Origin of the sequence: Vibrio sp. VP6, assembly GCF_028823755.1 — a bacterium.
Classification (GTDB): Bacteria; Pseudomonadota; Gammaproteobacteria; order Enterobacterales; family Vibrionaceae; genus Vibrio; species Vibrio parahaemolyticus.
The window spans coordinates 1-113,919 of sequence record NZ_JAPEID010000002.1 but is presented as its reverse complement, the minus strand read 5'-3'; the positions used below and the strand labels follow the sequence as shown (position 1 = coordinate 113,919).

Annotated in this window: 111 protein-coding genes and 1 riboswitch (1 of these 112 only partly in view); of the genes, 47 read left to right on the top strand and 64 right to left on the bottom strand. The window is 46.2% G+C overall.

Translation table 11 applies throughout. The features are described from left to right. Nucleotides 1-757: the 3' portion of a pyridoxal kinase PdxY gene (gene pdxY / locus OU793_RS01825; RefSeq protein WP_140103702.1), read on the top strand. 113 nt of this gene lie to the left of the window's left edge; only the last 757 of its 870 coding nucleotides appear in the window; its start codon lies off the left edge, out of view; it ends in the stop codon at nt 755-757. 49 nt (nt 758-806) lie between these two features. Here the strand turns inward: pdxY and OU793_RS01820 are convergent, their stop codons facing one another. From OU793_RS01820 to malT, 9 genes are all read right to left on the bottom strand, one after another. Further along, entirely contained in the window at nt 807-1,301 is a 495-nt protein-coding gene (locus OU793_RS01820) for a type IV pilin (protein WP_140103703.1), read from the bottom strand. A gap of 221 nt (nt 1,302-1,522) precedes the next feature. Then, nucleotides 1,523-2,740: a serine/threonine transporter SstT gene (gene sstT, locus OU793_RS01815; RefSeq protein WP_005458382.1), complete on the bottom strand. Its 1,218-nt coding sequence runs from the start codon at nt 2,738-2,740 to the stop codon at nt 1,523-1,525. A 355-nt stretch (nt 2,741-3,095) separates the two neighbouring features. Next, the gene (rsgA, locus tag OU793_RS01810) at nt 3,096-4,172 is read right to left on the bottom strand and encodes a ribosome small subunit-dependent GTPase A (RefSeq protein ID WP_274647719.1); all 1,077 of its coding nucleotides are present in this window, start codon (nt 4,170-4,172) and stop codon (nt 3,096-3,098) included. A gap of 313 nt (nt 4,173-4,485) precedes the next feature. Next, complete coding sequence (locus OU793_RS01805) at nt 4,486-4,782, bottom strand: glucose PTS transporter subunit EIIB (RefSeq protein ID WP_005480175.1); 297 nt, start codon at nt 4,780-4,782, stop codon at nt 4,486-4,488. A gap of 176 nt (nt 4,783-4,958) precedes the next feature. Continuing rightward, nucleotides 4,959-5,420, bottom strand: a complete 462-nt coding sequence (locus tag OU793_RS01800; protein ID WP_025506808.1) for a copper chaperone PCu(A)C — start codon at nt 5,418-5,420, stop codon at nt 4,959-4,961. Beyond that, nucleotides 5,410-6,024: an SCO family protein gene (locus OU793_RS01795; RefSeq protein WP_140103704.1), complete on the bottom strand. Its 615-nt coding sequence runs from the start codon at nt 6,022-6,024 to the stop codon at nt 5,410-5,412. Before OU793_RS01795 ends, OU793_RS01800 begins: the two co-directional genes overlap by 11 nt. 9 nt (nt 6,025-6,033) lie before the next feature. After that, nucleotides 6,034-6,459: a hypothetical protein gene (locus tag OU793_RS01790; RefSeq protein WP_015313652.1), complete on the bottom strand. Its 426-nt coding sequence runs from the start codon at nt 6,457-6,459 to the stop codon at nt 6,034-6,036. A gap of 245 nt (nt 6,460-6,704) precedes the next feature. Beyond that, nucleotides 6,705-7,622, bottom strand: coding sequence for a DUF368 domain-containing protein (locus tag OU793_RS01785; RefSeq protein ID WP_005458367.1), 918 nt, complete (start codon nt 7,620-7,622; stop codon nt 6,705-6,707). Between the two features lie 591 nt (nt 7,623-8,213). Then, nucleotides 8,214-10,922, bottom strand: a complete 2,709-nt coding sequence (gene malT / locus OU793_RS01780) for an HTH-type transcriptional regulator MalT (protein ID WP_005480178.1) — start codon at nt 10,920-10,922, stop codon at nt 8,214-8,216. A 753-nt stretch (nt 10,923-11,675) separates the two neighbouring features. Between malT and OU793_RS01775 the strand changes: the two genes are divergently transcribed. The 5 genes from OU793_RS01775 (at nt 11,676) to OU793_RS01755 (ending at nt 21,960) form a co-directional block, all read left to right on the top strand. Continuing rightward, a complete protein-coding gene (locus tag OU793_RS01775) occupies nt 11,676-14,129 on the top strand; it encodes a glycogen/starch/alpha-glucan phosphorylase (RefSeq protein WP_005458319.1) in 2,454 nt (817 codons plus the stop codon). A 117-nt stretch (nt 14,130-14,246) separates the two neighbouring features. Then, nucleotides 14,247-16,427: a 4-alpha-glucanotransferase gene (malQ, locus tag OU793_RS01770; RefSeq protein ID WP_005480181.1), complete on the top strand. Its 2,181-nt coding sequence runs from the start codon at nt 14,247-14,249 to the stop codon at nt 16,425-16,427. Between the two features lie 213 nt (nt 16,428-16,640). Then, entirely contained in the window at nt 16,641-18,890 is a 2,250-nt protein-coding gene (gene glgB / locus OU793_RS01765; protein WP_180793908.1) for a 1,4-alpha-glucan branching protein GlgB, read from the top strand. A 151-nt stretch (nt 18,891-19,041) separates the two neighbouring features. Beyond that, on the top strand, nt 19,042-19,719 hold the full coding sequence (gene mtgA, locus OU793_RS01760; RefSeq protein ID WP_140103707.1) for a monofunctional biosynthetic peptidoglycan transglycosylase: 678 nt from the start codon (nt 19,042-19,044) through the stop codon (nt 19,717-19,719). Nucleotides 19,720-19,899: 180 nt separating this feature from the next. Next, nucleotides 19,900-21,960, top strand: a complete 2,061-nt coding sequence (locus tag OU793_RS01755; protein WP_140103708.1) for an alpha-amylase — start codon at nt 19,900-19,902, stop codon at nt 21,958-21,960. Nucleotides 21,961-22,027: 67 nt separating this feature from the next. On the opposite strand, the gene OU793_RS01750 is transcribed toward OU793_RS01755, so the two are convergent. Then, nucleotides 22,028-22,744 carry a DsbA family protein gene (locus OU793_RS01750; protein WP_140103709.1) on the bottom strand — a complete coding sequence of 239 codons (717 nt, stop codon included), beginning with the start codon at nt 22,742-22,744 and terminating at the stop codon, nt 22,028-22,030. A gap of 96 nt (nt 22,745-22,840) precedes the next feature. Then, nucleotides 22,841-23,128 (bottom strand): hypothetical protein, encoded by a 288-nt coding sequence (locus tag OU793_RS01745; RefSeq protein ID WP_005484669.1) that lies wholly within the window; start codon nt 23,126-23,128, stop codon nt 22,841-22,843. A 448-nt stretch (nt 23,129-23,576) separates the two neighbouring features. Here OU793_RS01745 and OU793_RS01740 point away from each other — a divergent pair, with 448 nt between their 5' ends. The 4 genes from OU793_RS01740 to OU793_RS01725 all read left to right on the top strand — a co-directional run bounded on the left by OU793_RS01740 (nt 23,577) and on the right by OU793_RS01725 (nt 26,455). After that, a complete protein-coding gene (locus OU793_RS01740) occupies nt 23,577-24,314 on the top strand; it encodes a nucleoside recognition domain-containing protein (RefSeq protein WP_005458324.1) in 738 nt (245 codons plus the stop codon). Further along, on the top strand, nt 24,314-24,781 hold the full coding sequence (locus OU793_RS01735) for a YjiG family protein (protein WP_005458317.1): 468 nt from the start codon (nt 24,314-24,316) through the stop codon (nt 24,779-24,781). The genes OU793_RS01740 and OU793_RS01735 overlap by 1 nt, the downstream gene beginning before the upstream one ends. 9 nt (nt 24,782-24,790) lie before the next feature. Next, entirely contained in the window at nt 24,791-25,915 is a 1,125-nt protein-coding gene (locus OU793_RS01730) for a M20 family metallopeptidase (RefSeq protein ID WP_140103710.1), read from the top strand. Nucleotides 25,916-26,080: 165 nt separating this feature from the next. Further along, nucleotides 26,081-26,455, top strand: coding sequence for a YkvA family protein (locus OU793_RS01725; protein WP_005458336.1), 375 nt, complete (start codon nt 26,081-26,083; stop codon nt 26,453-26,455). Between the two features lie 9 nt (nt 26,456-26,464). Here the strand turns inward: OU793_RS01725 and OU793_RS01720 are convergent, their stop codons facing one another. The 5 genes from OU793_RS01720 to OU793_RS01700 form a co-directional block, all read right to left on the bottom strand. Continuing rightward, nucleotides 26,465-27,574, bottom strand: a complete 1,110-nt coding sequence (locus OU793_RS01720; protein WP_236578057.1) for a lipase family protein — start codon at nt 27,572-27,574, stop codon at nt 26,465-26,467. A gap of 83 nt (nt 27,575-27,657) precedes the next feature. After that, a complete protein-coding gene (locus tag OU793_RS01715) occupies nt 27,658-28,131 on the bottom strand; it encodes a DUF6795 domain-containing protein (protein WP_236578056.1) in 474 nt (157 codons plus the stop codon). Between the two features lie 404 nt (nt 28,132-28,535). Then, the gene (locus OU793_RS01710; protein WP_140104013.1) at nt 28,536-29,840 is read right to left on the bottom strand and encodes a dicarboxylate/amino acid:cation symporter; all 1,305 of its coding nucleotides are present in this window, start codon (nt 29,838-29,840) and stop codon (nt 28,536-28,538) included. A gap of 400 nt (nt 29,841-30,240) precedes the next feature. Continuing rightward, a complete protein-coding gene (locus OU793_RS01705; RefSeq protein ID WP_159404234.1) occupies nt 30,241-31,512 on the bottom strand; it encodes a DUF1835 domain-containing protein in 1,272 nt (423 codons plus the stop codon). 280 nt (nt 31,513-31,792) lie between these two features. Beyond that, complete coding sequence (locus OU793_RS01700; RefSeq protein WP_015313639.1) at nt 31,793-32,683, bottom strand: LysR family transcriptional regulator; 891 nt, start codon at nt 32,681-32,683, stop codon at nt 31,793-31,795. A gap of 110 nt (nt 32,684-32,793) precedes the next feature. Here OU793_RS01700 and OU793_RS01695 point away from each other — a divergent pair, with 110 nt between their 5' ends. Together OU793_RS01695 and OU793_RS01690 are read left to right on the top strand one after the other, a co-directional pair. Further along, nucleotides 32,794-33,102 carry a monooxygenase gene (locus OU793_RS01695; RefSeq protein ID WP_021452923.1) on the top strand — a complete coding sequence of 103 codons (309 nt, stop codon included), beginning with the start codon at nt 32,794-32,796 and terminating at the stop codon, nt 33,100-33,102. 7 nt (nt 33,103-33,109) lie between these two features. Then, complete coding sequence (locus OU793_RS01690; protein WP_031855359.1) at nt 33,110-33,481, top strand: hypothetical protein; 372 nt, start codon at nt 33,110-33,112, stop codon at nt 33,479-33,481. 64 nt (nt 33,482-33,545) lie between these two features. Here the strand turns inward: OU793_RS01690 and OU793_RS01685 are convergent, their stop codons facing one another. The 4 genes from OU793_RS01685 to nfsA form a co-directional block, all read right to left on the bottom strand. Continuing rightward, on the bottom strand, nt 33,546-35,705 hold the full coding sequence (locus tag OU793_RS01685) for a polysaccharide biosynthesis tyrosine autokinase (protein WP_159404233.1): 2,160 nt from the start codon (nt 35,703-35,705) through the stop codon (nt 33,546-33,548). Beyond that, on the bottom strand, nt 35,698-36,174 hold the full coding sequence (locus OU793_RS01680; protein WP_031830954.1) for a low molecular weight protein-tyrosine-phosphatase: 477 nt from the start codon (nt 36,172-36,174) through the stop codon (nt 35,698-35,700). The genes OU793_RS01685 and OU793_RS01680 overlap by 8 nt, the downstream gene beginning before the upstream one ends. 72 nt (nt 36,175-36,246) lie before the next feature. After that, the gene (locus tag OU793_RS01675) at nt 36,247-37,368 is read right to left on the bottom strand and encodes a polysaccharide export protein (RefSeq protein WP_025541783.1); all 1,122 of its coding nucleotides are present in this window, start codon (nt 37,366-37,368) and stop codon (nt 36,247-36,249) included. Between the two features lie 418 nt (nt 37,369-37,786). Beyond that, nucleotides 37,787-38,509 (bottom strand): oxygen-insensitive NADPH nitroreductase, encoded by a 723-nt coding sequence (nfsA, locus tag OU793_RS01670; protein ID WP_025592495.1) that lies wholly within the window; start codon nt 38,507-38,509, stop codon nt 37,787-37,789. A 195-nt stretch (nt 38,510-38,704) separates the two neighbouring features. Here nfsA and OU793_RS01665 point away from each other — a divergent pair, with 195 nt between their 5' ends. Next, nucleotides 38,705-39,346 carry a MarC family protein gene (locus OU793_RS01665; protein ID WP_005458325.1) on the top strand — a complete coding sequence of 214 codons (642 nt, stop codon included), beginning with the start codon at nt 38,705-38,707 and terminating at the stop codon, nt 39,344-39,346. 181 nt (nt 39,347-39,527) lie between these two features. Continuing rightward, complete coding sequence (locus OU793_RS01660; RefSeq protein ID WP_005458402.1) at nt 39,528-40,400, top strand: patatin family protein; 873 nt, start codon at nt 39,528-39,530, stop codon at nt 40,398-40,400. Nucleotides 40,401-40,470: 70 nt separating this feature from the next. Here OU793_RS01660 and gbpA read toward each other — a convergent pair whose 3' ends face one another. Both gbpA and OU793_RS01650 read right to left on the bottom strand, forming a co-directional pair. After that, nucleotides 40,471-41,934 (bottom strand): N-acetylglucosamine-binding protein GbpA, encoded by a 1,464-nt coding sequence (gbpA, locus tag OU793_RS01655; RefSeq protein WP_140103460.1) that lies wholly within the window; start codon nt 41,932-41,934, stop codon nt 40,471-40,473. Between the two features lie 100 nt (nt 41,935-42,034). Next, nucleotides 42,035-42,139: riboswitch (cyclic di-GMP riboswitch) on the bottom strand. Between the two features lie 425 nt (nt 42,140-42,564). Next, nucleotides 42,565-43,545 carry a rhodanese-related sulfurtransferase gene (locus tag OU793_RS01650; protein WP_020838242.1) on the bottom strand — a complete coding sequence of 327 codons (981 nt, stop codon included), beginning with the start codon at nt 43,543-43,545 and terminating at the stop codon, nt 42,565-42,567. A gap of 325 nt (nt 43,546-43,870) precedes the next feature. Here OU793_RS01650 and OU793_RS01645 point away from each other — a divergent pair, with 325 nt between their 5' ends. Continuing rightward, a complete protein-coding gene (locus OU793_RS01645; RefSeq protein ID WP_025509297.1) occupies nt 43,871-44,359 on the top strand; it encodes a GNAT family N-acetyltransferase in 489 nt (162 codons plus the stop codon). A gap of 76 nt (nt 44,360-44,435) precedes the next feature. Here OU793_RS01645 and OU793_RS01640 read toward each other — a convergent pair whose 3' ends face one another. Beyond that, nucleotides 44,436-45,731: an alpha/beta fold hydrolase gene (locus tag OU793_RS01640; RefSeq protein ID WP_140103462.1), complete on the bottom strand. Its 1,296-nt coding sequence runs from the start codon at nt 45,729-45,731 to the stop codon at nt 44,436-44,438. Nucleotides 45,732-45,941: 210 nt separating this feature from the next. Between OU793_RS01640 and OU793_RS01635 the strand changes: the two genes are divergently transcribed. Beyond that, on the top strand, nt 45,942-47,099 hold the full coding sequence (locus OU793_RS01635) for a D-alanyl-D-alanine carboxypeptidase family protein (RefSeq protein ID WP_140103463.1): 1,158 nt from the start codon (nt 45,942-45,944) through the stop codon (nt 47,097-47,099). A 125-nt stretch (nt 47,100-47,224) separates the two neighbouring features. Here OU793_RS01635 and OU793_RS01630 read toward each other — a convergent pair whose 3' ends face one another. Then, nucleotides 47,225-49,882: an alpha-amylase family glycosyl hydrolase gene (locus OU793_RS01630; protein ID WP_180793885.1), complete on the bottom strand. Its 2,658-nt coding sequence runs from the start codon at nt 49,880-49,882 to the stop codon at nt 47,225-47,227. Nucleotides 49,883-50,011: 129 nt separating this feature from the next. After that, on the bottom strand, nt 50,012-51,475 hold the full coding sequence (locus OU793_RS01625; RefSeq protein ID WP_180793886.1) for an AraC family transcriptional regulator: 1,464 nt from the start codon (nt 51,473-51,475) through the stop codon (nt 50,012-50,014). Nucleotides 51,476-51,642: 167 nt separating this feature from the next. Between OU793_RS01625 and OU793_RS01620 the strand changes: the two genes are divergently transcribed. Both OU793_RS01620 and OU793_RS01615 read left to right on the top strand, forming a co-directional pair. After that, nucleotides 51,643-52,296, top strand: coding sequence for an oxygen-insensitive NAD(P)H-dependent nitroreductase NfsB (locus tag OU793_RS01620; RefSeq protein WP_005374924.1), 654 nt, complete (start codon nt 51,643-51,645; stop codon nt 52,294-52,296). 69 nt (nt 52,297-52,365) lie between these two features. After that, the gene (locus OU793_RS01615; protein ID WP_025541531.1) at nt 52,366-52,656 is read left to right on the top strand and encodes a putative quinol monooxygenase; all 291 of its coding nucleotides are present in this window, start codon (nt 52,366-52,368) and stop codon (nt 52,654-52,656) included. Here OU793_RS01615 and OU793_RS01610 read toward each other — a convergent pair. Further along, the gene (locus OU793_RS01610; protein WP_140103471.1) at nt 52,653-53,576 is read right to left on the bottom strand and encodes a LysR family transcriptional regulator; all 924 of its coding nucleotides are present in this window, start codon (nt 53,574-53,576) and stop codon (nt 52,653-52,655) included. The two genes, OU793_RS01615 and OU793_RS01610, sit on opposite strands and share 4 nt — an antisense overlap. A 150-nt stretch (nt 53,577-53,726) precedes the next feature. Between OU793_RS01610 and OU793_RS01605 the strand changes: the two genes are divergently transcribed. After that, nucleotides 53,727-53,945, top strand: coding sequence for a VF530 family DNA-binding protein (locus tag OU793_RS01605; protein ID WP_005396617.1), 219 nt, complete (start codon nt 53,727-53,729; stop codon nt 53,943-53,945). Between the two features lie 111 nt (nt 53,946-54,056). Here OU793_RS01605 and OU793_RS01600 read toward each other — a convergent pair whose 3' ends face one another. Beyond that, a complete protein-coding gene (locus tag OU793_RS01600; protein WP_005480116.1) occupies nt 54,057-54,509 on the bottom strand; it encodes a thioesterase family protein in 453 nt (150 codons plus the stop codon). A gap of 210 nt (nt 54,510-54,719) precedes the next feature. Here OU793_RS01600 and OU793_RS01595 point away from each other — a divergent pair, with 210 nt between their 5' ends. Together OU793_RS01595 and OU793_RS01590 are read left to right on the top strand one after the other, a co-directional pair. After that, on the top strand, nt 54,720-55,484 hold the full coding sequence (locus OU793_RS01595) for a ferredoxin--NADP reductase (RefSeq protein WP_021822049.1): 765 nt from the start codon (nt 54,720-54,722) through the stop codon (nt 55,482-55,484). Between the two features lie 151 nt (nt 55,485-55,635). Then, nucleotides 55,636-56,124, top strand: coding sequence for an RDD family protein (locus tag OU793_RS01590; protein WP_005462711.1), 489 nt, complete (start codon nt 55,636-55,638; stop codon nt 56,122-56,124). Between the two features lie 33 nt (nt 56,125-56,157). On the opposite strand, the gene OU793_RS01585 is transcribed toward OU793_RS01590, so the two are convergent. The 10 genes from OU793_RS01585 to OU793_RS01540 form a co-directional block, all read right to left on the bottom strand. Further along, entirely contained in the window at nt 56,158-56,829 is a 672-nt protein-coding gene (locus tag OU793_RS01585) for a DUF2057 domain-containing protein (protein ID WP_005499910.1), read from the bottom strand. A gap of 278 nt (nt 56,830-57,107) precedes the next feature. Next, nucleotides 57,108-58,253 carry an AI-2E family transporter gene (locus OU793_RS01580; RefSeq protein WP_024702172.1) on the bottom strand — a complete coding sequence of 382 codons (1,146 nt, stop codon included), beginning with the start codon at nt 58,251-58,253 and terminating at the stop codon, nt 57,108-57,110. Next, nucleotides 58,246-58,932, bottom strand: coding sequence for a potassium channel family protein (locus tag OU793_RS01575; protein WP_005462716.1), 687 nt, complete (start codon nt 58,930-58,932; stop codon nt 58,246-58,248). The genes OU793_RS01580 and OU793_RS01575 overlap by 8 nt, the downstream gene beginning before the upstream one ends. Before the next feature lie 16 nt (nt 58,933-58,948). Continuing rightward, nucleotides 58,949-59,839 carry an HlyD family secretion protein gene (locus OU793_RS01570; protein WP_005484235.1) on the bottom strand — a complete coding sequence of 297 codons (891 nt, stop codon included), beginning with the start codon at nt 59,837-59,839 and terminating at the stop codon, nt 58,949-58,951. A gap of 12 nt (nt 59,840-59,851) precedes the next feature. Next, nucleotides 59,852-60,055 carry a DUF1656 domain-containing protein gene (locus OU793_RS01565; protein WP_005462724.1) on the bottom strand — a complete coding sequence of 68 codons (204 nt, stop codon included), beginning with the start codon at nt 60,053-60,055 and terminating at the stop codon, nt 59,852-59,854. After that, on the bottom strand, nt 60,055-61,698 hold the full coding sequence (locus tag OU793_RS01560) for a TolC family protein (protein ID WP_140103464.1): 1,644 nt from the start codon (nt 61,696-61,698) through the stop codon (nt 60,055-60,057). Before OU793_RS01560 ends, OU793_RS01565 begins: the two co-directional genes overlap by 1 nt. 10 nt (nt 61,699-61,708) lie before the next feature. Beyond that, nucleotides 61,709-63,883, bottom strand: a complete 2,175-nt coding sequence (locus OU793_RS01555; protein WP_140103465.1) for an FUSC family protein — start codon at nt 63,881-63,883, stop codon at nt 61,709-61,711. A 388-nt stretch (nt 63,884-64,271) separates the two neighbouring features. Beyond that, the gene (locus OU793_RS01550; protein WP_140103466.1) at nt 64,272-65,141 is read right to left on the bottom strand and encodes a DMT family transporter; all 870 of its coding nucleotides are present in this window, start codon (nt 65,139-65,141) and stop codon (nt 64,272-64,274) included. Nucleotides 65,142-65,282: 141 nt separating this feature from the next. Beyond that, the gene (gene yidZ / locus OU793_RS01545) at nt 65,283-66,251 is read right to left on the bottom strand and encodes an HTH-type transcriptional regulator YidZ (RefSeq protein ID WP_024702169.1); all 969 of its coding nucleotides are present in this window, start codon (nt 66,249-66,251) and stop codon (nt 65,283-65,285) included. Further along, nucleotides 66,226-67,416 (bottom strand): MFS transporter, encoded by a 1,191-nt coding sequence (locus tag OU793_RS01540; RefSeq protein WP_025577294.1) that lies wholly within the window; start codon nt 67,414-67,416, stop codon nt 66,226-66,228. Before OU793_RS01540 ends, yidZ begins: the two co-directional genes overlap by 26 nt. Nucleotides 67,417-67,548: 132 nt before the next feature. On the opposite strand from OU793_RS01540, the gene OU793_RS01535 reads away from it, so the two are divergent. After that, the gene (locus OU793_RS01535) at nt 67,549-68,019 is read left to right on the top strand and encodes a GNAT family N-acetyltransferase (protein WP_024701018.1); all 471 of its coding nucleotides are present in this window, start codon (nt 67,549-67,551) and stop codon (nt 68,017-68,019) included. 25 nt (nt 68,020-68,044) lie between these two features. Continuing rightward, complete coding sequence (locus OU793_RS01530; protein WP_159404232.1) at nt 68,045-68,500, top strand: GNAT family N-acetyltransferase; 456 nt, start codon at nt 68,045-68,047, stop codon at nt 68,498-68,500. A 10-nt stretch (nt 68,501-68,510) separates the two neighbouring features. Here the strand turns inward: OU793_RS01530 and OU793_RS01525 are convergent, their stop codons facing one another. Both OU793_RS01525 and OU793_RS01520 read right to left on the bottom strand, forming a co-directional pair. Continuing rightward, nucleotides 68,511-69,023, bottom strand: a complete 513-nt coding sequence (locus OU793_RS01525) for a DUF2799 domain-containing protein (protein WP_005484189.1) — start codon at nt 69,021-69,023, stop codon at nt 68,511-68,513. A 342-nt stretch (nt 69,024-69,365) separates the two neighbouring features. Next, complete coding sequence (locus OU793_RS01520; protein WP_025499057.1) at nt 69,366-70,040, bottom strand: fructose-6-phosphate aldolase; 675 nt, start codon at nt 70,038-70,040, stop codon at nt 69,366-69,368. Between the two features lie 214 nt (nt 70,041-70,254). Here OU793_RS01520 and OU793_RS01515 point away from each other — a divergent pair, with 214 nt between their 5' ends. Both OU793_RS01515 and OU793_RS01510 read left to right on the top strand, forming a co-directional pair. Next, nucleotides 70,255-71,184: a glycyl-radical enzyme activating protein gene (locus OU793_RS01515; protein WP_159404231.1), complete on the top strand. Its 930-nt coding sequence runs from the start codon at nt 70,255-70,257 to the stop codon at nt 71,182-71,184. Between the two features lie 2 nt (nt 71,185-71,186). Beyond that, nucleotides 71,187-73,610, top strand: a complete 2,424-nt coding sequence (locus tag OU793_RS01510) for a formate C-acetyltransferase/glycerol dehydratase family glycyl radical enzyme (protein WP_159404230.1) — start codon at nt 71,187-71,189, stop codon at nt 73,608-73,610. Nucleotides 73,611-73,697: 87 nt separating this feature from the next. On the opposite strand, the gene OU793_RS01505 is transcribed toward OU793_RS01510, so the two are convergent. Next, nucleotides 73,698-74,243, bottom strand: a complete 546-nt coding sequence (locus OU793_RS01505) for a TetR/AcrR family transcriptional regulator (RefSeq protein WP_025534242.1) — start codon at nt 74,241-74,243, stop codon at nt 73,698-73,700. Between the two features lie 98 nt (nt 74,244-74,341). On the opposite strand from OU793_RS01505, the gene OU793_RS01500 reads away from it, so the two are divergent. The 3 genes from OU793_RS01500 (at nt 74,342) to OU793_RS01490 (ending at nt 75,660) form a co-directional block, all read left to right on the top strand. Next, on the top strand, nt 74,342-74,815 hold the full coding sequence (locus tag OU793_RS01500) for an HPP family protein (RefSeq protein WP_005462762.1): 474 nt from the start codon (nt 74,342-74,344) through the stop codon (nt 74,813-74,815). Nucleotides 74,816-74,954: 139 nt separating this feature from the next. After that, on the top strand, nt 74,955-75,170 hold the full coding sequence (locus OU793_RS01495) for a TIGR02450 family Trp-rich protein (protein WP_005462763.1): 216 nt from the start codon (nt 74,955-74,957) through the stop codon (nt 75,168-75,170). A 112-nt stretch (nt 75,171-75,282) separates the two neighbouring features. Beyond that, nucleotides 75,283-75,660, top strand: coding sequence for a PH domain-containing protein (locus OU793_RS01490; protein ID WP_193237417.1), 378 nt, complete (start codon nt 75,283-75,285; stop codon nt 75,658-75,660). Between the two features lie 12 nt (nt 75,661-75,672). On the opposite strand, the gene OU793_RS01485 is transcribed toward OU793_RS01490, so the two are convergent. The 9 genes from OU793_RS01485 to fliD all read right to left on the bottom strand — a co-directional run bounded on the left by OU793_RS01485 (nt 75,673) and on the right by fliD (nt 82,308). Next, a complete protein-coding gene (locus tag OU793_RS01485; protein WP_005499880.1) occupies nt 75,673-75,960 on the bottom strand; it encodes a hypothetical protein in 288 nt (95 codons plus the stop codon). Nucleotides 75,961-76,056: 96 nt separating this feature from the next. Then, nucleotides 76,057-77,049, bottom strand: a complete 993-nt coding sequence (locus OU793_RS01480; protein WP_005478256.1) for a flagellar motor protein MotB — start codon at nt 77,047-77,049, stop codon at nt 76,057-76,059. Then, nucleotides 77,049-77,906, bottom strand: a complete 858-nt coding sequence (gene motA, locus OU793_RS01475; protein WP_005462768.1) for a flagellar motor stator protein MotA — start codon at nt 77,904-77,906, stop codon at nt 77,049-77,051. Before motA ends, OU793_RS01480 begins: the two co-directional genes overlap by 1 nt. Before the next feature lie 10 nt (nt 77,907-77,916). Next, the gene (lafS, locus tag OU793_RS01470; RefSeq protein WP_005462772.1) at nt 77,917-78,645 is read right to left on the bottom strand and encodes a lateral flagellar system RNA polymerase sigma factor LafS; all 729 of its coding nucleotides are present in this window, start codon (nt 78,643-78,645) and stop codon (nt 77,917-77,919) included. Between the two features lie 12 nt (nt 78,646-78,657). Then, on the bottom strand, nt 78,658-79,158 hold the full coding sequence (fliL, locus tag OU793_RS01465) for a flagellar basal body-associated protein FliL (RefSeq protein WP_029798508.1): 501 nt from the start codon (nt 79,156-79,158) through the stop codon (nt 78,658-78,660). Between the two features lie 23 nt (nt 79,159-79,181). Next, entirely contained in the window at nt 79,182-80,264 is a 1,083-nt protein-coding gene (locus tag OU793_RS01460) for a flagellar hook-length control protein FliK (RefSeq protein ID WP_180793887.1), read from the bottom strand. Further along, the gene (locus OU793_RS01455) at nt 80,261-80,581 is read right to left on the bottom strand and encodes a hypothetical protein (RefSeq protein WP_005478392.1); all 321 of its coding nucleotides are present in this window, start codon (nt 80,579-80,581) and stop codon (nt 80,261-80,263) included. Before OU793_RS01455 ends, OU793_RS01460 begins: the two co-directional genes overlap by 4 nt. Further along, nucleotides 80,565-80,951 carry a flagellar export chaperone FliS gene (gene fliS / locus OU793_RS01450; RefSeq protein WP_005462778.1) on the bottom strand — a complete coding sequence of 129 codons (387 nt, stop codon included), beginning with the start codon at nt 80,949-80,951 and terminating at the stop codon, nt 80,565-80,567. Before fliS ends, OU793_RS01455 begins: the two co-directional genes overlap by 17 nt. A gap of 19 nt (nt 80,952-80,970) precedes the next feature. After that, a complete protein-coding gene (fliD, locus tag OU793_RS01445; protein ID WP_025625412.1) occupies nt 80,971-82,308 on the bottom strand; it encodes a flagellar filament capping protein FliD in 1,338 nt (445 codons plus the stop codon). Between the two features lie 416 nt (nt 82,309-82,724). On the opposite strand from fliD, the gene OU793_RS01440 reads away from it, so the two are divergent. Beyond that, complete coding sequence (locus OU793_RS01440) at nt 82,725-83,015, top strand: hypothetical protein (protein WP_011106533.1); 291 nt, start codon at nt 82,725-82,727, stop codon at nt 83,013-83,015. A gap of 68 nt (nt 83,016-83,083) precedes the next feature. Here the strand turns inward: OU793_RS01440 and lafA are convergent, their stop codons facing one another. From lafA to OU793_RS01395, 9 genes are all read right to left on the bottom strand, one after another. Continuing rightward, nucleotides 83,084-83,938: a lateral flagellin LafA gene (gene lafA, locus OU793_RS01435; RefSeq protein WP_005462780.1), complete on the bottom strand. Its 855-nt coding sequence runs from the start codon at nt 83,936-83,938 to the stop codon at nt 83,084-83,086. A gap of 304 nt (nt 83,939-84,242) precedes the next feature. Continuing rightward, a complete protein-coding gene (locus OU793_RS01430; RefSeq protein WP_011106532.1) occupies nt 84,243-85,040 on the bottom strand; it encodes an EAL domain-containing protein in 798 nt (265 codons plus the stop codon). Next, nucleotides 85,033-87,123, bottom strand: coding sequence for a flagellar biosynthesis protein FlhA (gene flhA, locus OU793_RS01425; RefSeq protein ID WP_005478396.1), 2,091 nt, complete (start codon nt 87,121-87,123; stop codon nt 85,033-85,035). Before flhA ends, OU793_RS01430 begins: the two co-directional genes overlap by 8 nt. Nucleotides 87,124-87,154: 31 nt before the next feature. Continuing rightward, entirely contained in the window at nt 87,155-88,282 is a 1,128-nt protein-coding gene (flhB, locus tag OU793_RS01420) for a flagellar biosynthesis protein FlhB (RefSeq protein WP_005462787.1), read from the bottom strand. After that, complete coding sequence (gene fliR / locus OU793_RS01415; RefSeq protein ID WP_005462790.1) at nt 88,279-89,055, bottom strand: flagellar biosynthetic protein FliR; 777 nt, start codon at nt 89,053-89,055, stop codon at nt 88,279-88,281. The genes flhB and fliR overlap by 4 nt, the downstream gene beginning before the upstream one ends. Then, entirely contained in the window at nt 89,055-89,324 is a 270-nt protein-coding gene (gene fliQ / locus OU793_RS01410; RefSeq protein WP_005462792.1) for a flagellar biosynthesis protein FliQ, read from the bottom strand. Before fliQ ends, fliR begins: the two co-directional genes overlap by 1 nt. A gap of 12 nt (nt 89,325-89,336) precedes the next feature. Next, nucleotides 89,337-90,095: a flagellar type III secretion system pore protein FliP gene (fliP, locus tag OU793_RS01405; RefSeq protein ID WP_005462793.1), complete on the bottom strand. Its 759-nt coding sequence runs from the start codon at nt 90,093-90,095 to the stop codon at nt 89,337-89,339. Nucleotides 90,096-90,113: 18 nt separating this feature from the next. Continuing rightward, a complete protein-coding gene (gene fliN, locus OU793_RS01400) occupies nt 90,114-90,485 on the bottom strand; it encodes a flagellar motor switch protein FliN (RefSeq protein ID WP_005462794.1) in 372 nt (123 codons plus the stop codon). Beyond that, entirely contained in the window at nt 90,482-91,300 is an 819-nt protein-coding gene (locus OU793_RS01395; RefSeq protein WP_025793719.1) for a FliM/FliN family flagellar motor switch protein, read from the bottom strand. Before OU793_RS01395 ends, fliN begins: the two co-directional genes overlap by 4 nt. A 386-nt stretch (nt 91,301-91,686) precedes the next feature. On the opposite strand from OU793_RS01395, the gene OU793_RS01390 reads away from it, so the two are divergent. Genes OU793_RS01390 through fliJ form a run of 8 tightly spaced genes read left to right on the top strand, consistent with a single transcriptional unit; the run spans nt 91,687 to nt 99,710 of the window. Beyond that, the gene (locus OU793_RS01390) at nt 91,687-92,709 is read left to right on the top strand and encodes an OmpA family protein (RefSeq protein WP_015313602.1); all 1,023 of its coding nucleotides are present in this window, start codon (nt 91,687-91,689) and stop codon (nt 92,707-92,709) included. After that, nucleotides 92,709-94,040 (top strand): sigma-54-dependent Fis family transcriptional regulator, encoded by a 1,332-nt coding sequence (locus OU793_RS01385; protein ID WP_180793925.1) that lies wholly within the window; start codon nt 92,709-92,711, stop codon nt 94,038-94,040. Before OU793_RS01390 ends, OU793_RS01385 begins: the two co-directional genes overlap by 1 nt. Before the next feature lie 16 nt (nt 94,041-94,056). Then, nucleotides 94,057-94,413 (top strand): flagellar hook-basal body complex protein FliE, encoded by a 357-nt coding sequence (gene fliE, locus OU793_RS01380; protein WP_005462799.1) that lies wholly within the window; start codon nt 94,057-94,059, stop codon nt 94,411-94,413. Nucleotides 94,414-94,416: 3 nt separating this feature from the next. Then, nucleotides 94,417-96,171: a flagellar basal-body MS-ring/collar protein FliF gene (fliF, locus tag OU793_RS01375; RefSeq protein WP_031776906.1), complete on the top strand. Its 1,755-nt coding sequence runs from the start codon at nt 94,417-94,419 to the stop codon at nt 96,169-96,171. Continuing rightward, nucleotides 96,134-97,153, top strand: coding sequence for a flagellar motor switch protein FliG (locus tag OU793_RS01370; RefSeq protein WP_005478340.1), 1,020 nt, complete (start codon nt 96,134-96,136; stop codon nt 97,151-97,153). The genes fliF and OU793_RS01370 overlap by 38 nt, the downstream gene beginning before the upstream one ends. A 3-nt stretch (nt 97,154-97,156) precedes the next feature. Next, on the top strand, nt 97,157-97,912 hold the full coding sequence (fliH, locus tag OU793_RS01365) for a flagellar assembly protein FliH (RefSeq protein WP_005478070.1): 756 nt from the start codon (nt 97,157-97,159) through the stop codon (nt 97,910-97,912). Then, on the top strand, nt 97,905-99,254 hold the full coding sequence (gene fliI / locus OU793_RS01360) for a flagellar protein export ATPase FliI (protein ID WP_005478244.1): 1,350 nt from the start codon (nt 97,905-97,907) through the stop codon (nt 99,252-99,254). Before fliH ends, fliI begins: the two co-directional genes overlap by 8 nt. A 15-nt stretch (nt 99,255-99,269) precedes the next feature. Next, entirely contained in the window at nt 99,270-99,710 is a 441-nt protein-coding gene (gene fliJ / locus OU793_RS01355; protein WP_005462826.1) for a flagellar export protein FliJ, read from the top strand. 37 nt (nt 99,711-99,747) lie between these two features. On the opposite strand, the gene OU793_RS01350 is transcribed toward fliJ, so the two are convergent. Next, nucleotides 99,748-100,785 (bottom strand): trypsin-like serine protease, encoded by a 1,038-nt coding sequence (locus tag OU793_RS01350; RefSeq protein ID WP_031827344.1) that lies wholly within the window; start codon nt 100,783-100,785, stop codon nt 99,748-99,750. Between the two features lie 87 nt (nt 100,786-100,872). Further along, the gene (locus OU793_RS01345) at nt 100,873-101,763 is read right to left on the bottom strand and encodes a LysR substrate-binding domain-containing protein (protein WP_025499089.1); all 891 of its coding nucleotides are present in this window, start codon (nt 101,761-101,763) and stop codon (nt 100,873-100,875) included. Between the two features lie 112 nt (nt 101,764-101,875). On the opposite strand from OU793_RS01345, the gene OU793_RS01340 reads away from it, so the two are divergent. From OU793_RS01340 to OU793_RS01315, 6 genes are all read left to right on the top strand, one after another. Continuing rightward, nucleotides 101,876-102,802 (top strand): DMT family transporter, encoded by a 927-nt coding sequence (locus OU793_RS01340; protein ID WP_086583498.1) that lies wholly within the window; start codon nt 101,876-101,878, stop codon nt 102,800-102,802. Nucleotides 102,803-102,902: 100 nt separating this feature from the next. Then, a complete protein-coding gene (locus OU793_RS01335) occupies nt 102,903-103,355 on the top strand; it encodes an SRPBCC domain-containing protein (protein ID WP_005462830.1) in 453 nt (150 codons plus the stop codon). 139 nt (nt 103,356-103,494) lie between these two features. Further along, the gene (locus tag OU793_RS01330; protein ID WP_033904361.1) at nt 103,495-104,247 is read left to right on the top strand and encodes a phosphatase; all 753 of its coding nucleotides are present in this window, start codon (nt 103,495-103,497) and stop codon (nt 104,245-104,247) included. A gap of 153 nt (nt 104,248-104,400) precedes the next feature. Further along, the gene (locus OU793_RS01325; RefSeq protein WP_005462833.1) at nt 104,401-104,790 is read left to right on the top strand and encodes a cytochrome b562; all 390 of its coding nucleotides are present in this window, start codon (nt 104,401-104,403) and stop codon (nt 104,788-104,790) included. Between the two features lie 163 nt (nt 104,791-104,953). Further along, on the top strand, nt 104,954-105,313 hold the full coding sequence (locus OU793_RS01320; RefSeq protein WP_071936908.1) for a hypothetical protein: 360 nt from the start codon (nt 104,954-104,956) through the stop codon (nt 105,311-105,313). A 149-nt stretch (nt 105,314-105,462) separates the two neighbouring features. Beyond that, the gene (locus OU793_RS01315) at nt 105,463-106,902 is read left to right on the top strand and encodes a PepSY domain-containing protein (RefSeq protein WP_086583499.1); all 1,440 of its coding nucleotides are present in this window, start codon (nt 105,463-105,465) and stop codon (nt 106,900-106,902) included. A gap of 47 nt (nt 106,903-106,949) precedes the next feature. Here OU793_RS01315 and OU793_RS01310 read toward each other — a convergent pair whose 3' ends face one another. The 3 genes from OU793_RS01310 to OU793_RS01300 form a co-directional block, all read right to left on the bottom strand. Then, on the bottom strand, nt 106,950-107,333 hold the full coding sequence (locus OU793_RS01310; protein ID WP_023584531.1) for a VOC family protein: 384 nt from the start codon (nt 107,331-107,333) through the stop codon (nt 106,950-106,952). Next, nucleotides 107,326-108,255: a LysR family transcriptional regulator gene (locus tag OU793_RS01305; protein ID WP_020841459.1), complete on the bottom strand. Its 930-nt coding sequence runs from the start codon at nt 108,253-108,255 to the stop codon at nt 107,326-107,328. Before OU793_RS01305 ends, OU793_RS01310 begins: the two co-directional genes overlap by 8 nt. A 77-nt stretch (nt 108,256-108,332) precedes the next feature. Continuing rightward, the gene (locus OU793_RS01300) at nt 108,333-108,806 is read right to left on the bottom strand and encodes a hypothetical protein (protein ID WP_025551346.1); all 474 of its coding nucleotides are present in this window, start codon (nt 108,804-108,806) and stop codon (nt 108,333-108,335) included. A 220-nt stretch (nt 108,807-109,026) separates the two neighbouring features. Between OU793_RS01300 and OU793_RS01295 the strand changes: the two genes are divergently transcribed. The 4 genes from OU793_RS01295 (at nt 109,027) to OU793_RS01280 (ending at nt 112,717) form a co-directional block, all read left to right on the top strand. After that, on the top strand, nt 109,027-109,710 hold the full coding sequence (locus OU793_RS01295) for a spondin domain-containing protein (protein ID WP_024702149.1): 684 nt from the start codon (nt 109,027-109,029) through the stop codon (nt 109,708-109,710). Between the two features lie 9 nt (nt 109,711-109,719). Continuing rightward, nucleotides 109,720-110,415: a spondin domain-containing protein gene (locus OU793_RS01290; RefSeq protein WP_086583501.1), complete on the top strand. Its 696-nt coding sequence runs from the start codon at nt 109,720-109,722 to the stop codon at nt 110,413-110,415. A gap of 172 nt (nt 110,416-110,587) precedes the next feature. Continuing rightward, nucleotides 110,588-111,319 carry a response regulator transcription factor gene (locus OU793_RS01285; protein ID WP_025499100.1) on the top strand — a complete coding sequence of 244 codons (732 nt, stop codon included), beginning with the start codon at nt 110,588-110,590 and terminating at the stop codon, nt 111,317-111,319. Between the two features lie 24 nt (nt 111,320-111,343). Beyond that, nucleotides 111,344-112,717, top strand: a complete 1,374-nt coding sequence (locus OU793_RS01280; protein ID WP_159404228.1) for a sensor histidine kinase KdpD — start codon at nt 111,344-111,346, stop codon at nt 112,715-112,717. A 27-nt stretch (nt 112,718-112,744) separates the two neighbouring features. Here OU793_RS01280 and sodC read toward each other — a convergent pair whose 3' ends face one another. Beyond that, on the bottom strand, nt 112,745-113,260 hold the full coding sequence (gene sodC, locus OU793_RS01275; protein ID WP_005462859.1) for a superoxide dismutase family protein: 516 nt from the start codon (nt 113,258-113,260) through the stop codon (nt 112,745-112,747). Nucleotides 113,261-113,919 lie beyond the last annotated feature (659 nt).

The window sequence follows — 113,919 nt, the reverse complement described above, 5'->3', positions numbered from 1 at the left end:
TCAATTTTCTAACCACACGCAGTATCAAGAAGGCTGGACTGGGCGAGCGTTTGCGGCTGAAGACATCAGCGAGTTAGTTCGTGGTCTTGGAAACATCGGTGCATTGGAAAAATGCCAAGCGGTGTTGACCGGCTACCAAGGCAGCGCAGAGCAGTGCCTTGCTGTTGAAGATACCGTGACGAAAGTGAAACAAGCGAATCCGAACGCACTTTATGTTTGCGACCCTGTGATGGGCGCGCCAGACAAAGGCTGCATTGTGGCTCCGGGTATTGCTGAAAATCTTCTGACTCGTTTGATGCCAATGGCGGACGTGATCGTTCCGAACCAATTCGAGCTAAGTCAATTTGCTGAGATGGAAATCCACTCACTAGACGATGCGATCACCGCATGCCAACGTGCGCTAGCGAAAGGTCCAAAAGTTGTGCTAGTTAAGCACCTTTACTGCCTAGAAAATGGCAGCTTTAACATGCTACTGGCTACGCCAGAAGGCGTTTACCTTGCGAAGCGTCCTCAATTTGAGTTTGCTAAACAACCTGTTGGCGTGGGTGACCTTATCTCAGCGATCTTCACTTCAGGATTGCTGAAAGGTTGGTCTCCTAAACAAGCTTTCCAACATTGTCACGACGCGTGTTACGGAGTGTTAAGCGCCACTTACCATGCAGGCGAATGGGAACTGCAAACCATCGCAGCGCAGCAAGAGTTTGTTGAACCAAGCAAACACTTCCCAATTGAAGAAGTGGAACTAGAAATGGCGTAACGCTATTTTCGAACACAAAAAAGGAGCCCGGCGGCTCCTTTTTTGATCGCTAACATTGGGACGTATCGACTTTAAAACTGTGTCCGTCTTTTCCTGCGCCTTCCAATCGGTAATAGGCGTAGCATTTGCTTTGCATCAAAGCTTCTGGCGAGTCACTAGGGCCGTAGCCGACTATCGAATAAGTGTTGTTTTCAATGAACACCAAGTTCGCTTGCTTCATTTCGTCTGAGATCGTCATGTTGTCAAAAAAGCCAAGGTGTTCGCCACATTCGCTTTGCGTTTCTGGGTAGCCGTTGTAAAACTCTTGATAGCCCACAGCCGTCAGGACACATTGGTTTGCGCCATTCTCTTGGTTGAACGCTTTCGCATTGGCGTTGAGAATGGAGACGTAGTACTGCATGTCGGCAAACAAAACTTGAATGGCAGCAGAGCGGGCGTCGGACGTGCGCTGGTTCGAATGGTGGAGTGCATAAGCAGAGATTCCGCCTAGTAAAACAGCAGCGAACAACCACTCTTTCAATGAGAAACTAGACAACCATCTCATTCGTTTACCCTCAAATTAAATCGACCATTCATACAATGGGGCGGCATTCTACGCATCGAATCTTGAAAATTTAAGGGTAAATCCCATGTTTCAGAAAAAACTGACAGAAAGTTTATTGGTGATCAACGAGTGATACCGAATGCATATTCTGTCGACAATAAATTATCGACAACGAAAAAGGGGAGCCAACAGGCTCCCCTTTCTATTATTCAATGTTTATCTTACTGGCTTTTTTGCTGTTCTGAACGGCAAACAGCAGCGGTAAAGATAACGTCTGTTGAACTGTTTAGTGCTGTTTCAGCAGAGTCTTGAATCACACCGATGATAAAACCAACCGCTACCACCTGCATTGCTACGTCGTTTGAGATGCCAAACAAACCACACGCTAGAGGGATAAGCAGTAGAGAACCGCCCGCAACACCAGAAGCACCACATGCAGAAACCGCCGCGACAACACTTAGAAGTAGCGCTGTCATTAGGTCAACTTCAATACCCATTGTGTGCACTGCAGCCAGCGTTAGCGTTGTGATAGTGATTGCTGCACCAGCCATGTTGATGGTTGCACCCAGAGGGATAGATACTGAGTAAGTGTCTTCGTCTAGGTCTAGCTTCTCACATAGCGCCATGTTTACTGGGATGTTCGCTGCACTTGAGCGAGTGAAGAACGCTGTTACGCCACTTTCACGTAGACATTGGAATACCAATGGGTACGGGTTTTGTTTGGTTTTGAAGAATACGATCGCTGGGTTTACTACTAGCGCGATAATCATCATTGCGCCAAGTAGAACCGCAAGAAGGTGAGCGTAGCTTGCTAGCGCGCTGAAACCCGTTGTCGCGAAAGTTGAAGCAACCAGACCAAAGATACCAAATGGTGCAAGACGGATGATGAAGCGAACAATGTGAGAAACACTGTGGCTTAGGTCTTCAAATACCGCTTTCGTTGTTGCTGATGCGTGGTGAAGTGCAAGGCCAAGACCCACACCCCAAGCAAGAATACCGATGTAGTTCGCTTCTACTAGTGCGTTTACTGGGTTATCAACCAGTTTAAACAGCAATGTTCGTAGGATTTCTGCAATACCTTGAGGAGGAGTTGCACCTTCAGCGCCGGTTACAAGCGTTAGATGGGTCGGGAAAAGGAAGCTTAGAACCACGGCTGCAAGCGCTGCGAAGAACGTACCCATTAGGTACAAAACAACGATTGGGCGCATGTAAGTGTGTTGGTTTTTCTTTTGGTTCGCGATTGAAGCGGCAACCAAAATAAACACTAGGATTGGTGCGATGGCTTTAAGAGCGCCTACAAAAAGGCTACCAATCAGTCCAACGCTTTCAGCATGGCTTGGTGAAACTGTTGCGAGCAAAATACCAAAGACAATACCGACAAGGATCTGGAGAACGAGGTTACCGCGAGCATATCGGGCAACGAGGCTGTTGTGTTGCATACGTCATTCCTGCAATTTTATGTCAGAGCGGCAGGGCAATAGCCAAACATTACACGGCGATAATGCCCTTGATGAACAAGGAATGAGCATTGCTTCTGTGCGCTAAGAACATGATTATCAATTATCCTGTTTTTATAAATTCAGCCATTTTCTTGCTGAATATCACATATCTTAGCTTGGTAATATTTTGTGTCTAGTTTTAGTTTGTTTTTGGATTAAATGTTTGCTCGATGTTATCTAAACGAGATTTTTATGTTGAAAAATCTCGTTGGTTATGAGTAATGATTTTTAATAAAGTTATTAAAAAGGAGACGAAAGTCTCCTTTGAATTTATTGACAACTCAAATCTAACAACTCAGTAACTTTGCTGACGTTTGCGTTTATCACTCATCACATTGCGAGTGAGTTTGCCAAATTGTCGGCTCTGAGCTCGTTGCTCTGCTAAGGTCGCGCCATTAAAGGCTTGTTCTCGCAGCAGCTTTTGATAATTGTTGAAACGGCGAATTTCAAGAGAGCCATTTTCAATGGCCGCTTGAACGGCGCAACCTGGCTCGGTTTGGTGTTTACAGTCACCAAATCGACAATGCTCGGCAAGCGCTTCAACGTCAGCAAAGGCTTCGCTGACACCAGCTTCGCAATCGACGAGTTGGATTTCTCGCATTCCTGGAGTATCGATCAAAATCCCGCCCGCAGGTAATAGGTGAATCGAGCGCGAGGTCGTTGTATGGCGTCCTTTGCTGTCGTCTTCACGGATATGCCCTGTCGATTGTTCTTGTTGACCAAGTAACGCGTTGACCAGCGTTGACTTACCCACCCCTGATGAACCGATAAAAGCAACGGTTTGCCCTTCATTACACCAGCTCATGAGCTTAGAAGTACTTTCTGCATCTAAGCCGTTGACCGTCTCAATGACTAGCAGAGGGTCTAGCTTCTGTACTTGGCTTTTGAGTTCATCGACGTCGTCGCACAAATCGGCTTTGGAAAGCACGATAACGGGCTCGACGTCAGCTTCGTGAACTAAGGCTAAGTAACGTTCAATACGGCTTAAGTTGAAATCGTGATTGAGTGAGCAGACGATAAACACCGTATCGACATTGGCCGCGATGAGTTGCTCTGCCACTTTGCTGCCCGCCGCTTTACGGCTAAAGAGGCTCAAGCGATCCAGTAAGCGAACAAATTGCTGATCTTCATTTAAGATTACCCAGTCTCCGACGGTCATATTGGGCAGAGAGTGGTGGACATTTAGGTGAACTTGCCCTGTTTCTGTTGCCAATAAATAACCACTTCGGTGATGCGCGATCACGCGTGCAAAGATCGTATTGTCGTAGTCGTCTAGTGTCAGTTGTTGCTGAAAAAATGGTTTCCAACCCAATCGCTTTAATAGGTTTGAAGTAGAAATTAATGTGTCACAAAAAGTATGTGTTTGATTCATTGTTGAATTATCCCAGACGCAACAAAGCGCCTTAATACAAATCGCATTAGGGTCTAATTCGGATAGAGTTGACCCCGGTGAAGACCGGGCAGAGAAGGGGAGTTGTGGCTATGCCACAGAGTTGGTGCGGTTAGGTTTACCCTTGCGATGCCCAGTTAGTGCTATTCAATACAATCATCATGTGTCCTCTTTGTTAGTTGATACGTTGGTGAGTTCATTCTTTGGTTAATGAAACGAGGAGAGTATAGCTGCCCTTTTTATTTGTGGGTAGCAAAATCACCGCTTAGTTTGCTAGGAGAGTTGCTACGAGCGCCTAGCTTGTCATTCGTTCTTCCATGATCTGCGAATACGTGTTGGCTTTCAAACCGTATATGATTTGGATATGACGTTCATCCAACACAACAACACCATGAGCGCCATGTTTCTTTAAAGCCTCTTTATCTACGACAGCAGTAGAGCGCAGCGTGAGTCTTAGCCGCGTTGCACACGCCCCGGTTTCCACCACGTTATCGAGGCCACCAATTGCGGCAATAATGGTGTCCACGTCTTGCTCGACATTTGGATTGGTTTGAGTCAAAAAACTGAAAACGCGTTTGAGAGCTTGAAACATAAAGAGTTATCTCGGTAACAGGGTTAGATGCGGAAACAAGGAAACAGAGTTATAGCGAAGAGGGCGGTGTGTTGTATGGGGTATAAAGCACAGATTTACATTTTTAAATAAAATCGCCATTGCGCTGCGAGAGAGCGAATAAAACAAAGGCTCCTAATGAGGAGCCTAATTCGATTTTAGTGGGCTGTATGTTTCATCCCTGCCATCACTTTTTTCACTGGCGCGTTAAAGCTCTGCTTTTGGCCGTTATCGTAAGTCACGGTTACTTCGATTTCATCCCCTTCATTGAGCGGCGTTTTCAAATCAAACAGCATGATGTGTAAGCTGCCCGGTTTTAGCTCGGTGGTCTCTTTTGCGCCTAGCGTGATGCGGTCGATTTGGCGCATTTTCATCACGTCGCCGTCTTTAATGACATCGTGTAATTCGACTTTGCCCGCTGCTGGCGTTTCTGCGGCAACGATATTGATGTCGTCTTGGCTGCGGTTGGTAAAGGTTACGAAGACGGCGCTGGTGGTTGCACCCGGAGCCATAGCACGCGCATACGGTTCGTGCGCCATGACATCGAGCTTAGCCTGAGCTAAAGGGCTGAGCAGTAATGCCCCCAAAGCCAAGGTTTTAAACAGTTGATTAGCCTTCATTCGAGCCTTCCTTAGTGATGAGTTTTGAAATTGCTTCAACAATCGGCGCAGGCGTTAGCGTGTGTGGCACTTTGGTGATCAACGTGCCGTCCGGTTTGAGGAAGTAGAAGTAAGAGCTGTGGTCAAGGGTGTACTTCAGTTCCGAACCTTCTAATTCGGTTTTACGGAAAATAACGCCGTAGCGGTGAGCAAGTGGCGTCGTGATGTCCAACGGCGCAGATAGGCCTTCAATCATAGGATGGAAGTAGTGCGCATATTTTGCGGACGCGTCTGCTTCATCACGTTCTGGATCGAGAGAGATAAACATCGGGCGCAGCTGCGCTTTTTGCTCATCGCTGATTTGATTTAGTGCACCTGCCAGCATCGCGAGCGACGTTGGGCAGACATCAGGGCAACGAGTAAAACCGAAATACACGATACGAATACGAGGGTCGTTCACATCAAAGACGTTGACTGGTTGATTGTTTTCGCCAAACAACACGCTTTGTTCTGACGAGGCTGTTTCTGAAACGTCTGCGGGTTTATCTAGGCTATCTAAATAGGTTTTAGTACCGAAACCCAGTACGAATGCGACTACGAGAAAGAGAGACCAATTGCGGCTCATAATGATTCCTTATCTTTGCATTTTGATGGCGGGATAGATGGTGGATTGTCCGTCGGTCAGTTCTCCGACCCACGTCATCGATTCTTGAGTGCAAACGGGCAACACGACTTCGCCAGAGTATTTTCCAGGTGCTATTTTCTTGAGGAGAAACTTCGGCTCACCCATCTCCATTTCTCTTCCTGAAAGGCTCAGAACCAACTGCTCTGCGTCACTTTTGTTCCATTCGACATCGAATTTAGCAGGAATAAGGGGCTGAGCGTTATCGACATTGAGTGTCATGGTGACACCTTGTTGGACACATGCCGTTGTCGAGAGCAGGCAGTACTCATCAAGTGGTTTGACTGTCGAGGAAGAAGAGAAACTCTTGAGCAGCGTCGGGGCGTAGAATCCCGCAACGAGTGCGACCGCAATGGCGGCAATTTTTAACACTTTCATTAAGGTTCAGCATTTATCACTTAACATTAACCGCATCGTAGCACATATGTGTAACTCGCCAAGGCGTCTCCTCGACAATTTGTGCGTTATACCTAAATGATTTTGAGATGAATGAGTTAACGACTCATTGTGAGTCGGACTTGGGTTGAGAGCGTGTGCCGAACCACCGAATTGTCGGCTTTTTCTACGCCCTAAAAACAAAAACGGAGCCAATGGCTCCGTTTTCTATGAATGTGCTTCGCGGTTTATTTGTCAGAGTCTGCGAACTTTTCGAGACCTAAAACCAACGCAATAGCAGCCAGCATCATTACGACCGCAATCACTAGCTGCGATGGTTGAGAGGTAATGTGTTCAAATTCAAATGGAGATAAGTTGTGTTGTAGTAACGGTACTTGTTCGCCTTTCGAGTTCGTACGCCATGTTAAGGTTTCTTTCCAAGGCCAGATTTTAGGTAGTGTACCGATCATCAAACCAGTTAAGAACATCAGCGTGAAGTCGCGGAACTTGCGTAGTAACCACGAGAGCAGATGAGAGAAAGAAAGTAGGCCAATCACGCAGCCCGATAAAAACAGCGCCAACGTATCCACTTGGAAGCCTTTTACGGCCGCAAGTACCGGAGTATACATACCGATCAGTAGCAGGATGAAGCTGCCTGAGATACCAGGGAGGATCATCGCACAAATTGCGATCGCACCTGCAATCAGCGTATTAATAGCGGTAGGTTCAAGATGCAGTGGTTTCAGCACCGTAATGCTATACGCAAAGCCGACGCCCAGTAGAAGAGTCACGAAACGAATCGCATCGCGTTTCTCTACCTGACGGAGGATGTGATACACAGAGACCAAAATGAGGCCGAAGAAGAACGACCAAATAGGGATCGGATGAGTGTCTAGCAGCCATGTGATCAGCTTCGCTAAGGTTGCAATGCTCGACAAGATGCCAGCAAACAGAGCAATAAGGAAAAAGCCATTAATATGATTGAATGCGGCTTTAAAACCGTCTTTTCGCCAGATAGAGAAAAGAGACGGGTTAATACGACGAATGCTTTCAAGCAGTGTATCGTAAATGCCAGTTATGAATGCGATAGTACCGCCCGACACGCCAGGGACAACGTCGGCTGCACCCATGGCTATTCCTTTGAAGAAAGTAATTAGATAGTTCATTTCTTTAGTGCTAAGTCATGTAGTTGGCACAGAGTATACAAAGATTGTTGCGAAAAAAGTATGAAATAGTGTCGTAGTTAATATTTGAGTGGTTGCTTATGAAGCAATCCCAGAAAAAGGCGAGAACAGCGAACTTTCAACTCGTTAACATTTTATTTTCATTTACATTTTGACTAACTCAATTGTTAATAAATTACCTCAATTGCATTTTGAAATTGCACAATGCAATTAGATTTTGTTTTTTGCAAAAATTTATATAGGCAATATCAGTTTATATGAGATCTTGTGCCCAAAAATAAGGCTTTGAAAATTGGCATGATTAATGCGTAATACTTCTCGACCCTTCTTAAGCCGAGGGTCACCTAGCCAACTGACGTTGTTAGTGAATATAGATTGTTCACAATAAATATGAGCCAATCGCGATTATTGCGGTTGGCTATTTTTTTGCCTGTCGTATATGAACAACGTTACTTACGTGCTTTGCAAATTGCACTTCCCTCACTGGCGGCTTATAAAAAAAGGGCTGACGCATAACGCCAACCCATTTTTGTTTTCAATTAAAAGCCCATTTCTTTACTAAGGTTATTTGGTTTAGTAACCCATCAATTGCAGTAAATTCTCCGCAGTTACAATGGCTTCTTTACGATTCGCGATGTTGAGCTTTTGATACAAGTTGCGAATGTGGGTTTTGATTGTCGTACCTGCCACATCCAATTCTTGTGCGATTTGCTCGTTACTAAAGCCAGAATAAATCAAACCTAGAACCTGCCATTCGCGCTGTGTTAACGGGCTCGTGCGTACAAGCTCCGGCACATTCGGGTGATTTACCAACTTTTCAATAAAGTCTTCATCAAAGTGGATCGAGCGGCTGCGTTGATTCGATGAAATGTCTTTCATTAGCTGTTGAGCGCGGTGACGTTCTAGATCGCCCAGCTCATGACGCAGGCTGAGTTTCTCTAGCAGGCCACCAATCGTAGCGCCATCAATTAGGAAGTTTCCGACCATACCGGTTTGGTTCGTCATTACTAGCGCTTCTTTTAGCAGCGCTTTGGCTTGCTCTTCGTCTTTTTGGCGTGCGGCCAAGACGGCTTCAACAACGAGGTTGCGATTGGTATCGGTAATGAGGTTGGTACGGCGCGCTTCACTTTGCAGGAAGTTTAGCGCTTGGCGTGCTTCCTCATACTGACCCAAATTGATATGTGCACGCACTATATTGCGCCATTGCAGTTGCAAGAAGTGGTTACATGCCGATTCTGGACGAACCGCCGTGTTCAACCATTCTTGCATGGCTTCTGTATTGCCACGCGCTTGCCAGAATAAGATCAACGATAAAGAGGCGTTGGCGGTCCAATCTACGTGGTACGTAGACTGCTTCATTAAATGTTGAATGTGCTCGATGAATTTACCGGCTTTGTCTAGCTCGCCACGGCCAATCGCAATGCGCGCCAACATTGAGTAGCTATGTAAGTGCTTACTCGGCGAATGGTTTTCGAGAATTTGTAGGCCTCGGTATGCACACTCTTCGGCTTCATCTAGGCGGTTCCAGCACCATAAAACTTGTGCGCGGATACGCAATAAAAACTCGTGTAGAGGAACGTGCTGTAATTGCTGATCTTCAATCAGACGAAAGCCTGAATCTTGCAGCTCAAAGGCCGCTTGCACGTAACCTTGAGCAATCAATATTTCGCTTTGTTGTAAAATCGCCCACAGTGCTTGATGGTAAACCTGATACTGGCGCGCCAATTTTTCGGTTTGCTGCATCATCGGCAACGCGCGGTCGAGTTTACCCAGTACGTGGTTCACTTCGCCTACGACTGAGGTCGCGACAATTCGGCTACGGTAAATAGTGTTGTCTAGTTGGCTGAGAGCCAGCTCCGCAAGTTCAAGCGCTTTCTCGGGTTGGTTGCTGTTAATCGCGACCTGAGCAAGCAGCGCGTTGGCTTGGCCTTGGTAATGGATATCTAGCTCGATGTTGCGCTTTTTATGCTCTTCTTCGGCTTCTTCAAGCAATTGGCCAACTTGATTGTATCGGTGTTGGCTCTGCGCTAACCATGCACGTAACATCGTCAATTTAGGGTGGCTAAATAGCAGCTCTGCATCCAGCTTATTGATGGCATGCTCGAGTGTGCTTAATTCGCCTTGGTTGAACATCTTCCAACCGAATTCATTCAAAATCTCAACGACTAAGTCTTTATCGTTGGACTTTTGTGCGTGATGAATGGCTTGGTGTGGCGATTTTTGTTGCAACCAAGCGACCGCCGCATTGCGGTGAAGATCTTTTTCTTGTTGAGGAATACGTGCTTGACGCTCGTGAGACAAGAACTCGCCAAACAAGTTGTGGAAGCGGAACCAGTTATGCTCGCCTTCAAGTGGATAAATGAACAAGCCGTAACGGTTAAGCGATTCAATCAGACCCAGCGCGTCTTCGCGTTGAGTGAGGGCAAATACCAGTTCATCGTTAAAGTGATCCAGCACAGACACTTGCATCAAGAAGTGACGAGTTTCGTGATCGAGCAGGTCGAATACTTCTTCGACCAGATAATCCCACAAATGCGCGTGATTGAACTGCGATACCGACTCGACGGTTTGCGCCAATGTGCGGTTTTGATGTTGGGCTTGCAGCGCGATCAACTGCATGGCAGATGGCCAACCTTCCACGTAGGTTCTTAGGCTGTTCGCCATGTCTTCATCAATGCCATCGGCAATGCGTTGGTTAAAGAAGCGGGTGGTTTCTTCAGTATCAAACGCCAACATTTCGTTGCCGATTTCGATCATTAAATCGCGCACACGCAAGTTAGCCGTGCCCAGAGGTGGCGCTGCACGGCTGGTGACGACAACCGTTAAGTTGTCTGGCATGTGCTTGAGGAAGAAACGCATGGATTCATGAATTTCATCGTTGGTGATCAAGTGGTAGTCGTCGAGAACCACGTAGCATTCTTGATGAAAATCTGCCATTTCGGCAAATACTTCGCTGAACAGGGAGCGTAAAGAGGAAATCTGGCGCTTTTCGGCCAGCTTTTGCGCATTCGAGCAGCTGAAATTGGTCGCTTTGTTCAGCGCTTGGAGTAAATAGTTGACGAAACGAAAGCCATCATTGTCACTGTCGTCAATGCTGTACCAACCGACGTTTGGCTTATCGGATAGCCACTGAGCGGCCATCGTTGTTTTTCCGTAACCTGCTGGAGAACGGAACAAAACCAATTTGTAGTAAGGCGCTTGTTGTAGTAAGTCCAACACTCGTGGGCGCACAATGGCATTGTGTAGTCGGCCGGGACGAGTAAGTTTAGATGGAATCCACATTAGTAATTATGTCCTTATTTATGATACCCAAGTGACTTCAACGCACTGTTTTTAACAAGAGACCCTCTCGAAGTCTTCCTCTCGTCCAGCGACACCGTTAAACAACCATCAATGTTTCGGCGATTAAGCGTGATTTTCACTTTGCACTGCCCTGTTTTGGGTTTGGCAATATCCACACAAAATGCCATCTCCCGAGGTCACTTAGGTATAAAAGCTAGCAAAACTAGAAATGACTCACACCGCATAATTCTAGCTTGTATAAAAATTGCTCAATCTTGTAAGCCGAGAGGGATGGTACGACATCAGAAATGCTCGTTACTTTGATCCACTTCCTAATTCTCAAGAGTTGATGGATTTGGCATCAACTACGCCCTTGTTTTGTGATTTTTGTCACTTAAATGTCTTTGGTGTTGGTGCTATTAAGATTGTGTTGCACATCTCTTGCGAAAAATTTCTCGATGTTAACGAAGCTAATGTGATCGGTAAGACACTTTTTGCATGATAGGTGAAAAGGGCAATAAAAAGCGTCATGAACAATCTTTAACCTTTCTCATATTTGGTTGTGATCAAAATCACTAAGAATAGGAGCCAAGGACGTCGTGTTGAGATTTGGATCACTAACTTCCTTATGGTCCCCCCTCTACGCCCTCACCCCTCCTCCTGCAAAGGAGGAGAATTAGGAGGATGTTTATTCACAGAGGTAAATGCACGATGTATGGCAGATGAATTACTAAAAGACGTGAGAATTTCGTAATGAAACCTACTCAACAGAAACAATTTGACAAGAAGTCCTTCCAAGACAGCGTTAAGAAACACCTTTCAGTAACTTACGCTCACACGGTTGAAAATGCAGACAGCCGCGCATGGTACCTAGCAATGGGTCGCGCACTGGCTGAGTTCACTACTTTTGATTTGCTTGCTACTGAAACCGATCCTCGCATCCAACAAGCGAAGAGCGTTAACTACCTTTCACTAGAATTCCTTATTGGCCGTTTAACGGGCAACAACTTAATCAGCATGGGTCTGTACGAACAAGTAACAGAAGCAATGGCTGAATTAGGTCATAACTTAACTGACCTTCTAGAAGAAGAGCGCGATCCGTCACTTGGTAACGGTGGTCTTGGTCGTCTGGCTGCATGTTTCATGGATTCATGTGCTGCTCAAGAGTTCCCAACAGTGGGCTACGGCCTTCACTACGAATACGGCCTGTTTAAGCAGTCGTTCAAAGACGGTCGCCAACAAGAAGCACCAGACGCATGGCGTGGTGTGGAAGGCTACCCTTGGGAAGTGGCTCGTCCTGAGCTGGCGCAAGAAATCGGTTTTTACGGTCACGTTGAAGTTGTTAATGTAGACGGTAAAGAAGTTCGCAAATGGGTTCCTGGCATGTCTGTAAAAGCAATGCCTTGGGATCTGCCTATCGTAGGTTACGAATCAGATACTGTTTACCCGCTACGTCTTTGGGAATGTCAGGCGATTGCACCATTCTCACTAGCAAGCTTTAACAACGGTGATTACTTCGAAGCGCAACACGCACTGATCGACGCAGGTAACATCACTAAAGTGCTTTACCCGAACGACAACCACGAGAAAGGTAAAACACTGCGTCTGATGCAGCAGTACTTCCACTCAGCAGCGTCTGTACGCGACATCCTACGTCGCCACGAAGCAGCAGGCTACTCGCTAGCGGATCTACCTAAGCAAGAGACTATCCAGCTTAACGATACGCACCCAACGATTGCGATTCCTGAACTAATGCGCATCCTGATGGACGAAAAAGGTCTAACTTGGGAAGCGGCTTGGGAAATCAGCTCTAAGACATTCGCGTACACCAACCATACGCTACTTCCTGAAGCACTAGAGACATGGCCAGAGTCGCTAATCCAGCACCTACTACCACGTCATATGGAGATCATTTACGAGATCAACCACCGCTTCCTACAAGACGTACGTGCAATGTGGCCGGGCGATGTTGCGAAACAACAGAAGCTTTCTATCATCGAAGAAGGTTTCCACCGCATGGTTCGCATGGCAAACCTATGTGTAATCGGCTCTTACGCAGTAAACGGCGTGGCGGCACTTCACTCTGAGTTGGTTAAGAAAGACCTATTCCCAGAGTTCCATGAAATGTACCCGACACGTCTACACAACGTAACGAACGGTATTACGCCACGTCGTTGGTTGAAATTCTGTAACCCAGGTCTGTCTCAGCTTATCACTGAGAAAGTAGGCGCAGAATGGCCAGCGAAACTTGAGCAGCTAGAAGGCATTGCTAAGTACGCGACTGACGCGAAATTCCAAAAAGAATTCATGGCAGTGAAGAAAGAGAACAAAGAGCGCCTAGCAAACTGGGTGAAAGAGCACATGGGTATCGAGCTCGATACTAATGCTATCTTCGATGTTCAAATCAAGCGTCTGCACGAGTACAAACGTCAGCACCTAGATTTGCTACACGTACTGTCTTTGTACCACCGTATTCTTAACGAACCAGGTTTTGAGTGCACGCCACGCGTAGTGTTCTTCGCAGCGAAAGCCGCACCGGGTTACCACCTAGCGAAAGAAATCATCTTCGCAATCAACAAGATTGCAGACAAGGTGAACAACGACCCTCGCATCGGTAACAAGCTGAAAGTGGTATTCATTCCTGACTACCGCGTGAGCATGGCTGAAATCATCATCCCTGCGGCTGACGTTTCTCAACAAATCTCGTTAGCGGGTAAAGAAGCATCAGGTACGGGTAACATGAAGATGGCGCTAAATGGTGCCCTAACTATCGGTACGATGGATGGTGCGAACGTTGAAATTCGTGAAGAAGTGGGCGATGAAAACATCTACATCTTCGGTCTAGACGTTGAAGGTGTGAAAGCACTGAAAGCTCAAGGTTATAACCCATTTGACTACTACAACGCGGATCACCTACTCAAAGCGTCCATGGACCTACTACTGGGTGAAGAATTCACTCCAGGTCAACCGGGCCTACTACGTGCAACGTACGATAGCCTACTGGATGGCGGTGACCCATACCTATGTCTTGCGGACTTCGCATCGTATGTGAAAGCGCACGAAGAGATGGGCAAACAATATAAAGACCAAGCTGGCTGGGCGAAGAAAGCCATTCTTAATACCGCCCTCGTTGGTAAGTTCACCTCAGACCGCTCAATTCGCGACTACGTGAACAATATCTGGAAACTAGAAGCGGTTCACCGTTAATAGAACAGAGTTAAGACCAAGGTAGCCAAGCGCTACCTTTGGTCATTTGCAAACTTACGTTATTGATAACAATAAAACCCTACATGGAAGGTGTTGGTATTACCTTCGGAGAAAGCGATGAAAGAACAAACAGCATTAAAGAAAGTCGCGGAAATGGCGAGATTGGCTGATAGCTACGTCAGCGCGTGGGGAGACGAGGCAAAAGTTTCTGACGAGACTCTACGCCGCTTGCTCACTTCACTAGGCTACGATACTAGCAGCGATGAAAAACTATTGGCTTCTGCTGAAAAGAAACATAAGAAAGACGTACTAGCCCCTGTTCTTGTTTTACGCGACGGCGAACCAGTCGAAGTGGAACTAAACCTAGGTACGAGTGCTCGTGAGAGTGAATTCAGCTGGCGTTTAGAAACAGAACAAGGAGAGGTACTTGAAGGCTATCTTCAGTCTCAAATTGTTCGTGATGAGCGTGCTGAGGGTGGCCCTCTAGTGTTTGCATTGCCAAAGAACTTGGCATGGGGTTACCACAAACTGATCATCAGCCGTAAGCGTCGTAAAACGCCTTACGAGATGTCATTGATCATCACACCGAAAGCGTGTTTCAAACAAGAAGACCTAAACCAACACAAAAAACTGTGGGGTCCAAGCATTCAGCTTTACACACTGCGTACTCAGCATAACTGGGGCATCGGTGATTTTGGTGACCTAAAACAGTTGGTGAGTGACATTGCCTCTCGTGGTGGTGACTTCATTGGCTTGAACCCAATTCACTCACTTTTCCCAGCAAACCCAGAAGGTGCGAGCCCATACAGCCCGTCTTCTCGTCGCTGGCTGAACATCATGTACATCGACGTAAGCTCTGTACCTGAGTTTGCGCTAAGTGCAGAAGCACAACAGCGAGTGGGCAGCGCAGAGTTCCAACAACGTCTACAAAAAGCGCGTGACTCACATTGGGTGAACTACACCGAAGTTTCTCAACTAAAAATGAGCGTATTGCCGCTGCTGTTTAGTGAGTTCAAGGCTCGTCATCTCGATAAAAACACGGACCGCGCTCGCGCATTCTTAGATTTCGTAGAGAAGGGCGGCGAAAGTTTATTGCACCAAGCGGCATTTGATGCGCTTCATGCAGATTTGCACGCTGAAGATTCTGGCGTTTGGGGTTGGCCTGTATTCCCTGAGAAATACCGCACATTCGACGCGGCTGGCACTCAGAAATACATCAAAGACAACCAAGATCGCGTTCACTTGTACATGTACCTACAATGGATCGCAGACGATCAAATCAAAGAAGCGCAAGCCCTAGCTGAAGAAAAAGGCATGGCTGTGGGTCTGTACCGCGATCTTGCGGTTGGTGTTGCTGATTCTGGTAGTGAAACATGGGCGGATGAAGGCAACCTAGTGCTGGATGCAAGCATCGGTGCGCCACCAGATATTCTTGGTCCTCTAGGTCAAAACTGGGGTCTGCCACCGCTTAACCCTCAAGTGTTGGAAGCGACAGGCTACGATGCGTACATCAAGTTGCTACGTGCCAACATGAAGCATTGTGGTGCACTGCGTATCGACCACGTACTTGGCCTATTGCGTCTATGGTGGATTCCAAAAGGCGAAAAAGCGACAGAAGGCGCGTACTTGTACTACCCAGTAGAAGACATGCTCGCAATCCTAGCGCTTGAGTCGCACCGTCATCAGTGCTCTGTGATTGGTGAAGACTTAGGTACTGTGCCAGATGAAATCGTTGATATCCTACGTGATGCGGGCGTGCATTCGTACAAAGTCTTCTTCTTCGAAACCTCAAAAGAGGACGGCGGCTTTATTTCTCCGAAGCATTACGCAGAGCAGTCTATGGCGGCATTGTGTACGCACGACATGCCAACCCTACGCGGCTTCTGGCACTGTGATGATTTGAAAATGGGTCGTGAGATTGGTCTGTACCCAGATGAAAAACAGTTGGAAGGCTTATTCGCTGACCGTTTGAAGTGCAAACAAGGCATCCTAGACAGCGTTCGTTGGCACGGTTACTTGCCAGAAGGCATTGGCCATGATGCGCAGTTCGTACCAATGGATTCATACCTAAGCGAAGCGCTTCAATTGCACGTTGCTGCGGGTGATTCTGCACTGCTTAGCGTTCAGCTTGAAGACTGGTTAGAAATGGATCAACCGGTCAACATTCCTGGCACGGTTGATGAGTATCCAAACTGGCGTCGTAAGCTGTCGATGAACCTAGATGAAATCTTCAGTCGTGAAGACGTGAATCGCATTTCTAAACGCCTTACAGAAGTTCGCGCACAGGCGAGCAAATAAGATGCGTAGAGTGACGTAGATGAATGAGCGGATTACTAATTTTGTTAGCTCAGAGGTACGAAAGTTCCGTCTAGGTCACTCATTCAACCCACACAATCCGTTAGGATGAAGTACCGTTATTATGCCCGCGACAATAGCGGGCATTTTTGTATTTTGACGCCGTTTACGCGACGAACGTGAGAAGCGGAGTCTTTTGTGAGTTCACAACGTTGGCTGTGGAGAAACCAACATTCGGTTCAAACGAATATTGGCTCTAGGGAGAAAGATTTGAAAATCACCAAAACAAAGAAAATAAAGAAAAAACACGAACGCGCGTACGAACTGCTTGCTGAGGCGGCTTACTCAGATCCATTTGCGGCGTTGGGCCCATTCATTGATGACGGCGAAGGTTCGCTGCGAGTGTGGATGCCGGGCGCGAACAAGGTTGAACTGCTTGTTAATGGTGAACCTCGCGTGGCGCTTGAACGCGATGGCGACAGCGGTTTTATCTTAAAAGAGCAACGCGACTTACACCTGACCCACTACCGTTTAGCGGTCGATTGGAATGGTGTTGAACAAATTATTGATGACCCGTACCAGTACCACAATATCTACCAAGAGTACGAGCATCTGCATACGCCAAAAGACATGTATCACTACATGGGCGCGCACTTTGTCACGCTAGAACGTGGCGGTGAAAACATTTCCGGTGTTCGTTTCCTCGTCTACGCTCCGCATGCATCGGCTGTTAGCCTTGTGGGTTGCTTCAACCAATGGGATGGTCGTCGTCACCCAATGCAACGTTTAGATTATGGCATTTGGGGTTTGTTCATTCCTGGCTTAGAAGAAGGCGTTCAGTACAAATTTGAGCTCAAAGGGCCAAATGGGGAAGGGCTGCCACACAAACAAGACCCTTGGGGTTTCTACTCTGAGCAATACCCATCGTTCGCATCCATTACTTACGATCACAAGCGTTACCAATGGCAAGATGCGAAATGGCAAAACCGCGCAGTGACACAAAAGCGTGATGAAGCGTTATCGTTTTATGAGCTGCATGCTGGATCATGGAAGCGCGACGAGAAAGGTGATTTCCTCAACTACCGCGAACTCGCGGAGCAGTTGGTGCCATACCTTGTGGATATGGGCTACACCCACGTTGAGCTGATGCCTGTGTCTGAGCATCCATTCTATGGTTCATGGGGCTATCAACCCGTTGGCCTATTTGCGCCAACCAGCCGTTACGGCTCTCCTGATGATTTCAAATTCTTCGTGGATGCGTGTCACCAAGCTGGTATCGGTGTGGTGCTGGATTGGGTTCCGGCGCATTTCCCATCGGATGACCACGGTTTAGCAAACTTTGACGGCACACCGTTGTTCCACGACCCGGACCCGCGTCGCGGTTGGCACCAAGATTGGAATTCATACATCTATGATTTAGGCCGTGAACATGTGCGTCGCTTCCTTGTATCGAATGCGCTGTACTGGTTTGAACAATTCCATATTGATGGTATTCGCGTGGACGCTGTCGCGTCGATGCTCTATCTCGATTATTCACGTAGCCACGATCAGTGGGTACCGAACGTCGACGGTGGTAACGAAAACTACGACGCAATAGCAACCTTAAAATGGATGAACGAAGAAGTGTACAAGCACTTCCCGAATGCGATGACGATTGCGGAAGAGTCAACGGCGTTTCCTGGAGTGTCTGCGCCAACCTTTATGGGGGGTTTAGGTTTTGGCTTCAAGTGGAATATGGGGTGGATGCACGACAGTCTTTCATACATCAAAGAAGATCCTGTTCACCGCAAATACCACCACAATACCATCACATTCCCGCTGGTTTATGCGCACAGCGAGAACTACGTCTTGTCTCTCTCTCACGATGAGGTGGTGTACGGCAAAGGCTCTATCCATAACAAGATGCCGGGTGATGAATGGCAGCAAACCGCAAACCTACGTGCATACTACGGTTACATGTATGGTCAACCGGGCAAAAAGCTGAACTTCATGGGCGCGGAAATCGGCCAAACGGCGGAGTGGAACCACGATGATCAGTTGCAATGGTTCTTGCTGGAATATGAGCGTCATCAAGGTGTCCAAAAGCTGATGCGAGATTTGAACCACTTGTACCGAAATGAAGCGGCGATGCACGATCAAGATTGTGTCCCTGCGGGTTTTGAGTGGCGTCTACAAGACGAAGCGGATGCGAGTATCCTAGCGCACGAGCGTATCAGTAAAGAAGGTGAGCGTATTCTCATCATCACCAACTTTACGCCCGTACCACACGAGCGTTTCCGTTTAGGCGTTCCAAATGCAGGTCAATACGAACTGCTGCTGAACACGAACGACAGCAAATACGGCGGCAGCGATTTTAAAGTGCTGACCAGTGTGAAAACGGAAAAAGTCGAAAGTGAATCACTGCCTCAATCACTTGAGCTTCGTTTACCACCACTTTCAACCGTGTTCTACAAGCTGAATAAATAATTCAGTCTAATCAAATTCTAAGCCCGTTTTACATTGTAAATCGGGCTTTTTTTGACCTATTTTTTACCTCAAAAACTTGTTGTTCCTGATTGAATCAGGCAATCTCGCTGGTTTGTTTATCATCAATCGCTAATGCATTGGGGAACCACACATGTTGAAAAGGCTTAAGTCATTTCTATTTAAAATGGTGTTGATATTACTGATCGCCCCAGTCGTTTTGGTTGGTGTGGTGAAATATGTCGATCCACCAATATGGGGATGGAAGTTAAGCCGCATTGTTGCCCCACCAAAGAACTATCCAGACAGCAGCCAACACGAATGGGTATCCTTGTCGCGTGTTTCAAAAAATATGCAGTTAGCGGTGATTGCGACCGAAGACCAAAAATTCCCTCATCATTATGGTGTCGATTTCGAGTCGCTATTCGACGTGATTTCCGAGGCTGGTGATAATGGTCCGTCGAGAGGCGCGAGCACTATTACCCAACAAGCCGCGAAAAATGTGTTTTTGTTTCCTTCTCACTCCTACGTTCGCAAGGCTTATGAGCTTTACTTTGCCTTGCTGATGGAGCTGATGTGGAGTAAAGAGCGCATTCTCGAAGTGTATCTAAATGTGGTTGAATTTGGTCCCGGTATTTACGGCGCTGAAGCGGCGGCGCAGAATTATTTTGGTGTCAGTGCAAAGCAACTCTCGAAGTGGCAAGCAGCGCGTTTAGCCGTGGTGTTGCCAAACCCATATCGAATCAAAGTCTATCCACAAAGTGATTACACTGCTCGCCGCACAAGATGGGCGATGAATCAAATGAGCAATCTTGGCAGCGTGCAACTTTAACTCCCTCAATCCATTACGCTTAAATAGAACTACGCCCCTATATCAATAAAATGTGAAGCGTCACAACCTTTGGGGCGTAGGCAGTTAGAATGATGTGTTCAGTTTCTTATCTAGGCACAATTAGTGTGAATAAAACTAATAAATGTGCATGGTTACCCTGTGCTGCCAATGGACTGAACGATGAAACTGAACCTGATTACCACTACTTTACTGCTTGCGTCGGCAAGTGCCATCGCCGAGCCTAACATCACCATTTCTACCACGACCAACAGCCGTGACTTCCCGCTAAGTGCAGAGCAGCCTTTGGTTGTGCCTCTAACCAAAGACGGATACACGCTTAAAATCACGGGCGTTGAAGGCGACTGCGTTGCACCTGATGGTCAGAAAGTGAAGTTCAATAAACCTATCGCGCTAAATTGTGGCAAGCCGACCGAACTGCCACTCAAAGTTCGCTTTACTGGTGACTATTCCTTCGCTTATGACGATGTGGTTAAGACGTTGCTGTTTAAGCGAGAGCCGAAAAAAGCAGCAAAAACCGAATTTAAACGCCCGATCCCGCAAGTACAATGTGAAGTCTACCAAGGCGGTGAAGTGACGATCGCTCTGGGGGATAGCTTTCCTGAAGGCACCAAGCTACGCGATGCTTATTCAGGTCAAATGGTTGAAGTGAAAGAGCAGAAAGTATCACTGACGCCAAGTAAAGACTCTGGCGGCCTAGTGCTGCTAGAGCCTGTGCAGAAAACCAAAGAAGCGGTGCCATTTGATTACCGAAATGCAAACATTTACTTCGTAATGGTTGACCGTTTCAACAACGCAGACGCAAGTAACGATAACAGTTATGGTCGTAAAAAAGACGGCAAAGATGAAGTTGGCACGTTCCACGGCGGTGACCTTAAAGGTGTAATTGAGAAATTGGATTACATCAAGAGCCTAGGTACAGACGCGATTTGGTTGTCGCCAATCGTTGAACAAGTGCACGGCTTTGTCGGTGGTGGTGATAGTGGCTCATTCCCGTTTTATGCTTACCATGGCTACTGGACGCGCGATTTCACCAAGATTGATGAGAACTTCGGTAACGAAGAAGATTTAAAAACGCTGGTGGAAGAGGCGCACAAGCGTGGCCTCAAAGTCTTGATGGATGCGGTTATCAACCATTCTGGTTACTCAACATTGGCAGATCTACAGTTCGACGGTATCGATGTGTTAAAGCCTAATGCCGAACTGCCCAAGAAATGGGGCGACTGGCAACCAAAAGCAGGCGAAAATTGGCATAGCTACCACCAGAATATTGATTATCAGAGTCCGAACTGGGCGAAGTGGTGGGGCGGCGATTGGGTAAGAACCGGTTTGCCGGGTTACCCAGCTCCTGGCAGTAGCGATATTACGATGTCTCTTGCTGGCTTGCCAGATTTCATCACTGAATCCAATAAAACCGTCACGCCGCCGCAATGGTTGTTGAATAACCCTGGCACTCGCGTAGAAGCTCGTGACAATTACACCGTCTCGGATTACTTGATTGAATGGCAAACTGACTGGGTGAAACGCTTTGGCATTGATGGTTATCGCGTCGATACGGTGAAACACGTCGAAGGTGAAGTTTGGCAGCGTCTAAAAGAGGAGGCATCGAACAGCCTAGAACAATGGCGTAAAGAAAATGGCAAATCAGGTCAGCCGTTCTGGATGATGGGCGAAGTCTGGGGACACACCGCGTATCGCAGCCCTTATTTCGATGATGGTTTTGACGCGTTGATCAACTTCGATATGCAGAAGAAGCTAGACAAAGGCGCGGCGTGCTTTAGCCAAATGGCAGACACTTACCAAAGCTATGCGGACACTATCGCGAACGAGAAAGACTTCAACCCAGTCAGTTACATGTCTTCTCACGATACGGAGTTGTTCTTCTCACGTTTTAAAGATTACGGCATGCAACGTAACGCCGCGAACGCATTGCTCCTTAGCCCAGGAGCGGTTCAGGTTTATTATGGCGATGAAGTAGGCCGTAACATTGGCCCTTACGCGGATGATTTCCACCAAGGCACACGTTCAGACATGGTTTGGAAGCTATCGGATGACAAACAAGCTTTGCTGAAACACTGGCAAACCCTTGGTCAGTTCCGTCAAGCACACCCTGCCATTGGCGCAGGTCAGCATCGAGTTATTGAACAGGAAGGCGCGTACGTTTTCTCTCGTTCGCTTGGCAATGACAAAGTCGTCGTGGCGTTTGTTGGACGTGAAAAGTAACTAAACGCTCTTTATGTCGGTAAATATAAAGCCCTTCCTTGAGTTATCAGGGAAGGGCTCTGTTGTTTTAGTTCGCCAGTTCTTGGTCGATGACTTTTTCTAGCTCGTCAAACGGCACATAACCAGGAATGATCTGATCATTAATGATCAACGCGGGCGTGCCGCGTAAACCAAGTTGCGTGAAATACTGATAGTTTTTATCAAGCAGCGCTTTGGTTTCTTTGTCGTCGACAAGCTGCGCTTCTGTCCCCGTTTTCTTCGCGATCTGTTTTAACGAACGTGCATCATGTGCGCCCGGTTTTTTCACCAATAACTCATGCACTTGTTCGTACTTATCTCGCTGGTTTTGCCAAACATTTAATGCGTAACTTGCCGAGTTGTAGCCGTTTTTCTCGTATTGTTCTTTAAAAGAGACATTGAGGTTAAGCACTTTTATCTGCGGATATTCCTTACCAACTTTGACCAGTTCTCCTTCTAAACGTTTACAAAAAGGGCAACTGTAGTCCGTTACGTTAATAATGGTTAACTCTGGGGTTTCAGCTCCAAAAGAGGAATGTTTGCCATCATTTAGATATTGACGAACCTCCTTCAAGGTGTCGCCAAATGACTGTTGATACGCAATGTACTCTTGCAGGTTTTGGTGCAATGAATCAAGAATTTGAGGGTTCTCTTTTAGTATCTGAGTAATTTCCTCTAGCTTTTGTTCTAAGGTCTTTTCTGATGCGAAAGATACGGCAGGTACGATAGCCATCGTTAACGCCAAAAGTGTACGAGTGAATGTCATAATATTTCCTAAAACTTTTAGATTTCGTTGTTTGTTGTGTGAAGTGAATAAAATACGTACAAAAGTCAGGCGAGCGGGTTTCTCGCCTTGCTGGGTTTATTCTCTAAACACGCAAAGTTTTAGGTGAACCCGATACTTTTCCCGTATCGGTTCTGTGTATTCCAGATAACGAATTGCTGTGGATGCCATCGGCAGCGCCACAATCAAAGCAAACAGAAAAAATGGAATAAGAATATGATCAAACTGGTGTTGGTACGCTTGAACCAGCTTCTCTGAAAGGTCGCAAGATGGTGATAAATTCACGCTTTCATTTTGCTGACTCTGTATTTGGTGAGCCTTAGGGCAGCTTTTCGAGAAGCCGGAGTTTTGGCTCAAACATACCATCACCACCCAAAACACGAGGGCGAGTGTCCACTTGGCTATTTTAGGTTGTGAGCGTAACAATGGGCTGCCTAGTCCTGTTGATTCTGGTTTATGCCGTTTGCATATGACCGGACAATCCTAACCTAAATTTCATTATGGAATGTTACTTTCGAGTTAATCGATATCGCCTCAATGCCAAAGTATGAAGTACGTCATGAATGTTGTAGAAAGCAATATTCGTTGGAATCATTGGTCGGATTGATGAAGAAGTCCTGAGGTATCGATATAGATTAATATACCTAATTGTTAGCACAAATTTTTATTATCTTTCAAATGTGATTAAAATCATAAAACAAAACTTCATAACAGAGTCGCCAGAATGTTCGGCAGGCGGATTGATTTTGATCATCTCTCTAGCACATTATTCGGGTGAACATATGTGTCCTGTCCCACATGTGTAGGTAATGTTATGAAAAATCCTGTTCAAACCGAGCGCAAGGTTACGCTGGGGTGCTACGTTGCACTGGCGTTTGCGGTCGTCTTCTTTTCTGGTCTCATGCAATCGAACGAATGGTATGGCGTATTTGATTTCACCACGTTGAATGGCTCTTTTGGCAAGGTGGCTTATGGTGTCACCGAAACGGCTGACGGTGTGCAAGTTGCAACAACGTCGCTTCGTGGTACTGGTGGTAGCGGTGCACGTGACGGTTTCATTTTTGCACTTACTTTGATTCCTACCGTTATGTTCGCACTGGGTATGATCAATGTACTTGAGCACTATGGCGCACTAGAAGCGGCACGCAAACTGTTAACGCCGCTTCTTCGTCCAATTATGGGGATTCCGGGTAACTCTGGTTTGGCTCTTATCGCTTCGCTGCAAAGTACCGACGCGGGCGCGGCGATGACTCGTCAGCTTAAAGATGAAGGCCATCTCACCAAACGCGAAACCGATGTGTTCACTATGTTCCAGTTCACCGCTGGTGCCACCATTGTTAACTTTTTCTCCTCAGGGGCGGTGCTGTTTACGTTGACGATGGCGGATGGCTCGCTTGCCGTAACGTCTTCTATTGGTTTGGCGGTTGTGGTGATGTTCTTGTTTAAAATCGTGGGTGCGAACTTATTCCGTATCTACCTAAACATCACAGAAGGTAAAGAAGACAAGCAAGAGAAAAGCAAATCTGAGAACTTAAAAGAGGAGACGGCGTAATGAGTGACGTAAAAGTAAGTAAGCCGATGGTGACGGATATTTTCGTTGAAGGCGCTAAAAAAGGCTGGGTTATTGCGACAACATCAACCGTGCCTAACGTTCTTATGGCGTTTGTCATCATTAAGGCGTTGCAGATTACTGGCGCGTTGGATTTGATGGGCTCGGTATTTTCTCCAGTAATGGCGGTTTTTGGTTTGCCAGGTGAAGCGGCTGCGGTGCTGATTGGTGCTTGGATGTCGATGGGCGGCGCAGTTGGCGTGGTTATCACATTGTTTGACCAAGGCATCTTGAACGGTACGCACATCGCGATTCTTGCACCTGCAATTTACCTAATGGGCTCACAGGTTCAGTACATGGGTCGAATTATGGGACCTATCGGTACTGAAGGTCGTTACATCCCAATCATGATTGCGATTTCCGTATTGAACGCATTTGGCGCAATGCTAGTCATGAACTTGTTTGTTTAGGGGGCAATCATGCAGTTTTCTCTCAATGAATATCTCGAAGAACTTCGTCCTCTCATCAATGTCGATTGTGGCACGTACACGACTGATGGCATTGAGTTCATCGCTTCTCAATTTGAAGAGAAGTACCAAGTGATGTCTGGTTGGAGCGTAAAACGCATCGACTGTGGCAGAGCGGGCATCGGTCTTGAAGTTCGAAACAAGCCTGAGGCTGAGCAAGTTGACGTGATGCTGATTGGTCACATGGATACCGTGTTCCCTGTCGGTACCGCAGAGTTACGTCCTATGTCTCAAGACGCTGAAAAAGCGTACGGTCCGGGTGTCTCGGACATGAAATCTGGCTTGCTGAATATTGTGTACGCGATGCGTAACCTCGACCAAGCGGTGTTGGATAAACTGTCAATTTGTATCTGCATGAACCCAGACGAAGAAACCGGATCGTTAGATTCGGTCGACTGGATTCAATCTGTTGCAAAAAACGCGAAAAACGTATTGGTGGCAGAAGCAGCACGTGCAGACGGTGGTTTAGTCAAAGCGCGCAAAGGCATGGCGCGTTATAAAATCACGTTTAATGGCATTGCAGCCCACGCTGGCAACGAGCCAGAAAATGGCCGCAGTGCAATTACCGAGATGGCGAACTGGATTCTGGCTGTCAATGCAATGACCAACTTTGAATCTGGTACCACGCTGAATGTCGGTATTGTTTCTGGCGGTAACGGCGCGAACATCGTCCCTGAGCACGCTGAAGCGATTGTGGATATACGTTTCTGGAGCAACGAAGAATACGATGATGTCGATAGCAAGCTAAACGGCATGCTGGAAACACCATTCGTTGATGGCGTTAGCATCGAGTTGGTACGTGAAGCTTATAAACCTTCTATGGTGCCAAGCGCGCAAACTGAAAGCTTGATGGCATTAGTTGAAGAAGCAGCAAGTGAACTGGCTATCGACATCAACTGGAAAGAAGTGGGTGGCGGCTCTGATGCAAACAATACGGCAATTCTTGGAGTTCCAACTTTGGATGGTCTAGGACCTATCGGTGCAGGTTTCCACAGTGACCAAGAGTACTTGTTGCTTGAGTCTATCGAACCACGTATCAAAATGCTGATACGTGTACTGGAGAAGATAGCTCAGTAGTGCACTCGACAACTTAGTTCCCAACATCACGATCCCCAGACTTCGGTTTGGGGATTTTTCTATCTGTGTTTTTGTTTCACTTTACTATCATTTCTTGTTATTAATCTTGCGTTCAGGTTCGATTTATTAATATGTTGGCCACAGTCATAAATTTCGGAGGCAACGATGACCACAACAATGTCTGTAAAATCGGCGCCGAAAGACGCCAAAGATCAAACGATGCAAGCGCCAGATGAGAAAACCTTCTGGCGCAAAATGAAAGGGTCGGTTAAGAAAGCGGGTGAAGAAATTGCCGTAATGGGCATAAAATCATGGCTCGCGATGACAGATTCCAACACCGCCGTTCGCCATAAGGCGATTTTAGGTGGCGCGTTGGCTTACTTCGTATTACCAACCGATATGGTGCCAGATGTACTAGCAGGCGTCGGCTTTACCGATGACATGGCAGCGCTTACGTTAGCCGCTAACTCTGTCGGCAATGCCATCACTAAAGAACACGAAGCACAAGCCAGAGAAAAACTGAATTCGATGGCGGATTAAGTTGAGAATTTATTTTACCGCACTTATAGCCATTTGTGCTGCTCGATATAGTTTTCCAAATACCATAAGAAAAACATTTCTAATAAACTTTGCAGACATATCTTCAATTGCTGTTACTGGTTTTCCAATAAACACCAACATATGACCTAACAGCCCTTTGACTTGTGATTCTCTTACTTTAGATGCTTTAGCTACTTTTTCTATATTTCTGGCGAGTATGTCATAAAATGTCATTCCAGTTGATACTGTAGCTTGGACTGCTATTGCTGAAAACAAGCCTGAATCTTTTAATAAGGTTATTAAGGCTGATTGAATTCTTTCTGACCAATACTCTGTAAATGATGCTTGGTTTCTGTGCTCAAACTTAAATCTAGTAGGTGTATACAAGTATTTGTTAGACCTGACTTTTATCGCTCCCCACGTTTCGGAGTTAGCATTATCTAAATACCCTAAATTTGTTTCGCTAGACATACTATGAGCACTTATATTAAAGCCAGTACTAGCGTCTAAGCGGTACTCATCTCCATTGTGTGGTGCATGAATAAATGGCCAGACAGGTACTTTAGGTACAGGATCTGCGCCATGAGTACAGCGGTATACTTTGTCGTTACTTTTACTAGATTTACGGGAATATTGTTCTAAACCTACTCTAGGTGCGCCAAAAGTATATAAATTCACTCTTAATGAATACTCTTCTCTAAGCCAATCAGAACATAATGAAGCCAGAGCCCCTCCTAAACTATGCCCAACACAGTGAACACGTCTAGGTAAACGTTGGCATTGCTGTAAATACTGTTTAATACTAGGTTTGATGCTTGAAAATGAATTAATAAACCCAGAGTGAGCAATAGAGCCATTTGGAGCGCCTTTGAGGCCTACATTTAGGTTAGTTACCCAATCATTGGCATTTTGTGTCCCTCTAATGGAAATTACTAAATCTCCCTTATATTTTCCTTTTCCAACTCCAATTACCGCAAACGCTTCAGATGTTCTCATTACACCAGGTATCACTTTTCTAAACAATGGGATACGATCTAATCCTGTTATACCTCCAGTTCGGCCACTAAAAACATCTTGCTGCGAAAATACAAAGTGTTTTTCAAAACCGTCTTGTCCCATAAAGGCTAGTCTCCCTCGTCCCTGGTATACTCCATACGGTATGTTCGCGATCTCTGATGCAAGTTTTGGTGTTAAAGACGGCATTACGTATCCTCCGTAAACTCTGTTTTATATAAAAATCCATTTAAATTGCAGTTGCTAATAACCATTAGATCTCGAGCATTATCTAGGTTGATATTCTTGAAAAAGTACCGGAATTCTTTGTTTTCAATTTCACAGTAAAGGTTACTTAGGTTGTCTTCTATAAATATAGGTGGTGAAACGTAGTTTAACTGGGACTCCCAAATATATTTCTTTTCTTCATTTATATAGGTATATATACCTATATATGAATATGTTTGATTCAAAGCTGATTCTTTGAATCTTTGAGAATGTATGACAGGTTTGAAATTAAATTCACCTAACTCATTGGTGGTTGAACTTCTCTTGTAAGTATTCTTTAAAAAACTCGCTTCCAAGTAGACGGTGACATTTTCTAGAGGCGTTTTATCAACAACTAAAGTGCCCTTTATCTCTGGGCTTAATGTATATTTAAATTTATTAAAAAAACCGAACATACTTTCGTTAAAACCTAATGTAAGTATTGAAAATGAGAAAGTGAATAAAAAAATACTACTTTTAAACATGAATTTATGATGTGAGTATCTTAGTGCAAACTTAATTATCAGACTACTATCTATCACCATTTGGTTTTGAGCTTTAACTTAATAATGGAATTTGCATCTCGCTATTATGAAAATGTCTGTTATATCACTTTCAAATTGATAATAATGGATGAGGAATCCTAACTATTCAGAAGAGTTATTATCTTAGTCTAGCTACTTGCTGATTCGTAACTAAGAGAAGTCTAGGAGCAATTATAATTGTAACTTAACCCTTTTGACGTTTGATTGGAAACGAAAAAACCACCTTACAATTAGGTGGTTTTCGCTTAGACAGGATAATTTAATCGTAGAACGATTTAGGCGTCAGCGCGTTTAAGATGCACTTCTTCTTCGGCAACGCCTGCCATTGGGTCGTTGAAGCGAGCTTCATCCAATGCGCCTTCTGATTTCGCAACGATGACGGTCACAGCACTGTCACCAGTAATGTTTACCGCAGTACGAATCATATCAAGTAGACGGTCAACACCCATGATGAGCGCGATACCTTCAAGCGGCAGACCAACTTGGTTCAATACCATAGCAAGCATGACAAGACCCACCCCAGGAACACCCGCAGTACCAATAGACGCAAGTGTTGCGGTCATGATAACCATCATGTAATCGCCCATGCTCAAATCAATATTGAATGCTTGAGCAATAAACGCGGTTGCGACACCTTGCATGATGGCTGTGCCGTCCATATTCACGGTTGCACCTAGAGGAACAGTGAATGATGAAATACGGTTATCTACGCCCATGCGGTGTTTTGCTGTTTCCATTGTCACTGGAATGGTCGCGTTTGATGATGCCGTTGAGAAGGCAAACATGATTGCGTCTTCCATCTTACGTAGGAACGTAACTGGGCTAAGGCCAGTAAAGCCTTTTAGCATTAGACTGTAAGTCACTAGGCCGTGAAGCAATAGTGTGCCCGCTAACACAACAAAGTACTCGGCTAGGTTGACGATGGCACTTAAGCCAAGACCAGTAAACAACTTCGCCATCAAGAAGAACACGCCATATGGAGCTAGGTTCATCAAAATTGCTACAAGCTTCATGATCACTTCGTTTAGATCAGAGAAGAATGCTGCAATTCGCTCACCAGGCTTACCTGCTGCGCTGATCGCGACACCAAACAGAACCGCAAACACGATCACTTGCAGGGTTTTACCTTCTGCCATCGCGCTGATTGGGTTGGTTGGGAACATATCGATGATCACTTGACCCAAAGAAGGCGCCTCTGCCGACTTAAATGAGCTTGCTGCTGTCAGATCAGCGCCAGCTCCCGGTTGGAATAGCGTGCCCATTGTAAGCGCAAGTGTGATAGCGATAGCGGTCGTTGCTATATAGAAAGCAAGGGTTTTACCACCCATGCGACCCAATGTAGAAAGGTCTTTTAGAGAGCTCGTGCCGCAAACCAGTGAAACAAACACTAGTGGTACGACAAGCATTTTTAAGCTGGCGACGAAGATCTGCCCACCAACTTCAAATAATCCATTAACGATGTATGCGTCGACAAATCCGTTGTCGGCAAAAAGTGTGCGAATTGCAAATCCTGTCAAGATACCCGCTACCATACCTAAAATTACTCGGCTGGTGAGCGACATCGGTTTCTTGGTATTCATGAGAACACTCCTTATAGTTATGCACCTTGAGTTCACTTCAAAGCGGCGAGCAGAGTAGCAGTGGAGTGGGAAAATACGAAAGAATAATCCTCTGATTGATTAATAGATGTGAACTTTGTCACTATAAAAAATAGAACTTTAACTAAATTGTAACGAAGTGGCTGGTTGAAAACTTCGAGTTTTAACACTTTTATCGAACATACAACCGATAGAAATGAATTCTTACATTTCGGTTAAATAAGGAATGATGTGCATATCTTCGAGGCGAAAACTGATTTTTGCATAAATAGTTACGGTTTATGCAGTGTGAAATAGGTGATAGGTCGTAATAGTATTTGGATCTAGACGGCGATGCTAATGCTCACTACAGTCAATAGCATCACAGCTCAAGGTTGCGTAATTACGATTTTTTGTAGTGAGATAGTGTGGAGGTGCGTTGGTGATCCCAACGCCAATGATTATGTTCGCTTATTCGCACTCCGCCCACCCAGTAACATTGCTTTGCTCGCTTTTGGCCTGTTAAACACGCTTTGCCAAATTCGGTCAAAGTAACTTTTTGTTCCCACCAATTTTTCTCTACTGAGTCGATAGCGAAAAGCGGCACTTCGGATTGAGTCAGTGGAAACAGTAGGGCGTAAAACATGACATCACCTAAAAAAGGTAGCGGTTCAATTTGCTGATACCGCTTGAACCACTCTGTTACAGAGATGGGTGAACGCTGTGAACTCAATACATTTAAAGCAAGCTGTTGAGTCATGCTCAAACCGCTATTGGTATGAGGCAGTTCTTGCAAGAGACGCCTAAGCACATCGGACATGTTCGGTAAGCAATCCAGTTGATGTTGCTCTATCAAACTGACGATAGCTTTTGGTGAGGAACATGACACTGCTTGCCAACACTGCTTTGCTTGGCTCAATAACTTAGCAGATACGGGTGTACGATATCGCCAACAAGAACGAATAGCTTCTTCAGGCAACTGCCCAAAGCCGATGAATCGCTCAGTACCCGGGAACTGGTTCAACTCAATGATCTCTATCACTTTGTTCTCTACATTCTCTAACAGTGTTAGAGCACGAATTAGCATCAATTGATCATAGCTGTCATGTTCGACCCAAAAGACGATTCGTTCAAATACATCACTTTGCAACAGATCGAGGTTTGATTGTTCCAATGTGACTATATCTTGGACCGAGTCTTCACGCTTCATCACGGGCAGCAGAGTCTCTACGACATATTGGGCACGAATGGCAAGGAAGTTCTGCGGTGTTGCTGGTATGGGGCCAATACAAAGCGGATCGATCAGGGCTAAAAATGTCCCTTCAAATCCGCTGGCTTTAAGTTGTTGTTGAATGTCGTGGCCACAACGAACGTGTAGCGTTTTTACTTTCGCATCTAGGGACGGTTTTTGTTCTTTGATGGCTAGTTTGTGCGCTTCTAGCTCTTTGATATGAGCTTTTAGTCTACTCCAACTGGATAAGCCCAGTTCTCTTGCGAGTGCATGTTGAACGTCAGCCAATTGAATTGTATTGGGAGCCAAAGATTCTGGTTTGGAGTGACATCGCTTAACTAACTCCAACGTAGCGTCATCGTATAGGCGGATAGCTTTGAGCCTTTTTTTAGCAATGGATTTTTGCTGATTGATATTGATCGAGAAGCTATTTGTAGAGTTCATATTTCACCTTTCTTATTTCTTCCACACTCGCCTAAATAGAAGCTAAAAAGAAGGTAAAAACAGATTGTGCCTGCTAAACCAAGCAGGTGAGGATATTGCCGTGAACCGAGTTCTTTCCGCGAGTGTTGGGTGCTTTAGGCATGAGCAGAGTGATAGTAGGTGGTCGCTATCCTTCGTGCAACCTTTTGTGAGAGTGTAGCGTCACAAAATGGCCGTTTCTCTATATTTAGGGAGAATCAATAGGCGATAACACTAGCGATTCAACTCAATACCACTGTCGCTAGGCTCGAGTTTCTACACTTTTGAGTAAAGTACGATAAAGCGCTTGAGTCGCAGGACCACTTTTGGCTCCTTTGGGCAAAGTGAGGTGCAGCGCAACTTGATATTGATGGGAGTGTTCGATCTCCAATACTTTAATTTTATCGCTCTTGCGGGCTGCGACTAAGTGCGCTGGTAGCCGACAAAATCCAGCGCCTTGCTCTACGGCGTGAAAAGCGTGGTCGAAGTTATCGACGGTAATACGCTGACGTGCGCGTAACCAACCCACATCTCTTTTCGTTTTGTCTGAATTGCCTAAGTCACGGATGACAATTTGGCTGGTGGTTGCAAAATCGTCGATGGAAACATGCGGCTTTTTAGCGAGTGGATGGTGTGCTGCGATTACAGGCAGCATGGTTGTTACGCCAAATGCTTCGGCAGGGTAGTTGGTTATCGGTAAGTTGATGATTGCGATGTCAGCGAGCTCATTTACGACCATTTCGGTTGTTTTGCTCAGTGACGTTTCAACCACTTGAACGGAGGTCGTGTTGTTGTCCTCCAAAAATTGACTGAGTGGTGCATAAAGCCAACAAGGGTCACAAAGATGATCTATTGCGACCGTGATTTGAGATTCCACCCCACTTTTTAACTGCTCGCTGATGACTTCCAGTTCCCGCGCTTGTTCAAGCATGGATTGTGCACGACGCAGTATGGTTTTGCCGTGCTCAGTCAAACCTGCTTTGCGCCCTCGTACTTCGATAAGTTGAATACCAAGTTGGTCTTCTAACTTCCTCACCGAGTAGATCAATGTGGTATGGCTCTTGTTGAGCAGCAAAGCTGCAGATTGAATGCTACCTTCTTGATCAATCGCTTGTAGCGTTTGCCATTGTTCTAAGGTCGTTTTTAGTCTCATGAGTCAATTTTTTAGACAGTTAATGGCAAAATTATGAACTTTTTTGTCAGTTTTATAAAGGTAATAATCTTGTCATCGAAAGCGAGTCAATTAAGAAGAGGAGACTCAAGATGGCGAAATTATTGCAAGTTGATTTTGAATTTCATGGTCCGTTTGGTGAAGAGATGTCGAATGCTCTGATCGATTTAGCGAAATCAATTAACCAAGAACCGGGCATGATTTGGAAAATTTGGACGGAAAGCGAAAAAGACAAACTCGGTGGTGGTATCTATCTTTTTGAAGATGAAGCCACGGCGCAAGCTTATCTCGAAATGCATGCCGCACGCTTACGAAAAATGGGCGTAGTCGAAGTACGAGGTCAAATCTTCGATATCAATGTGCCGTTAACGACGATCAATCAAGGGCCTATTGGAGGATAAGGAGATGATGACCAACCGCACTTTTCTAACCGTTCATGGTGTCATATATACGGTATTCGCTTTTGCGTTGTTTTTTGTACCAACCATGATGTGGCCGATGTATGGCGTACAAATTAACGACCAATACGCGCTGTTTTTATCGCAACATACGTCGATCTTTTTAGGTGGAATCGCTGCGGTGAGTTTGATGCTACGTGATGTGGAACCTAGCAACACAGCCAAGCAACTGTTCAAAGCGCTGTTGGCCACGAATCTCTTAGGCGTGTTGATCACTACTTACGCTGGTATTACAGGTGTGTTTGTTGGCTTTGGTTGGAGTGACCCAATATTCTTTGTCTCGCTCAGTTTGTTGACGTATAAGCAATTAAGAGTGCAATAGAAAAAGCCCTGCTGTTTCTAGCAGGGCTTTGTCATATTTGGTCAAATTAGCGATCTAGATTAATTCATGATTCGCTTTTGTACGCGTAGTTGTAGTAGCCGTATCCATAGCCGTATGAGTTAGATGCTTTTTTCTCAACCGCATTGAGAATCACACCTTTAACTTCTACACCTGATTGCTCGAAGCGACCGCGTGCTACCTCAATTTCTTTCAATGTCGTTTGGTCGAAGCGAGCTACCATCAATGTGGTGCCAGCAAGTGCACCAACGATGCTTGGATCCGTTACTGCAAGTACAGGCGGTGTATCGATGATGACTAGATCGTATTCTTTTGATACTTGTTCTACAAATTCAACAAATCGTGGATGCATCAAAAGCTCTGATGGATTTGGTGGTACTTGACCGCGAGTAACCACATCCAAGTTTTCAACTTGACTTGGTTTGATTGCGGTTGCTCGATCAATTTTTCCACTTAGTAAGTCAGATAACCCTTGCTCTGCTGTGAGACCAAAACATTGCTGTAAATAACCTTTTCGCATGTCAGCATCCACCAAAAGGACTTTTTGACCCGTTTTAGCCGCAACGGCAGCAAAGTTGGTTGATACGAACGTCTTACCAATGGAAGGCGCTGGGCCTGAAATCATTAAGACATTGTTTTTGGCTTCCAACATTGCGAAGTGTAAGCTGGTTCGAAGTCCACGTAGTGCTTCAATTGATAGATCTGCTGGATTGGCATTTGCTAAAAGAAGTAAGTCTTTGTTGTTTTTGCGTTTTAGCTTGTTCGCGACTTCCAATTGTTGTGCCGATTTAGGAACACTTGCATATACAGATATTCCAGTTTGCTCAATTACATCAGGAGAAGTCACTCCACGATGAAATGCGGTTTTTACCAGAACAAATGCGACAGCTACCATGCCTCCAAGAAGAGTAGCCAAAACTACAATCAAAGGTTTTTTCGGCTTAATAGGAACGGCGTAAGATTGTGCATTGTCAATAATACGCACATTACCCACGGTGCCAGCTTTTATGATATTTAGCTCTTGAACTTTATTCAAAAGTTGGATGTAGATTTGCTGGTTTACTTCGACATCACGAGTCATACGCAAGACTTCGCGCTGTGTTTTTGGCAGTTTTTGAACTTGTTTGTTAAGACGCTCTTTCTCTTGCAGTAATGTCTGACGTTTGTCTAACAGCGATTTATAAGCTGGGTGGTCTTGGGTGAATTTTTGACTGATTTCACTTTCTTTAAATGTTAGCTCATTAAGTTGGGCTTCAAGTGCCACCATCACTTTTAGAGTAGATTGTGCTTCGAGATTTAAATCTATAGATTCGTTTTCTTGTCTAAAACTGTTCAATGTATCTTCTGAAATAGTTAGCTTGTCCTTAATCTCGGGTAAATGACCTTTAAGGAAGTTGAGGCTCTGCTCAGCTTCAGCTGAGTTTCTTCTAACATTCTGCAAAAAATAGTTTTGAACAACATCATTTAAAACAAGCTGATTGTGGTCTGGGTATTCACCTTCAATACTTAGAGATACAATACCTGTTTGACTACCTCTCTCTGAAATAGAAAGTTGTGAGGCTAACTTGTTGATAGCATCTAACTTGCTTATTTTACTTATTGTAAAAGTATCTTCATTTTGAGCATTGAGCTGGTTCACTTTTACACGATAGCCATTCATCTCAATTAGTTGACCAACTGAACCAGAAAGTACCATTTGGTCTTCAAGCATCAAGCTGAATTGACCTTTCTCGATGTCTGTAGCAATCAGTTGATGAGATAATCCTCTAGCCGTTCGAGGTACTTCAAACGTGGTCAAAGAAATGTAGTTTTGAGTACCGTTGATTCGTGCTAGACCTTTACCAACAAAAGGTAAGCAATCAGGAGTGGCAATGGTTGTTAAGTTAAACTTATCAACGGTATCGCCAAGAATCATTCTCGATTTAATTATTTCAATTTCTGTAGTTGCAGATGATTCGGCAGAAAAGAGTTCTCCCATGTCACCGACCATCGCCGAGATACCACCTGAACTCTTCTTTTCGATTTGTATTAACGCGTCGGCTTTGTAAATCGGAGTTGATAGCAACGCGACCGCGATACCTAATGTTGCAAAAAAGAGTGTAATGCTGATGATAAACCATTTCGCGTCTATCAATATGCCGAAGAGCTTGCCTAGGTCGATCTCATCATCAGCAAGAGCAGATGATTGTATTGTTTGGTTAGCCATTATTTTTTATTTCGCCAAGTGATCTGAATTTATATTTTTTTGCCCATGCATGAGCAGCATTTTCAATCAGAGATAATGCATGCTCAAAGGCTTCTCTACTCTGTCTGTATGGATCTGGAATATCCACGGAACCTATCCAGTGACCAAATAACATTGCTTTACCTCTAGCCTCCGGTACCAGCTCCGTCAAAGCATCGATATGACCTTGTTCCATCACCAATATTAGGTCTTGCTTTGCGCACAACTGAGCGGTTAGCTGCTGTGCTTTGTGGTCTAGCAGGTAGATACCACGTTCTGACGCGACAAGTCTGGCGGTTTCATCTGCTGGCTTTCCGGTTAGGCGACTTTTTTCTACGGCAATACCCGCCGAAGAAATCTGTTTATCTGGGAGTAGTTGCTGTAGTAACCGCTCTCCTGTGGGGGAGCGACAAATATTACCTACACACACGACAAGAATGTTCGAAAACATGTTTTGCTCCTTCTTATAGACAACGTTTGAATGACTTGTTTGTGTTCAAACAAGCCCTTCAGAATGCTTTTCCTATGGCCAAGTCCTGACTCGAAGGACGCCTTCTGTAAGTTCATTGAAGCCTGAGATGGTAGGTACTAGCTGTGCAATAACGCGATTCCAACGACTGATAGGCGCCGCAGTGACATAAACGATGTCATACGGTTTGAGAGCAAATTCAGTACCAATAACGAGCGCTGCCGCATCGGAGACATCAAGTTGATATATGTCGCCCAGTGAACCTGCGTCTTGTGACCTCCTAATTACGAATACACCTGTCGCATCCGCTGATATCTGATTTATACCGCCAACGTTACTCAGAGCTTCCGTAAGGCTCATGCCAGCGCGATCTATTTTCAGTAGTTTAGGGTCGTTAACTTCACCCATAACGAAAACCTTTTGCGAATCATTTCTTGGCACATGGATGATATCACTTGGTTGAAGTAGCCTATTTTCAGTGAGGTCGCCTTCTTGCATCAGCGCATAAAGAGATATGTTTTCAACAATGCCGTTTCTTGTCAGTGTTACATTTTTCCAGTCGGCGTTTTCGGCTAATCCACCTGCACGGTTAATTGCATCTAACAAGGTAAGTGGGATATTGGTGATTGGTTGTTGTCCCGGATTATTTACCTCACCAGTTATGTAGGATTTTTTCGAACGAAAAGCGGCGACGCTGACATCCACTTGAGGACTTTCTATGTACTTTGCTAATCGACGAGAAATATCTGCACGAATTTGACGAACGTTTTTACCCGCAACTTCAACAATACCTATATATGGATAGAAGATAGTACCATCAGCATGTACCCAGTTACCCGCTTCAGCAGAGCTGCGATAAGAACCAGCTGGAATAGTTAGTTCTGGGTGATCCCAAATAGTAATGTTTAGTATATCTCCAGGGCCAACCTCATACTCATAAGCGCTAAGTTGGCGATCTAGCTCAGGGTTGGATTTGGCTTCTATTCCCAAACTTTTAAGTTGAGATACTTTATCAAGTGTAAGTGGAAAAACATTGAAATCAGAAGTGCGACTAACATTGCTGTCTTCGACGAAGTTTTTTCCATCTGTGGAAAGGTGACTACCGGGTACAGTACATCCAGAAAGAAGTACTGAGGAAAGCACTAAACTAGCTAGCTTTTTATGTTTGAAATTCATGCTTTTTCATTCATCTGACGTAAAGAGCGAGTTGCTGGTAGCAACATTCTTCTCCAGAAAAAACTTCACAACATAATCTTATAGGCACCACTTCTTTTTATTTATAAAGCGCTCAATAAGGAATTGGTTGCATCTGGAGACGCGAACTCTAATGAATTTCAATGACTAGAGCAATAGACAGAAATTCAGCAAGTGTCCAGATAAATATCGTATTTTTATGTTTTTATTTACAAGATTTCATATTGTGGATAAAAAACTTGTTCAATTAGCTCAAATTTTGTTTATTAGCTCTATATGTAGTGTTTTCTTTCTAAAATACAACCAAGAAAATCTACCGACTAATTATCTCGTTGTATTAAATAGGATTATCAATAATGTGACTCATGTCTCGTTTTTGTTTCGTTGTCTTTCAGCATGGTCACTTCTTTGCTAACCCCTTCCCATTCAAATACGGAAGAATATGCGGACGAGACTCACCTGCTAACTTGCTCGTAACTTCTTGTGACCACGTACTTTGTTTTTGATTGCTTGAGCGGTTTGCATAGTAGTTCTGCATCGTTTGGTCGTATGCTTGAATGTCATCTAAGTTGAGATCTTGGTACTGGTTCTCGTGCACCACCACGTGCGCAGGTAGGCGAGGTTTAACTTCTGGGTTTTGATCTGGATGGCCCAAACACATACCAAATAGGATGGCGGTATTCTGGGGTAGCCCCAGTAGCTCATCCACTTGTTGGGCATTGTTTCTTAAGCCGCCAATGTATACGCCTCCCAACCCCATAGATTCTGCTGCCAATAAGCAGTTTTGAGCCATGATTCCTGAGTCTACGGCGCCTATTAGCGTTAACTCTGTGAAATCGGCTTGAACATCAGGATTAATACTGGCGTGACGCTGGTAGTCGATACAGAACACCAAGAACTCTGCCGCGTTTTCAACGTATGCTTGATTCCCTGCAAATTTCGCTAGTTGCGATCTCTTCTCTGTGTCCGTGACTCTAACAATTGATACTACCTGCAACATACTGGATGAGGATGCGGCAAGACCCGCTTGAAGGATGGTTTCTAGTTGCTCTTTATCGATAGGCTGTGAGGTAAATTTACGAATGGAACGGTGGCCAAGAATGGTTTGGATCGTACTGTTCATGATGACTTAACATCCTTTGTTCTATTTTTAGGCTGAGCGTTCACCTTAGCGGTATTTAATGAATGGGTAAACTATCGCGAAAGAAAAACTGTGCCTTAGAGCATAAGTTTGAGGTCAGACTGGGGAAACGGCGCGCATTCTGTTTGTGAAGGTATATACTGTTTTTAGAATCAATAGTTTATCTACGTTGGAAAGATGAAAGAGCTGATACTTCATACCGTCACAGTATTCATGGGGTTCTTTGCGATCATGAATCCCATTGCCAATATTCCTATCTTTTTGAGCCTCACGGCGGATGAAGATAAAGAGACCGTTCGATCAATAGCACTTCGTTCGGTGTTTATTGCTTTTGTCATCGTGGCTATTTTTGCCATCGCAGGAAAAGTGATTTTCGACCTCTTTGGTATCACCCTTTATGCGCTGCGCATTACTGGGGGAATCTTAGTCTTCATGATTGGTTTTAATATGTTGCAAGGAGATTCCACGCATCAAAAAACCAAGGAAAAAGCGTATTCGCCTGCGCAGCAACAGGCAGCCTTGAGTATTGCCGTATCACCGTTGGCGATGCCAATACTCGCGGGGCCGGGTACGATTGCGACAGCGATGAACTTTGCGACCACAGGAGGTTTTGACCAAACCATTATTACCATCGTTTCATTTGCGGTTCTTTGTATCATCACCTACATATTGTTCCTGTTTGGGGACAAACTGGTCAAAGCGGTAGGGCCTAGTGCTTTGAATGTGGTGACAAAAATGATGGGCCTGATTTTGGCAGTTATCGGCACCCAAATGTTCATCGATGGTGCTGGCGAAGCCTACAAAACCGTATTTGCCTAACTCTTCCTATATTTCCCAAATCCACACTTGTGTTGCGTCATAAGTGTGGATTTTTTGATCTTTAGTTTTCACTTTCTAAGGCAGAAATACATAGACTTCACCTATCTCAATAATAAGAATAACCAATTGTTGCTAATGCACGAATTTCATTACTCTTTTCCGAGAAATTAATGGGGGAAACATGGCAACGAAAGCAATTGTAGTGGAAGGTGGAGCGATGCGCGGCGTCTTTGCCAGTGGCGTGTTAGACGCATTTCTAGAGCGAGATTATAAGCCATTTGATTTCGCGATTGGTGTGTCGGCAGGCGCATCTAATTTGATTGGTTATCTGACCGATTACCCGCACCGCAGTATAAATGTGATTACAAAGCTCGCGACCAGTAAGCGCTTTTTCGACCCGACCCGCTTCCTCAAAGGTGGCGATTTGATTGATGTGAAATGGCTGTTTGAAGAGTCCAACCGTTTGTATCCCGTCGATGAGAAAAAGCTTTTTGAAGGCATTCCATTTTTTGCGGCCACCACTAATGTGGACACAGGTAAAGCGGACTACTATCGAGTGACGCGAGAAAATTTCCATCATGCGATAGAAGCGACAACAGCATTGCCGATTGCTTACAAACATACTCCGTGTTTTTCTGGTGGTTGTTATACCGATGGTGGTGTGGCGGATTCTATTCCGGTTCGAGAAGCTTACCGAAGAGGAGCGCGAGACATCACGGTTGTGCTATCGCACCCGCTGAATTACTCCAAAAAACCAGTAAAAAATACTTGGTTAATGAACAAGTTGTTTGCTGAACATCCTAAAATGGCAGAAGCGATGTTGCATCGTTCAGAGAACTACAATGAGTCCTTGGAATTTATCCGCAATCCACCACAAGGAACCCGCGTGAGAGTGATTGCACCGCCGGATGAATTTCATGTGCAACGCTTGTCGATGCGCCAATCCGTTCTACTCGAAGGGTATGAAATGGGGCTTCAAGAAGGCAGAACTCATATCACCAATCTGTCTGGTGGTTATGGTTTAAGTCGAGAAAACTGCCACTTTTGTCTTTAACTCGCAGTTATTGATAAAGTAAAAAGAACCCCGCGATTTTCGGGGTTCTTTACGTCTATCGTCTGCGAGATTAGTTCAGTTTATCCCAAGCCATTTCCCAGTGTGAGCCTGTCGCTGGCTCAAATTGTGTTGCACTCTCACTCCACTGTACGCAGTAGCCAGAGTAAGGGAATGGTTTACATTGATAAATCGCGCCGTCGCTTGCCAACACTTTTGTACCTGCTGTGTAGCTAGAAAGCCCCTCTGGGAATACAAAGTCGTATTCGCCTGATGGTGGTGGGGTGACTTCCTCACTTTTTAGATGGAAATCCAGCGTTTGCTGATCGACAAGGTTGCCATCGGTATCTTTAATGCGGGTCACTAACATGTGGTGCCCCGGTTCTGATTTGCTCAGCGTGAGTTCTACTTGTTCGCTTGCACCATCTTGAATGGAACCCGTCCAACTTGCTAGTGGTTCGCGATGATGATTGTAAACCGTTAACTCGGCGGTTAAGTCGCCCTCTGCGGTAAGAGTGAGGTCTAAAGAGGTTGGCTCTGTAGCAATTATGTACTCACTGGCAAGACCATCAACCGTCAGTGAATAGTCAGGTACTGGCGTTTCAATATTGTAGCCAATTTCAACACGTTCAAGGCCACTGTTTGATTGCAGGTAAATTGGGTTCGTGCCGTACACTGGCGTGAACTTGTCTTCCGAATATTGACCAGCTTGAAGCTTAGTTTGCTCTTGGTTGATTTTACTCGCCAAGGCGTAAGACCAGTTTTTCGCTTGAGTGAGTGCGTCGTTACTAATTGCTAGTTCAGTGCGGTATGCAACGTTCTCACCAGATTGATCAAACACGCGAGTGTAAACCGAATCGCCAACCTTTAGATTCATAGTAGGGATGATTTGGCCACCTTGAGTCCACTCAGGAATCACAGGGGCGTTACCATCAAATTTGACATCGATAACGTTGTAGAATGATGCAGCGGTATCACCCACATCCCATACCGCAAGGATGACATGGTACCCTTCGCGTTCAGGCACGTTACATTGGTGGCTCATCTGTTTTGGTGGTTGAACCATATTGCCTTCAACTACACAGAAAGGGTTGAGATCGAACGAGTCGCGTGACAATGAAGCGTTCGGGTTCCAATTCGGTTTTGTGATGTAGTATTTCCAATCACGAGTCACGTGGTTTGCTGTAAAAGTCCATTCAAACGTTTGTGTACCAGATTTTATCGGACGTTTTACCCAGCGGTCGGCGGTTTGTTCGTCTAGTGCAGCTGCTAGAGCCGTTTCTGCACTGGCAATTTTACCGTCGCGAGGGCCTGTCTCTGGGAAGCCATCTGGGCCTTCGACGCTTTGTGGTTCATATTGAATTGCGCCACAGTTAGTGTTTCTTTCATTGGTATCCGATGTTGGGTACTTACACAGCGCTGCACGACTTGCTGCGACGCCATCGTTGGATTCCGATACGTAACCGTGTGCTAAGACACCAGAGCTCATGCTTGCGATAGCAAGGGCAACGAGCGATTTATTAGGGAATGATTTCATTACACGTCCTCTTGTTTGGCTGACAAATGAATGCCACAACTCGGCGCATGCAGAGCACTCTCGTCCGCATCTGATTGGAACTCATTAGATACAGATAGAAAGTGGCAACCCCGCTATCTTAAGCACTAATGTTGACTAGTTAAGCAGTGCTGGAAGACCGGAAGCTTTGCGTCCCATCCTTTCGAATGGTTTGCCGAAATGTGATTGAGCACTCGGAATGTAGCGTATGAATCTGCGCAAATAAAAATAATTCATCTCCTTGTGGAATCGTTCTCGCAATTTAATATCTATTTGCTAAATAAACGAATGACCTTTGTAATTGTGTGTAATTTAACTATTTGAAAATATTTATTTTTAGGTGTTTTTGATTGATTTTGTGAATGAAATTCTGGGCATTCTATTGGTATGATTTTTGAGTTTTTTTGCTGCTAACACTGATGAGGGGGAGTGCTCAGGGCTAAGTGTGACTGTGCTCTTGGTGAGGTTTTTTAGGTGTGTTTACTGTTGTCGAGTTCGATTTGAAACGTAAATGTTTTGCTTGAATCTTAGTGGGGGAGTGAATAAATAGTGATTGTAAAAAAAGAGGGCGAGCCGTATGGGTTACGGCCCGCCGAAAGCCTATTGAGTCACTTAAGCTTGTTTACGTTGAGCTGCTTTTTTCGCTAGCTTTGCTTCGCGTCGCTGCGCACGTTGCTTAGCACTTTCACCACCAACGTGCTGCTCGCCTCGTTGATCGGCTAATGAAACTTGCTTTTCGCGCTCGCGGAATCGCGCAACTTGCTCTTCTGAATGTTTGCCGTGACATTTCGGGCAGCTCACGCCTTGCTCAAACAATTCAGACTGCTTGTCTTCTTCTGTGATCGGTAATCGACAAGCGTTGCACAAATCGTAATCGGCTTTCTCAAGCTGGTGGTTGACAGCCACACGACCGTCAAACACGTAACAATCGCCTTCCCACATGCTCTCTTCTTGTGGAACTTCTTCAAGGTATTTAAGAATGCCGCCTTCTAGGTGGTAAACTTCCTCAAAGCCTTGCTCTTTCATGTAAGCGGTTGATTTCTCACATCGGATACCACCTGTACAGAACATCGCAACTTTCTTGTGTTTTTCCGGATCCATGTTTTCTTTCACATAGTCTGGGAACTCTCGGAACGTTTCAGTATTTGGGTTTACAGCCCCTTTGAAGGTGCCGATTTCGATTTCGTAATCGTTGCGAGTATCCACCACAAACACTTCTGGATCGGCGATCAAATCGTTCCAATCTTGAGGTTTCACATACGTACCCACCACATGGCGAGGGTCGATGCCTTCAACACCCAATGTCACGATCTCTTTTTTCAGCTTCACTTTGGTGCGGTTGAATGGTTGCGTTTCAGAGTAAGATTCTTTGTAGACCGTGCCCGTTAAACGAGGCTCAGTATTTAGCCACTCAAGCAGCGTATCAATACCCGCGCGGTCAGAGGCGACCGTACCATTGATACCTTCCCCAGCCAGCAGTAACGTGCCGCGAATATGGTGTTTTTCCATCAACGCAAGTAATGGCTCGCGTAGCTCTTGATAGTTATTCAGCTCCACAAACTTGTACAGCGCACAGACTACATACTGACTCATGAGATTTCCTTTATAAAAACAGGTGGTCGATGACCTTTAAATTTTAGCGGCTCGGAGTATACCTGAGTAAATTAGTCGGAAATACGGACAAAATTTACGGATATTCTTGTCCGAAGAGAGACGATGCTGGATGGCTAATCGCTCGGCAGCGAGACAAATCCGGTATGTGTTCAAACTCTTGGCAAAAACAAAAGGAGGAAAGGGAAATCAAACTCGACATGGTTGGTTGAAATTTGTACTGTGGCTAGGCTTTATATTTCTACCTAAATAGGTGATGAGCGAAAGCCAAAATGACAATAAAACCATCAGTTAGCAGGAAAAGGACATGCAGCAGTTTCACATCAGAAGGCTGAGAGAAGAAGATATCCCTTTACTCAAAGGATTATTGGTAGAGCTCGATACCTCTCACTATGAAGCCGAGCCTAACTTCTACCGATCACCCGAGGAAATGGCGCAGCTAAGGGAAGAACGTGGCGTCTTTGACAAATATTTCGATGACAGCATGATCGCCTTTATCGCTTGCTCACATCGACAAGTCGTTGGATTTATCTCTGGTACCGTTCGAGATATTGACTCGATGGTTTCTGTTGCAAAGCGCGTTGGCTTCGTTAACGAGTTGGTGGTCTCGGAAAGTCACCGCAACTTAGGAATAGGCTTGTCGCTCATGGACAAAATCGAAAGTGATTTGTGCAATCAAGGTATTGAAGAAATTGGTTTAACCGTCGCATCGTTTAATCATGAAGGCGAAGATTTCTATCATAAGATGGGTTATCGCGTGATGACCAAAATGATGAGCAAAAGAGTGAACGACTGATCGCCATAGTTCATAAACCGCTATAAACGCCTTTTCATCAAATACTAAAAAGGCGTTTTTCTAACGTCTGCCGTGCTTATTTCAACGCAGCTGCGGTCTGTTTACCCATGGCAATGAGCCTGTCGAGAATGCGTTCACCGTCGGCACGCAAACCGTTGTGCTCGTACTCGTTGGTGATCCACGCTTTTGAATTTGGGATTAACGCGAGCGTCTCTCGGCTGATATCCATTTCAACAAACATATCATCGGCGTAAACGGCGCAACTGACAGGCACTTTATTTTGAGCCAGTTGAGTTTGATCGTACAGCGCAGCCCAATCTTCTTTCGCGGCCAATATTTCTGCGGCGTCTTTTAGTGGCTTGAGGTTGACGTATTGGTCGAACATCCACGGGAAGACCATTTCCCCCGTAAAGTAAAACGGCTGGCCAGGTTCATAATTAAACTCTGTTCGGGTTTGGCGAACACGGTGCGCACTCCAACTCGACGCAAAGCCTTGGCAGTAAATCGATTCATGCAAAATGGCGTAGATCGGGTTGGTTTGGAAGTTTTGCTGCGCCAACATATCGTTCAAGAACTCATAGCGAAGTTGTGGTTTGCCGTTCACTTCAATCAACGCGCTTTCTAGCCAATAGTAAGTTGGCAAGAAAGTATCACTCACACCAAAATTGATGCCGATTTGTTGAAATTGTTCCACCGTGAAGCGTTGACCATTTGGTAGGTACTCTTCATTTTCCAGCAAGTGATTCGCAATGTTTTGGCAAAGTTGTTGCGCACTTGGAAATTGTTGGAAGAACGCTTGGTTTTTCTCCATGGTGCGTTTGAAGGTGGCTTCATACACATCGTCGGCATGACGCGAGACTGATGGCACGCCACCTGTAATGTAGCTTTGTAACAAGCTGTCTGGGAACAAAGACAAATAGGTGAGGGAGCAAAACCCACCAAAGCTTTGACCTAAGATCGCCCATTTTTCGACGCCAAATTGCTCACGAATGTATTCCGCATCACGAACAATGTTGTCTGCGCGGAAGTGGCTCAAGTAGTCTGCTTGTTGCTGCGGTGTGAAATGAGCCAGAGTCTGATGATTAATCACCGAACTATTGCCCGTACCGCGCTGGTCGAGGAGCAAAACTCGGTACTCTTGCAGCGCGCGCTTTACCCAGCCGCTATTGCCGTTTTGACGCGGAGAGGGAAAGCCCGGCCCGCCCTGAAAGTAAACCAACCAAGGTTTGGTCGATTCTTCATCGCCGACTAGGCAAACCGCACGGGCGAAGATTTCAATGGTGCCTTTGCTCGCGTCTTGGTAATCCAGAGGAACGGTAAAACTGTGGGGAGTGTAATGCAATCCTGCGTCGATAAATGATTGAGCGTTCATTGTTATCTTTATTTCCTTATTGAGGGGTAGCGCTACTTTACTGCGAATAGCATGAAGAACCAATGCTATTTCCCAATCGCCTCTTCAGTTCTATACCTTGGTCAAATCAATGTAAGTTCAAGAAAATGAAACGATTAGCGACTGGTGCAACTGGTTGAGTGAGCTATGCTCAATAGAGTTGCGACAAAGTAAGAGCATGGAGGAAGTCGGATGAAAGTGTCACTGGCTCGATGGACAATTGTGACTTGTTTAATAAGCGTACCTACTTTTGCCGTTGTTACGCCCAACCCACCTCAGTTACAGGCAAAAGGCTACGTATTAATGGACTTTCAATCCGGTGCCATTATTGCCGAGTATAACGGGCGAGCAGGCCTTGCTCCGGCGAGTTTAACCAAGTTGATGACCGCTTATGTAGTTGGACAAGAAATCAAAGCGGGGCGTTTGAAATGGGATGATGTTGTCACCGTGAGTGAAAACGCGTGGTCGGCCAAGTTTCCCGGTTCTTCTAAAATGTTCATCAAACCGAAAGATGAAATTAGTGTTGCGAACTTAATGCGCGGCGTGATCATCCAATCAGGAAATGACGCGTGCGTTGCACTGGCTGAGCACGTTGCAGGTAGTGAACGCGGCTTTGTCGCCTTGATGAATGGTTGGGCGGAGAAATTAGGACTGCAAGATACCTATTTTGTGAACTCCCATGGTCTTGATAGTGATGGCATCCAAACCTCACCAACCGATATGGCAAAACTCATGCAGTCGATCATCAGCGATGTTCCTGATGTGTATGCGCTATACAGCGAGAAAGTCTTCAAGTGGAACGACATTACACAGTACAACCGCAATAAATTGCTGTGGGACAATTCCATTGATGTCGACGGGGGAAAAACCGGCTACACCAGCAATGCGGGATACAGCTTAGTGAGCTCGGCCAAAGAAGGAAGAATGCGCCTTATCTCGGTGGTGATGGGCACGCCGAGTAAACAGGCTCGGATCAGCCAATCGAAGAATCTACTCAGCTATGGTTTTCGTTTTTATGACACCAAGCAAGTTGCTAAGCAGGGCCAAGTTGAGTCTAAAGTTCGCGTTTGGAAGGGAAATGCCAATCAAGTCGAAGCGATCTTCGCTAAAGATGCCTATCTCACTCTGCCTCGTTCAATGACGGCTGGGCTTGATAAGAGTGTGGTGTTAAATGAACCGTTGATTGCGCCGATCGCGCAAGGAGATGAGATTGGTAAGGTCGTTTGGAAAAGCGATGACAGTACCGTGGCGAGTTATCCCTTGGTCAGCAGCCAAGCGGTAGAAGAGGGCTCGTGGTTCGCTCAGCTTTGGGACAGTCTGGTGCTGTGGGTGAAATCGTTCTTTAACTAGAATAAAAACGAGCTTTTTTGTTGATGACCGGCCTGTGGGTGAAATCGTTCTTTAACTAGAATAAAAACGAGCTTTTTTGTTGATGACCGCCCAGCTAAACGCTGGGCGGTGTTTTATTTAACCGTTTATTCCGACAAGGTGATGATTGGTAAATCGTCCCAAATCTTACTTTCATCCGATGCGCCACCGGAGAAGTTCCAAGGGCCTTTGTCTTGCTCTAGCGGACGGTAAGTTGCTGAAAGACCGTCTAAGTCCCAAGTCGTGACATAGAAACGGATACCATCGAGCGAATCTGGGCGGCCTAGTGCATCGCTAGCAAAGTCCATTGAAATGGTGTTGTTGGCTTTGTCTACTGTCACTGTTGGTGCTGGCGTTACGGCTTCTCCCCATGTCGTCGCATTTGCTCTTTTGGTGTTGTAAATAGAGCTTTGCCAGCCAAAAACAACCGCATTGCGACTCCAGGTTCCGCTTGGCATAGAAGCGTTGATCTTCGGTAGCTCAGACAAGTTGGTTGCGGCTTCTTCCGGTAAATCAATGAAGATGGTGAAACCTACGTGGTCGAAGCCGTTTGGTGGTAACCAAGTGTCGGTGATCTTGTCCATGGTGAAGGTCAAACGTACGTTACTGCCAACGGTAAATACCTCAGCTTTGTTGATTGCGAGTTGGCTATTGTTTTTATCGAATGTTGGATCCGTTGGTAGCGAATAGTTACCGTTAGGACCGCCCATGCCATCTTGCGCATCACCCGCGTCATCAATAGTGTCGTCTGGCGTGTTCGACCAGCTTAAGTCCGACACAAAGTTAACATCTTCAATGCCAGCTTTTTTCTCAGTAGAATAAATCGCGAAGCGGTGTTGCTGTTCGCCAATCGCAAAGTGACGGGTCGACAGCGTGACGCTGAACTGACCATCAGCACCTACAGTAATGGTTTGCGCTGTTTCCAAGTTCCCGTCGACGACAAGGTTCAACTTCTCGTTGGCGTTCGCACTACCCGCGATAACAATATCACCAGTGATGGTTTTTCCTTCCCAATCCTGCGCCAGTTGGATGTTGAGGTCTGGGGTATTTACAGATTGGTTGCTGCTTGTTTTTGAGTAAATCACTGCTGACTTGGCTGGCAACTCAAGGGTTACGTGACCATTTTCATCTGCGACTAACTGTTCTGGAGCGTCTGCCCAGTTCGACATGATTTGCTGTTTGAAGACGGTACCGCCCGCTTGCTCTACATCGAGTTGGTTCATCAACATCGGCGAGTTGGATGTGTTCATGACCACCAAGACTTCGTCGTTATCCAACGTTCGGGTAAAGGCGAAGACGCCCGCGCCCGCTTTATCGCTGCCAATTACTTTCATTTCGCCGCGTGTCATGACTTTGTTTTCAGTGCGTAGCTTGGCAAGTTCTTGAATAAACAAGTACATCTCACTGTTTTGGTCGAATGAGTCTACGTAGTTGCCATCTTCACGATACCCTCCGGCGAACATCGCATCGCGCGCTGCTGACATTGCTTGCTCTGTACCTTGGTAAATCACAGGAATACCCGGTACGCTCATCATGGTGATCAGTGCTTGTTTCATGTCATTCACGCTACCTTGCGACAGAAAGCGCGGCATGTCGTGATTATCAATGAAGTTCGGCATGATGTATGGATTCGGGAACATCTCCATCATTTTCTCAAGACGGAAACGCAAATAGTCGGTCGGTTGCCCTGATGCAAATACGCGCGTCATGGTCGCTTGCAATGGGAAGTTCAGTACCGAGGTTAGCTGTTTCGGCGAGCCACTTTCACCGATGTAAGTCAGCATCTTCTCTTCGCCTTCGGTGTGGTAAGGCGTAGATGTTTCGAATACTTCACCAAAAGTGAGGAAGTTGTCACGACCGGTATCAACCGCTTGCGTCATCACACCATCGTCGGCGTGTAGGAAATCGTTCCAGAAATCGTGTTCAACAAACTTCACCGTATCGATACGGAATCCGTCGACGCCGACTTCGCGAATCCATTTTCGGTAGCTCTCTTTTAGATAAGCGCGTACTTCAGGATCGGACGTATTAAGGTCATCCAAATCAGAGAGCTGCCAGGTTTTTTCTTGTACCGGATCGTTGTGGTCGGTGATGGTTGGCGTCCAGTGGTAGCTGCCTGTGCCGTCTGTTTTACACTCGTTCATGTTGAGTGGGTACGGCAGTTCTTGTCCGGCGGGCAGTGCATTTTTAATCAAACGGAAGCCTTGGCAAGGTAGGCTTGGATCATAACTGTAAGGATCATCGTAGGTAAAGAAGTTGCCTACATGGTTGGTCACGATGTCCTGAATTAAGAACATGTTACGCGCATGCACTTCGCGTGCTAACGCTTGGTAGCTTTCCATGTCACCAAAGTGTTCATCCACTTTTTGGAAATCGCGCGCCCAGTACCCGTGGTAGCCGCCGTAGTTTTGCTCTGCATCCCACCATTGGTTTGCAACTGGCGGAGTAATCCAGATCGATGTGGCACCGAGATCTTCGATGTAGCTTAACTTATCGCTCACACCAACGAGGTCGCCGCCGCTGAATTTTTTATCCGACGTCGGATCGAATTCGTTTTGCCCTTGATCATTGAGAGCGCTGTCGCCGTCGTTAAAACGGTCGATCATCAGGAAGTAAATGATTTGATCTTGCCAATCAGGAGATGCCACGTGGCTGCCTGTATCGATTGGTGTGGTTTCGTCGCTTCCACAGCCAGAGAGAGCAAGAGCGATCGCTAAAGGAAGTATTTTTATTTTATTCATTGGGTTACGTAGAGTTTCAAACACTGTTTCTGCCTCCGTTATGCAGTAATGCAGAAACGATAAAGCAAAGGTTTGAAATGGAGAGTGTCATTTCACGCCAAAAAAGACGTGAAATGATGTCACGAAGAGACGATTTTGATCTGACCGACAGTTTTAATTGAGCGGTTGCACAATAGGATATTGTATCGGGTAATGCTCTTTCGCGAGCTCGTTGCCGGATTCATCATAAAGGCGGAAACGGCACTGCTTTGCAGTTTGAGTGAGCGATAATTGCAGCACCCAACAAGCATAATGTAGCGAGTGTTGGGTCAAGCGCATTGCGTGAGGTGTGGGGTCATCATCGGCGTAACAGTCAATCCTCGCAACGTTTTCAAGTCGGCATGCCAGTTCGATAAAGAGCGTATATTGCGCCCCAATGTTAATAAGTTGCCGAGTCGGGACAATATATTCCGCTGCGCCAATTAAAAGCCCTTTAGAAACCACATAATCACGCTGGTGGTTGTTCTCAATGTAACGTTCTCCATCGACTTCATAACACAGGCGAAAGGTAAGGGGATGCGCAACCGGAAGTTCGGTCGTTGCCCAGAGTTCGGTGCCATGACTTAAAAAACGCTCGAAGAAGGCGGGGTAGCGCCGCCATGCGCCATCACGGTCACGGCATTCTACCGAGACCACTTTTTCAAACGCAATATTGTCCACTTCCATCCAGATTTTGCCGACAGGTTGGTCGATGTGGTTATCGTCGAAGGTATTGGCTTTGGCGTAGTACAAGCGGATCGGTTGCTGATTTAGCTGAGTTCGGTTATCCAAACATTGTTGGCGATACTGCATGGGGGAAAACGGATACCAACGACGAAAAGTGCGGTGAAAGTTCGATGGTTCTTCGTAACCAAGTTGATAGGCGATTTGCTGCGTTGTGAGTTGGGTGTCGGCAAGCAAAGTGATTGCTTGCTTTCTTTTAGCGAAATCAACGCATTGAGAGTAGCTCATTTGCTTCTCTTGCAGTCGACGTTGCAAGGTGCGTTTGGAGACGCCCAGTTGCCTTGCCGCTTGCTCTAACTTGAGCGCGTAATTGCTGTTTTTGATGAACAAGGCGTTCAAAACACTCAGTAATTCTGGTTGCTCAATTGGCTGGTGAGAAAGCAGCAAATAAACATGTTTCACCAGGTCAAACACGCTTGAACTCGTTTTAGAATCTCGCGTTTCCCCTAGAAAAATATCGGCCGCGAGTGGATTGCTGGCTTGAACTTGTACCTGTATTGATTCGCTTAGCTCAAGCATTTCCAATTGCATTTTGAGCAAGCCAAACACCGACTCCGCCCAATTTGGCATATCGGCCGTTCTGCATTCGACTTGCAGATGGATTTGGGCATCACCATGTTGAAATGTGACGTACAAACGGCGGTCGAATAATGAAACACTTTTACTCCACCAAAGCAGCCCTTCTTGGAGGTTAGGCGCTTCTTTCAACATCATGCATTGCAAGGCAACCAACTTCTCAATGTGCCAATATTCGCCGGCAATTCTCAGATGATTGTGACCGAGCTTTTTGCACAGAAAGGATGCAATAACGTTATCTTGAGGCAGCATGAGTTGAGTTTGGTTGCGAGCAAACATGCATTATTGCTGAAAAGATGAAGAAGTTCAGTGAGAACGCTCAAAGCCTTTCTTATCGTTTTATTTTCAAATTTATTTTGAAAATGTTTTTAATCGAAATCGGTTTTTCCCTTTATCTCATGAGGTTATGCTGTTACACAGCTTAAATTCATTAATTGGAGAACCTCATGGATATCGTACAAGCTGCAAAATCTCGTTACTCAACGAAAGTGTTTGACCCAACGCGCAAGCTACCTCAAGAAAAAATCGACGCAGTTAAAGAGCTGATTCGTTTTAGTCCATCGAGTGTTAACTCTCAACCTTGGCATTTCATTCTGGCAAGCACAGAAGAAGGCAAACAGCGCATCGCTAAAGCGGCGCAAGAGAATTACGCGTTTAACGCGGCGAAGATTCTCAACGCTTCTCACGTATTGGTGTTTTGTGCGAAAACAGGCATTGACAACGACTACATTGAAGCGCTAATGGTGCAAGAAGAAAAAGATGGCCGATTCCCAACCGAAGAAGCGAAAGCGGCTGTGCGTGGTGGTCGTAGCTACTTTGTGAACATGCACCGCTTTGATCTGAAAGATGCGAATCATTGGATGGAGAAACAAGTTTACCTCAACGTGGGTACGTTGCTGCTGGGTGCTTCGACGCTAGAAATCGATGCAGTGCCAATTGAAGGGTTTGATCCCAAAGTGCTGGATGAAGAATTTGGCTTGCGTGAAAAAGGTTACACCAGCGTTGTGATCGTGCCGCTTGGCTACCACGCGGAAGATGACTTCAACGCGAAAACGCCAAAGTCTCGCTGGGACGCAGAAACCGTATTCACCGAGATCTAATTCGAGCTTACTTGCAGGTTACGTAGAACCCTGTAATCAATATATAAATCGCAAAAGAGTGATAAAACAATGATCCACTTAGTTGCAGAAGTGAAAGCCTATCCAGACAGTAAGGATCAGGTGTCGAATTTGCTTGCTGGTTTACTAGAGCCAACTCGTCAAGAAGAAGGCTGTTGCCAATACGAGTTGTATCTTGACGAGAAAGTTGAAGGCTTATTTATGTTCCAAGAAATTTGGGCATCGCAAGAGGCCTTGGATAAGCATTTGCAAAGCCCGCACATGGCGACGTTTCTTGAAACATTGGAAGAGAACGATTGGGTTGAGTATACCCAGATTCGTCCTCTTCGATTTATCGCCTAATGACAGAAGGTTGCCAGCACGTTGGCGCGTTGTTGGCAGCATTTTTGTTGGATAAAGTCGCGGAAAGTCCGAATCGTTGGCGTCAGTAAGCGACGATCGGCACACACCATGTAGAGTGGCACTGGGCCGCAATCCCACTCTGGTAGCACTCGCACCAATCTTCCCTCGATTAAGTCTCGGCTGATGTCCATCAACGATTTATTCGCAATGCCTTTGCCTTTGATCGCTAACCGATGTGGCAAGTCACTATCGTTGCTCATCAAGTTACCGCTGACCACGACTTGTTCTTTCTCGCCGTCACGCGTGAGCGTCCATTTGTTGTAGACCGAATCCGCTACCATGTAGCACAAGCAGTTGTGTTGCATTAAATCGGCAGGAGAGGTGAGTTCTGGATGTGTAGCTACGTACTCTGGCGATGCACATAAGATCCGTTCGTTTGACCCACACAAAGCCAACACGATCAGATTGGAGTCGGCCGGCTCGCCGTAGCGAATCGCAATATCGACAGGCTTGGTGTACATATCTGTCAAGCTATCGGACAGCTCTAGTTTGATGGAAACATTTGGGTAGAGATCGATGAACTCATCCACCCAATCGAGCAACATATTGCGACCAAAATCGGAGGGCGCAGTAATGTGCAGTTGACCAGATAACTCACCACGCGCACTTGAGATCTGATCTAACCCCTCTTGTAATGTTGCCAACGCTTGCGTGGTTTTGTCTAAAAACAGTTCGCCCTCTGAGGTTAAACGCAGGCTTCGGGTGGAACGCACAAACAGCGGGAAACCGATTTGCCCTTCAAGACGCTTAATCGATGCGCTAATGGCGGCAGGTGTCATGTCCATGCTGTTAGCGGCTTTTGAAAAGCTGCCTTGGCGCGCGGTTTCGACAAAAATATTGAGGTCGTTGAGGGCTTTCATCGTGAAAAGGATGTTTGTGAAGTTTGAGCTACTATAGGGGAGATGAGCAAAGTAATTCAAGCTAAACGCCTTTGAAGGTGAAAACATTAGGTTAAGTAGTCACTTTGAGTTAGATTAGCCCGCCACTTACATCGTTACTGGATCAACAACATGAGCAACGAACAGCCGAATAACCCTCTGCATGGGTTGAGTTTAGAAAAAATCGTCACCCGACTAGTTGAACACTTTGGTTGGAATGGCCTGTATGAGCGCGTTCGAGTGAACTGTTTTAAGAAAGATCCGTCGATCAAATCTTCTCTGAAGTTTTTGCGTAAAACGCAATGGGCACGAGACAAAGTCGAAGCGCTGTATATCGAGACGTTTTGCTAAGCGTTTCGCTTTCAGCTAAAAAATCCGAATCAAAAAAGGTGGTCATGAGCCACCTTTTTGTTTTCTAACTGTACTTATTTCTTCGCTGACTTTTTACTGTACGCTGCCGATTTATTCCAAATGATGCGTACTGCCAACCGTGCTTTCTAACTCAAGAATGGATTGGCGCACATGGTCAGGAATGGCCGCTTTCTCGTTGTTTTTAAAATCGAACATCACGCCTGTCGCGGTTGAGACCGTCGTAATCTTGCCCCATTTTTTACTCAATACTTGATATTCCATAGTGATGCGATCTTCTTGCATGTCGATCACGCGCGAGCCGACCAGCAACGTGTCTGGGTAAGTAACAGGCAGTTTGTAGCGACATTGCGTCTCGCTGAGTACTGGCCCAATTTGCGAGGTTTGCAGGTCGACCAGCAGATTAATTTTGTTGAAGTAATCTAAACGCGCCGTCTCAAAGTAGCGGAAATAGACCACGTTATTGACGTGTTGCAGAGCATCCATTTCACCCCATGCGACTTTGATCTCTGTGATAACGGGAAAGTCCTTTAACAGTGTGTCCATTTTTAGTGCTCCTTTTTCATCTGCATTGCCACAAATTGCGACGCGACTTATCACTTTGAGCATTTATTCTAGATGTAATCATTTAATATGTAATAAAATTGTTTTTAAAATGTGAAATGAAATGGCAATCTTATTATGTAAACTAGAAACTTTACATAATCGAGTTGAAGGCGTAAGTTTAACTAAGAGTAACCAAATAGGAGGTGTCTTATGACTGAGCTGAAAGGTTTCAATCTAGCCAAGGTGGAAAAACGCATTGACTGGACTGGAGAGCTGTTCAGTTTAAGGGTCTCAGGCGCGCCTCTTACCTTTAAAGCCGGCCAGTTCACCAAGCTTGCTTTGCTAGATGATGAGGGCAAGTCTATCAGCCGTGCTTACTCTGTGGTTAATGCGCCAAGCGAGCAACACGAGTGGCTCGAATTCCTCATTGTGGCAGATCCTCAAGGGCAACTTTCTCCAAGGTTGCAAAAGCTAAAAGCGGGTGACCCGATTTACGTGGGTGAAACCGCGCATGGCGATCTCATTCACGACACCATTCCTAAGCAAGCGAGTGATCTATGGTTGCTTTCGACGGGGACTGGCATTGGCCCGTTTTTATCTTTGCTGGATGACATTAACCTGCTTCCTCACAATGATCGTATCGTGCTGGTGCATGGTGTTCGCTACGAAAAAGATTTGGTCTACAAATACCTGATTGAGCATCTTCAATTCCGATATGAAGGACGCTTAAAGTACGTGCCAATCGTGAGTCGTGAATCGTCACTCGGAAAACTGCAAGGTCGAATCCCAGAATTGATTGCGTCTGGTGAGCTTGCCAATAAAGTGGATGTGCCTTTCTCTCCGCAAAGCAGCTTTGTGATGCTGTGCGGTAACCCAGAGATGATTAAAGATACCTTGCCTGTGCTGCAAGGGCTAGGGTTAGAAAAGTATCGAACTCGAACAGGCGGTCACGTTATCTATGAGCGTTATTGGTAAGTATCCACCCATCGCTGAAACCGAGATAACGAAGTTATATCGGTGTAAATTAAAAATCACTTTTGAGACATGATACGAATTTATAGACTTATCAATTGAGCACATATACAACAATGCCTAGACTGCGTTCACTGTTGTTGTAGGTGGTTATATGTACTCTTCAATTGCGAGCAAAATGCAGCGGCTTATAGGCGGTTTCGTTGATCTGTTCGTCGTCATTAGCGTTGTCGTTGTTATCGCGTTGGGTATCAATTTTTGGCTCTATGACTTCCGTTTATCCCTGCAAGAAAACTTCACGCTTGTTTACGACACCCACGCGGTGTATCTCCTTACTGTTCCCATTCTTCTCGTGATTAACTGGTATTGGTTGAAGGAAGGGCAAACCATCGGCATGCGTTTTGTTGGTATCAAAGTGGTGATGAAAAATGGTCGTGCCGCGACCAAAGTGACGGTTTCCATCCGGCTTGGCATTAGCTATCTACTCGAAATGTTTATTCCTGGCGTTCCGTTGGTGAACCTTGTGCTGCTTGTTTTTCATCCAGAGCGACGTTTGTTGCATGATTTCCTCACCAAGACCAAAGTCGTGCAAGCACCTGACTTGCTGCTGTCTATTTTGCATGATCAAAAAAAGCCACATTAAGTGGCTTTTTAAATCAGGTCAGTCAATCAACGATTATTGCTGATTGATGTACGCTTTAAAGCGTGCTTTTGTTTCTGCATCTGCTTTTTGGTACCAGAAGTGCAGCATTTCTTCTGCTGTAGAATCTGCTTTCACTGCGGTTGCACGCGCTTGTTTCATGTCTTCAGGAATCTTTGCAGGAAGTGTGACTGGTTGCATGGTCGCTGCGCCAGCAAAAGCGACAGCTGCTGTACCGCCAGCGCGGTTGTAATCTTCGATTTCACGCACGTAATCACGGCCGATTTGCATCCCCGGTTTTATCAGCTTGTCTTGGTCAACTGCGACTGCTTTGCCTGAACCATCAACCAGTTTCCAATCGAGATCTTTGATGTTTTCTTCCGCGTCACGCATGTTGCGGTATTTTGGAACTTCAATCGTCAACTCTGCATTTGCAGTATCGAAGCGTGCCACGATAGCATCACTTTCTACGCTTAGACGGTCATTACCTTGGTTGAAGTAAGGTGCGTAGCGGAAAACGACTTGGTTTACGCCATCCGGTAGCGTCAATGTTTTTTCAGAAGCAAAAAAGCCGCCAGAAAGTTTCGCTTTTTCACCGTTTGCTGCCAATACTGAAACGTCGTCAGGAACGCTAACCGTAACGTCTGCGAATGCCATGCCACTCATTGCTAGAGCAAGCGCGCAAGTTAAAGGCTTGATCAATTTCATTGTTTTTATCCTAAGCTTTGTAATTGTCCCAATTCGTCAAGATCGGTCGCTCAAATGTAGGGGGATCTTGGAGTTCTTTGGGTATAGCGATCAACGAGATTGCATCGTTAAGTGCTTGATTGCAACTCTCAAGTGTAAGAAGTATGAAAATTTAACAAGAACGTCATTTTTATCTCATCCGTTGCGATGAAACTGTGAGCTAAGGTTAAATAGAAACAAACCGCTGCAGGGCAACGGTTTGTTTTATTCGGTCAAAGAGAAGGAATTACCTTGGTAATTTAAATGCCGGCACCATGTCCAGATTCTGTTTGTTCCCCTTCTTCTTTGAGTTCAGCCATTTCTTCTTGCTGTTGCGCTTTCTCGATGCTCAACCACCAAACGAACAACTCATACCAAATCGCCAGAATAACCGCACCTAGGAACAGGCCAACGATGCCGTAGAAAAGCATACCGCCGATGGCCCCAAGCAGAATCACAGGCATTGGTACGTCTACACCACGGCCCATAAACATTGGTTTTAGTAAGTTCTCAGACAGCGCACCGACAACCGCCCACACGGTAAACATGGTCGCGGTTGTGCTGTCTTGCGTCATGTACATGTAGCCAATCACTGGCAATACGGCAAGCAGCGCAGGAAGCTGAGCGATACACAAAATCATCAGAATCAGAGTGAGCAAACCAGCAGCAGGAACGCCAAACACAAAGAAGCCAGCACCGATCAATAGCGCTTGAATCGCAGCCACACCAACTACGCCAAGCAGCACGCTTTTAATGGTCGCGGCGATAAGCGTTGTCCAGCTTTTCGCGTTTTCGCCAGCGGTACGGATCGCGATAGTTTGTAGGCCTGATGCCAACGACTCTGAATACGTCATAAAGCCAGCAGCGATAGCCAGTGACAAGATAGACAGCAACAAGCTACCTAACACGCCGCCAACCATGCCAAGCAAAGAGGTTAATGCTGACTTGATTTGTGGCATAAAGGTTTGTATTGCTTGCTCTAAGTTAGTCGCAAAGAGCGTCCATACTTCATAAAGTTTGTCACCCACAAGAGGCCAATCAGCAACTGAAGCTTTAGGTCCAGGGATTTTTACCTGACCATTTTGCAGTACGTCCAACGCGTGTGTTGCACCATCCACGATAGAGCCCGACACCATCACTAGTGGCGTTACCAGCAGGGCGATACCCAGCAGTGCGATTGTTGTGGCAGCCAAGCCGCGTCTGCCGCCGTAAGCGCGTTGCAGTTTTTTGGTCAGTGGTAGTAGCGCTACCGCGATGATGGCACCCCAAATCACTGGAAGGATGAAAGGCCTGATGATGTCGTACGTAAACATCAGCAATACGAAGATCAAGCCAATACGTATCGCTGATTCCACCATGTTACTGATGAAAAGCTTACTTTCATTTCTTTCCGATTGTTTATCCATTTTTGTTTACCTGATGATCAATGTTGGAACTGACGAGACTTGAAACAACAATCGCCATATAAAACACACCTGTAATGGCCTCTAAATACACCACGACTTGAGCCAGTGGCGTTAGAGGGCTGATGTCGCCATAACCGAGCGTGGTTAAGGTGACGAAACTGAAATACGCCGCATTGGAGAAGTTCTGCCCCCAAGAAATCGCTTCCATACCGGTAAAGGCTTCAGGCGAGAACTCAAGCAGAATGAGGTAGGCAATCGCCCACATCAGACCAAGCAGCAAGAAAAGCGCGACCGAGCCAATCACTTTGTTGCTGTTGACGTGGCCAGTGAAAAGAATCTGTCTTGCGATGGATTTAAAAGTGCCGAAAAAGAACGCGAAGGTGAGGGCAAGCATCACCACATTCATCTCGCGGATGTTAAAAACGGTCTTGATCACGATCACTAGTACCCAAACACCAAACAGGGTATAGAGGAATCGAGACCACGTTTTGTCAAAGCGAAGGCTGGCAAAACAGACAATGAACGTGAGAACCGTGAACGCCTGCAGTATGTGTTCAATCGTCCCTTCGCCCACCACTTGTGCCATCGCACTCCCTAGCAACAAAATTACCAGCGCTAAGGTTAGATAGAAGAAGTTGTTTTCTTCATTAATGTTTTTGAGTTTTTTACCAATGACCATGGTTCTTCTCACTTAGTTACTGTTCATTTTCTGCCGATGAATCTTTCATCACCATAATGGACGCAGAAAGCCCGAATCGAAGATCAACATCTTCAGGAAGCTCTTGGATGGAGATTCGTACCGGAATACGTTGTGCTAAGCGAATCCACTGAAAAACAGGGTTCACGTTTGGAAGAAGGTTGTAACCAACCGTGCCGTCTTTCGGCGCAATACCCCAACCGATAGAGTCAACGGTCGCGTCGATAGGCGTGTCTGGGTGAGACATCAAGGTGACACGTGCTCGGCTACCCGGTTCGATTTGCGCGAGTTGGTTTTCGCGGAAGAAGCCAAATACCCAGAAACTGTTTTTGTCGATCAGTGCGAGCAGCGGTTGGTTTGCGACCGCTTGTGTACCGTTTCGAATATCGAGGTTAGACACAAAACCATCGACGGTCGCATAAACTTTGGTGAAACTGAGGTTAAGGCGCGCTGACTTTAATTGCTCTTCTGCAGATCTGATTTGCAGTAGCGATTCTTCGTAAGCGATTTCACGACGAATCAGATCCTTGTGAGAAACAGCGCCGCGGTCTTTCGCACGAATGTCTTTAAGGCGATCGTATTCGATTTTTTTACCGCGAGAGCTCACGATGGATTTTTCCAACGCCACTTCGGCTTGAGATAGTGCGACTTCGTAAGTGGTTGGGTCGATTTCAAACAGTAAATCGCCCGTTTTCACTTCTTGGTTGTCTTGCACCGAAACATTCACAATTGGGCCAGACACTCGCGGTGCGACCTTGATGACGTTCGCGCGCACTTGGCCATCGCGTGTCCATGGGTTATTAAAATACTCTTCAAATTTTTGATAGCCGAGCCAAGCTGCGCCACCAAGAATGACAAGATTGAGTGCGATTACGAATAGTTTTTTCATCTTGTTTGGCACCTAAAATTGAATATAAAAGCTGTCAATGGCCACCACATAACCGACCATGATGGCAATAAACGTCAGAGACGGAAAAGCGATGAAGCGAGACAAACGTGTCTTGTTCAATATCATCACCGTTATCCACGTTGCCGTGACGGCGAGAAAGAGCACCAGTAGCGTGGGAGAAAAGTAAATGTCTCCCCAAGAGAGTTCATGAGGCATTAGAGATCCTCCGTTTTGTTCTTATCGCTGTTTTCCGTCGGTGTTTCGATAGGCAAAGGTGGCAACGTACGGTTTTCTTCATCCAGATAACCGTCCCAATCGGTACGATCTTGCATCTGCTTGGCGATGGATTCTTCAAGGAATGGTTTCCCCGTTTGTGCCTGCCAGCCGCCGCCCAACGCTTTGTATAGCGCGATCACTTGGTTCGCGACATTGCCTTTAATTTGCGCGTAACTGTCTTCCGCGCGTGTCATTTTTTCGACTGAGTTGAGCAGTCGCTCAAAAGAAATTTGGCCGTTTTCGTACTGCGTCATGGAGATGTTGAACGCACGAATGGAAGAGTTGACTGATTGCAAACGTAAATCTTTTTGCTGCAAATACAGGTCATACGCTTCGATCGCATTGGTCACTTCGTTCACGGCTTGCAGCACTTTTTTGTTGTAGTTGGTCAGCGTTTCTTGGAAACGAGCATCTTCGAAACGAATGTTATTTTTCACGCGTCCGTATTGGAAAATGTTCCAACTGAACGTTGGGCCAACCACCATGGTGAGCGAATCGCTAAAACTGAAGCTGCTGCCATCGGGAACCGTACTGTCGATACCGATGGAACCGAACAACGAAAAGCTTGGGTACAGAGCCGTTTCCGCCACGCCAATCTGCGCACTTTGCGTGCGAGCTTGCATCTCAGAGACTTGCAAATCCGGACGTCGCATCACTAAGTTAGCATCCACTTGGGTATCCAACAGCGGTGGGCGCGGCACAATGGAGTGCTCGTCGGTGCCCGATAGCGCCGATTTTCTGCCCGTCGATTTGAACTGCGCTTCATAATCAGCAATTTGCTGCGTCAAACCGTCCGATTGCAGCAATTTCTCTACTTCTTCAGGCAATACACCCAATAGCAAAGCCAGTGCAGTGCGCGATTGCTTCATCGCGACTTCGAGGCTTGGTTGCGCGGCTTTTGTGGTGTAAAGCTGGTTTTTCGCTTGCTGTACGTCTAGCTCTGTTACGTTGCCGGAATCAAACTGAACTTGGGTGATGTGCACAACGCGTTCTTGAATCTCGATATTGCGGCGAGACAGCAAAATACGTTCTTGGAATGTGCGATAGTTAATGTAATTGCGTGCTACTTCGGCGGTGATGGTGACCATGATGTCGTGATACGACGCGATGGATGCGTAATAACCAGCTTCTGCAGATTCGATTCCTCGAGCGTATTTGCCCCAAATATCCATTTCCCACGCAGCATCAAACGACAGAGCGGCGTTGTTTACACCCTGATCATTCACGTAGGCACGCGCTAGATTTCCTGACACGGTTTGAACTTGCGGGTATTGCAAGCCGGTCGAAATACCAAGTAATGAACGCGCTTGAACAATGCGCAGCCCCGCGGCTTCTATGTCTAGGTTTTGCTCATTCGCCAACTCGACTAATCGATTGAGCGTCGGGTCGTTAAACTGCTGCCACCACTGTTGTAATTGTTGCTCGGATTGCTGCGTATCTTTGGCTGCTTTTTGCACCGACCAATCGCTTGGTAATGGCGTTTGCGGTGGGTGGACATAGTCTGGCCCCACAGTGGTACACGCACTGAGCCCGAGCAGGGAAAGTATGGCGAGGCTTGGTTTGGTTAGTTTTGGAAGCATCATATCCCCACCTTTAAAACCGCTTCTGTTGTAAGTTCACCCAATCGATATCCTCGTAGGTTTGCTTGCAATGCTTGATTGCTTCGAACACGTTCCGTTTTAAATTCAGCAAGATATAAAAACCGGCTATCTCAGAATAAGCGTAGTCAGATAAATCCAACTCACTAAAAAAATCTTCCAGTTTATCTTCGAATGTTTGGTAATCCTGACTGTATTGGTCGAATACGGAGTCGAGTTCTTGTGTTGCTTGGTGGCTGGCTAAAGCGCCCGCCATCAAAGGAATGATGGAATCGCGGTGTTGTTGGCGAAGCTGAGTAATCAGCGGATTGGTCATCAACTTTTTCTCGGCGGCCATTAAGATGTTGATGTGATTACTGAGTACATCACACGCTTTGCTAAACGCGCCAATCGCTTCTGGCGTGGTTTTGTCAAAGTGTTTGTGGTTGATTTTCGAACCCCACACCTTGAGCTTTTTCGATGAAACGTTGAGCGTCACCAAGTGCAAGGCCCGTTTGAGCGGCGTAATAATCGAGCTGGACTGCTTCTGATAGGAGTCAAACAGATCCCGAGTGTGCCTAAAATAGCGCTCTTTTATGGTCAAAAAGAGGTGTTCTGGTCGTGAGCTAAACGGGAAGTAGTGCGCGAAAATGATCATGAACACCACCATGTAGAACAGCAGCATGATCGTCATGAGGATCCCGAAGTGATAGAACATGTTGTTATCTAAACCGAGAACAAACAAGCCCACCATGTAGAAAATCGTCACTGGCCCGTTAAACAGATAAAAGCCGATAAAGGTGTAGATAAAGATGAATAGGCCAAGCTCTAACCCGAGATCCAATTGGGGAAGAATGAAGACGTAAGAAGGCACCGCGAACAAGAAGCCGAAAGTGAACAGCACTAGCAACAAAATCGGGTGCACAGGCACGAACGACAGCAAAGACATAAACATGGTCGAGAAGACCACGAACGAGTATCCGCCTGGCGGATTGAAATAAATCCAAATCAGTCCTGCAACCCAATAAGTGACAAAGGTTTTGACCGCGGTTTTAAAGTTTTCTGCGTCCCACCATAGAAACTTGCCTTTCGGTTTCGGCAGCGGCACGTCAAAGGAGACATTGTTCGTCACAGAGTCAATGCAGCTAATGCTCTCCGCTAAACGCGACAAGTTTTGATGCATGAGCCCCAAGAGGTGCCCCAGCATAAGCGCAGAGCCTTTCTCTAGGTGCGCCGCGTCTTCAAGCAACGCTTGGTTGTATTCGACTTTGAATTCTTGAGCACGAAAAGCAGGCTCTTTTTCGTCCCAGACTTGTTGGCAGGTATCAAACAGCGCGTCAATTTCCGCAACGGCTTGATCAAAGTTGCTGATGCTTTCACGGTCTTGCTGGTGACTAAAGTGGCTGTGTGCCGCGACGGTCAATTGTTGCGTTACTTGCTTGTTCAAATGAACCGCCAAGCGCCACTCTTTCATGTAGGCCGACACGTCGCTGCATTCCACACTGACTGTGGCAAAACGCTGTTCGAGCGCATTTTGGGCGGCAAACATCTGTTCGATCAGAGAATCCACGCTAGGTTGTGGCTCTCCTGCTTCTGGATTTTCTTCTCCCTCTTCTAGAGTAGATACTTGCCCTGCCGATTTTTGCTCGAAATTTTGCAAGACAGCGGTGAACAGCGCGCGTTGTGCTTGGTTGAGTTGTTCGATGAGTTGTCTTAGGTTTTGTTCTGTTTTGGTCGGGAATAAGAAAGTCCCCACGAGTGTGTAAACCACCACCCCAAACACCGTCATATAAGCGCGGTCAACGCCATAAAGAAACGCACCTTCTGCGTCACCGCCATTGGACATCATCAGCGTCATCACACCGGTCAGCATGAGTAGCGTTGGATCTTTTTGGTAGGCATTACGGAAGTAAAAAATGAAAGAGACCACAACCGACACGCTCAGCATGTACAGCAAGCGGTCTTGAGCAAACAATCCCACCAGTAACAAGCCAACGACGGCGCCAACCAACGTACCGAACACACGTAAGGTACCTTTGGCGAGGGATTCACGACGACTGCCTGTGGATGCAATCAGCATCACTGTGGTTGCGGCCGTCGATGCTTGCGGCCAACCCATGGCAAACGGGATCAGATAAGCCAGAGTCAGGCTAAGCGATACTTTAATAGCGAATTTTATTTTGTCGTTCATAGTGTCAAAGTTTGCTCAGGCTTATCGTTATAAGTTGATGAATTTCTTATGTGAATAATCAGAATCTTGTTCTGAATAAATTCGGGGGGCGGAATATAGCGGGTGAAAAAGTGTGCTTTGTAAACCCTTTGTCAAAACACAAAGTGCGTATTTGGCTCGATCTCGCGCTAGCCCTTGGCGTTATTGACGAAACGCCTAAAACGAGCAAAATCGCGATCTGTGACGATTCTCACTTTTGAAACAAAATCGTCGTGTTGCGTGAGCCAATTCTCACCTTATATCCTTCGCCTGATACTAAAGCAGGCCGCTCGTACCATCTGCAATGAGCTTTGCTGCTTTAAAAAGCATAGATGATGAATGGGTATTTGAGAGGGAAAGTTATTACTTTTTATCGGCTTGCCGATTGTTCGCTTGTTTTTTTGGATCGAGATAAAAAAACTAAAGCGATACCGCCAAGAATGATGCCACTGGTTAAAAGTGTATGCAGCGAAAGAGGTTCGTGGAGTACGACGGTGCCTAGTAGCAAAGCAATGGCTGGCACGGAAAGTTGGCTGACGGCGGCTTGAAGTAAAGAGAGCTTACGCATGACTTGATACCAAAGCGTATACCCAAGGCCAGATGCAATGGCGCCAGACGTGATAGCGAGCAAAATTCCACTCAGAGAGAGATGGATTGAGGACAGCATCAATGGTGATAGGAGTATGCCAATTATAGATGCAGCGATAAATCCCCACGTGATGCCACTACTTGGAGAAGGCGCTTGTTTGCCGAGCGCAGTAAACGCAGCCCAACAAACGCCAGAAATCAACATGAGAAGTGCAGAACTGATATCGGGGCGAGTGGCTGATGGCAACATTAACCAAACAAAGCCAACAATCGAAAGGCCGATACCGATGATTTCGAGAAATTGAAAGCGCTCACCTTGCCACCAATAGATGACCAGTAACGTCAGTTGCACGGCACCAAACAAAAGCAAAGCACCGGTTCCTGTCGCCAGTTGTAAGTACGCGAAAGAGAAAAGGGCAGCGTAACCAAATAAAGCCACGCCAGCAAAAAAGCGAAAGCGAGAAGTTGGCCGATCGGTTTTCCACTGACCTCTCACGACAAGCAATGCGATTAAGGTAAACGCTCCAGATATCAATCGGACGAGAGTGAAGCTTCCTGCATCAATTAACCCTTCGGCCAATGCAAGTCGGCACAATAATGAATTGGCGGCGAACGCCAGCATCGTAATAGCAGTGAGTAAAAAGGTCGACATCCTTGGCCCTTAACGCAGAAATATGGATTGAGTGTAGCGTCAAACGACCTTTTTCATTAGTTGATAAAGTGATTAGTTATAGCTGTCAGAGCGAGAAAATCATCAAAAATCACCAGAGAAAACCTGACCTTAGCCTGAGTGTTACTGTGGTAGGGATGGTTGTTCGTACAATGACTTGATGGTGTTTTTCAACCATAGCAATTTGGGATTGTACGCATTGCGTTTATGCCAAATCATGGTAAATGGAATCAGTAATTTGTCTTGTTGAGTTTGGTCTAACGGAATTGGCAAGCACACCAAATCGAGATGCAGCTTTTCTGTGTAGCTTTTGCAATAGTGTGGCGCGGTGGTGATCATGTCATGCGTCGGCTGCGCTGCCATAAAAAGGGATTGCTCAAAGTTGGACATCGTCAGCCCGATAGAGCGCTGTAGCCCTAGTTCCGTTAACACTTCATCCAACGCCCAAGTTTCACTTTTTTCCCAAACAATATTGATGTGTTGGTAGCTCAGAAAGGTCTCGAGATTCCACTCTTGCTGTAATGCCGGATGATCTTTATGTAAATACACCATCGGCAGGTCATAAAATAGAATCTCAAAATCCAAGAAATACGGCAGAAGATCCAACGACTCTTTCGATCTAGGGTGACTTTCTCGGCCGGTAAAACCGATATCCGCCTCGCCTCGAATGATGGCGTCGAGTGAATCGTAATCCCAGTTACTGGTTTTTACTTTCGCTTCAGGGTATCGCTGGTGGATAGCGACGATGAGTCTGTCCAGCACCGTGAGCACCAATGGCGACTCAATCGTGATATCAAAACGCACTCCTTTAGGTGTAATATCGCTGCGTTTTTCTGCAATTTGGCTGCCAATTTGCAGCCATTCTGCAAGATCTTGCTCCATGCTTTGTGCCAAAGGTGTTGGCGCAAGACCTTTAGGTGTTTTGACAAACAAAGGATCATCGAACCAATGACGAAGTTTGTTGAGCGACTTACTTACGGTAGAGGGCGTAACGTTCAGCTTTTTCGAGGCTTTCGAGACGCTTTGCTCTTGCAGCAATAATTGCAGAGTGAACAGTAAGTTTAAATCAAGTCGCGCTAGGGATTTCTTCATAATAGGTATCGTGAACAGGCTTTGGAATCAATAGTATTAGAGCAAGGCTGATTACGCTACCTAACACTAAGATAAACACCAACATATTCAGTGCACTAACGCCGATGAAACCCATAAACCAAATATAGAACGCTGAACTACAAACTTGAGCAATGCCCAGTAGTGAGCTCGCCACGCCAGCTTGTTGAGAGAATGGGCTGAGCGCTTGGCTCATGGCCACGCCAAAGCCACAAGCGAAGCCAGCGCAAATCAGCCCAAGTCCGAACACATAGTAATGAGATTGTCCATCATGGAAATGGGCAGCACTGAGCACGATGGCTGCACAAGCGAGCAATACTTGAGAGGTCATCATTAAGGTTCGCTGCTTAAAAATCCCCAATGCCAATGGCGCCGAGAACGAAATCAACATACTGATCGTCGCAGTCCCTGCCATGATGGAAGAATAGCCACCGCGATCAAAACCAAGCATGCTCATCACGACAATTGGTGAAGCGTTAACAAAGGTCAGAATGGTGGTTACTCCAAGTGCAGTAATGATCAGCCTACTGATAAAAAATCGCTCGAAGAAAGTCTCTTGATGGCTCTCTGGCGTTGTCTGTTCTTCACCTTGTTGGCTGGGTAGTGATTCCTTGAGCACAAAAATGGCCAATACACTGACGAGAATGCCCATTCCTGCCATCGTGGTAAACAAACTCGGCCAAGGAAATTTCAGCATAATCAAGTGACCAATCACGGGTGCGATCACTGGAATGATACAGGTGATGCCATTGAGCATCGACAATACTTTCGCGCGGCGTTCATCGTCTAACGTGTCGCGTAAAATCGCGAACGCGACGACATAGCAAGATCCAGCCCCGATGCCTTGGCAAAAGCGAGCAATCAAGAAAGCGTTTGGTTGCTCAGCCATTCCGCCGAGAAAAGACGCGAGCACGAAGATCATCGCGCCGACGACGGCAACAGGCTTTCGTCCCACAGAGTCTGCAATTTTCCCCGCGAATAACATGGTGGTAGCCATGCCAGCTAAATAGATCGAAAACGCAATATGCAACTGAGATTCACTGGCGTTGAGATCTGACGCAATTTGAGGCAAACCAACAAGATACAAATCAATGGCAGTAGGGTAGAGTAAAACGAGTGCAAAACTACAAAGTAAAAAACGGGACATGGAAACCTCTCTATCGAATGGCGAGGATAATAGAGTGCTAAACGTTTGCCTGCGAGTGGGAAATACAACACTAGGTATTTCTATTTACGACATACCCTGTATGAATTGAGCATAAAAACAACAAGGAAGATTATGATTACCATTGAAAAGTATTCGCCTGAGCGACATGAACAAACTTGCGAACTTAGCGTGCTAGAAGAGCAATCGCAGTTTACGGTCGCGGATGTGGGTGAAATGCTTACACGTCTTGAACCCACAGAGCTTCCGCATCTGATTCTGGCAGACGATGACGTGGTTGGCTTTTTTCTATTTGATGCTGCTTATAGCGAGAAATACGATTTTTGCCCGAAAAACAGTTTAGGTGTGCGTGCTTTGCTGGTGGATCACCGTCATCAAGGCAAAGGCATCGCCAAGCAAGCCATTCAACAGTTTGCCGATTTCGCCAAACGTCATTATCCCGAGTTTCATGCGCTTTATCTCACCGTGAATTGCCGCAACATACCCGCTTATCAGTGCTATTTAAAATCAGGGTTTGAAGATACCAATGAGCTTTACCACGGCGGCCCCGTTGGACCGCAGCACATTATGAGACAACCGCTTTAACTAGGAAAACACCAATGATGGAAATATGAGAATTAAAACTGACAATTTAGAACGGCCGCAGGTGCTTGCGTTGTTGGAAGAGCATTTACAGGACATGTACGCTACATCGCCACCAGAGAGCGTGCATGCGTTAGATGTAAGCAAGTTGAAGCTGCCTTCAATCACGTTTTGGACGGGCTGGGATGGTGAGCAGCTATTGGGATGTGTGGCAATGAGCCAACTAGAAGATGGTCACGCAGAGTTGAAATCGATGCGTACGACGCCGTCGGCGAGAAAACAGGGCGTGGCATCCCGCTTACTCAATCACGTGATTGAGCAAGCGAAACATCAGGGGATACAACGTTTAAGTTTGGAAACTGGGTCGATGGCATTTTTTGAACCCGCGCATCGCCTATATGAAAAACATGGCTTCGCGTACTGCGAGCCGTTTGGCGACTATCAACCTGATCCAAATAGCCGCTTTATGACCCTAGCGTTGTAGCCCGTCGCGACTAAAAGTTAAAGTAGTAATTAGCTCCTGGCGAGATGAGTGATGCACGCTCACGCGCCAGTTGTTTTCTTCTCTCTCTAATACGCTTCGCGTTGTCTTTATCTAAGTTTGCATCCAATTGATGATCAAGGCGTGATATCTCCGCATCTAACGCGTTAATGCGCTGTTGACGCTGATATTCTTGATGGCCTAACTGATAGTTTTTAAGGAAAAGATCGTTAGAGCAAACGCCATAGTAGGTTTTTCCTTCTACACCCACCGTGTAACCATTGTCTGGCGAACAGTAAAGAATAGTGCCTTTATCAAAACCGTCTTGCCACTCAACGTGATTTGGCGTTACGCCTGCTTCGCGACAGTCTTTAATGTATTCGTACAAAATGTTTGGGTTGTTGCCTGAGCGGCCATCTTGGTAGCCGACGCGATACCAATCTGCGGTTTGGCATTGTTCTGGCGACATGCTGCTACAACCAGAAAGTAATGCAAACATGGCAAAGAGAAGCGCAATGCGTTTCATGAAGTGGATTCCTTGTTACTGCGTTAGGTTCGCTGATTATAAATGAACAGTGTTCATTTCCAATAGATAAAATTAATAATTACCGACTTATTGATGCGTTGCGCTTGTGAGTTTGTCGGCTTGAAGCAAAATTTTTTGCTTGTGGAACGAGCGTTTTTCGTCAGTAGTGATGTTACGAATAGAGTAGTTTGCGTGAAGGTTGAGGCGAGATTAGTGGGGTGGGAATCTCTTCGTAAGCCGCATCTATAAACAGTTGCCTGCGCGAATGTTACTTTTTCTCAGAGATTCCCATATCAAAAGCCCCTCGATCGAGGAGGAACGGGACTTTCGATAATTTTATGCTTAACTTTCAAATGAAAGTTTGTTGCCAAATGCGGATTTCCAGTCTTTATCAAATTGATCGACAGCCGGCTGAACTGATGGATGAGAAAACATCTGCGCGGCCACATCGACAGGCAAGGTGATCGCTTCAATGCCTAACTTCATCACTTCCATCGCTTGTTGGGTATTTTTAAAACTCGCTGCCAAAATTTTAGTAGGCAGTTGGTTTTGATCCAGTAGCAATTGCAGGTCTGCGACCACTTCTACACCGTTTCCGTTCATCGCATCAATACGGTTCACATAAGGCGCAAGATAGTCAGCGCCGCACAATGCCGCAAGGAAACCTTGCTGAGCAGAGTAAATAGCAGTGGCGAGTACTTGAATTCCCTCTTTTTTCATTAACTTAATTGCCGATAGGCCTGTTTCGGTTGCTGGCACTTTGACGACCATATCATAAGGTAATTCATGGATTTGGCGCGCTTCTTCCACCATGCCTTCTACAGTTGTGCTCACCACTTGAGCATGGAAACGGGGTGTGCCCCCTAGCGCTTCTTGCATGCCAGCTAAGGTTTGGTTCAAGCCTTGTTTTGACTTCGCCAAAATACTTGGATTTGTGGTTACCCCTTTCAGAGGTAGGCATTGGTTAAAGCGTTTTACTTCTGCCACGTCAGCAGTATCTAAATAGAGTTCGATCATGGGTTCTACCTTATACAAAATCTTCGTTTTGATGATGGGATCACTATAGATCTGACAATCCGTCGAGATCTTGATTTTGATCAATTGAAATTTCAATTGAAACTATAATAATTTCATAAAGCGAAAGTTAAGTGCCAATATTTCATTATCAAATGAAGCTTTCAGAAAAAGAAAAGCGTGAAAAGTAGAAGAGCAAACCAAGAGGCGGACAGCAATGTATTTCAATATTCAGAGGTTCTCGACCCACGATGGTGATGGTATTCGCACCATTCTGTTTCTGAAGGGATGCAGTCTGTCCTGTCCTTGGTGCCAAAACCCAGAAAGCCGCAGTGAAAAGCACTCTCTGCTGTTTGATGAGCGCAGTTGTATGGCGGACTGCCAGCTTTGTGTGTCGGCTTATAAACAAACCGTAAACGGCGACATGGCGAGCGATGGTATCCGACGCATTGACGATCAAATCATCATCAATCGAAAAGCCATGAGCGAAGCGCAGATCATAGCGCTGCGAAACGTATGTCCAACACAAGCGCTCAGCATATGTGGAGAAGCGGCGAAATCGGACGACCTGTTTGAAGTGTTGATGAGAGACAAGCCTTTCTACGATCAAAGCCAAGGTGGCGTGACGTTTTCTGGTGGCGAGCCGCTGATGCAGCCAAATCTTGTGGCAGAACTTGCCGAACGTTTGCATCAAAACCATGTGTCTACGGCGGTGGAGTCGTGCATGCATGTACCGTGGAAAAACGTAGAAAAAGTCGCGCCGTATATTGATTGCTGGTTAGCGGATCTTAAACACACCGACGAAGAAAAGTTTCTCTGCTGGGCGAAGGGATCGTTAAAACGCATCAAAGCCAATTTTAGAAAATTGGCACCAATTGCGAAACGCATTGTGATTCGTATTCCGGTTGTGCCGGGCTTCAATGACACCATTGATGAGCTCAAAGCGATCATTGATTTCGCAGCTTCATTAGAAAGCTGTCAAGAACTTCACTTGCTGCCGTATCACACCCTCGGCATCAATAAATACCGTTTGCTCGATATGCCTTACGAGTGTTCTGACAAACCATTAAATAATCCAGAACTGCTAGAAAACGCAATGCAATACGCAAGCGAACATACTCAACTTAACGTGATTGTTAGAGGTTAACCATGGACCTACATACCCTTCCAGAGCGAATCAAAGCCCACAAATCGGCACTGGTCAACATCGTAACGCCGCCTATCTGTACCGAGCGCGCAGAGGCTTACACTCGGGCGTATCAGGCAAATGAAGACAAACCTGTGATTGTGCAACGAGCGCTGGCGCTACAAGAGCACTTACGCACTCGCACCATTTGGATTAAGCACGACGAGCTGATTGTAGGCAACCAAGCGAGCAAAGTACGCGCTGCGCCGATCTTCCCTGAATACACGGTGCGTTGGATTGAAGCGGAAATCGACGAACTGGCCGACCGACCTGGGGCTGGTTTTGCGGTAAGTGAAGAGGACAAACAAAGCATTCACGCCATTACGCCATACTGGCGTGGTAAAACGGTTCAAGATCGCTGCTATGGACTCTTTACCGACGAGCAGCAAGAGATCCTAGCCAGCACCATCATTAAAGCCGAGGGCAACATGACTTCGGGTGACGCGCACCTTGCGGTGGATAACGAAAAAATCCTGAAGATCGGTATGAACGGTCTGCTGGATGAGGTTCGTCAGCATCGCGCTAATAACGACGTGTCGACGTATGAAGGGTTGAAGAAAGAGCAGTTTTATAAGTCCGTCGAAATTGTCTTGCTTGCGATTCAGGAGCACATGGTGAGTTACGCCGATCTCGCTCTGGAAATGGCACAAAACGAAACGCGACCAGAGAGGAAAGCGGAACTGGAGACAATCGCAGAAAACTGTCGTCATGTGGCTTTCCATGCGCCAACCAACTTCTGGCAAGCTCTGCAACTGAGCTATTTTGTGCAGTTGATGTTGCAAATTGAATCGAATGGCCACTCTGTTTCATTCGGTCGGATGGACCAGTTCCTAAACGACTACTACGTGCGTGATCTTGAAAGTGGCACGATGAACAAAGCGTTCGCCCTTGAGTTATTGCAAAGCTGTTGGTTGAAATTGCTTGAAGTAAACAAGATTCGCTCTGGCGCGCACTCAAAAGCGTCGGCAGGTTCTCCGCTGTATCAAAATGTCTGTATAGGTGGCCAAAAGCTGAATGAGAATGGAGAACCTGAAGATGCCGTAAATCCGCTATCTTGGGCGATTTTGGAGTCTTGTGGTCAGCTACGTTCCACGCAACCGAACTTGAGTGTTCGCTATCATGAAGGTCTGAATCAAGAGTTCTTGATGGGCTGTATTGAAGTGATCAAATGCGGATTCGGTATGCCTGCATTCAACAACGATGAAATCGTCATTCCAGAGTTCATCAAGCTAGGTGTCGAGAAAGAAGATGCTTACAACTATGCGTCTATTGGCTGTATTGAAACCGCTGTTCCAGGCAAATGGGGTTACCGTTGCACGGGTATGAGCTTCATTAACTTTGCGCGTATTTTGCTGGCGGCGCTTAACGAAGGTGTGGATGTAACTACGGGCAAAGCCTTCTTGCCGCATGATAAGTCGTTGGCAAAAGGCAACTTCGAGAGTTTTGATCAAGTCACCGCTTCTTGGGCGGAGCAAATTCGCTACTACACACGTAAATCGATTGAGATCGATACCGTAGTCGACAGCGTGCTTGAGCAGCAAGCGCAAGATATTTTCTGCTCATCGCTGGTGGATGACTGTTTGGCGCGTGGTAAAACAGTAAAAGAAGGCGGAGCGAAATACGATTGGGTATCTGGCCTGCAAGTGGGTATCGCCAATTTGGGTAACAGTTTGGCGGCGATCAAACATTTGGTGTTTGAAGAAGCACAAATCAGCCAAACGGAATTGGCAAAAGCATTGGAAGAAGACTTCGATGGTATTGAGAACGAACAACTTCGCCAACGCTTAATCAACTTCGCGCCAAAATACGGCAATGACGACGATTATGTCGACCAACTGCTGGCTGATGCTTACCAAGTTTATATCGATGAGTTGGCGCAATTTGTCAACACACGTTATGGGCGCGGACCAATTGGTGGTGGCTACTACGCGGGAACCTCGAGCATCTCTGCCAACGTGCCATTTGGCGCATCCACGATGGCAACACCAGATGGTCGAAAAGCGAAAACGCCACTGGCGGAAGGCGCAAGCCCAGCATCGGGCTCTGACCGTTTGGGACCAACGGCGGTGTATAACTCAGTCGGTAAAATTCAAGCCAATAAAATCCTAGGTGGCGTGCTGCTTAACCAGAAGTTAAGCCCAGCGGCTGTCGCTTCAGAAGGGGATAAGCTCAAGCTTTCAATGCTGATTCGCACCTTCTTTAATCACCACAAAGGTTGGCACGTGCAGTACAACATCGTCTCTCGTGAAACCTTGCTGGCAGCGAAGAAGAACCCTGAGCAATATCGTGACCTTGTCGTGCGAGTTGCGGGCTATTCAGCCTTCTTTACCGCGCTATCACCAGACGCGCAGGATGACATCATCGCCCGTACCGAACACGAGTTGTGATGATCTCAACCCCAGTTAATGCAGAAGGCACCGATAGGTGCCTTTTTGTTTGAATACTTAATTAGCTAATTACTACGCCTGAACGCATTACAGCTTGCGCAAAATTTCCACGCATTTCTTTGTGACGTCGTCGTACTCTTTTGTCATGTAAGCGGTAGTGATGGCACCTTCTTTCATGATGCAGATGGCATCGAGTAATGATGTGTTGTCTGATTTGAGATAGCGTTGAATTAGCTCACGAACCTGTTGTTTATGGTGGCGGCAATACGTTGCGATCTCGCCGCTGTCGTCACTGAATTCGGCGGACGTGTTGATGAAGAAACAGCCGCGAAACTCGCCCAATTTTTCCTCAGAACCATGAAACCAGCCGTTAAGCGCGGTAAACAACTGGTCGATTACGTCTGTACTCGATTGTGTTGATGACAGTTTTTCCTCTAGCCACGCCATGAAGATTTGGTGGCGTTGTTCTAATGCGGCGAGGATGAGCGCTTCTTTGCTCTCAAAATGGCTGTACAGCGTGCGTTTAGCCACGCCAGAAACTTTAAGGACTTCATTGATGCCAATGGAGTTGATGCCCTGTTTGTAAAACAGTGACAACGCGGTGTCGATCAATAACTGTTTCTTTTTGTTCATAACTACGTCCTCAAAAAGTTCTACAAACACATATTGACAAAGGTAGACAGATTTGTCTATTTTAATTTGTAGACAATTCGGTCTACTTTGAGGTGTTTATGAATAATTTAATTTTATCGTTGGTCGCGGGGCTTGGTGCGACATTGGCTATTGGTGTGTTGTCTTACGCCGAGGTATCTCTTACTGAGGTTGTACTTCTCATGGCGCCATTTGGTGCTACGGCGGTGTTGGTGTTTGGGGTGCCTAGCAGCCCTCTCGCTCAACCAAAAAACGTGATCATTGGTCACTTCATTACGGCATCTATCGGTATTGCGTTTAGCCAATACGTTGAGATCACGCCAATCACCCTCGCGATTGCGACTGGGTTAGGTGTGTCAGCGATGCTGATTACGAAGACAACGCATCCACCTGCGGGCGCAAATCCTATCTTGATCATGGCATCTGGGCAGGGGTGGAGCTTTCTGTTCACGCCAGTACTGATCGGCGCGGTGGTGATTGTGCTGGTAGGTAAGGCGTTGCAGTTGCTACAGAGTCAGTACTTAAACCCTCGTTTGAACGGTCAAAAGACCTAAGTGGGTTGTAAGTAAGGCCGCATAGGGGGATGACCTCTTTTGCGGCTTTTCTCTTTCGTGGATGCTTAAAAATAAAATCTGATTCTCTCTTGGTATTCAGTCGTATACATAGAGATGAAAGTTAAATTGGTATACCGCGATGAATAAAATTCACCCAAAGAAACTATTGCACAGCAAATGGACGGCGACGTCACCTAAAAATAAAGAGAAGCACTTTGTCGTAACTGAAATGGAACTGGATGAAGACGGCAATGTTGTGAAATGTGTCATTGAAGCCGTTATGAGTAAACGTGAGCAAGAGATGAACTGGCAAGATCTGAAAGACCCAGAGTTATGGCGGCAGGGTTGGAAGTAATTTGGGTTTTGCAGTAGATGAATCAAGCAAAAACGGTTGAGGTAGATAGGCAAAACCGGTGTGGTCTGATACGTTGAGAAATTCGTTTTTCAGCCTATTTAAAGGACGACTCATGATCGACTTCGATAACTCCTCTGTGTTCAAGCTTAAGCCTATTGACGTTTCCAAAGTCAGAGATGATTTCCACAAATTTTTGATTGATGGTGAGACCATTTTCGCCGCTTTTAAAACCGTTCGTGACCAAGTGGTGTTTACCAACAAACGAGTGATTGCGGCGAATGTGCAAGGGATTACGGGCTCAAAAGTGGATTACACGTCGCTGCCTTACAGTAAGAGCAATGCATTCTCTATTGAGACTTCCGGCACGTTTGATCTCGATTGCGAAATTGAGTTTTTCTTAAGTGAAGTGGGACGAGTTCGGTTTGAAATTAAAGGCTCATTTGACCTTGTTGCGTTCAATCGTATGATCAGTGAACGCGTGCTTGATTAGGTTATGGGGCTCTTAAACCAGAAAAAAAAAGTAAAGGAAGCAGACAAAAGCGAGCAACGTTGCTGATAACACTGGGTAGATGATGTATGAGTCTTGCTTGTTGGTTCGTTGAAAACACAACGACACAAGCAGAACATTGTAAACCACGAGCAGCAGGCTGATCATGGTGCCACTGTTTAGGTTGAGGCTAGAGAGTTGGGTAAGAAAAAACGCCAATAATAAATAGTCGAAGATGATTAGCCATAAAAAGGCTTTCTTCAACATATCACGTCTTTTTGTGTCGGGCATTGGCTCGTGCATATTGAACTCTACTAAAAGTCACGGCAATTGGATTAGGGATTAAAAAGGTCACCAGCTGGGCGAGGTGACCTTTGTGGTTTATGGCGTTGACAAGCGTTATAGTGCTTGGATTTTCGCTTCTTGTTTTTCTGCGTCCGCCGAGTAACGGATCACTTCTTGTCGAATAACGGGTTGGTTAAATTCCGCTTTTTGTTTCGCTTTTTGCAGCTCGCTGTCATCTTGATTGCCAAATAAGGTCTCAAGCACTTTTGCTGCTGGTGTTGTCAGAATAAACAGTTCGATTCGACGGTTTTCGCTTGAATCTGGCTCATCTGGGTTCAGCAACGCTCGATCTGACATGCCAGTAACTTGCATGACGCGATCATCAGGCATTCCGCCTTCAACCAGCGTTTTTCTCGCCACATCAGCACGCGATGCCGACAGCGCCCAGTTCGACTGACGACCAAAACGTTTCTTAAACGGAATCGCATCGGTATGACCACTGATGATCAATGGGTTGGTTACTTGCTCGAAAAGAGGGGCAAGTGCCAACAGTAAATCTTCAAAAAATGGCGTAAGCTCGGCTCCACCACGACTGAACATGTGCTGTTTGTAATCGTCTTGCAACACGATACGCAAGCCTTGTGGTGTCACAGTAACGTTGACGTTTCCTTGCGCGTTGATCTGCGCGGTCATCTCTTCGATAACTTTTGCCAGAGCAGCAAGTTGCTCTTGGGTGTCGAAGGTGCCAGGAACTAGAGAGTTAATTTCTGGACCATCACCGTCACCTTGAAAATAAGAGCTCACAACGTGATTGGAATTGTGTTTACTTGGCACAGAAGAGTCCTGTGCCAAGTCGATAGGAGAGATACTTTGTGAGGTATCAAATGGATTGCCGTAACTCTTGTCGAACACGCTTGAGCTATGCAAGTGGGCAACAATCGCTTTACGCTCTTCTTTATCCACCACTTGCATGACCCAAAGCACAAGAAACAGCGCCATTAGGGCGATCATGAAGTCAGCAAACGCGACTTTCCACGCGCCGCCATGAGGTTCGTCATGGCCGTGAGCTTTGGCACGTTTGAACACTACATGCTCTTGTTTTTGCATTATCCCTCCTGTTCAGCTAACCACTTCTCCATTTGGTTGAATGTTGGTTTGATGTCTAGCTGAATGTGTTTACGGCCAGCGTCGATGGCGAGCAATGTTGGCTTTTTAGCGACGTAAGCAACGAGTGTTGCGCGTACGCATTCAAAAGCGGTCATATTACGTTTCACTCGCTGAGCCATGGCGTTACTTAGTGGATCTAGACCACAGTAACAACCAAAAATACCAATGAATGTACCTACAAGGGCAGCGGCTACGTGATAGCCAATGAGCGCAATAGAACCATCTATGGCTTGCATAGTGATGATGATGCCACCAACTGCGGCAAGAATACCGAAACCAGGTAGTGCTTCTGCAGTACGCTGTAATGAGCGTGAAGGCAGCAGCAGTTCGTTCTGGATAGCTTCGATTTCTTGTTCTAACAGTCCCTCTAATTCATGAGGCGACATTTGTCCCATCGCCATTAAACGTAAATTATCAGTAATGAACGAAATCAGACGATGATCCTCAGAAACTAGCGGGTACATCAGGAAGATAGAGCTTTGTTCTGGTGCTTCGATGTGAGAATCCAAAAACTTGAAACCACGGCTACGCGCTGTTTCTAGCAGGTTGTTTAATAGCGCCATCAGCTCCATGTAGTACTCGTACTCTTCAGTTGGACCTTTGATGGTTGCTGGCACTTGTTGGCGCATCTCTTTCAGCACGTGTGGTGGGTTACCAATAATGAGAGAACCCGCTGCCGCGCCGATGATGATCAGAAATTCTGCTGGTTGCCAAATTGCACCTAGCTTACCGCCAGCCCACATGTATCCGCCGAAGACACACACAAGGATAGTGAGGACTCCTAAAAACTTTTGCATCTTGTGACTCCTAAGAGGACATTAATTGGTTGAGTTGTTTCAGCGCTTGTTTGTGAAGCTGACAAATTCGAGGTGGCGTCAGATCCAAGACGAGGGCTATTTCGTGTAAATTGAGTTCGTGTTGATAAAACAGCGTCAGTAGCAATTGATCTCGCTTTGACAGTCGGCCTAGTGCGCTGTCTAAGCTACGACGAATGTGCTCGTGCTCCATGCCGTCGTATTGCCCACCAAAGTGGCTGTCGGTGCTGTTTTCCATCAGTTGATCGAGACTTTGCATTTCACCTGCAAGCGCCGCGTTTTGACGGTTGTAATAATCTTGCTCGTCGGTGCCGAGAGCTTTGATGATTTCTGAGTCCGTTGGCATGCGACCTAACGAGCGGGTGAGGTCACGTGTGACGTCGTTAAGCTCATGGGCTTGCTGACGTGTCTTACGTGAGCGCCAGTCTAAACGGCGCAGCTCATCTAAGATCGCGCCACGTACGCGGCAAACCGCAAATGCCGGGAAGTGAGTATCGTCAATGTCTCCATAACGACGTCCTGCTTCAACCAGCGCGATAAGACCAATTTGCTGCATATCTTCGATACTGCAATGGGAAGTGGCATGAACGCGAAGCTGGTTAACTACGCGTTTCACCATCACTTGATGACGTTGCAAAAGTGCGTTTTCATCAATCGGGCGTGATGGTGTGTTCACTTCCTCTGGTGCGGTGTACGTTTCTTGAGGGTTCATGTCTAACATGGTTGTGCTCCGTTATTGCACAACGTATTTCGTCAGCAGTACATCATCGATATCACGCACGATGTCAGTCTTCGCAAAGGCTACCAACAGCGTTTGCTTCACTTCGTTTTGCAGAATATCGATCGCGCCTGTCTGTTGTAGTTCATCGAAAGTTTTGTCGCTAAACAGCTTCAAAAGCGAGTTTTGAACCATTGGCATGTAGTTATCGATGTCTTTAATACGTTCTGGTCGACGGGTCTCAATAGCCAGCTCTAGCATGACAAAGTGCGTCTGTTTCTTGCCTTTAATGCTCAGCACAACTTTGTCTAGAGGGTGAAAGCTTGGGCCTTTGCTGGTTGGTTGTTCAGTCACAAGAAAAGACAAAGGAGAGTTCTCAAGCAGTGAGCTGGATTCACCTGAATCTTGTGCCTGTTTATTGAGATACCAAATACCACCCATGATGGTGGCGGCCGAAACGAGGGCGCTGGTGATGATCATGGCGATAAACATGGCGATCATTTGTTGTTTGGTCATAACCTTTTTCCTCGATGACTAACTTAGGCTTGAGTGTTCAGCCAGTGTTCTGAATAGTTTGTTGTTGTATTGGATTGAAATGCGCTGGACTCACGTGCAGCGAAAATTGTGGTGTCTTCGTCATTCATCTGTTGCTGATGGCGCTCTTGACCTTGGTCGGCACCTACATTGACATCAACATGGACGAAGTTTTGTTCTAGTAGTTCAGTGCGTAAGCGTTCCGATACTTGCATCAAGGCTTCACGTGTTGCCGCCGTGTTTGCGTTGATCTGTACGCTCAATCGATCGCCCTCAACACGAACGAGTAAATCCAGTTTGCCTAGATCGGGCGGGTCGAGACGTATTTTCGCTTCCTGAACACTTTGCTGTGCTTGCAAGGTGACTCGGTCATGCAGCACCTGCATCATCTGCTCGCCCCATTTGCCTGCACTTGTGTCCACTTTCACTGCTGCCCACTCTGAGCCTTGCGTATGAGCATGAGCTACTGTCGCAGCGCTCACTGCTTGAGCGGACGGAGCAGAAGTTTGAACGTTCAGTGGTGCAGTCGTTGCTTGCCCTTGCGTTGGTTGGTTCAACAAGGCTTGAAAGTCTACGGCAGAGGTGTTCACGCGTGCATTCGCAGAAGCTGTTTGGCTAGTTTGAATATCTTGTTGTTGCGGTGATGTGTTTAACAAGGCATTAGCTTGCGCTGGGCTTGTTGTTTTTGCTTCACCTTTTACTTCCAACGGATTGACTTTGTTGAACGACACAACCGATTTCTCAGCCATGTTTAGCATGCCTTGCGTCAAGGTTTGCGCTTGCGCTGCAAGGTCTGGTGTTTCAGTTGGTGTTGTTGCACTCAGAAGAACATTCATTCCTGTGGTGTCAACAGCAGCATTTTCTTCCGTTGTTGCAGTTGTCGCCTCTTTGCGCTCTTCGCTTGAGAAAGTTTGTGCAGCAAGGCGAAAGCTTGGTACTGCTTGCTCTGATAATGCTGCGGATTGATTCAGAGGTGTTTGCCCTGAAGCACTGCGCTGCGAAAAGCCTTGAACGTCTTTTGCTTGCGTGATTCGGCCTTCTGAAGCTGGAGCGGCATTTGACGATGGCAGTGAAGAAGGAATCATCATTGTGTCATCTCCATTGTCATTGCTAGTTGATATGCCATGGCACGCTCTTGTTGATCGTTCGCCATGTTCATCTCTTTTTTGAGCTCACCAGTGGCTTTCTCTAATGCAGCAAAAGCATCCGCGTGCACGGATTTAGCACGCTGAATCTCAGGTGCTAATTTGGGATCTTTCAAAAACGGCTTATGACTGATAAGCAGCTCTCGAAGCTGCAAATCATGGCGTTTTAGCGCGTGCCAATCCGCCGTCTTAGTGGCGAATTGGATTAGCTGAGATAAGTGACGGAATCGCTCTGGCGACACTTTATGCTTGTTGTCCAAAATTCATCCAACCTTCACGAATATTACCCATTACACGTTCGACGTTCATTAAACGGTCAGCGTCATTTTGTACGCTTGCGTAGTACAGTTCGACTTGACAGAAGTCGTACAGTTGGCGCAAGTTCTCTGCAATTTCGCCACCATTTTCGTCATCAAGGGCACTGGTTAATCCAATTAAAATGTTCATACATTTATTGATGCCAGCGCCTTTCTCTGCCAAACGCTTCGCAGCAAGATGGCCGCGAATGCGTTCAATTTCATCGAGTAAGCCATCAATAAGCATGATGACAAGTTGATGAGGGTTTGCTGCTGCCGCTTGAGCATCGAGGTCGACTTGTTGGTATGAGTCGTAACCGGAGTCCATAAGCATGAGATCTTCTCCTAAAGCCTTAGCCAAACATTGACATGGTTTGGTTCATTTGGGTCATTAATGTATTCATTTGAGTGAATTGTTTTAGGTAACGCTTGTACGACATGTCGTACTTACGTTCTAAAGTGGTTTGTTTGTCTGAGAGGCGATCTAAGTTTGCTTGCAGCGCTTCTTTACGAGATTTGAACGCACCAGAAGAAAATTTAAGGAATGGTTCGGCCATGGCATCCATTGAGTCAAGTAATGCACCGTCGCCATTGAACATTGCTTCTAAGCCTGCGCTATTGTTTTTTTGTGCCTCTGCAAATTTTTCTTGGTCCACTTTCAATTTGCCATGGCGATCCAACGTTACGCCTATTTCGCTTAAGCGCATGCCGCCGTGCTCGCCTCGGACAAGGCTTGATAGTTGGCTTTCGATTGAGCGCATGGTTGGGTCGCTAGCTAGAACACCGCGTTTTTTATCTTCACTGCCGATTTGTGTATGTTCATCAATTGTAGATATCAAAGTGTTGTAGGCGTCTACGAACTTATTGAGCTGCTCTTTGGTTGCTTCGTCATCAGCGCCGATACCTAAACCAATCGCGGTTTCTCCAGAGGTCTGAGCCTTGGTTACGGTAATGTCTACGCCATCGATAACACCTTCAAACGTATTGCTCGAGTTAGTGAGTTTTAGACCAGTATTCTCTGCACCCAACCAGATCACGGCATCTTGGGGGGCACTGATTTGACTAAGGTTTGTGAATGCATCTTCAAACCATGCTTGGCCTGTGCCCGATGCGGACACGTTGATTTGGTTAGCGACGCCGGTTTCAGTGCTTGAAAGCATGAAGTGAGTCTGACCATTTGAGCGTACCAAGGTTGCGTTTACACCTGGGTTATCACTGTTGTTATTGATCGCTTTCGTTAGGTCACTCACCGTCGTTACACCATCACCGTCGGTATCGACCGTTGATAGATCAATCGTCATTGTTTTACCGTTGATGGTGAACTCAAGATTTCCTGTTTTTGGGATTTCAGTGGTTGCGTCTAGATCTGCTGGCATTCCAGTAGAAACTTGGTGTGACGTTGCTACTTGCTCGACGAATATCTGATAACTACCCGATAGAGCCTTAGCGTCTGCATTTGCAGTAAAGTAGCCTTCTTGAGAGATGGAGGTGGAGTTTTTAATGATGCTGTTTGTGCTGCTGTTCATTTCGTTGAGCGCAGTGCGGAACTCACGCATGGCACTCTCAACTTTACCCAGAGCAGATAGCTGAGATTGATACGTATTGGTTTGCAGTTGGTAGCGTTGTTTAAAAGGTTGAATTTCGATCTGCGCGAACTGGGCTGCAAAGGTTGCTGGATCTATTGAACTCACGAGCTTACTCCCTCTCTCATTGGTAATTGGCGTAACTATATGCCTTGAAAGTATGTCTTACCGCAAGATACGTGCCTAACTTAAATGTACTTATAAAACATTGACTTGCGATGCTATTTAAATTTTAGAGGAAGTAGATTTTCCACCTTATGTGTTCCGCCTTCCTCTCGAAAACATCTAGTGTTTCCCTATAAGACAAGGCGACTAAAAAGCTGAAAATATTTAATTCATTTTAGGAATGTGACGTGTTGATTAAGCCGTTAATAAAGCGCTGCTTTAGGTGTTTCCTGCTATGTAAATAGGACTATTCCTACAGAGGAAGTACATTGATTTTTGGTATCTTTTAACTCGGCATATTTTGGTGTTTTAGCGCACCTTACCAACGTCAGGCTATCACTTAGAAAAGAACGACAGAAATGAATGAATTTGTTTTACGACTGATGAAATGCGCTCGATCTTACGAGACATTTATTAGTGCTAAGTTACTGAGCAAACAAAATATTAATGCGGATGAATTGGCCAGTATCCAGCAGGAAGCGATATCCACTTTCCCTGAGTTAAAAACTTATCAACAAGGACAGGGAAGCGAGACAGTTGAATTGGAGTTATTTAACAAAGTACTTCACAACATGATGCGAAAAATAGGCTTTAGGGTTCCTGAAGAACAATGCGGGAATACAAGCTCTATTTATATACGTAGGGGATAAAAAAGCCTCCCATAGGGAGGCTTTTGCTTTTTGTACGTATTAACAACATCGTACGTTCTAATTCGTTATTAACGAAGTAGAGACATTGCCATACTAGGTAGCTGGTTAGTTTTAGAAAGAACTGTAGTACCAGCTTGCATAAGCATTTGGTTCTTAGTCATGTTTGAAGATTCTACTGCGAAGTCTGCATCCATGATACGGCCTTTAGCTGCAGAAGTGTTCTCAACCATGTTGCCTAGGTTAGTCATTGTGTGCTCTAGACGGTTGATGTTTGCACCAAACTGCGCACGAGTAGCACCGATATCTTCGATAAGGCCACCAGCATCGCTGATTTTATCAAGAGCTGCTTTAGCTTTAGTTGCGTCACCGATACCGTCAGTGATAGCTGCGTCAGCAAGTGTAGCTGCTACTTTTTTGATGCTTGCAGATGCGTCTACGTCTAGAGTTTCAGCTGAAGAAGCACCGATTTGGAAAGTAACTGCGCCCGCTTCAAAACCACCACCAGCAGCTAGTAGTTTTTGACCACCAAAAGATGTGTTGCCCATGATGTTGTTTAGTTCAGCTGAAAGCTGCTTGAACTCAGCGTCCATTGCTGCGCGGTCTTTATCACTGTTTGAACCGTTCAAAGATTGTGTTGCAAGGTCGTTCATACGGTAAGTGATGTTAGTCATCTCTTCCATTGCACCTTCAGCAGTTTGCATCATAGAGATGCCGTCTTGAGCGTTACGCATTGCTACAGACATGCCGCGAGTTTGAGCTTCCAAACGGTTAGCAATTTGTAGACCTGCAGCGTCATCAGAAGCTGAATTTACGCGGAAACCCGTGCTTAGACGCTCCATCGCAGTATTTAAAAGACCACTTGTGCTGTTTAGAGTGTTTTGAGTTACAAGTGATGCGTAGTTAGTGTGCATTGATAAAGCCATCTTAGTCTCCTTAGTTTATCACTATTTCTTTCAGGCCTTGGGATATTCCCTAGTCACTAACTAGAGGCGGTCGCTTGCCACTAATGATTAATTTGAAAATTAAAAATTTTCTAAAAAAGATCAAAATTGATGATTTTTAGTGACTTGCATTCCACTAAGTTGGGGTTTGCTACCGTTTTAGCGTTAGTTTCCGATGTGCTTTGATCGGCATAAGATTAAGGTAAAGAGAAAATCTAAAACGAGAAAAGTAAAAAAGCGCGAATCATTCGCGCTTTTTAGTTTAGCCATGAGGGTTGGGTTTCAGCTATTCCTCATCAAAGGAACGGAAAGACAGGGAAGTAGGGATGTCACTGAAGTAACCAAAGTAATAACTTGCACCGAGCAGTCGATAGCGGTTGAGTTCGACTTGGCTTGCAACGCGACCAGCAACCCACTGGTATTTGTGTTTTCTTAGAAATCGCGCAATGGGTAAAAATGAGTGTTGATCTTGTTTGTTCTCTATCGTTACCGAGAGTTTGATCATATCTGGATCAAACTCAGCAATACGCTCAAAATGCGTTTGGGATGTGGCTACTTCAAACCACAATGCAAACGCATTTTCCTTCAGTTTTTCGACAAGCGTTTCCATGCGTTCGTGAAGGCACAATGTTTCATCTGCTTGTAAGGATGGGATTACATGCTGAAAAGCGGCTGAGTGAAACTGAACCATCTGCTCAAGAAAATACACGCCCGGATCCCACAGCAGTGCATCGACACGAATTGGCACGACGACGTTGCTGATTAAATCTGGATGAAAAGCTTCTAATTGAAATTGAGTTTGTCGTAAGGCGAGATAAAGGCTGAACAAATCTAAGCAGTATTGCATTTGTTCGGAAAGCTCAAACTGATAAACGCTTTGCTCTCCGCGCAATCCGAATCTCAAAGTGAGGTGTTGATACACCACCTCACCGGATTGAGTTTCACGAATGGCTTGGCAAGCGTGTTGGATGTCATTATGTTTGAGTGCTTCAAATACCAATTGATCGTCGTCCGTGACGATGTGTTGTACCGCGAGACTACAAAGATATTCGTATATCGCGTGTGTTGAAATAAGATTAACCAAGGTTTCCTACCACATTGATCTGTTTGTTTTCTGGAATTTCGTTGTAAGACAGCACAGCCAATCCTTGAGTGAAAGTACGCGCATAACGCGCCAGTAGTGGGCGTAATTGCGGCATTACAAGTAGTATTGGCGGTAAGCCTTGCTGCTTAAGTTGTTGTCGAATCAAAGGTAAGTTTTGTTGGAACTGACCAAGAATATTCGGTTCGATTGGGAAACTATCGAGAACCACTGTACCTGAAGCTTGCGCTTGTTGCAGCGACGTCAGTAGCATTTGCTCCAATTCATCCGATAAAGCGTAAACATTGAGCTCAGGTTTTTGCCCTGCAATTAAGTTAACTAGCGTGCGTTTTAGTGCGCAGCGAACATCAGCAGCTAACAAAATCGGGTCTTTCGTGTTTTCTGAAGACTCCAGCATGGTATTCGCAATGGTTCGGATGTCTTTTAGTGGCACCTGATCAAGCAATAGCTGGCGGTACACTTTGAGCTGCTGAGCTGGGTTAAGTGCAGCGGCTAAGGCTTCTGCCAATTTCGGCGCTTGTTGGGTTAATCGCTGCGTCATCGCTTCTACATCATCGTGTGTAAACAATTCTGCAAGGTTGGTTTTCATGATTTTGCTGATGTGTGTTGCGATCACGGTACCGTCGTCCACGACTTGGTAACCCATGTTGAGTGCCTTCGCCTTGTCTTGATGTTCAATCCAAACCGCAGGAAGTTGGTAAGCAGGATCGCTCCCTAGAATGCCATCGATTTCACCGTAGGTGTCGCCAACGGCAATCGCCATTAAACGCTCTGGTTCGATGAAGCCCTGCTCAATCACTTCGCCATTAAGAGAAATGGTGTATTGGTTCGGTTTTAGGCTTAGGTTATCGCGAATGCGAACTTCGGGTAGAAGAAAACCTACTTGTTCTGAGAGGTTACGACGTACGCCACGAATACGTTGCGAAAGTGGCGCACCTTGATCCTTGTTTACCAAGTGAACAAGACGGTAACCAAGCGCAAGAGACAGGGTGTGCACGTGTGGGATGTCGTCCCATGTGAGTGGTGTGTCTTCCTCTTGCATGGCTTGAGAAAGAGCTTCCACCTGTTCGATTTGCGTATCTTGAACTGGTTTCTTACTTTGTCTCCAACCTGCAAACCCTAGTGCGCCAGCAAATGCAAAGAATGCAAGGTGCGGCATGCCCGGAACCATACCAATGACCGCCATGATCCCTGCAACCGTAAACAAGGTTGCTGGAGTTGCGAGCAACTGTTTCTGCATGGTTTCTGACATGCCGTTGTCGCTGTCATTGATGCGAGTCACGATGATTGCAGCTGCGGTTGCCAGCAATAGCGATGGAATTTGTGCTACCAAGCCATCACCGATGGTTAGCAATGCATAAGTTTTGAACGCTTCAGACGCTGGTAAGCCGTGTTCGAAAACACCGATGCTGATACCACCGATGATGTTGATGAATAGAATCAACAGACCCGCGACCGCATCACCACGAACAAATTTCGACGCACCGTCCATTGAACCGTGGAAGTCGGCTTCGTTCGCAACTTCTTTACGGCGCAGACGAGCGGTTTCTTGATCAATCAAACCGGCGTTTAAGTCCGCATCGATCGCCATTTGTTTACCCGGTAGGGCATCCAATGTAAAACGCGCGGAGACTTCTGAAATACGTTCACCACCTTTGGTGATAACCACAAAGTTAATGATCATCAAGATGATGAAGACCACCATACCGACAACGTAGTTGCCGCCGATCACCACTTCACCGAAAGCTTGAATGACTTTACCAGCGGCATCGCCACCATTGTGGCCTTCTAGCAATACGATTCGGGTTGAGGCGACGTTCAGCGTTAGGCGAAGTAAGGTTGCCACCAACAAAATGGTTGGAAAAACAGAAAAGTCGAGTGGCCGCTTTGCTGTGGTACTGACCAGCAATACCAAGATCGCCAATACGATGTTAAAAGTAAACAGCGCATCCAATAGCAATGGTGGTAATGGCAAAATAACCATCGCCAGAATCATCAGCAAAACAATGGGGATGCCAATGTAGCCTTTGGTTGAGGTTTGAAGTTGTTTTAACCGAGTAAGCATACTTTCGTGTCCTTGAATAAACGCGGGTTAATCAGTGCTGCAAGTGTTTTGGAATTGAAAAATGAGGCAAAGGTGTCGGCTTTTTTCCGTCTCCTTTACGAAAGGCTTTCAACTGCAAAACGTAAGTAAGAATGTGTGCCACGGCGATATAAAGTTGGCTTGGAATCGCTTGCTCTATCGCGGTGGTGTGATAAATCGAACGTGTCAGAGGTGGGGAGTTAATGATTTCCACCTGATTTTCTCGCGCGATACGTTGAATGTGCATGGCTGTTTCATCGACGCCTTTGGCGACCACAAATGGTGCATCTGAGAGCGACGGCTCATATTTTAGAGCGACCGCATAGTGTGTCGGGTTCGTGATCACTACGTCGGCGGTCGGTACCATTTTGTCGATTTTTCGGCGAGCAAACTGCTGCTGAATTTGGCGTATACGTTGTTTGACTTCCGGGCGGCCTTCGTTGTTTTTGAATTCTTCCTTCAATTCTTGCTTCGTCATGCGAAGTTCTTTGAGGTGTTCCCAACGTTGGTAAGGAATATCAATCACACCAAACAACAGCAAAGCAAATCCCATCAAGAGCAGTCCTTCAAACAAGATAGACATCACCATTGAAAAACCTTGGTTAAGCGGAAGGTTTTGAATGCCTAACAATGGCTGAAGGTGATTGTCCAAGTAGCCGTAAAGGATGCCGAAAATCACTGTTACTTTGATTGTCGACTTAACCAGTTCCACCAACGAACGCGTTGAGAAAATACGCTTAATGCCGCTGAGCGGGTTGAGTTTACTCAGCTTTGGTAACATGTTTGCGGGACGAAACATCCAGCCGCCCAAGACCATACTGCTACCGAACGTCACGATGATGATAACCGTGAAAAGTGGCAACAGCATTTCGATGATCATGCCAAGGCTCTGACCCACTTGTTCTACCATTTGCTGTGGGTTTTCTAGGTCGGCTTTCGTCAACGACATGTTATAGCGGAAAATGCCGAACATGCTTTCCCAGATGCTATTGATTTGAGAGTAAAAATACAGCGCTACAGCCATAAAAATGACTGCAGTGGTGAATTCTTTCGCTCGTGGAATTTGACCTTCCTGGCGGGCTTTTTTGACTTTCTGGGGGGAGGCCTTTTCGGTTTTGTCTTGTGACGACTGATCGCTCATGCGCCCCCCAACATAAAGTTGTTTAAGTGTCGGATCGTCTCATGCACTAGCGCGGTGTAGCGGCCCGGAACACCGGAAACAGAAATCAAAACACTAAACAGGCCAAGTAGCATGGTCATCGGAAAACCTAGCGCATAAACGTTCAGAGACGGTGCGGCGCGGTTCATCACACCAAAACTGATGTTCGCCAATAGCATTGACACGATGGCGGGCAGCGCAAGTGCGAGAGAAGCCGCAAACATCCAACCAAACACATTGATCACGCCTTGCAGTGATAGGGCCGTGATGCCTGAGCCAACAGGCCACACCACAAAACTTTGGATAACAATATCGATCACCAGTAAGTGCCCTTCTAGTGACAAAAAGAGTAAGGTCGAAAAAATTAAAAAGATACGGCCTAGAATTGCCACCGACAGACCATTCACAGGGTCGTTCATCATTGCCATACCTAAACCCATCTGCAAAGAAATGGTTTGGCCGAGCATGGTGAACACGTTAAACAGCATGTGCAGAATCAGACCGAACATCAAACCCCAAATCGCTTGCTCAAATGCCAGAAACAAAGAGGTCAATGAGAAGAGTTCAACCGTAGGCATTGTTGGCATTAATGGCGCTGTGATGACCACGATTGAGAGTGCTAATAAGCTGCGAACCCAAATCGGAATCAATGCATCGCCAAAAAATGGCATGGATAAAAATACCGCTCCCACACGAAAAAACGGCCACCAAAGTTGACCGAGAATCGCGGAGAGGTCTGCAAATGTGATGGCCATCAGCCAATCATCCCCGGAATGTTGTGGAACAAGAAATCAAACAACTCCATGATTTTGCGAAGAATCCAGTGTCCTGCAAAAATCACCATCAACAGAGTGACGATCAGACGTGGTAAAAAGCTCAATGTCTGTTCGTTGATTTGCGTTGCCGCTTGGAATACGGCAATACCCAAACCCACAATCAGGCCTGGCACTACCAGTACGGCCACCATCAAGATGATGAGCCATACCGCATCAGAAAATAGAGTAACGGTTAATTCAGGTGTCATTATGGGCTCCTGTTAACCGAAACTGGCTGAAAGAGTGCCGACCGTCATCGCCCAGCCATCGACCAGAACGAACACCACCAACTTGAATGGCAAAGAGACGATAAGTGGTGAAAGCATCATCATACCCATGGCCATCAAGACGCTAGCGACCACCAAGTCGATGATTAAAAACGGAATGAACAGCATAAAGCCAATTTGGAACGCAGTTTTAAGCTCACTGATCACAAACGCAGGAAGAACAACGGCAAACGAGATGTCTTCTACTTTTTGATCGAGCGGCTCATTGGCAATTCGCAACATTTGCTCAAGAGAGCTCTGATGGGTTTGCGCCAACATGAAGTTGCGCACGGGCTTTTCCGCCACGGAAAATGCTTGAACCAGCGTAATTTCACCATTGTCGTATGGTTGGAACGCGTTCTCGTAGATATCCGTCCAAACAGGGCGCATGATGAGCAGAGTAAGCGTTAATGCAATACCCACTAACACGCGGTTTGGCGGGCTCTGCTGCAAACCAAGCGCTTGGCGCAAGATAGCCAGCACCACAATAATGCGTGTAAAGCTTGTTGCCATCAAAATGAAAGCAGGAAGGAAACTGAGCGCCGTCATCAACAAAAGAATTTGTAGTTTAACGCTGTACTCTTGTTGTGCGTCGCCGTCCGTAACGGACAGAATTGTTAAGCCGTTGTCTGCTGCCATTGTTGGGAATGCAAACAAAAGTGACACCAATACCAACAAAGGTAACCAACGATGCCAAGCGCTCAGATTGTTCATTGTACTGCCTACCAAAAATTATCGACCAACGCCGCTTAATGCCGAATCGTGTACGTCAATCAAGCGAAGACCGTATTTGTCATTAACGACAACTACTTCCGCATGGCCAAGTAGGGAACCGTTCACTTTTACGTCCAACGGTTCGCCGTTCAGCTTTTCAAGTTCAATGACGGTGCCTTCGCCCGCTTTCATCAAATCACCAAGTGGGATCTCTTTACTTGCGACTTCAAGCGTGACAGTCACAGGGATGCTTTTGAAAAAGCTCAGGTCGCGCTCTGCAGCAACAGGCTCAGGTTGGCGCGTTGTTTCAGCTTCAAAGTCTTCTAATTGAAAATCATCAAAGTTCAGTTCATCTGTGTCGAACGCTTTAGTTTCAGGCGCTTCGCTCATCGCTGCGTTTCCTTATCCGGGTTAAAAATCAAAACAAGCTGTCCGTCTTGCTCAGCAATACGGCCAGTAAAGAGAGGTTGATTGCCAATGCTTATCGGTACGGTATTTAGTAATTCGATTGGCATGATGTCATCAGGTTTTAGGCTGACAACGTCACTTAGAGCCATCGTTTTTTTACTCAATACCACGTTAAGACGAACTGGCGTTGATTCTAGGGAACGACAAAAAGGTTCATACAAATCCACGTCTGATTGCAGCTCAAGCTGTTCAATCAAGGTTTGGATCAGATGCGTGTCCAGCTTTAAGTACATCGACCCTTGATAACCTTCAAAGGTGATATTTAATTGGACACATAAGCCTATGCCGCGTGGAGCTTCATACTCACATGCTTCCCACATGTCTTGCGGTGCTAGCCAACCGATAATAATGCGGCTGATTCTTTCTTGTAGGCGAAGATCACTGGCAGTCAGTGTTGCGACTGAACGCTCTGTATTAGCGCCATAAAAACGGTCTGCTAATTTAACGAGAGTCTGAGTATCACCGTGAACAAATACCATGCCACCTTCTTGGTGCTTATGGGTGGATGTCTGATCTTTGTCCATCATTGCAGGAGAGAATCGATGCAGGTCTACGGAGGTTAAGCTAGCTTCCACTTTGTTTGTACTGAGCCAATTTTGCAATTCATTCGTTAGGCTTGAACAAGATTCTGAAATTAAATTTTCAAGCTTATCTCGAATGATATGAATAGGCTTGCCTAATAATTCGACATCAAGAGGTTTGATATCGGAAATAGACTCACTAACTCTAGTTTCCATTTATATTTTACCGTGCGTTAACAAACTAAGTTCTTCTAACTTAATATTCGGTAGTCTACACAGAGTTTTTCATGATGTTTTAGTTTTAACTTCGAATTATGTGACTTTAGTTCACATGTTGCTTATGTCAGTACATGCGAAGCTTTTAATAAAAATTAAAAAGGGTTAGTTTCATTTATAAATCGGTTAATAAATTAAAATAGCAACTTTTGAGCAATATTTGTTGTTATTTCACCAGGTTCCTCTATCTGGTGACTAACGTGATTATTATAAAAAAATTAATATAACTAGTTGTTTTATTGGTCTTATCTCGTTTGTTTTATGGGTGTTCCAGCTCATGTAAACGTTTGCCAATCAATTTAAGTATTTCAGAATAGGTAATTAACATGATTAGCTATGCCAGTTATAGAGCTTCAGTGGCATATTTAATTAAACTGCTTAAGTCATGGAAATGTAAGATATACCTTTCCTTTCGTAGTTTGATAATAATTTGTAACGTCTTTTTTTCTTTGGGTTTGGTCAATTTTAATCCAGCCATGTCTGGTGAAGTATTGACAGTTCCAATGGATATTTCTAGTTGGTCTTTTTCAGGAAATAAGTTTGAGTGCAACCTCGTGCACTCAAAAGTTCCAATGGGGAAGTTTTATTTCCGCTCGGAACCAAATAATAAAATTTCCTTTATTTCCGACATACGAGGTGAAGGGAAGGAATGGCAAGGTGCGACACTAATTAGTCAAAATGCACCGTGGGGTAAAGAGCTTTATAGAAAAGTTGAATCTTCTCTTACGGTTACCAAGCCTTCTCGTCGATTTGTATTCCGTAAAGGCGCACCCTCACTAATGAAGGCGATTGCCGGTGGTAGTTGGATTACGCTGGTGTTGGAAGGAAAAGACGCTTCCGCTTTGTCAGAGGTCAGAATCCCAACAATTCAAATTCAAAAGGCACTGGGTGAATTTAATGCGTGTCGAGAGCGACTACCGAAACTTTCGTTCTCACAAGCAAGAGACATCGTTTTGCCTTTTCAATTCGGTCAGAAAACACTAAATGCGACTCAGCAACAGACGTTAGCTGCGCTCTATAGCTATCTTTCTGTTGATGACCGAGTGACGAAAGTACTAATCGATGGCCATACCGACAATGTTGGACCAAGGCTTACCAACCTTTCGGTATCACGTTTACGTGCTCAACAAGTGGCCGATGCACTGATTGCTCACGGTGTAAACCCAAATATTATCGAAGTCAGATCTCATGGTGACCGATATCCGGTCGCAAATAACAATACAGCAGCTGGTCAGGCAAAGAATCGACGTGTGACGTTACGCCTAGTCAGAGACAACGAACGCACCATAGAAAAAAACACCATGTACGTACAACAACAGACTCAACAAAAGAAGGTTAAGGTTCAATGATGACGAAAACGAATATTTTGTTGGTTGAGCCGAACGAACACCTTGCTCAACCTGTACTGGATGTGCTGAAGAATGCCGGTTACACCGCAAAGCACACACGTACAGGGCGAAGCGCACTATTAGAAGAGCGCGCAAGCATCACGTTAGTGAGCTCTACGCTACCGGATATGTGCGTACGTGAGTTTGTTGCGTGTCACCAGAAGCAGCGTAATGCTGGCGTTGTGATTGCGATTGTGGATCAAGAACAAGGCATTTTGGCGGCAGAGACTATGAAGTCGGGCGCGACCGATTACTTGTTGCGTCCATTTGAAGCGAATCAGCTCATCAATTTGCTAAAGCGCGTTGAAGCTCTTGGCAAACCAATGGCGAACATTGTGGCTGAGTCGTGGCGCAGTAAGCAGGTGCTTCAATTGGCACACCGTGCAGCGTGTACGAACGCGAGTGTGTTGATCACGGGTGAGTCTGGTACGGGTAAAGAGGTGCTAGCTCGATATGTACACGAACACTCTCCTCGCATTGATGGCCCATTTGTTGCAGTGAACTGTGCCGCGATTCCTGAATCGATGCTAGAAGCGGTGCTTTTTGGTCATGTGAAAGGCGCGTTTACTGGCGCGACGAATTCGCAAAGCGGTAAGTTTGAAGAAGCAAACGGCGGCACGATTTTGTTAGATGAAATCGGTGAAATGTCTCCTGCAGTCCAAGCCAAACTTTTGCGCGTACTTCAAGAGCGAGAAGTGGAACGTGTGGGCAGTCACAAAGCCATCAAGCTTGATATTCGAGTGATTGCAGCAACCAACAAAGATTTACGCGAAGAAGTGCAAAAAGGCACCTTCCGTGAAGATCTTTACTACCGATTGGATGTGTTGCCATTGCATTGGCCACCACTTCGCGAAAGAAAAGAAGACATTTTACCGATCAGCCAATTCTTTGTTGAAAAATATCAAGATAGCAGCCGATGTCACTTATCTCAGGATGCGATCAGCGCTCTGAGTCAGTATCACTGGCCGGGCAACATTCGTGAATTAGAGAACGTTATTCAACGTGCCTTGGTGATGCGCCATGGTGACTACATTACAGCGCATGATCTGATGTTACCGATTGAACTCATTGCCCCAGTGCCTTCCATGGAGCCAAAGTCCAGCTTTGGTCATGTGGAAGCGAAGAAGCAGGCTGAATACCAATTTATTTTGGACAAATTACGTCAGTTTGGTGGAAACCGAACCAAAACCGCAAACGCCTTGGGAGTATCAACCCGAGCGCTACGTTACAAGCTCGCAGCGATGCGAGAACACGGTATTGATTTACAGTCGGCTCTAGGCTCGGCTGCCTAATAGGAGAAAAATATAGATGGCAAGTCAACCTACTAATGCGGTCTCGGCAGAGCAACTCATGTTGTCAAAAATGCAGGCGATGCAGGCTCAAGTGCAGCCGCCTGAATTTATCGTGAGTGCCAACCCTTTAGATCAACAAGCACTGAATGCTCCACTGTCGTTTTCTCAAGCGATGACGAACGTGTTGGATACAGTTAATCAACATCAATCTGCGGCCAGTCAAAAAATGACGGCGGTAGAAACTGGGCAAAGTGACGACTTAGTTGGCGCAATGGTCGCAAGCCAGAAAGCCAGCTTATCGTTCAACGCTCTTATGCAGGTGCGCAACAAAGTGGTTGCCTCTTTTGAAGATATTATGAAGATGCCGGTGTAATTCATGTCAGAACTAACCCCCCAAGTTGCCGGAAATACGGCCATGACGACCAGCACGACACAAGCGTTCTCGCCAGCAGGCAACATGGACGACGTGACAAATAAGCTTAAGCAGCTTTGGTCAAGTAGCCAACGAAATCTTGTTCTATCCGCTGTTCTCGCGGCGATTGTAGCGGCGATCATTGTGGTTGCGCTTTGGAGTTCCTCTCAAAGCTTCCGTCCGCTTTACAGCCAACAAGAGCGATTCGATATTGGCGAGATTGTCTCGGTCTTAGAGAGTGAAGGTGTGAGCTACCGCATGCAGGAGCAGAACGGCCAAGTGCTGGTTCCTGAAGGTGAGGTGGCTCGCATTCGTATGTTATTGGCGTCAAAAGGCGTAAAAGCGAAACTGCCAACCGGATTGGATTCGCTGAAAGAAGACAGCTCATTAGGTACCAGCCAGTTTATGGAGACTGCGCGTTACCGTCATGGCTTAGAAGGTGAGTTAGTACGCACTATCATGTCGCTAAACTCGGTAGCGAATGCGCGTGTTCACCTTGCGATTCCTCGTCAAACTTTGTTTGTACGCCAAAACGGTGAAAACCCGTCTGCATCTGTCATGCTCGAACTCAAACCGGGTGAAGACCTTAAGCCAGAACAGGTTGAAGCGATCATCAACTTGATCGTAGGCAGTGTGACGGCAATGAAGCCTGAGTTTGTTTCTGTCATCGATCAATATGGCCGACTGTTGAGTGCTGATGTTGCGTCAGCAGAAGCGGGCAAAGTAAACGCGAAGTATCTGGAATACCAAAAGAACGTTGAGAAGCAAATCATCCAACGTGCGGCAGACATGCTAACGCCGATTGTTGGCCCTAGTAATTTCCGCGTTCAGGTTGCAGCCGATATGGATTTCAGCCAAGTGGAAGAAACGCGAGAAATCCTTGATAACGCGCCAGTGGTTCGTAACGAACACACCATTCAAAACAATTCGATTGACCAAATCGCGCTTGGCGTACCTGGTTCTCTTAGCAACCAGCCTCCAGTGACTGGTGATGCGGCGACAAACGACAGCCAAAACACCAATGCGCGTTCTGAAGTGAATCGTCAATATGCTGTTGGCAGCAGCGTGCGCCGTACTCAGTACCAACAAGGTCAGATTGAGAAATTGAGCGTATCGGTTCTATTGAACTCAAAAGCATCGCCAGACGGCGTGGCTTGGAGCGATGCAGACAAAGCGCAAATCTCTACCATGATCACCGATGCCGTTGGCATTTCAGCCGCGCGAGGTGACAGCTTGAGCTTGATGAGCTTCAACTTCACACCGATTGATATCGACGCGCCAACAGCTCTGCCTTGGTGGCAAGACCCTACGGTTCAACAGCCATTACGTTACGTGATCGGCGGGATGTTGGGCTTGGCGATGATCTTCTTTGTGTTGCGTCCATTGATCATGCACCTAACTGGCGCAGACAAGCCAGTTCCTGAACTGAACTTTGCTGAGCCGCCACAAGAAGAGCCTGATTACGACAACTTGCAAACACGTGAAGAGCGTGAGCATGAAGAAGTGCTTAACCGTCGTCTGTCTGAAAAAGGCATTTCTGCCTCGACGGGTCTGGATGTGAACAGCGACATGCTGCCTCCTGCAGGTTCTCCACTAGAGATTCAATTGAAACACCTACAGCTTATTGCTAATGAAGAGCCAGAGCGCGTAGCCGAAATACTGAAACAATGGGTAAACATCAATGAACACAGCTCAGTTGACGTCAAAACAAACGCTTAGTTATGTAGAACAAACCGCGCTTGTGCTACTGGGCATGGGCGAGGATGCGGCGGCCAAAGTGTTGCAGCATTTCACCCGCGATGAAACACAGCGTGTGACTCGCGCAATGGCGAAACTGAATGGCATAAAAAGTGATTCAGCACGCGGCGTGATTCAAAACTTTTTTGAAGATTTTCGTGAGCACAGTGGTATTCGTGGTGCATCGAAAGAGTACTTGTCGAACACCTTGCGTAAGGCGCTCGGCAACGATCTTGCTAAAGGTTTGTTGAACAACCTGTACGGTGACGAAATTCGCAACAACATGCAGCGTCTGCAATGGGTAGAGGCAGAAACGCTGGCGCGATTTATCGTCAACGAGCACCCGCAGATGCAAGCCATTTTCTTGGCTTATCTGCCAGCGGATAGCTCATCTGCCGTGCTGAAGCATTTGCCGCAAGACTACCATGATGAAATCATCTTCCGTATTGCGCAGTTACAAGACATCGATCACCAAGTCGCGACTGATCTGCATGAACTGGTTGAACGTTGTATCGAAAAAGTGTCTGCAAGCCAAAGCGTACCGCTTTCTGGCGTTAAGCAAGCGGCAGACATCATCAACCGCTTTGAAGGCGACCGTGGTTCATTGATGGAAATGCTCAAACTGCATGATGAAGAAGTGGTTAACGCCATCGAAGAGAACATGTTTGACTTCATGGTGCTGGGCCGTCAACGCGAAGAAACCATGGACATGCTCGTACAGCAAATTCCACTCGAGCTTTGGGCTACGGCACTGAAAGGTTCGGATATCACGTTGCAGCAAGCGATCAAACGCTCAATGCCACAACGTATGGTGAAAGCGCTAGAAGACGATATGGAAGCGCGTGGTGCAGTTGCACTAAGTCGAGTTCAGAAAGCGCGCCAAGACATCATGCAAATGGTGCGCGAGCTTGATGAGTCGGGCGAAGTTCAGTTGCTTCTATACGAAGAGCCAACGGTGGAATAAAGCATGGCAGAACAAAGATCGAACATTATGCGACTGCCTCCAAGTGGTTACCGTTTACACCGTTTTCCGCCGCTGGCTCAGCCAGTTGCGGTTGATGAAGAGTTCGGCTTGGACAACCAAGGTTGGCAAGAGTCGCAAGTGGACATTCAGCAGCAACTTGAAGCAGGTTTCCAACAGGGGCTGCAACAAGGTCATGAAGAAGGTTTACGCCAAGGCATCGAGCAAGGTAAGCAACAAGGCTTGCTCGATGGTCAGAAAGAAGGCTTTCAGAAAGGATTTGTTTCTGGTGAACAAGCTGGTAAGCAAGGCTTTTTAGAAGCGGCGAAGCCAGTTAATGACTTGTTCCAAGCCTTGTCTCGCTGGCAGAGTGAAAAAGAGCAACAGCAACGCCACATGATTTGTGAGTTGGTACAGAAGGTGGCTCAGCAGGTGATTCGTGCCGAGCTTACTCTGATGCCACAGCAAATTCTGGCGCTGGTGGATGAAACACTGTCTGCGATGCCGGGCAAAGCGGAGACTGTGACGGTTCATCTCAACCCTCAAGATCTAGAACGCATTACGCACATTAACGCGGATCTGCCTAAGTCTTGGAAGCTGGTTGCCAACAACGAACTGCCAATTGGTGGTTGTCAGTTAGTGACGGATGATGCGGAAGCGGACGCCAGTTGTGACTCACGCTTAGAGGCGTGCATGGACAACGTAAAACAGCACTTGTTAGACGAAGTCAGCATTCCACAGGTTGAGTCTGAAAATGAGTAGTACATTAAGCCACGAACTATTAAGTGAGCGTTTGAGCGATGCATTAGCATCGCTTGATTCTATTCCTGTTGCGCGAGTAACCGGACGCTTGATTAAAGTGAACGGCTTGATGTTACAAGCGGTTGGATGTCGTTTTAAGCTTGAGCAACGTTGCTTAGTGGAAACCGCCGAAGGCGATATGATCGAAGCACAAGTGGTCGGCTTCGATCATACCGTTGCGTACTTAATGCCGATCCGCCGTTTAGGCGGTTTGTTTGCCGGTGCGAAGGTGATCCCATTAGACGGTGACAGTACCGTGCAACTCAGCTCTCAGTGGATGGGACGCGTGGTAAACGGCTTAGGCGAGCCATTGGATGACGGCATGCCGCTTAAAGGGGGCGATCGTGTTTCACTTGAACCTAAACCGATCAATCCCCTTAAGCGTCGTCCTGTCGATACACCGCTTAATGTTGGCGTTCGTGCGATCAACGGTTTGCTGACGGTCGGTAAAGGTCAGCGTATTGGTCTAATGGCGGGCAGTGGTGTTGGTAAAAGTGTGTTGATGGGGATGATCACCAAAAACACGGAAGCGGACGTCATTGTGGTGGGTTTGATTGGTGAGCGTGGTCGAGAAGTTCGTGAGTTTATTGAACGCAACTTAACGCCAGAAGCGAGAGAAAAAGCCATCATCATTGCAGCTCCTGCGGATGAATCACCATTGATGCGACTTAGAGCGACACTGCTTTGTCACCGCGTCGCGGAGTATTTCCGAGATCAAGGCAAAGATGTACTTTTGTTGATGGATTCCCTAACGCGTTACGCGATGGCTCAACGTGAAATCGCGTTATCTTTGGGGGAACCACCAGCGTCGCGCGGCTATCCGCCTTCGGTATTCAGTGTGTTACCGCAGCTATTAGAGCGAGCGGGTAACAGTGAAAACCCTCATGGCAGCTTAACGGCGATTTACACTGTACTGGCGGAGGGCGACGATCAGCAAGACCCAGTCGTGGACTCTGCTCGTGCCATTTTGGATGGACACGTTGTGTTGTCGCGCCAGCTGGCGGAACAAGGGCATTATCCGGCGATTGATATCAACGCTTCTATCAGCCGTTGTATGAGCACTTGTACGCAACCTGCTCATTCCACCATCGCAAACAACTTCCGCCAAATGTACTCCAATTACCTTCAGGTGAAAGAGTTACTGCCGCTTGGTGGCTATCAACCGGGTCAGGACCCTGAGTTGGATCAGTCTGTGTCGATGTATCCGCATTTGCGTTCGTACTTACAGCAATCAGCGAACGAGGCGGTGGATTACACCACCAGTTTGACTGAGCTGGCTCAAATGTTCCAAGGCGCACAGTAGAAAGCGAATGCAGCGATGAAAGCCAAACTTAAAGCGGTCGGCAAACTGCAACAAATGGAAGAAAAGCAGCGTGATAGGGTCGGGCAACAGCTCGACGCTATGCGTCAGCGTCACAATCATCTTTCAACGCAGTTGCAACAACTTTCAGCTCTCAAAGGACACGCTGGTCAATCGGCGTTGTCCTCTCCGTCTTTGAATAGCGCGGCGTTGATGAACTTCAACCGCGTTGATCAGATGCTGCAAAGAATGCTTCGTCACCACGAGCAAGAACAAGCGGTGATGCAAGCCGAATGTGCATCAGTACAAAAAACGTTAGAACACAAACACGCTCGCGTTCAAGGATTGGAAAAGGTATTAGAGAGATGGCGCACCAAGCAAAATTATGAGAAAGCCAAAAAAGAGCAAAAGCTGATTGAAGACATCATCAACTCTCGCGTGAAACGCAAAACGTTGTAAGCGTTTTGCGTTTATTTTTATCTAGTAAAGAGAAACGTTACGTCGTCTTTCTGCGTCGCAGCCACCCTAATAATCCTCCAAAGAACAACAACCCTGCACCTATTGCACCACCGCTGCCGTTGTCGCTAAATCCTGAAACATTAGTGTCCTCTGGATCAAAGCCCGAATCACCTTCACTATGGTAATCCTCTAAGGCTGCTAAGCTTGCGTTATAAACGGTTTTAACCCCAGAACTGGTTCTTGCCTCTATCCATGAGGTGTAATTCAGAATCTCTGTGAAGACGCTCGGAATGGCTGCCGACTCACAAATGGATGAGCCGTAACTCACAATCCCGATTTGCTGATACATACCGTTGCTGTCTTGATAGGTGAGTGGGCCGCCAGAGTCCCCACTACATATTCCGGTATAGCTACGGTCTGGAAAGCCATTTGCACAAATGTTTTCTTGGTCGTTATACCCCACAACGAGAGAAGCACATTGGGCATCAGAAAGCGGTTGAACCTCCGCCCATCGCAAATAGTTCGGGCCGCTGGTGTCGGTCGTGGACGTTTGTCCCAATCCAAAGATTTGATAAACCGATTCGCCGCTGTAATCGCCAAAATCTTGAGGCAGAGTGATGGACTGAACGTTATCGGTAATTGGTCGGGTTAACTCCAATACCGCCAAGTCATTAATCCATAGGTCATTAGGATCATAGTTGGGATGAATCGTAATAGTGCGAACGTCTTTGAACTCTTCGACATAAACATCGTTCATGGTTGGATTTTTTACCAGAACACGAAGATCGTTCGCTGTCCAACCGTCAGTAAAAACCGAGGATTCTACGCAGTGGGCGGCCGTTAATATGAAACGATCATTAACGATAGAACCACCACAAATATTCGCGAATTGTCGGTCGCCCGTTTTGTGTAAAATTAGCCGAGCAAAGAAGGGAAGCTGATTTTGAGACGCTTGCTGGCCTCCAATAATCGCGGTTGAAATGCCTTGCTCGTCAAGCTCCGCCCCGTCACTGGCATTACCCACTGCTGGTACAACGAGACAAGCCCCAATCACTACTCTATGAAACAATCGCATAGCCTCATCCTTGAGTTTTTTCGCACTCTATTTACTTTAGCCGAGAGTTCACCAAGCTCAAGTTAACGTATTGAGTAACAGGCTCAGTTACGCAAATTCTTGTTTTAACCACGAGCGCAATAGGTGAAAGCTTTCTTGCTTGAGCTTATGCGGTGGGCACACAAAGTAAAGCTGCTGATTAGGATTGATCACAGGCTCACCAAGTTCGATCAGCTGACCGTACTTGATGTCGTCTTTCACAAACAAACGGTGAGTCACCAACACACCCAAACGACGCGTGGTTGCCTGAACCGCTTGAATCGACATATTAAAAGTGATCGGCTTTTTGTTTTTTGGACGAGCGACTCCTATCGCGTCTGACCAGACTTGCCAATCGTGTTTTCTGCGCTCATTCGTGACCTCAATGAGCGGATACGTCTTTAAGATGTCAGAAAGGTTAACTGGATTGCTGTGGTCGATGAGATCAGGGCTGCACACTAATACCAGTTCGTCTTCACTGAGCTTTTCGCAATAGTAGTCTTGCCACTCTTCAGGGTTGCCATGCACCAACGCAGCATCAACGCCTTCTTGTTCCAAATTGAACCGTCCAGAAAGGTTAGATAGGCGCACATCAAGTTGGGGCGCATAGGCTTGAAGGCGTGGCATACGTGGGATCCACCAATGCAGTGCCAAGGAATTCACCATGTTTAGCGTAATGCGTTGAGAGTTTTGATCGTGCATCAGTGCTTCGGTTGCATCGACGATTTGTTCTAACGCTGGCGCGACTTTGCGGTAGTATTTTTTGCCTTCCGTATTGAGGTACACATGGCGTCCAATACGGTCAAAAAGCGGTTTGTTTACTTGGCTTTCGAGAGATTTAATTGCTTGGCTGATCGCCGAGTGGCTAACGCTCAGAAGCTGGGCGGCTTCCGTCATACTGCCTGATTCCGCCACCGCCACAAACGCGTAGATGGATTTTAATGGTACTAATTTGCGCATGGAACGAACCTGTTTTCAATGTGTAAGTTTTACTTACAGTAGTGGTTAATATTAATCGCTATTTCTATAAAGTCACTTTTCATAAAATGCTCCGAGAATTAAGGAGTATCTAATGAATCACGTTCACAAACCCATCGTATTTATGTTGATGTCTACATTAAGCTTATCTGTTACGGGCTTGCTAGCAAAGCAGCTGTCCGAGGCGCTTTCGGTAACCATGTTCAGTTTTCTACGATTTTTCCTACCTGCGGTTATCTTGCTCTTAGTTCTGATCCCGAAAGGCATCAAACTGCCGAAATCGACCGAGTTGAAGCCCACTTTGCTACGCGCACTTTGTATTGGTCTGTCTCAATTGTGTTTTATTGCGTCTCTTCAAACGTTAACACTGGTCGAAAGTGTGGTCCTTTTTGCTACAGGCCCGTTGTTTATGCCTGTGATTGAGAAGCTTGTCTGGCATGGAAAAATTCGTGCGTCCACCGTTTTTGGTATTGCGATGGCGTTTAGTGGTGTGGTGTTGTTGGCTGGAACGGAAGGCGAATTTACTTTGCGATACGACTTACTGCTTGGTTTGGCCGGTGGCCTGTTTAACTCCGGCTCACAATTGACGCTGTATAAAGTCAGCAAAAGTAATATGTCGCCGCTAGAGATCAACTTCTGGGCGTTTAGCTTTGCCGCGTTATTTATTCTGCCTTTGGCGCTTATCAACGATGGCTCTGGACTGTTGGGGGCTCATTCATTCTCACTATCCGTTGAGCCTAGTGTGCTGTGGCTATTAGTCATGTCGATGTTGATCATCAATACTCAAGTGTTTCGTGCAAAAGCCTATAAACTGGCCAGTAGCGGCTCTCAACTCGCACCACTGATTTTTACCAACTTGTTGTTTACGGCCGTTTGGCAATCACTTTTTTTCGCTGATGTAATGAGCCGCACTCAAATCGCGGGCATGGGCTTAATTGTGCTCGCGACGGTATTGAATGGGTTCTGGGATGTATTGGTCAAGCATCATCAAAGCAAGGCGTTACAAACGAGAACATCTTAGTGTCTCGTAAAAGTAAGTTGAGATAAGCATTTAAAACGCAAGCAAATTTGATTTTTCCTGAGAATAAACTAGCGTCAATGAAGGTTCAGGGAGAGAAAACATGCTTACATTAAACTATTACGTAGAAATAACCGCGACTCCGCAGCGCGTATGGAGAGTGCTGACGGATGCTGAGCTTTACAAGCGTTGGGCGCAGGCATTTTCACCTCAATCTCAATTCGAAGGGGAGTGGGAAGAGGGCAGCGACATCACCTTTTTTGATCCGGATATGGGCGGCACTCGCGCAGTGATTGATTCTGTGCAGCCACTGCATCGGCTAGAGTTTCATCATGTTGCCATCTTTAACCCCGACAATAGGCAACAGTTGGACGCCGATATTGCAGCCAAGTGGATTGGATCTCGTGAGATCTATCAGATCGACACAGAAGACGAACGCTTGTTGCTCAACATCACCATTCACACTCACAGTGACTTTGTATCGATGTTCAACAATGGGTGGGAAAAAGCGTTGCCATTGATTAAAAGTATTTGTGAGGAAACGGACTCGCAATAGCACTAAATATCGAGACGCACTTTTTCCATTTCTAGGCTGAGTAAGAGAGCGTTCACCGCCGCATTTTCGGTGTTCGCTACATCTTGACCGCACGAGGGTATACAATACCCGCAAATTTGAGCACTCAAGAGACTGGATGATGGAATTTAAGGTTGATACCCACACGCATACTTACGCGAGTGGTCATGCGTATAGTACGTTGATTGAAAACGCAAAGTCGGCAAAAGAGAACGGGTTAACCATGTTTTGCACGACGGACCATGCGGAGTCGATGCCGGGTGCGCCTCACTACTGGTTTTTCTCCAACCAAAAAATTCTGCCTCGTTTTCTTGAAGGTGTTGCCATCGTTCGCGGAGTGGAATCCAACATACTTAACATGGAAGGTGAAATTGATATTCCGCCAAGCGTCGATCGCAATTTGGACTGGGTTATTGCCAGTTTCCACGAGCCCGTTTTTCCACCTGCCAATAAAGAAGCACATACTGAAGCGCTGATAAACGTCATCAAAAGCGGTCGCGTTGATGCGTTAGGGCATTTGGGTAACCCGAACTTCGATTTCGATTTTGAACAAGTGCTGAAGTGCGCTAAAGAGCACAATGTAGCGATAGAAATCAATAACACCACGCTCAAAGGCAACAGCCGTGTTGGCAGTGTGGATCGTTGTCATGAAATTGCGCAAATCGGCAAAGCGTTAGATGTGTATTTTACTACGGGAAGCGATGCACACTTTTGTCATGATGTGGGCAATCTGGAGCTTGTCAGTGAGCTGATGGACAACCTTGATATTGATAGCAACAAAGTGATTACTCACTCTGCTAAACAGTTTTTGTCATTTCTTGAACTGCGTGGCCGCTTGCCAATCGCAGAGTATGACGAGATTCGCAACGCATAAACTTGATTACATTTTAGGTATGCACCCTAGGTAAGATTGCTTTACACTGCCCCTCTTAAATACCCGAATATTCCTACAATGCGTATTAGCGTGGCGAGTTATTTGGGTAAACGAAGCCGACACAGAATTCGGCACTAAAATGGAGAAGTGAAAATGTTACGTCCTTTAGTTCTAGGGTGTGCGATTGCGTTTGGCTCAACATACGCGATGGCAGAAGCGGTTGATTTGAAGCAAAACATGAAGCAGATGAAGATGGAATTCAAACAGGCCGCAGAAGCGTCTGACGTGGAAACCATGAAATCAGCGATTGATAGCTTGCAAGCCATTGTAGAACAGTCAAAACGTGGTAATTACCCACCAGAAAAGTTTGATACTTACCTAGAAGGTTTCAACAAGCTGTCGGTAACGCTAGACAAAATCGAAGCGGATCTGGATGCAGGTAATTTGACAGAAGCAAAAGCGCAACTGCGTGAGATCGATAGCCTTCGTGAAGAGTACCACGACAAGCGTAATCCAAGCATTTGGAGCAAGCTGTTTGGTTAAGCAGCGCTTACGTTCATGAATGATTGAAAGAAAGCCCGCAAATTTGCGGGCTTTTTTGTCTCTGTCAACATAATGATTGTGAGGTAGTAATCACTTATTGATCCTCTTTTTGAGCTGAAACTCAGAATTGGCTACTCTGTGTGAAATTTGTTAAGTCACCGTTATGCGTAGATTAATTCCTTTTTATCGCTCCATGTTATTCGCTAGCGCCTTAAGTTGGGTGCTCGTGACACTGATGCCTGTTATCAATGCTCATGGTAACAGCATGGGCGTGTGGGCGACGCTTTGTACGCTAAACGGTTTCGAGCTGGTTCAGATAGAAGAGGGCGACAGCTCGGTGACGCACAAGGGCAAGCCGTGTCCATTTAGTCACTTTTCCACTTTCCACCAAGATTCACTTCCAACTACACCGATACTTTCACGACTGAGCTCGGTAATTTCTGAACGCTACACTTTTTTGGCTCTAAGTGTACGATTTGAAACGCCAGTTCCACGTGCGCCGCCTGTGGTTTCTTTTTCATAATCCATAAAAACAATAAGTAAAGTCACACATACACTGCTCACTCAAGCAGTCGCACTCCCAAACCTGTCCAAATTTCACCGCATAGAAAAGTATGTGGGGGAAGCATTTGGTCTGCGTTTTTGGTGTGCAAAAATGAAAAGGAAATAAACATGTTGAGAAACTCAACAAAGCCTCAACTCAAGGAAGCGTCGCGCGCAAAATCCATCTACTTTATGACGTGGCGATGGCATTTCTACGCAGGATTATTCGTTATCCCATTTATGCTCATGCTGTCCGTCACCGGACTGGTGATGCTGTTTGATGATGAGATTGAACTGGCACGCTATGAGACTACGCTAAAAGTGGTGCCGCAAGAGCACAAGGCACCAGTGTCCATCCAGTTAGAGTCGGTTAAGCAAGCCTATCCCGATTTCAGCGTTACCCAGTTTGTGCCTGCCAAAACTGCGCATCTTGCCAACCGATTTTCAATTAAAGCGGAAGATGGACGTTCGCTCGTTGCTGCAGTCAATCCATATACGGGCGAGGTTCAAGGCACCATTGATCGTTCAGATAGCGTTTATGAGCTGATGAATAACATTCATGGCACCTTACTGATTGGTGAGCTTGGCGATCGTTTAATCGAAATATCAGCCAGCTTAAGTATTTTACTTTTGGTGTCGGGCTTGTATCTCTGGCTTCCTCGCGACAACGCCAGTCGAGCGGGCTTTTTGAAAATCCGTGTTGCCCAAGGTTCTCGTATTTTATTGCGCGATGTGCACGCTAACTTAGGTGGTGTGTTGTCCCTCGTTTTACTGTTTTTCCTGATTTCTGGTTTGTCTTGGGCTGGAATTTGGGGTGCAAAGATGGTTCAAGCTTGGAACACGTTTCCGACCTATTACACTTGGGGTGAAAAGCCAGAGTCGACATTGACGCATAAGGATCTTAACCACGGTTCGTCAGAAGAAATGCCTTGGAACTTAGAGCTTGCTGCCGTACCTGAATCGAAAGATAAACCCGCCCATGATCACGCGAACATGGAAAGGGGGGAGTCTTACACGGCGAGCCATCGCGCGTTATCGATTGACGACATTATTCTTAAAGCAGAAATGATGGGCTTTATCAGCTACAAAGTATTCTTGCCTCGTTCAGATGACGGTGTTTACACCGTTGCCGCCAACTCAATGGGAGGGGACATCTCTGACCCAAGACAAGATCGAACCAGCCATTTTGACCAATACTCAGGTCGTTTGCTGGTGGATGTGACTTGGCAGGATTACAGCTGGTTTGCCAAGTTAATGGCTGCGGGTGTCTCACTTCACCAAGGAGACGTAAGCATCATCAACAAGGCGTTGAATGTGCTGTTCTGTCTGGCATTTATTCTGATTGCTATTTCCGGAGTGGTGATGTGGTGGTTCCGTCGACCAAGTCGCAGCGCATCGCTTGGCGCGCCGCCACAATTTCAACATGACGGAGTGTGGAAATTGGGGTTAGCCACATTGGTTGCCATCTGTGCCGCGTTCCCGATGGGCGGTTTAGCCATTGTGAGCGTTTTGCTGTTGGACTGGTTGGTGTTCAACCGTGTCGAGAAGCTAAAAGCAGCACTGAACTAAGGTGTCGTATTGGTGTAAAACAAGAGCCAGCGAATTGCTGGCTCTTTTTACTTCTGATAAAGCTCCAATGGTAAGCCATCGGGATCTTGGAAGAACGTAAATGCTTTGCCCGTAAACTCATCAATGCGAATGGGTTCAACAGCGATGTGTTTGGATTCCAGATACGCTTTTACTTCTTCAACGTTGTCGACTTGAAACGCCAAATGTCGCAAGCCTTGCGCCTCCGGAAAGCTTGGTCGCTCCGGTGAGCCGGGAAAACTGAACAGCTCGATTTGGCTTCCGTCCGGCAACGCAAGGTCGAGTTTGTAGGAGTCTCGAGCTTCACGATAGTTTTCTGCGATGATTTGTAGCCCTAGCACTTCGGTGTAAAAACGCTTTGATGTTGGGTAATCACTGCAAATGATAGCGACGTGATGAATCGCATTAAACATGGTTGGGTTCCTTAGACACGAGATGTTCGTTTACAAAGTCGAGAAATACACGCAGACGTGCAGGCATGTATTTGGTTTGTGCGTACTGCATGGCGACCGCACCGTGGTAGTTACTTTTGATCATCCAATCGGACAACACTTCGACCACTTCTCCGCGCTCTAATGCCTCTTTCACCACGAAATCGTGGAAGATGCCAATCCCTAAACCTGCTTTGACGCCATTTAGGCGCATTTGCGAATGGTTGACCGCATACCGACCACTGACCGCGATGGAATGAAACGCCTCTTCTTTAAAAAACGACCAAATGTTGTCTTTGTCGTTTTCTGCTAGGTAAATACAATCGTGCTGTTCAAGTTGCGTCGGATGTTCTGGCATGCCTCTTTGTGCAAGGTAGTCTGGTGAGGCACACAAAACCAGATTGGTTTTACTTATCTCTTTGAGCACCAAATTCTCATCCGGTTTATCGGTGAGCTTAAAAGCGACATCAATGCCCTGACGAAACAGGTCGATTTCCCCGTCGGCAGCGCGCAGCTTGAGCTGAATTTTTGGATAACGTTGCAAAAAAGGCAGCACGAACGGTTGCAAGACCGAGTTCAAAAACGCCTCTGGTGCCGCTACCGTTAGCGCGCCAGTTGGTTCGGCATGTTCTTCTGCAGATAGCTCAACGGCTTGCTGCGCGGCATTAACCATTGCAATGCTTTGGTCATACACTTTTTGCCCTGCTTGAGTAATGATCAGCTTGCGCGTGGTGCGTTCAAACAACTTCACGTTGAGGGCTTGCTCCAAACGGGTGATCAGTTTGCTTAACGCAGATGGGGTAACGCCAAGCTGTTTGGCTGCGGCAGTAAAACTGCCTTCGTTGACCACCAAAATAAAGGAGGCCAAATCGGGCAGTAGAGCAATGAGTTTTGGATTAACCATAAAGATTCCGTTCTACGCGGCGTATTAAAAGTATTGTCTGGCAGGGCTTTACGAGGTGCAAGTGTGCCAGTCTCGCTTTAACGATATTTTGCCAAAAAGGCGTGAAGAATCGGCAACCCAGACTCGTTAGCATGATAACGCTGCCAACATTGATAAATAGCGGTTTCATGTTCTGCGACTAAATCAAATGCAGTTTGAAAATTGACAGCGTTTGAATTCTTCTCTATCGCGAGAGTTTGCCATTCTCGGTATGTCACTTCGTACGGCTCAACCCAATTGAGTAGCGTGGCAACCAGCTCTGACCAAGGTAAATCGATCCACTTTTCTGCATCGGAAAGACCTTTTTCCATCATTTCTTGATGACGGTCTTCTATCTCCATTCCATGTGCTTGCAAAACAGGTTTGAGTTTTTCAGCGGTCAGTTTTTCCACGTCGACTAAAGTTTGCCAAAGCGCGCGTTGCTCTGCCTGTTTGTAGTTGTTGAGATAGTGACTGAAAAAGGCAATACCGTAGATTTCTCCATAGTATGCAGTAAGTAAACTGTTGAGCATTTTAATGTGCGTTTGGGGAAATGATGGGCGCTATTTTATAACGGAATGAAAGAGATAAGAAGTTGTGAGAATTTTATGAGAATTCGATGAAGTTACCGAGATATTTGCTCGTCATGCTTAAAGACAAGAATGACAAACGTTCGAAAGCAATGCTGCTCAAGCCAACAAAAGACGATGTTCAAGGGCTTGGGTTTCACTCTCATAAAAGGATGGATTCACAATGAAAAAACGTACCCAACTTAGTCTTGTCATGACGTCTGTTGCTCTGGCGGTTGGCGCGGCATCAGCTCAAGCGGCGGAACTAGAAATTACGGTTACCAACGCAACCAAAGGCATTTACTTTACACCGCTTATCGTCGCGGCGCATGGCTCAGATCTACATATGTTTAAAGTCGGAGAATCCGCCACATCAGAGCTTGAAGCGATGGCTGAAGGTGGGGATATTTCTGGATTATCGACCGTGATTGGCAACGCAGGCGGCGCAGTCGTAGAAAATCCTGCGGGCGGTATTCTCAATCCGGGCGCTGCGACCACGTTTACTTTGGATAGTGGCGATCACGGTTACCTCTCACTTAGCGCGATGTTATTGCCAACCAATGATGGTTTTGTCGGTTTAGACAGTTGGAAAATTCCAACCGAAGCGGGCACTTACAAAGCGACCTTGAACAGTTACGACGCAGGCACCGAAGCGAACGACGAGTTAGCGTCCAGCATTCCTAATCCTCCTTTTATTACCTTCGGTAGCGGTGGTACTGGCGTAGAAACGGCGGTGAGCAACGACAAGGTTCACATTCATCCGGGTAATTTGGGTGACAGCGATCCAGCTGGTGGCAAGAGTGATCTCGATAGCAGTCATCATCGTTGGTTAAACCCAGTTGCAACCATCACAATTGTTGTGAAGTAAGGAGGAGGTATGAAATACAAAATCTTACTGGTAGCGGCCTCTGTCGGAGTGCTCGCTGGTTGTCCGAATGATGACGATAATGATGTCGCGAAGTCATACCGATATACGGTGAATGTCGAGAACTTAACGGCGAACCAACCGATGTCTCCACTGGCGGTGCTGACTCACAATAGCAATTTTCAGCTATTCGAAATTGGTCAAAGTGCGTCGGTTGAGTTAGAACACTTAGCCGAGGGTGGCAGCAATGCCGAGCTGATTACTCTGATGAACAGTGACGACAACGTCTACCAAGGTGTCTCTGGTAACGGTTTGCTGCTGCCGGGCTCATCGGACGAAGTCTCCATCACGGTCAATCCTCATCGTTATGGTTATCTGTCGCTGGCTTCGATGCTTGTGAACACTAATGATGCCTTTGTTGGCGAAACGGGATTATCGCTCAAGTCACTCGCAGTGGGTGAGAGTTACGAGATGAACATGAACGTGTGGGATTCTGGCACAGAGCTTAATGACGAATTGGCGGCCACGATTCCCGGCCCTGCGGGTGGCGGAGAGGGATTTAACTCAACCCGAAATGATATGAATGATGCGGTCGCGTTTCACGCTGGGGTCATCAGCCATGATGATGGACTGGCGGATTCAACCTTGTCGGCAAACCATCGTTTTCTAAATCCTGGAGCGAAGGTCACGATCACGCGCGTTGAATAACTCATCTGCTCTGGTGGCGGATCCTTTCCTAAAAGTGTTTGTTCATGCTTTTATCCCTCACTCCACCACCAGAGCACTTTTTGACCTTGTGGGAAGCTGACCTTGTTGAAAGAAATACGGCTCCGTTCCGGTCATTTGCAGAATGAGGCGTCTCCCAGACAAGGAAAGGATCATGGAACGGCACACAACCAACGTGGTGGCGAACATATTGTTGATTGAAGACGATGATGACTTGGCCGAACTGGTTCAAATGCATCTCAAGTTTCAGGGGCATCAAGTCAGTCGAGAATCCAGCGTTGCAGCGGGCAGAAATGCTTATCAGCAGCAGTCGTTTGATTTGGTGATCCTCGACAGAGGTTTACCCGATGGTGATGGTTTAGATATCTGCCATCACTTGCGCCAGCAGCAAGATTGGACGCCGGTTTTGGTGTTGACCGCAAGAGACGGTGAGATGGATAAAGTGGATGGGTTGGAAGCTGACGTCGATGATTACATTACAAAGCCGTTTAGTGTTTTAGAGTTTCAAGCTCGGGTGAGAAATGTACTTCGGCGCGTTAATCAAGTCGCTGAAAAGCCGACTCCAGAAAAAGCAGAAGATGGGGCACTTAACTTTGGTGACTTGAAGATCATTCCCCAATTGCATCAGGTTTCGCTCAACGATAAAGACGTCGCGCTGACGGCAACCGAATTTACCTTGCTACAGTTTCTCGCCACGCGTCCCGGTCGAGTCTACAGTAAGGACGAGCTGTTGGATCATGTCTGGAACACCAATCATGCTGGGTACCATCACACGGTTTGTAGCACCATTAATCGCTTGCGCAGCAAGCTGTCGTTGTCGGACTCAGAGCATCATTTTATTCAAACGGTTTGGGGTGTTGGGTACAAATTTCAGCCGCGCCCATAATGGGCGGTGTGAGGAGGCGATAGGATGAGCTTCAAATCTCGTTTGGTGGTATTCACCACGGTTTGGTTTTGTTTGGCGATGGCGGCCATTGCGCTGACTTACAATTGGCAAAAAGAGACCATTGAGCTTCGCACCAAGCAAAGCTTACATCAAGATCTAGCCAGTCACATGCGGGATGATAATCCGCTCATGATTGGTACGGACTACAATCCCAAAGCACTCAAGTCGATTTTCCACACCCTCATGTTGATAGGACCGGATTTCGAAATCTATTTTCTTGATGGCCAAGGCAACATTACCACGCACGCTGCGCCAGAAGGGACGGAATTGATGGGAGCGGTGAATCTGGCTCCTATTCGTCAGTTTCTCAGTGGTGAACCTTTCCCGATTCTAGGCGATGACCCGCGTAATCGTGATGAACATAAAGTCTTTTCTGTCGCAGCGATAGAGGAGCTTGGCTCAACCATTGGTTATTTGTACGTGGTGATCGGGAGTTCTCGTCATACGGCCATTGCCAATGCTCAAGTGGATTCGCCGTACTTGGCGCTTGCGGGTTTAGTGCTTATTTCGATTTTAGGTTTCGCTTTTGGCTCATATTTCTTGGTTAAGCGCAGCTTGTTAAACCCGATTGAACGTGTGACCGATCAACTGCAAAAACAAGCCGAACACGACTTTCGCCTACAACCCGATTTTGCACATCAAGTGCCGGAGCTAGTGCCGATTGCTCGTTCGTATCAATTGATGGCAAAACACATCCAGCAGCAATTTTTACAACTTGAATATCAATCCTCTCATCGCCGCCAAAGTCTTTTGCAATTGAGCCACGATTTAAAAACGCCGCTTTCGAGTGTGCTTGGGTATTTGGAAACGTGGCGTTTGCAGCATCCTGACCCCGATCCGCTCATTGAAGTGGCGTTTCGCAACAGTGAAAAACTCTCCCAGCAATTGCACGCTCTGTTGGATGTGGCAAAACAAGAAGCTCCGCTACCGATCTATGAGTATCTTCCGATTGATATTAGCCAACTAATGGCAGAATGCGCCGAAACTATGCAAAGTCAGTTTCAACGTAAAGGCGTGACGTTGAACATTACCGTAGATGAGCCACTCCAAGCGATAGGGGATAAGGGGTTATTAGAACGATTGATATTGAATTTATTGGAAAATGCACTTCGGCATAGTCCGTCGGATGCGACCGTGAGTTGTGATGTAAAACGGGGCGATAATACATCTCAAGTTCGTTTTACTTTTTCCAACCAAATAGAGCTGAATGCGCAAGCTGGCGCGCTAGGCATTGGTACTAAAATTGTTCAGTCCATTTTAATGCTGCATCACAGTCATCTTGAAACCGATGCGACATCGCATCGGTTTACACAACGATTCACACTTCCTGCCGCATGAGGAAGTGTGAATCAGACAGATCATGATTTAGTCGATCACGCCACACACAATGCGCGCACCGCCGCCACCTAATTTGGCTGGTTGATCCGAGTGATTGTCCCCACCAGCATGAATCATCAAGGCTCTGCCTTTTAAATCCGACATTTTGAGGCGCGGAGCTAAAACCGGTTGGTTGGCGTTTCCTTCCATGTCGGCGTACAACGCTGGCAGATCGCCAAGATGGTTGCCATCGGTCCATGGAAAACCGTGTTGGCCAGTATTGTCTGGGTCGTAATGGCCGCCCGCACCGCCACCTACTACGGTTTTACCGTCCTTTTCTGCACTGTCACAGGATGGGTTAGCGTGGACGTGAAAGCCATGTAGTCCGGCAGGAATTCCTGACAGATTCGGCGTGAATACAATTCCGTAGTCACTCTCTGATAATTCCACCGTACCGACGGCTTGGTTAGTACCCAAATCGGTCATGGTGATTGATTGGGCCAACGCGTTTGGTGTCATCACGAAAGCAGCCGCCGCTGAGATGCACAGCAATCCTTTTAACATGCGATTTCCTTCTTTATAAAGTATTCATTTGAGCGTATATCCAAGTGATTTGTTCTCGCAGCTAAGAGTTAGACCGTACATTTGTTTGAACTACTTTAGATCTCGCTATATATGGTCTAAAAATTAACTGTTCATTTAAACATCAAGCCATTTTATGAAACTTAACATATTGAGATTACTTGGTTATAAAAAGAATAGTCGCAGTTGAACAAATATGACGCTGAATTTTCTAATTAATACAAAGTTAAATTTTTAATGAATTTATAACAAAGCTCACTATTTGTTTATAGATAAAACTATTATTAAGCGTTTATCATAAAAATAGTCAATTTAATGAATATTTTAATATGTATTCAGTTGTTTATTGGTTGGAAGCGAAACTGTTGCTTATGTCATCAAATAAGCTAAAAAAGTGGAACTAAAGTCACTTAATGGCAGAGTAAAAAATTAAAGTCTGGTTTGAATAGGTAATAATGTTTTAGTAACAGATAGTTACGCGTTTAAAAATTAATAATATGGCTAATTTCCGACAAGGATCGAAAAAAATGAGGGCTTTGTTGCGTAATTCGATGGAACTAAATCAAGAAACTACGATCTGAGCGGCTACGCCCATCAATCGTCGTAGCCTCATGCCTAAACCTCGTTACAAAACAACTAAC

Excerpts from the sequence above, each read along its gene's own strand:
- OU793_RS01820 (WP_140103703.1), bottom strand. The coding sequence starts at position 1,301 with ATGAGATGGTTGTCTAGTTTCTCATTGAAAGAGTGGTTGTTCGCTGCT.
- sstT (WP_005458382.1), bottom strand. The coding sequence starts at position 2,740 with ATGCAACACAACAGCCTCGTTGCCCGATATGCTCGCGGTAACCTCGTT.
- rsgA (WP_274647719.1), bottom strand. The coding sequence starts at position 4,172 with ATGAATCAAACACATACTTTTTGTGACACATTAATTTCTACTTCAAAC.
- OU793_RS01805 (WP_005480175.1), bottom strand. The coding sequence starts at position 4,782 with ATGTTTCAAGCTCTCAAACGCGTTTTCAGTTTTTTGACTCAAACCAAT.
- OU793_RS01800 (WP_025506808.1), bottom strand. The coding sequence starts at position 5,420 with ATGAAGGCTAATCAACTGTTTAAAACCTTGGCTTTGGGGGCATTACTG.
- OU793_RS01795 (WP_140103704.1), bottom strand. The coding sequence starts at position 6,024 with ATGAGCCGCAATTGGTCTCTCTTTCTCGTAGTCGCATTCGTACTGGGT.
- OU793_RS01790 (WP_015313652.1), bottom strand. The coding sequence starts at position 6,459 with ATGAAAGTGTTAAAAATTGCCGCCATTGCGGTCGCACTCGTTGCGGGA.
- OU793_RS01785 (WP_005458367.1), bottom strand. The coding sequence starts at position 7,622 with ATGAACTATCTAATTACTTTCTTCAAAGGAATAGCCATGGGTGCAGCC.
- malT (WP_005480178.1), bottom strand. The coding sequence starts at position 10,922 with ATGTGGATTCCATCTAAACTTACTCGTCCCGGCCGACTACACAATGCC.
- OU793_RS01775 (WP_005458319.1), top strand. The coding sequence starts at position 11,676 with ATGAAACCTACTCAACAGAAACAATTTGACAAGAAGTCCTTCCAAGAC.
- malQ (WP_005480181.1), top strand. The coding sequence starts at position 14,247 with ATGAAAGAACAAACAGCATTAAAGAAAGTCGCGGAAATGGCGAGATTG.
- mtgA (WP_140103707.1), top strand. The coding sequence starts at position 19,042 with ATGTTGAAAAGGCTTAAGTCATTTCTATTTAAAATGGTGTTGATATTA.
- OU793_RS01755 (WP_140103708.1), top strand. The coding sequence starts at position 19,900 with ATGAAACTGAACCTGATTACCACTACTTTACTGCTTGCGTCGGCAAGT.
- OU793_RS01750 (WP_140103709.1), bottom strand. The coding sequence starts at position 22,744 with ATGACATTCACTCGTACACTTTTGGCGTTAACGATGGCTATCGTACCT.
- OU793_RS01745 (WP_005484669.1), bottom strand. The coding sequence starts at position 23,128 with ATGGTATGTTTGAGCCAAAACTCCGGCTTCTCGAAAAGCTGCCCTAAG.
- OU793_RS01740 (WP_005458324.1), top strand. The coding sequence starts at position 23,577 with ATGAAAAATCCTGTTCAAACCGAGCGCAAGGTTACGCTGGGGTGCTAC.
- OU793_RS01735 (WP_005458317.1), top strand. The coding sequence starts at position 24,314 with ATGAGTGACGTAAAAGTAAGTAAGCCGATGGTGACGGATATTTTCGTT.
- OU793_RS01730 (WP_140103710.1), top strand. The coding sequence starts at position 24,791 with ATGCAGTTTTCTCTCAATGAATATCTCGAAGAACTTCGTCCTCTCATC.
- OU793_RS01725 (WP_005458336.1), top strand. The coding sequence starts at position 26,081 with ATGACCACAACAATGTCTGTAAAATCGGCGCCGAAAGACGCCAAAGAT.
- OU793_RS01720 (WP_236578057.1), bottom strand. The coding sequence starts at position 27,574 with ATGGGACAAGACGGTTTTGAAAAACACTTTGTATTTTCGCAGCAAGAT.
- OU793_RS01715 (WP_236578056.1), bottom strand. The coding sequence starts at position 28,131 with ATGTTCGGTTTTTTTAATAAATTTAAATATACATTAAGCCCAGAGATA.
- OU793_RS01710 (WP_140104013.1), bottom strand. The coding sequence starts at position 29,840 with ATGAATACCAAGAAACCGATGTCGCTCACCAGCCGAGTAATTTTAGGT.
- OU793_RS01705 (WP_159404234.1), bottom strand. The coding sequence starts at position 31,512 with ATGAACTCTACAAATAGCTTCTCGATCAATATCAATCAGCAAAAATCC.
- OU793_RS01700 (WP_015313639.1), bottom strand. The coding sequence starts at position 32,683 with ATGAGACTAAAAACGACCTTAGAACAATGGCAAACGCTACAAGCGATT.
- OU793_RS01695 (WP_021452923.1), top strand. The coding sequence starts at position 32,794 with ATGGCGAAATTATTGCAAGTTGATTTTGAATTTCATGGTCCGTTTGGT.
- OU793_RS01690 (WP_031855359.1), top strand. The coding sequence starts at position 33,110 with ATGACCAACCGCACTTTTCTAACCGTTCATGGTGTCATATATACGGTA.
- OU793_RS01685 (WP_159404233.1), bottom strand. The coding sequence starts at position 35,705 with ATGGCTAACCAAACAATACAATCATCTGCTCTTGCTGATGATGAGATC.
- OU793_RS01680 (WP_031830954.1), bottom strand. The coding sequence starts at position 36,174 with ATGTTTTCGAACATTCTTGTCGTGTGTGTAGGTAATATTTGTCGCTCC.
- OU793_RS01675 (WP_025541783.1), bottom strand. The coding sequence starts at position 37,368 with ATGAATTTCAAACATAAAAAGCTAGCTAGTTTAGTGCTTTCCTCAGTA.
- nfsA (WP_025592495.1), bottom strand. The coding sequence starts at position 38,509 with ATGAACAGTACGATCCAAACCATTCTTGGCCACCGTTCCATTCGTAAA.
- OU793_RS01665 (WP_005458325.1), top strand. The coding sequence starts at position 38,705 with ATGAAAGAGCTGATACTTCATACCGTCACAGTATTCATGGGGTTCTTT.
- OU793_RS01660 (WP_005458402.1), top strand. The coding sequence starts at position 39,528 with ATGGCAACGAAAGCAATTGTAGTGGAAGGTGGAGCGATGCGCGGCGTC.
- gbpA (WP_140103460.1), bottom strand. The coding sequence starts at position 41,934 with ATGAAATCATTCCCTAATAAATCGCTCGTTGCCCTTGCTATCGCAAGC.
- OU793_RS01650 (WP_020838242.1), bottom strand. The coding sequence starts at position 43,545 with ATGAGTCAGTATGTAGTCTGTGCGCTGTACAAGTTTGTGGAGCTGAAT.
- OU793_RS01645 (WP_025509297.1), top strand. The coding sequence starts at position 43,871 with ATGCAGCAGTTTCACATCAGAAGGCTGAGAGAAGAAGATATCCCTTTA.
- OU793_RS01640 (WP_140103462.1), bottom strand. The coding sequence starts at position 45,731 with ATGAACGCTCAATCATTTATCGACGCAGGATTGCATTACACTCCCCAC.
- OU793_RS01635 (WP_140103463.1), top strand. The coding sequence starts at position 45,942 with ATGAAAGTGTCACTGGCTCGATGGACAATTGTGACTTGTTTAATAAGC.
- OU793_RS01625 (WP_180793886.1), bottom strand. The coding sequence starts at position 51,475 with ATGTTTGCTCGCAACCAAACTCAACTCATGCTGCCTCAAGATAACGTT.
- OU793_RS01620 (WP_005374924.1), top strand. The coding sequence starts at position 51,643 with ATGGATATCGTACAAGCTGCAAAATCTCGTTACTCAACGAAAGTGTTT.
- OU793_RS01615 (WP_025541531.1), top strand. The coding sequence starts at position 52,366 with ATGATCCACTTAGTTGCAGAAGTGAAAGCCTATCCAGACAGTAAGGAT.
- OU793_RS01610 (WP_140103471.1), bottom strand. The coding sequence starts at position 53,576 with ATGAAAGCCCTCAACGACCTCAATATTTTTGTCGAAACCGCGCGCCAA.
- OU793_RS01605 (WP_005396617.1), top strand. The coding sequence starts at position 53,727 with ATGAGCAACGAACAGCCGAATAACCCTCTGCATGGGTTGAGTTTAGAA.
- OU793_RS01600 (WP_005480116.1), bottom strand. The coding sequence starts at position 54,509 with ATGGACACACTGTTAAAGGACTTTCCCGTTATCACAGAGATCAAAGTC.
- OU793_RS01595 (WP_021822049.1), top strand. The coding sequence starts at position 54,720 with ATGACTGAGCTGAAAGGTTTCAATCTAGCCAAGGTGGAAAAACGCATT.
- OU793_RS01590 (WP_005462711.1), top strand. The coding sequence starts at position 55,636 with ATGTACTCTTCAATTGCGAGCAAAATGCAGCGGCTTATAGGCGGTTTC.
- OU793_RS01585 (WP_005499910.1), bottom strand. The coding sequence starts at position 56,829 with ATGAAATTGATCAAGCCTTTAACTTGCGCGCTTGCTCTAGCAATGAGT.
- OU793_RS01580 (WP_024702172.1), bottom strand. The coding sequence starts at position 58,253 with ATGGATAAACAATCGGAAAGAAATGAAAGTAAGCTTTTCATCAGTAAC.
- OU793_RS01575 (WP_005462716.1), bottom strand. The coding sequence starts at position 58,932 with ATGGTCATTGGTAAAAAACTCAAAAACATTAATGAAGAAAACAACTTC.
- OU793_RS01570 (WP_005484235.1), bottom strand. The coding sequence starts at position 59,839 with ATGAAAAAACTATTCGTAATCGCACTCAATCTTGTCATTCTTGGTGGC.
- OU793_RS01565 (WP_005462724.1), bottom strand. The coding sequence starts at position 60,055 with ATGCCTCATGAACTCTCTTGGGGAGACATTTACTTTTCTCCCACGCTA.
- OU793_RS01560 (WP_140103464.1), bottom strand. The coding sequence starts at position 61,698 with ATGATGCTTCCAAAACTAACCAAACCAAGCCTCGCCATACTTTCCCTG.
- OU793_RS01555 (WP_140103465.1), bottom strand. The coding sequence starts at position 63,883 with ATGAACGACAAAATAAAATTCGCTATTAAAGTATCGCTTAGCCTGACT.
- OU793_RS01550 (WP_140103466.1), bottom strand. The coding sequence starts at position 65,141 with ATGTCGACCTTTTTACTCACTGCTATTACGATGCTGGCGTTCGCCGCC.
- yidZ (WP_024702169.1), bottom strand. The coding sequence starts at position 66,251 with ATGAAGAAATCCCTAGCGCGACTTGATTTAAACTTACTGTTCACTCTG.
- OU793_RS01540 (WP_025577294.1), bottom strand. The coding sequence starts at position 67,416 with ATGTCCCGTTTTTTACTTTGTAGTTTTGCACTCGTTTTACTCTACCCT.
- OU793_RS01535 (WP_024701018.1), top strand. The coding sequence starts at position 67,549 with ATGATTACCATTGAAAAGTATTCGCCTGAGCGACATGAACAAACTTGC.
- OU793_RS01530 (WP_159404232.1), top strand. The coding sequence starts at position 68,045 with ATGAGAATTAAAACTGACAATTTAGAACGGCCGCAGGTGCTTGCGTTG.
- OU793_RS01525 (WP_005484189.1), bottom strand. The coding sequence starts at position 69,023 with ATGAAACGCATTGCGCTTCTCTTTGCCATGTTTGCATTACTTTCTGGT.
- OU793_RS01520 (WP_025499057.1), bottom strand. The coding sequence starts at position 70,040 with ATGATCGAACTCTATTTAGATACTGCTGACGTGGCAGAAGTAAAACGC.
- OU793_RS01515 (WP_159404231.1), top strand. The coding sequence starts at position 70,255 with ATGTATTTCAATATTCAGAGGTTCTCGACCCACGATGGTGATGGTATT.
- OU793_RS01510 (WP_159404230.1), top strand. The coding sequence starts at position 71,187 with ATGGACCTACATACCCTTCCAGAGCGAATCAAAGCCCACAAATCGGCA.
- OU793_RS01505 (WP_025534242.1), bottom strand. The coding sequence starts at position 74,243 with ATGAACAAAAAGAAACAGTTATTGATCGACACCGCGTTGTCACTGTTT.
- OU793_RS01500 (WP_005462762.1), top strand. The coding sequence starts at position 74,342 with ATGAATAATTTAATTTTATCGTTGGTCGCGGGGCTTGGTGCGACATTG.
- OU793_RS01495 (WP_005462763.1), top strand. The coding sequence starts at position 74,955 with ATGAATAAAATTCACCCAAAGAAACTATTGCACAGCAAATGGACGGCG.
- OU793_RS01490 (WP_193237417.1), top strand. The coding sequence starts at position 75,283 with ATGATCGACTTCGATAACTCCTCTGTGTTCAAGCTTAAGCCTATTGAC.
- OU793_RS01485 (WP_005499880.1), bottom strand. The coding sequence starts at position 75,960 with ATGCACGAGCCAATGCCCGACACAAAAAGACGTGATATGTTGAAGAAA.
- OU793_RS01480 (WP_005478256.1), bottom strand. The coding sequence starts at position 77,049 with ATGCAAAAACAAGAGCATGTAGTGTTCAAACGTGCCAAAGCTCACGGC.
- motA (WP_005462768.1), bottom strand. The coding sequence starts at position 77,906 with ATGCAAAAGTTTTTAGGAGTCCTCACTATCCTTGTGTGTGTCTTCGGC.
- lafS (WP_005462772.1), bottom strand. The coding sequence starts at position 78,645 with ATGTTAGACATGAACCCTCAAGAAACGTACACCGCACCAGAGGAAGTG.
- fliL (WP_029798508.1), bottom strand. The coding sequence starts at position 79,158 with ATGACCAAACAACAAATGATCGCCATGTTTATCGCCATGATCATCACC.
- OU793_RS01460 (WP_180793887.1), bottom strand. The coding sequence starts at position 80,264 with ATGATGATTCCTTCTTCACTGCCATCGTCAAATGCCGCTCCAGCTTCA.
- fliS (WP_005462778.1), bottom strand. The coding sequence starts at position 80,951 with ATGCTTATGGACTCCGGTTACGACTCATACCAACAAGTCGACCTCGAT.
- OU793_RS01440 (WP_011106533.1), top strand. The coding sequence starts at position 82,725 with ATGAATGAATTTGTTTTACGACTGATGAAATGCGCTCGATCTTACGAG.
- lafA (WP_005462780.1), bottom strand. The coding sequence starts at position 83,938 with ATGGCTTTATCAATGCACACTAACTACGCATCACTTGTAACTCAAAAC.
- flhA (WP_005478396.1), bottom strand. The coding sequence starts at position 87,123 with ATGCTTACTCGGTTAAAACAACTTCAAACCTCAACCAAAGGCTACATT.
- flhB (WP_005462787.1), bottom strand. The coding sequence starts at position 88,282 with ATGAGCGATCAGTCGTCACAAGACAAAACCGAAAAGGCCTCCCCCCAG.
- fliR (WP_005462790.1), bottom strand. The coding sequence starts at position 89,055 with ATGGCCATCACATTTGCAGACCTCTCCGCGATTCTCGGTCAACTTTGG.
- fliQ (WP_005462792.1), bottom strand. The coding sequence starts at position 89,324 with ATGACACCTGAATTAACCGTTACTCTATTTTCTGATGCGGTATGGCTC.
- fliP (WP_005462793.1), bottom strand. The coding sequence starts at position 90,095 with ATGAACAATCTGAGCGCTTGGCATCGTTGGTTACCTTTGTTGGTATTG.
- fliN (WP_005462794.1), bottom strand. The coding sequence starts at position 90,485 with ATGAGCGAAGCGCCTGAAACTAAAGCGTTCGACACAGATGAACTGAAC.
- OU793_RS01395 (WP_025793719.1), bottom strand. The coding sequence starts at position 91,300 with ATGGAAACTAGAGTTAGTGAGTCTATTTCCGATATCAAACCTCTTGAT.
- OU793_RS01390 (WP_015313602.1), top strand. The coding sequence starts at position 91,687 with ATGATTAGCTATGCCAGTTATAGAGCTTCAGTGGCATATTTAATTAAA.
- OU793_RS01385 (WP_180793925.1), top strand. The coding sequence starts at position 92,709 with ATGACGAAAACGAATATTTTGTTGGTTGAGCCGAACGAACACCTTGCT.
- fliE (WP_005462799.1), top strand. The coding sequence starts at position 94,057 with ATGGCAAGTCAACCTACTAATGCGGTCTCGGCAGAGCAACTCATGTTG.
- fliF (WP_031776906.1), top strand. The coding sequence starts at position 94,417 with ATGTCAGAACTAACCCCCCAAGTTGCCGGAAATACGGCCATGACGACC.
- OU793_RS01370 (WP_005478340.1), top strand. The coding sequence starts at position 96,134 with ATGAACACAGCTCAGTTGACGTCAAAACAAACGCTTAGTTATGTAGAA.
- fliH (WP_005478070.1), top strand. The coding sequence starts at position 97,157 with ATGGCAGAACAAAGATCGAACATTATGCGACTGCCTCCAAGTGGTTAC.
- fliI (WP_005478244.1), top strand. The coding sequence starts at position 97,905 with ATGAGTAGTACATTAAGCCACGAACTATTAAGTGAGCGTTTGAGCGAT.
- fliJ (WP_005462826.1), top strand. The coding sequence starts at position 99,270 with ATGAAAGCCAAACTTAAAGCGGTCGGCAAACTGCAACAAATGGAAGAA.
- OU793_RS01350 (WP_031827344.1), bottom strand. The coding sequence starts at position 100,785 with ATGCGATTGTTTCATAGAGTAGTGATTGGGGCTTGTCTCGTTGTACCA.
- OU793_RS01345 (WP_025499089.1), bottom strand. The coding sequence starts at position 101,763 with ATGCGCAAATTAGTACCATTAAAATCCATCTACGCGTTTGTGGCGGTG.
- OU793_RS01340 (WP_086583498.1), top strand. The coding sequence starts at position 101,876 with ATGAATCACGTTCACAAACCCATCGTATTTATGTTGATGTCTACATTA.
- OU793_RS01335 (WP_005462830.1), top strand. The coding sequence starts at position 102,903 with ATGCTTACATTAAACTATTACGTAGAAATAACCGCGACTCCGCAGCGC.
- OU793_RS01330 (WP_033904361.1), top strand. The coding sequence starts at position 103,495 with ATGGAATTTAAGGTTGATACCCACACGCATACTTACGCGAGTGGTCAT.
- OU793_RS01325 (WP_005462833.1), top strand. The coding sequence starts at position 104,401 with ATGTTACGTCCTTTAGTTCTAGGGTGTGCGATTGCGTTTGGCTCAACA.
- OU793_RS01320 (WP_071936908.1), top strand. The coding sequence starts at position 104,954 with ATGCGTAGATTAATTCCTTTTTATCGCTCCATGTTATTCGCTAGCGCC.
- OU793_RS01315 (WP_086583499.1), top strand. The coding sequence starts at position 105,463 with ATGTTGAGAAACTCAACAAAGCCTCAACTCAAGGAAGCGTCGCGCGCA.
- OU793_RS01310 (WP_023584531.1), bottom strand. The coding sequence starts at position 107,333 with ATGTTTAATGCGATTCATCACGTCGCTATCATTTGCAGTGATTACCCA.
- OU793_RS01305 (WP_020841459.1), bottom strand. The coding sequence starts at position 108,255 with ATGGTTAATCCAAAACTCATTGCTCTACTGCCCGATTTGGCCTCCTTT.
- OU793_RS01300 (WP_025551346.1), bottom strand. The coding sequence starts at position 108,806 with ATGCTCAACAGTTTACTTACTGCATACTATGGAGAAATCTACGGTATT.
- OU793_RS01295 (WP_024702149.1), top strand. The coding sequence starts at position 109,027 with ATGAAAAAACGTACCCAACTTAGTCTTGTCATGACGTCTGTTGCTCTG.
- OU793_RS01290 (WP_086583501.1), top strand. The coding sequence starts at position 109,720 with ATGAAATACAAAATCTTACTGGTAGCGGCCTCTGTCGGAGTGCTCGCT.
- OU793_RS01285 (WP_025499100.1), top strand. The coding sequence starts at position 110,588 with ATGGAACGGCACACAACCAACGTGGTGGCGAACATATTGTTGATTGAA.
- OU793_RS01280 (WP_159404228.1), top strand. The coding sequence starts at position 111,344 with ATGAGCTTCAAATCTCGTTTGGTGGTATTCACCACGGTTTGGTTTTGT.
- sodC (WP_005462859.1), bottom strand. The coding sequence starts at position 113,260 with ATGTTAAAAGGATTGCTGTGCATCTCAGCGGCGGCTGCTTTCGTGATG.